A 112309-nucleotide genomic window follows, 5' to 3' on the forward strand; every position below is an offset into this window, starting at 1 on the left:
TTCAAGCTGCACCGCAATGTGCCGCCCATGACCTTGGCATCAGGTTGCAAATCCTTCCTGTGCCTCAGCTACCAACAGCCGAATCCAATCTCGCCGCTTTTCCATTGTGCGGCGGCGAGCGGGCCCGTTTAATGCACGCTACAAGAAACAGGAGGAGGAGAGACTGAATGAGAAGGATTTTGGTGACTGCCCTCATGGGTGCGGCGCTGACCCTCGCGGGGTGCGGACGGGATCCAGGACCGAAAGGGGATACCGGCCCACAGGGACCGGCCGGGCCACAGGGCGTACAGGGCTTGCAAGGCGTGCCCGGCCCTCAAGGGCAACAGGGTCCCCAAGGGCCACAGGGACCGCAGGGTGTGCCCGGTCCGAAAGGCGATCCCGGACCGGCTGGCACTTCCATCAGGTCGGTTCAGGCCAGCGGCGAGGTCGGCTGCGATGCCAATGAAAACCTGGTGTCGGTGTTCTGTCCGTCCGGTGGTGCCCCCGATGGCGCCAAATGCGGCACCGGTCCGGCCGTTGGTCTTTGCCTCAAGAAGTAGCCGTTCTGCTGCGCTACGATCCGACGAATGATGGTCGGCGAAAAAACATGAAAGCGTTCGCGATTGGTTTTCTCCTGGCTTGTCTTGCCACCGCCGCGGACGCCGGCTCCTCAATAATTGGTGCGGGCTCTCAAACCTGCACGGCTTGGACCAACCGCAAGAAGAATGCGGTCGTTAAAGGAAGCTTTGAATCCTGGCTGGTTGGATTTATCAGCGGCCTGAACATCAGCGGCGAGCGCGACATGGTGGGTGGCGGCGACTTCGACGCCATCATCGCATGGATGGACCAACGTTGCCTCACCACGCCTTCGGACAGGATAGGTATCGCGGCGCTCGACCTCGGTATGGAATTGGCCAAAAAGGCCGCCAAACCATAGTGCGCGGTTCTGAACGCTTGGGTACCTTATTTTCCCTTCCAGTTCGGCGAGCGCTTGTTGAGGAACGCGTCCATTCCCTCGCGGAAGTCCTCGCTCATATAGGCGCGCAGGATCAGGTCCTCGCCCTCGTCACGCGTCAATGTCCGCCGGATGCGGCGCACCGCTTCCTTGGTGACTTCGAGCGTGATTGGCGCATGGCTCGCAACGAGTTTCGCAGTCTCGTCGGCGCGGCGCTGCAACGTTGCGACATCGGGCACCACCTCATTGAGCAGCCCGAGCGCCAGCGCTTCCGGCGCCTCGACCAGCCGCGCCTTGAAGATCAGGTCCTTGGTGCGCGCCGGACCGACCAGCGAAACGAGCCTGGAGATATTGGACATCGACAGGCAATTGCCGAGCGTACGCGCGATCGGAAAACCCATCCGCGTTGTCTCGGTACCGATGCGGATGTCACAGCACGCCGCAATCCCGGCCCCGCCGCCAGTGCAGGCGCCGGCAATCGCCGCGATCGTCGGCACCCGGCAGGCCTCCAGCGCACCGAGCACGCGGTCGATCCGCGCCTCATAGTCGAGCGCGTCCTGTGCAGTCTTGAAGGCGCGGAACTGCGAAATGTCGGTGCCCGATGCGAACGCCTTGTCGCCGGCGCCGGTCAAGATCATCGCCTTGATCGAGCGATCATTGTTGATGGTCTCGCAGATCGCCGCCATCTGCTCGTACATGGCAAAGGTCAGCGCGTTGCGCGCCTGCGGACGGTTGAACGTCAGCCGGGCGATGCCGTCCTCGACGGAATAGATCAGGTCTTCGGTCGAAGCTACCGGAGCGTTCATCGCAGCTCTCTCTATTTTGTTTCGGTCAAACAGGCTCAGGCGACAGCGGCCTTCGGCATCGCCACGACGTCGCGTCCCTTGAGCACTTCCATCGCCGCCAGCACGCCACCGCCGCGATGCGGCACCTTGGCGAGATCGAGACCCATCTCGACACCCGACAGCGTGCCCATCAGCATCAGATCGTTGAAATGTCCGATATGGCCGATCCGGAACGCCTTGCCCTTGATCTTGTTCAGGCCGGTGCCGAGCGACATGTCGAAGTTTTCCAGCACGACCTTGCGGAAGTTGTCGGCGTCATGGCCTTCCGGCATGACGACGCCGGTCAACGCGGGCGAATGCGCGCCCTGCTCCTGACATTGCGTTTCCAGCCCCCACACCTTGATGGCCGCGCGCGTCGCAGCGCTGTGGCGTTTGTGGCGGGCGAAGACGTTCTCAAGCCCTTCCTCCTCGAGCATCTTGACCGCTTCGCGCAACCCGAACAGCAGGTTCGTTGCCGGCGTGTAGGGCCAAGTGCCCGCCTTGTTGATCGCGATGACTTCCTGCCAGTCCCAATAAGACCGCATCGCGGGATTGGCCTTCGCCACTGCGAGCGCCTTTTCCGAGATGGCGTTGAAGCCGAGACCCGGCGGCAGCATCAGGCCCTTTTGCGATCCGGCGACCGAGACATCGATGCCCCAGGCGTCGTGCTCATATTCCAGCGATCCCAGACCAGAGATGGTGTCGACCATCAAGAGCGCGGGATGGTTGACGCGGTTGAGAATCTTGCGGACGTCCTGCGGATGGGTGACGCAGCCGGTCGAAGTCTCGTTGTGGACCACGCACACGGCCTTGATCTTGTGCGCCTTGTCGGCCGACAGCCGCGCCTCGATCTGCTCAAGGTCGGCGCCATGGCGCCAGTCACCGGGAATGAAATCCACTTCGAGTTTGAATTTGTCGGCGATACCGTGCCACAGCACGGCAAACTGCCCGGTCTCCGCCATCAGCACCTTGTCGCCCGGCTGCAGCGTATTGACGAGTGCCGCCTCCCATGCGCCGGTGCCGGACGACGGATAGATGATTACCGGCTGCTTGGTGCGAAACACCCGCTGCATGGCCGCCAGCACGGCATAACCAACCTCGGCGAACTCGGGCCCCCGGTGGTCCATGGTCGGCATGTCCATGGCGCGCAGCACCCGGTCCGGCACGTTGGTCGGCCCCGGGATCTGCAGAAAATGCCTTCCAGTATGCACAGTCATGGGCGTCCTTCCCGGTATTGCCTTGGCGTTTCGAGCCGCTCGAATATCACCCTTTGGCGGGCTTGTCGCCCGCCGGACGCAGCACGTCAATGCGCAAGGAGCAGGGCTGGAGCGGCATCGCCGGCAGGCGCGAGCTGCTGGCTAGCTGCCGACCACCTTGAGATGCGCCGGGAAATTGCCTTGCGGGCGCTCTTCCAGATACTTCATCGCGGCATCGACACCGCCGGCCCGGTACGGAATGCCGGCGACTGATAATCCCATCTCCACGCCCGTCAGCGCAGCGAGCAAGGTCAGCTCGTTGCATTCGCCGAGATGACCAATGCGGAATACCTTGCCGGCCACCTTCGACAGACCGGAGCCGAGCGACATGTTGAAGTTGTCGAGCACCACCTTGCGGAACTGGTCCGCGTCATGCCCCGGCGGCATCAGCACGGCGGTAAGCACCGGCGAAAAGTCCTTTGGCTCCTGGCAAAGCACCTCCAGTCCCCAATGATTGACGGCGGCACGCGTAGCAGCGGCGAGCCGCTGATGGCGAGCGAAGACCTTGTCGAGCCCCTCCTCAAGCAACATCGCAATGGCCTCGCGCAGGCCGTAGAGCAGGTTGGTCGCCGGGGTATAGGGAAAGAAGCCATTCGCATTCGGCTTCAGCATTTCCTCCCAATCCCAATACGACCGCGGCATTTTGTTGGTCTTGGCTGCAGCGCGGGCTTTGTCCGAGATTGCGTTGAAGCCCAAACCGGGCGGCAACATGAATCCTTTCTGCGAGCAGCTCACGCTGACGTCGACCTTCCATTCATCGTGCCGGTACTCGACCGATCCCAGCGAAGAGATGGTGTCGACCATCAGCAAGGCCGGATGACCGACCCGGTCCATCGCGGCGCGGATTTCGCCGATCCGGCTGGTCGCACCGGTCGACGTTTCGTTGTGGACGACCATCACGGCCTTGAGCGCATGCGATGTGTCGCGCGCCAGCCTTTCCTCGATGACTGCCGGGTCGGCGCCACGGCGCCAGTCGCCGGGCAAGAAGTCGACGTCAATTCCCCAGCGTCCCGCCATCTGGCGCCACAGGGTCGCGAAATGGCCGGTCTCCACCATCAGAACCTTGTCGCCAGGCGACAGCGTGTTGACGATGGCGGCCTCCCAGGCCCCTGTCCCCGACGACGGGAAGATCACCACCGGTCCCGAGGTCTGGAAAATCTTCTGGCTGCCGCCGAGCACGGCCCGCCCGAGTTCGGCGAACTGGGCGCTGCGGTGGTCGATCACGGGCATGTCCATCGCGCGAAGAACGCGGTCCGGAATCGGACTAGGCCCTGGAATCTGAAGAAAATGCCGTCCTTGCTGCATGAAAACCTCCCACCAGGCCGCATCTTGATAACACCGCGACCAATTTTGCATTCATTTTTTATCTTTTCAATGCTAATTTGGCATTCGATCTGAAACGTCGACGCCGCAGACTTGGCAAACTACGCTCATGCAAATGAAATCCACGATTCCCGAAGCTGGGGCGCCGATCGCCCAAACCGCACCCGGCAACGGCACAGACCGGCAGGAAGCGTCGCTGCACGGGGAAATTTTGCTGCGCCTTCGCGACTATGTCGTTGAGGGCAACATTCCGGAAGGTGCGCGGGTTCCGGAACGGAAGCTTTGCGAAATGCTCGGCATTTCAAGAACGCCGCTGCGCGAGGCGCTGAAAGTTCTGGCCGCAGAGGGCCTGATCGAACTCCTGCCCAACCGGGGCGCGCGGATACGCCAGCTTAGCCAGCGCGACCTGGAGGAGCTTTTCGACGTGATGGCCGGTCTGGAAAGCCTGGCCGGGCGCCTTGCCTGCGAAGCCATCACCGACGAGGAAATCGCGGAAATCGAGCGGTTGCACTACAAAATGTACGGCCATTACTTGCACCGCGACATGCACGGCTATTTTCAGATCAACCAGCGCATCCACGAGAGCATCGTCGCCGCTGCGCGCAACGAGACCCTGCGCGCGGCCTACGCCAACTTCGCCGGCCGGATTCGCCGTATCCGATACTCCGCCAACTTCGCCCGCAAGCGGCAGCGCTGGGCTGAGGCCATGCGCGAGCACGAAGCGATCCTGGATGCGTTGCGTCGCCGGGCCGGGAGCGAGCTGAGCGACATCCTGTTCGAGCATTTGCGCAACAAACGGACCGCCGCTATCGAGCACTTGGCTGAAGCACGGGAGGCCACCGCAGCCATGGCCGCCGGGGGCTAGCCTTGCCGATTATGAATTCATAAGCTAGTTCATCCGACGAAAAAGTGCATGACCGTGTCGAAGGGGTGACCCCCTTTTGGATCACTTTGGATTTGGGATGAAGAACGCCTCAACACTCGAGCGACGCTTGCGGTCAAACATGGCGGGCGACGTTCTGTTCGACGCGTTCAACCGCGGCCGCTACGCGACTGACGCCTCCTTCTATCAAATCCTGCCGCTCGGCGTGGTGGTGCCCCGGACCATGGACGAGGCGTTGCGGGCGGTCGCCATCGCGAGGGATGAGGGCCGGATCGTCACCCCGCGCGGCGGCGGGACGTCGCAGTGCGGCCAGACCGTTAACGAGGGAATCGTAGTCGACTTTTCGAAGCACCTGAACCGCCTGCTCTCCCTCGATGTCGAAAACCGCATTTGTGTGGTCGAGCCCGGCATCGTGCTCGATGATCTCAACCGCCAGCTCAAGAAGCACGGGCTGTGGTTTCCGGTCGACGTCTCGACCGCCTCCCGCGCCACCATCGGCGGGATGGCCGGCAACAATTCTTGCGGCGGCCGTTCGCTGCGTTACGGCACCATGCGCGACAATACGCTGTCGATAGATGCGGCGCTGGCCGACGGCACCCTTTTGCATTTCGGCGAGGTGCCGCGGGATCTCGCGCGGGTGAATTCGCCCCAGAGCGGGCTTGCGCTGTTCCGCGACATGCTCGATCTCGGCGAGCGCGAGGCCGCCGAGATATCCGAGCGGTTTCCAAAGGTGCAGCGCCGCGTCGGCGGCTACAATCTCGATGCGCTGGTGCCGCGCAACGCGCCCAACAATATGGCGCACCTGTTGGTCGGCTCCGAGGGCACGCTTGCCTTCACGACGCAGGTCGAGCTCAAGCTGTGGCCTGTCATTCGCAACAAGGTGCTGGGCGTCTGCCATTTCGGCAGCTTCTACGAGGCGATGGATGCCGCCCAGCATCTGGTGAAGCTGCGGCCGATTGCGGTGGAACTGGTTGATCGCACCATGATTGCGCTCGGCCGCGAGATCGCGATGTTCCAGCCGATCATCGCCACGGCCGTGCGCGGCGATCCCGATGCGGTGCTGGTCGTCGAATTCGCCGAGGAAGATCAGGCCGAGAATTTACATCGGCTGAAGCAACTCGGCGAACTGATGGCCGATCTCGGCTTCGGCTGGGACAGGCCACAACGCAAATGGGGCGGCGTGGTCGAGATCACGGAGCCAGGCTTGCAGACCGGCATCGCCGATTTCCGCGCCGCCGGCCTCAACGTGATGATGTCGATGAAGCAGGAGGGCAAGCCGGTCTCTTTCGTCGAGGATTGCGCCGTGCCACTGCCCCACCTCGCCGACTACACCGAGCGGCTCAATGCCATCTTCGCCAAGCACAGCACGCGCGGCACCATGTATGCGCACGCCTCCGAAGGCTGCCTGCATGTACGGCCCGTCCTTAATCTGAAGCTTGAGAAGGACGTCAAGGCGATGCGCGCCATTGCCGAAGAGACGTTCGAGATGGTGCGCGAGTACAAGGGCTCGCACTCCGGCGAGCATGGCGACGGACTGGTTCGCTCCGAATTTCATGAAGCGATGTTCGGCTCGCGCATTGTTGCTGATTTCAGGGAGGTCAAGCAGCGCTTCGACCCGGACAATTTGCTTAATCCCGGCAAGATCGTCGATCCGCCGAAGATGGACGACCGTTCGCTGTTCCGTTATCGGCCGGACTATCGCGTTGCCGAACTGAAGACCGCGCTCGACTGGTCGGCTTATCCCGGCGCCGGCGGCGGCTTTCAGGGCGCAGTCGAGATGTGCAACAACAACGGCGCCTGCCGGAAGCTCGAAGGCGGCGTGATGTGCCCGTCCTATCGCGCGACCCGCAACGAGAGGGACGTCACGCGTGGCCGCGCCAATACGCTGCGACTGGCGATCTCGGGACAGTTGGGTCCTGACGCGCTGGCTTCAGATGAAATGATGGAGACGCTGAAACTCTGCGTGTCCTGCAAGGCCTGCCGTCATGAATGCCCGACCGGCGTCGACATGGCCAAGATGAAGATCGAGGTGCTGGCCGCGCGCGCGGAGAAACATGGCCTTTCCCTGCGCGACCGGCTGGTCGGCTATCTGCCGCGCTATGCGGATCTCGCCTCCCGCTTTGCCCCGCTGGCCAACTGGCGCAACAGCAGTCCACTGTTGCGTGCCCTGTTCGAGAAGTTTGCCGGCATCAGCGCGAAGCGCGCCCTGCCCGCATTCCGCCGCGACGGATTCAAGCCGGAAGCCGAGTTCTTCGGCCCGGCAGATGGCCGCGAGGTCGTGCTGTTCGCCGACACGTTTAATCGTGTTTACGAGCGGGAGAATCTCGACGCCGCGCTACGCGTTCTGGTCGAAGCCGGATACCGGGTTCACCTGCCGAGCCCGACAGATCGCGTCCGGCCGCTGTGCTGCGGGCGGACCTTCCTTTCGGCGGGTCTGGTCGATCAGGCGCGCGGCGAATTGAACCGGCTGGTGGCCACCTATGCGCCATTCGCTGCACGCGGCTTGCCAATCGTCGGACTGGAGCCGAGCTGCCTGCTAACGCTGCGCGACGAGCTGCTGTCGCTACGCTCGGACGATGCCGCCAAGAGCGTCAGCGCGCACGCATTGCTGTTCGAGGAATTTCTGGTTCGCGAGGCCGAAGCCGGCCGCCTCAAGCTGCCGCTTCGCGCCATGCCGACGAAAGCGTTGGTACATGGGCACTGCCATCAAAAATCATTCGGCGCCTTCAAGCCTGTCGAGAAGGTGCTGCGTCTCATTCCCGAGCTCGGTGTCGAAACCATCGAGTCGAGCTGCTGCGGCATGGCTGGCGCCTTCGGCTACGGCGCCGATACCTATCAGGCCTCGATGGATATGGCTGAGCTGTCCCTACTACCGGCGGTGCGCCGCGCCGATACCGCCACGCTGATCGTTGCCGACGGCACGTCATGCCGCCATCAGATCAAGGATGGCACGAACCGTGCACCGCTTCACGTCGCCCGCGTACTGGCGATGAGCCTCGACAGCGCGCAATCCAACCGTTAATCCTGCCTAATCGCAAAGGAATTCATTTATGGCTGAACTCACTCTCGACGTCGCCCGCAAGATTCTCGATGCCGCGCTTGCCAAGGGCGTCGAGAAGAAGCTGAAGCCGCTGGTCATCACCATTCTGGACGCCCGCGGCTGCGTGAAGGTCACTGCCGCCCAGGACGGCACCAGCCTGATGCGGGCCGAGATTGCGCACGGCAAGGCCTATGGCGCGCTCGCAATGGGCATGGGATCGCGGGCGTTGTTCCAGCGCGCCCAAGAGCAGGCTTACTTCGTCGGAGCCGTGAATGCGCTGGCACAAGGGCGCCTGGTGCCAGTGCCGGGCGGCGTGCTGATCATGGACGGCACGACGTTGCTCGGCGCGGTCGGCGTCAGCGGCGACACCTCCGACAATGACGAGACTTGCGCGATCGCCGGCATCGAGGCCGTCGGACTTAAGGCAAATGCGGGATAACCGTCGGCGTCGTCAATTGATCTCATTTAGCTGACGCCTCACGCGTTGCGAGAACGCTAGATCACCGCAATCGAATCGGCATCTGCTTCCGCCGCACCGTTGCGGATTTCGATCGCAAAAGACGATCCGCACCGGTCATGGGAACTCGGCTTAGCGAGCGAGCGCGGAGTGTCCTCCGCGCCGGCGAAAGTCGACCGACACATCTGATGTTACAACGAATGCAGATCCCTGTTTAGCGCCAATATCGATTTCAAGAACTGCGCTAAGTTGTGCCCCGGAAACAAATAGCCTTTTATGCCAGCAGCCTGCGCTGCTTCGAGATCGGTGGGCTTGTCGCCTATCAGAATGCTGCGACTGACGTCCACCGGAAAGCGCTCCACGAGATCCTGGATCATTCCTGGTGCAGGCTTGCGTCGCGGACTTACTCGACGATATCGCTCTATCGCTGCCTCGGGATGATAAGGGCAGTATTCGAATGCATCTATGTGCGCACCGATCTTGGCCAGGTCATTTTCCATCCACTTGTGCAACGCTTCTACGTGAGTTTCCTCGTAAAGACCTCTAGCTACTCCTGACTGGTTAGTAATCACGAACACAAAATATCCAGCACCATTAGCAACTTTGACCGCTTCGCGCGCGCCCTCAATCCATTTCAGTTGACTAATCTCGAAAACATAGCCGTGGTCCTCATTGAGCACTCCATCTCGATCAAAGAAAATCGCTGGTCTTTTCATTTCATCGCCTAAGAAAGCAGGAAAGGATTTTGATGACGATCGCTGGTGCATTTGTTGATGTTCGAGGAACCCGCTCGGGAATGAAATTTCAAAGCACGATGTCGTTGGAACGGCGAGGTATAATTTCCCATGTCCCCTGACGGTCTCAGCCTCCATTCCTGGAGCGGTCGAAGGCGTCAGCTTGCCTTCGCGGACTTACAACCGAGCTATTTGCCGGGCCACGCAGGCTTTCGCTTCTCGCTGAAAGCCCTCAGCCCTTCCTTGGCGTCTTCCGTCATCGCCAGTAGCGCGATCTGGCTTTCGGTATAGGCGATGCTTTCGTCGAACGACATCGAGGCGATGGCGCGCATCGCATATTTGCCGCGGCGGATCGCCGTAGGCGACTTGTCGACGATGCGGCTGACTAACCAGTCGATCTTGGCGTCGAGCTCGGCCGCTGGCACCACGTAGTTCAGGAGCCCGGCAGCCTGTGCTGCGTGCGCGTCGAACGGCTCACCGGTCAGTGACCACTCGCTGACCAGCCGCTTCGGCGCGATCGACTGCAGCAGGCTCAGCACCTGCATCGGGAACACGCCCACCTTCACCTCGGGCAAACCGAAGATGACGTGATCGGCGGCGACCGCCATGTCGGTCATGCACAACAGCCCCATGCCGCCGGCCATGCAGACGCCCCCGACACGGGCGATTGCGGGCTTGATGGCGTTTTGCGACAGCCGCAGCAGATCGGCGTAGTCGACATTCGGTCGCGAATAGTCCATCGCGAAGGCAGCACCGCTGTTCTGCAGATCGGCGCCGGCGCAAAACGCCTTGTCGCCTGCCCCCGTCAGCACGATTACGCGGACGTCCTTGTCGTCATGCGCGTCGCGATAGCCGCGGGCGATGCCGGCGACCACATCGGCATTGATGGCGTTGCGCTTGTCCGGGCGGTTGATGGTGATCCAGAACGCCTGCCCGCGCTTTTCGTAGATTACGCTTTTGTGGTCGGTCATTGTCCCGCTCGCCTTTTCGTCAAATGCTGGCAACGCATTTGCGGCAGGATGACGGTGGACTGCAAGAGCGATCTAACTCTTGCGCCCACTGGCTGAGGTCGCCTTTTTCACCCAGACCTTGTTGTCATGGAACGCCGCGCCGCCGACTGGCGCGACGGCTTCGGCTCCGGTCAGCATGTTGATGCCGCGGCCGCCGATATGGGCCTTGTTGGGATGAATGGATTCCGCGACCAGCACGCCACGGCGCAGGCCGTCGAATAGCCGCGCGGTCAACGTCGTTTCGCCGCGCGTGTTGCCAAGCATGACGGCATCGCCGTCAGCAATCCCGAGTGACGCCGCATCTTCGGGATGGATCATGACGGTCGGACTGCCCTCGCGCGCGATCGACGACGGGGTTTCGTTGAAGCTGGTATTGAGGAAACTGCGCGACGGACTGGTGGCGAGCCGGAACGGATGCGCCTCATCCGCTTCCTCGATGACCGTCCAGTGGTCCGGCAGCGACGGCATCTGCTCCCACGGACCGAGGCCAGGCTTACCGGACGGAGGATTCGCCCAATCGGCCTTGAAGTGGAACTTCTTGTCCTGGTGCGCAAAACCGTCGAGATAATGCGAGGTTCGAAAATCCGGCTGGATATCGCGCCACAGATCCGCTTCCAACGCCTCGATGTCGCCGTGACCGCTCTTCTTCAGCGTCGCATCGATCAGTTCGCGCGGCGTCATCTCAAATCCGGGATGCACGGCATTGAGGCGGCGGCCGAGGCCTTGCAGCACCTCATGGTTGGAACGGCACTCGCCGGGCGGATCGATCAGCTTCGCGCCCACCGAAATATGCTGGTGGCCGCCGCCGTAATAGAGGTCATCATGTTCCATGAACATGGTGGCTGGAAGCACGATGTCGGCCATGACCGCCGTCTCGGTCATGAACTGCTCATGCACCGCGACAAACAGGTCATCGCGCGCAAAGCCCCGGCGCACCAGCGCCTGTTCGGGGGCGACCGTCACGGGATTGGTGTTCTGAATCAGCATTGCCTTGACGGGACTGCCGCCTTTCAAGGCGTCGGCATCGCCGGTCAGGATGCGTCCGATTTTTGATTGATCGAGCCAACGGGTCGTCTGATCGATCGCGTCGTGGCCCTCGATGATCGACTCATCGAAATTCCAGATCCCCGCATTGTTGAAGAATGCGCCGCCGCCTTCGTATTGCCAGGCACCCGTCACCGCCGGGATGCACAGCGCCGCATGCATCTGAGCCGCGCCGTTGCGGCTGCGGGTGAAGCCATAGCCAAGGCGGAAGAACGCACGCTTGGTCTGGCCGACCCGGCGCGCAAACGCCTCGATCTCCTCGACCGGTACGCCCGAGATGTTCGAAGCCCATTCCGGCGTGCGCGTCGCCAGATGCGCCTCGAGTTCGTCGGGGCAGTCAGTATAACGATCCATATAGGCGCGATCCGCGTAACCTTCGCGGAACAGCACGTGCATGACGCCGCAGGCGAAAGCGCCGTCGGTGCCGGGCCGGAGCAATATCTTGATGTCGGCCTGCTTCATGGTGTCGTTGTTGTAGACGTCGATCGCCGCGATTTTCGCGCCGCGCTCCTTGCGGGCGCGCGAGGCATGCGTCATCACGTTGACCTGCGTATTCACCGGATTGGTGCCCCAGATCACGACAAGATCGGAGACGCCCATCTCGCGCGGATCGACGCCGGCGATCTTGCCGGTGCCGATGGCGAAGCCGACACGCGCGATGTTGGCGCAGATCGTCGAGTAAAAGCGCGAATATTTCTTTACATGCGCCAGGCGATTGATGCCGTCGCGCATGACGAGCCCCATGGTACCGGCATAGTAATAGGGCCAGACCGACTCAGCACCGAATTCACGCTCGGCCCGATCGAACCGCGCCGCGATTTCGTCCAGCGCCTCATCCCAGGAAATCCGCGCAAACTGACCGGAGCCCTTCGGTCCGGTGCGGCGCATCGGGTACAGCAGCCGCTCGGGATGATGAATGCGCTCGGCGTAGCGCGCCACCTTGGCGCAGACCACGCCGGCCGTATACGTCTGCTGCTTGGAACCGCGTACCCGCCCGATCGAACGCCCGTCGATCACCTCGATGTCGAGTGCGCAGGCCGACGGACAATCGTGCGGACAGGTGGAGTGGCGGATATCGACCTTGGCATGCTGGTTCATGCGATTCTAAGTAACATTAAACGCCGCGATCGCCGAGAGGCTTTGCCCGGCACTACGTCTGCAAAAACAGCCTTTAGCCATGCATCAGGCGCCCAAATAGGCGCCGCCATTGGTGTGGATCGCCTGCCCGGTGACGTAGCGCGCGCCGGGCCCGCACAGAAAACGCACGGTTGAGGCGACGTCTTTCGGCAGTCCCCGATTGCCGGTGATGGTCTGATGCGTCAAATGATGCGCCGGCTCGGGCTTATCCTTCGGCCGGGGCGTACCGATCAGGCCGGGAACCACGCAGTTCACGGTGATGCCGTCATCAGCGAGGTCGTGCGCCAGCGCGCGGGTCAAGCCGATGATGCCAGCCTTCGCCGTCACCACATGCGCGCGATTTTTTGCCCCCGTGTGCGTGCTGAGGCCACCGATATTGACGATGGTCCCCGCGCCGGACTCTCGCAACGCCGGCAGGCAGGCTTTCACGCAGTGGAACGCGCCATCAGTGTCACGTCGAGGATTTCGCGCCGCATAGTCCATCTCGGCGAATGGCTTTTCGCGCCGCAGCGCGGCGTTGTTGACGAGGATATCGATGCGGCCGAATTGCTGCACGGCGGCATCGGCCATGACCTGCACTGCGTTAGCATCAGCGATGTCGCCGATATGAACCACCGCCTTGCTGCCGGCGGCCTCGATCTGCTGGGCGACTGCCTCCGCTTCGGCGCGGTTGCTACGCGCGTTCACCGCGACGAACGCGCCACCTTCCGCCAGCGTCAGCGCGATCGCGCGGCCGATATTGCGGCCGGCGCCGGTGACGATGGCGACTTTGCCGGTGAGCTCTTTGGTCATGAGCCGCTACCCCGCAATGAGGAAAGATCGATGCGGCCATCATACAGCCCCGCCATCAGCTTCAACGCCGCGTCGAAGTCCTCGCCATGCGCGGCAGTGCCGTTGACGAAGGCGGCACCGGCCGCGCTCAGCGTGCGCTTGTGCCCGATCGCCGTGCAGGGACCATCGTCGTCGCAACTGGCCAGCGCACTCCCGACGTAATCCTCGTTGCGCGCGGTGACGCACAGGCCGACCACGTCGATCAGCAGATCCTCGCATTTGCGGACGGTTTCAGCCGGTAACGCGCCGGGTCTGAGTGCGGCGATCCTTTCGGCAAGCGTTTCGGCGAGCGAAATCCTTGATAGTCCGGAGGCCATCCCGGTCAAATGCGAAATATCTTGGTATAGCGCGCCTTGATGGCCTCGCTTTCCTTCTCTACTGCCGCGGCGTCGTCCTTCATGGTCTTGACGTCCTTGAGCGGCTTGCGCCCTGCCTTCTCTACGGTTTGAGAGTGCATCGAGCGAAGGCCACCGACATCGATGATCAATTGCTGGGCCTGAACGACTGGAACAGTCTTGCCGCGTTGGGATTGGGTGCATCCTTGAAGACGCCGTTCGGCCCGATGATCAGCGGGGAGCCCTCCGTGGCATAAATCGGCTCGACCGGACGACCTGCCTCCCTCATCTGGAAAATGTTGTATTCATTGCCGTCGGCCATCACCGCGCGCTCGCCGAGATCGAGCTTCTTCGGCGGATCGGCCGACGACTGCACCTGCATGATGTTCTGCCGGGCGAGCTTCTCGAAAAAGCTCCAGCCGAGATCGCGCTGCATCTGGTAGGTCGCGGTCATGATGGTGCCGCTATAGCCCGGGTGCGCCTTGACGATCTTGCCTTTCCATTTGGGATCGAGCAGATCGGCAAAGCTCTTCGGCGCGTCCTCCGCTTTCACCAGATTTGCGTTGTAGGCAATGATGCTGAGCCAGACGCGGAAGCTCGCAAACTGGCCGTCCGGATCCTTGTGCTCGGCCGGATAGAACTTTGCGACGTCTTCCGGCACGTAAGGCGCCAGAACGCCGTCACGCTTCCAGCCGATGAAATGCGCGGCGTCGGATGAATTCACGATATCGACGGCGTGCTGGAATATTCCTGCCCGATAGCTGGAACAAGCGCTCTGCCCCGGTGCGCTCGACACGCACCGCAATGCCCGGGTATTTCGCCTCGAACGCCTTGGCCAGCTTCTCCGCGACCGGTAAGTCGGTCGAGGTGTAATCGATGACCTTGCTTCCTTCGCCGCCTCGATCAGCGCGGGCGTGACCGCTTCCGGCGGCGGCGCAGCCGCCATGACGCGCGTGGAAAATGCTGCGCCTGCGAGAACGGCGCCCGTGCCCTTGAGCAGCTTGCGTCGCGAAATCGAATTCATTGGCGCTCCATCTACATTTTGTCAGGCCTGTTCTGCGTGGCGTTGCTGGGGTCCGGTACACCGGAGAATACCGTTTATTCCGAACGCGCGCAGCGACTCTTTCGTCGACAGCTCATTTGCGTTGCAGCTAGACTTGGCGCAACGAACAGAACACAAGTTCGAGGGATGGAGATGACAAGCCCAAGGATTACATTGGCGCTGGCTGCAACTCTGCTCGCAATATCGTCCCCAAGCGCGCCAGCGCAATCGCAGGATTATCCGTCGCGGCCGGTGAAGGTGATCGTGCCCTTCGGCGCCGGAGGGCCTGCCGACGTCACCGCCCGGCAGATCGGCAGCATCCTGCAGGAAAGCTTCGGGCAGGCCTTCGTGATCGAGAACCGCACCGGCGCCGGCGGCGTGATCGGCACGCAGGACGTCGTCAAGTCGCCGCCGGACGGCTACACGCTGCTGATGATGTCGAACACGCAGACCGCAAACGAATCGCTGGTGCCGCAGCGCAAATACGAACTGATGCGCGATCTCGCACCGATCGCGCCCGTCAACTATTCCGACCTCGTCCTCGTGGTTCACCCTTCCGTGCAGGCGAAGACGCTGCAGGAATTCATCGCGCTCGCCAAATCGCAGCCCGGCAAACTGAACTACGCTTCCTCCGGCCAGGGCACGCCGTACCATATGGCAGGCGAGCTGTTCAAAGCCATGGCCGGCATTGACCTCGTGCACGTGCCTTACCGTAACAGCGGCGAGGCGCGCAGCGGCGTGATCGGCGGCCAGGTTCAGATGATGATCGACGCGGTCCCGGCGATGGCCCCTAACGTTGCCGAAAATCAGGTGCGCGCGCTGGCGGCGACCGGCAAGACGCGATCGACTGTCCTTCCCAATGCGCCGACGGTGATCGAAGCCGGCATTCCCGGCTACGAGGCCACGATCTGGCTCGGCTTGATGGCGCCGATGGGTACGCCAAAGCCGATCATCGACAAACTCAATGCGGCCGTGAACGACATTGTGAAGCGACCTGACATCATAAAACTATGGATGCAACAGGGCGTCGTCCCTATGTCAATGACTGCAGCCGAATTCGACAAATTCCTCCGCGGCGATATCGTGAAATGGGCGGAGGTGGTCAAGAAATTCGACAAGCCGCCGCAATAAGATGCCACCAGAGAAGGCCTTCCCTCGATGCCAAGCGTTCGATTTCGCCTCAATGGCGTCGAGCTGGAAATTGACGCCGATCCCGACCGCTCATTGCTCGATATTCTGCGCGGGCATCTCGGTATGACAGGACCGCATTTCGGCTGCGGCGCCGGCGAATGCGGCGCCTGCAATGTCATCGTGGGTGATCGCGCGATATCGGCCTGCGATACGCCGCTCTGGTCGGTGGCGGACAAGGATGTCACGACGATCGAAGGGCTGGGAACGAGCGAGCAGCCGCATCCGCTGCAGCGTGCCTTCATCGCTGAGCAGGCGCTGCAATGCGGCTATTGCGTTTCCGGCATCCTGATGAGCGCGGCGGCGCTGCTGAGGCGAAATCCATCGCCGATAAGCAGGGAGGTGAAGGAAGCGCTCGACCGCAATCTCTGCCGCTGCGGCTCGCATAATCGCATGGTACGGGCGGTGCTGCGCGCGGCCGAAGAAATGGCGGCAGAATGAACCAGCCAGCGCCCGCTCCCTCCGCGCCCACCTTGCCGGTAAGCCTTGCGGCGAACCCGAAATTATCGTCGTGGCTGAAGTTCTCGAGCAGTGGAGAGGTGACGGTCTCGCCGGGCAAGGTGGAGATCGGACAAGGCATCGTGACGGCGCTGGCGCAGATCGCCGCCGACGAACTCGACATCGATCTAGCTCGCGTGCAGATGATCCGGGCGTCGACCGCCGTCAGCCCCAACGAGGGCGTCACATCGGGGAGCCTTTCCATCCAGCAATCGGGCCGTGCGCTGCGTCACGCCTGCGCCGAGATTCGCCAAATCTTTCTTCGGCAGGCAGCCGAACGGTTGGGCGTCGGCATCGACACCCTCCATATCGAGGATGGCATCATTTCGGGCCCCGGCAATCTCAGGACCAGCTATTGGGAACTTGCCGACGAGGTCTCGCTCGATCGCGACGCCACACCCGGCGTAACGCCCAAGATCGCAACGAGCCGGACGCTGGCCGGGCATTCGGTCCAACGGATCGACATTCCGGACAAGGTTCTTGGCCGGCCGCGGTTCATCCACGACCGCGCGTTGGCGGGAATGCTGCACGGACGCGTGCTGCGTCCGGAGCATGCCCGAGCGCAACTCAGGGAGCTGAACGAGGATGGCGCCCGTGCGGTGGCTGGTCTCGTTGCCATCGTGCGCGACGGCAGCTTTGCAGGCGTCGTCAGCGAGACCGAGCATGGCGCGGAGGTAGCCCTCAATGCGTTGCGCAAGGGCGCGACCTGGTCCGATGGCGAGCTGCTGCCAGACGAAAACGATCTCGCAAGCTTCCTCAAGGCGCAACCGTCCGAATCCACCGTAATCGGGAAGAAAACTGCCGCATCATCCGGCACGGTGGCGCGGACCATCCGGCGGCAATATACCCGCCCTTATCTTGCTCACGCGTCGATCGCACCCTCCTGTGCCATGGCGCAGTGGGACGGCGATCGCGTTCATGTCTGGACGCACAGCCAGGGCGTCTATCTCCTGCGCGCCGATCTGGCGCTGGTTCTCAATCTCCCGGTCGAGAACATCACCGTTGAGCATCTGGAAGGCGCCGGCTGCTACGGCCATAACGCCGCCGATGACGTCGCGCTCGATGCCGTACTGCTCGCCAAATCCGCCGGCGGCCGGCCGGTCCGGGCCCAATGGTCGCGCCAGGGCGAAATGTCTGATGCGCCGTTTGGCGCAGCGATGGCGATCGAGATCGAGGTCGATCTTGATGCGCGGGGTGAAATCATTGACTGGCGACATTCCATCTGGAGCAACGGCCATGCGGCGCGGCCGGGGCGCGCAGCTCAGCCCGCGTTGCTGGCAGCGTTCGAACTGGAGAACCCGTTTCCACGCATGGTCTCGACCAATCCGCCGCAGGCCAACGGCGGGGGTGGCGATCGCAACTCGGTCCCGCTCTATGATTTTCCATCCTGGCACATTGAAAGCCACCGCCTGACAACCATGCCGATACGCACCTCCGCGCTCCGGACGCTTGGTGGGCAGGGCAATGTGTTTGCGATTGAATCCATCCTCGATGAAATCGCAGCCGAGCGCGGCGAGGACCCGGTCGCGTTCCGGCTGCGCCACTTGCGGGATGAGCGGGCCAAGGACGTCATCCGCGCCGTGGCGGCGCGTGCGGGGTGGAAGCCCGAGAAGCTGCCCGGCATTGGGCACGGCATAGGCTTTGGCCGCTACAAGAACACCGGCGCCTATTGCGCTGCGATCGCCGAGATCGAGAGCGCCGAGGAGATCAGTGTCAGGAAGTTGACGCTGGCGGTCGATGTCGGCGAAGCGATTAATCCGGATGGCGTCATCAACCAAATCGAAGGCGGCGCCATTCAAGCCACGAGCTGGGCGTTGAAAGAGCGCGTGCGCTTTGACCGAGAACGCATCACCAGCACGAGCTGGACGGAATATCCGATCCTGCGCTTCAGCGAAGTGCCCGATGTCAAGGTGGAGATCATCCAGCGGCCGGATATGGATCCGGTCGGTGCCGGCGAGGCCGCCCACGGCCCGGTTACAGCGGCCATTGCCAACGCCGTCTTCGACGCCCTTGGCGTGCGGGTGCGCGATTTGCCCATCACCCGTGACAGGATCATCGCCGCGATGGACTTAAGCTGATGAGCAGCCTGAACCTCCTGAGCGGCGGCGCCGCACAGGGCCTGGTCGGAAGCCTGGCGCCAAGCTTCAAGGCTAACACCGGATTTGATATCGCGGGCGAGTTCGGAGCGGTCGGCGTTATGGCCGAAAAATTGCGCAAGGGCACACCGGCTGACATCGTCATCCTGACCGCGGCACTCCTCGCCAAACTGGCGCAGGAGAAGCTGATTGTTGCCGCTTCGATAGCCGATGTCGGCCTGGTCGAAACCGCCCTCGCCGTTCGCGCCGGCGATTCCCCGGCCGTAGCCAAGGATGCCGCCTGCTTGCACGAGGTTTTCCTCGCCTCCGATGCGATCTTCGTGCCGGATACCAAAGCCTCGACGGCCGGAATTCACGTTGCAAATGTCCTTCGGCAGCTCGGCATCGCCGATCAACTCGCCGCCCGACTCAGGATTTTTCCAAATGGCGCGACGGCGATGCGCGAACTGGCGGCGTCCAAGGCACGGCGCCCGATCGGATGCACGCAATCAACCGAGATCATCGGCACCGAAGGCGTAACCTTATCCGGTTCGCTGCCGGCAGGTTGCGAACTTGCAACGATGTACACAGCAGGCATCACCACTGCCGCCGCCCACCCGCAACAGGCCCAGCACTTGATCGACTTGTTGATCGGCGACGGACAATATGAACAGCGCAAACGTGCGGGCTTCATCAGCGGGCCCAATTAGGCCGCCACTCCTCTGACCTCCAGATGAGCCCCTGCAGATCACCCCAACGCGAAATAGGTGCGCGGCGCGATTTTTGGTTTGTCAAAGGCAATTCATATACTAATATATCAATTGAGAAAGCAGCCATGTCCGCCCGCGCATCGAAAAAGACCGATCCAAAGGTTCGCCGAATTGCTGCGGGCATGCGCAGAAGCGGCAGACCGCGCGCGGCGACGGCAGCATCCAGGATCTATTCCGATCTTCGAGGCGAACTGGTGTCGCTGCAGCGCCGGCCCGGCGAAGCGGTCTCGGAGGCGCAGATCGCGCTCTCCTATGGGGTGAGCCGCACGCCCGTTCGCGAGGCGATCCTCAAATTATCGGACGAAGGGCTGCTTGAGATCTATCCCCAATCCGGCATCTTCGTTTCGCGCATTCCGGTCGCAGCACTCCCCGAGGCCATCATCATCCGCAAGGCGCTGGAGGAGACGACCGCCAGGCTCGCGGCGGAACGTGCGACGTCGAGCCAGAAACTGGCGCTGCGGTCGATCCTGGAGCGACAGCGCGAGGCCAGCGCGGCCGGAGACAGCGAGACGTTTCATCAGGCCGATGAAGCGTTTCATGCTACAGTCGCCGATGTCGCCGGCTATCCCGGAATCTGGAAGTATATCCAGCAGGTGAAGGTGCACGTCGATCGCTATCGTCGGCTAACCCTGCCCCAGCGCGGGAGGATCGCAAAGGTCATCGTCGAACACGAGGCCATCCTGACCGCGATCGAGGCGCATGACGCGGAGGGCGCAAGGCGGGCAATGGAAATCCATCTCGAAAAACTTCTGGAGAACATTTCGGCTACTCAACATATCAATCCGGAGTACTTCGACGAGCGACTGTAGAGTTCGAAAAGTCCAAAAACGATAAACAAACATCAGGAGGAACAACATGAAACGACGCGACTTCATCAAGTTGAGCGCAGGGCTCGGGGCTACCATGGCGACCGCAATGCCGCTTTCATCGGCATTTGCCCAAACGAAAATGGTGCTGAAAGCATCGGACGTTCATCCGCTGGGCTATCCGACGGTCGAAGCCGTGGTCCGGATGGGCAAGAAGCTGGAAGCTGCCACCAATGGCCGGCTGACAATCCAGATGTTCCCGTCGATGCAGCTCGGTGGCGAAAAGGAAATGATCGAGCAGGCCCAACTTGGCGCGCTGCAGTTCGCCCGTATTTCGGTCGGTGCCGTCGGCCCTGTCGTGGACGACGTCAACGTCTTCAACATGCCGTTCGTCTTCCGTAACTCCAAGCACATGGAGAAAGTGATCGACGGCGAGATCGGCGACGAATTGCTCGCGAAGATTTCCGCCAACGAAAAGACCGGCCTGATCGCGCTGTGCTGGATGAATGCCGGCTCGCGCAACGTCTATAATAACAAGCGACCGATCCGGAACATGGCCGACCTCAAGGGCCTCAAGGTCCGCATGATGGGCAATCCGCTCTTCGTCGACACCATGAACGCGCTGGGCGGCAACGGTGTCGCGCTGGGCTTCGATCAGGTTTTCAGCTCGATGCAGACAGGCGTCGTAGACGGCGCGGAGAACAATCCGCCATCGTTCATAGCGCAGAACCATTATCAGGTAGCCAAGTATTTCACGATGACCGAGCACCTGATCATTCCAGAGCTTCTGGTGTTCTCGCGGATATCCTGGCAGAAGCTTTCACCCGACGATCAGGCGCTGATCAAGAAATTTGCGAAGGAAGCGCAGCAAGAGCAGCGCGTGCTCTGGTATGAAGCGGAGAATGCTGCGATCGAAAAAATGAAAGCGGCCGGCACCGAGATCATCACCGATATCGACAAGAAACCGTTCCAGGATGCGGTCAGGCCGGTCTGGGACAAGTACGGCGCGAAGTACGCCGCGATGGTCAAGCGTATCGAAGCGGTCCAATAGGTACGGCTCGCGAGCGGCGAGTGGCCGGACGACGTCCGTTCTGGCCACTCCTCCGAGCTACAGAGGCGATTTGAAGCGCCGCTACTCTCTGAGGTCAAAATGTTCAATTCTGCGGCCGGAATTTTCCGACGTGTGAACGATACGGTTTACTGGACCGGCGCCGTGATCGCGTGCGTGGCGCTCGTGCTGGTCTCGGCTGTCATCCCGTGGGCCGTCTACACCCGATATGTCCTCAACAGCGCCTCGTCATGGCCCGAGCCGATGGCCGTGCTGCTCACCGTCGGCATCACCTTCATCGGCTCGGCGAACTGCTACCGCCAGCGCATCCACATGAACATGACGGTTGGTACCGACCTGCTGCCGCCACTGCTGCGCCGCGCCTCACTTTTCCTCAGCGAAATATTGATGGGCGTGATTGCAATCTTCATGGTCATTTGGGGACTGCGGCTGGTCCGGACCACCTGGGATAATTCGGTGGATGAGTTTCCATGGCTCTCGGTCGGGATCACCTATCTTCCGATCGTGGTCAGCGGCGCCATGATGCTCCTGTTCGTCATCGAACGCCTGACAATTGGCCCGCCGCCGCGCGACGGCGCTGACGCCCACGTACCGGTCGAGTAATTGCCATGGATATCGCGCTTCTGCTTCTCAGCATGTGCTTGTTCTTCGCGATCGGCATGCCGATCGCCTACGCGCTGGCACTATCTTCGCTGGTCGGTGCGCTCTGGATCGATTTGCCGATCGGCGCGGTCATGCAGCAATTTGCCAGCGGCGTCGGAAAGGTCTCGATGCTGACCATCCCCTTCTTCGTGCTGGCGGGTGCCATCATGGCCGAGGGCGGCATGGCCAGGCGGTTGGTCGACTTTGCAGCCGTGCTCGTCGGATTCACCCGAATTCGGGGCGGCCTCTCGCAGGTCAATATCCTTGCGACCACGATCATGAGCGGCATCTCCGGATCGTCGGTCGCCGACACCTCCGCGATCGGCTCGGTGATGATTCCCCAGATGGCCGACAAAGGCTATCCGCGGGTCTTCGCAACCAACGTGACCATTAGCGCCTCGCTGCAAGCCATTATCGTCCCGCCGAGCCACAATTCGGTGATTTATTCGCTGGCAACCGGCGGCGTGGTGTCGATCACCAGCCTGTTCCTCGCCGGCGTGCTCCCTGGCCTACTGCTCGGCTTCTCGCTGATGGTGCTCTGTCTGTTCTACGCTTATCGCGACAAACACCCGAAGGGTGAGCCCGTACCGATCCGCCAAGCCGCCAAGATGCTCGGCGACGCCATGTGGGGGATCATAACGTTGGCCATCGTGCTGGGCGGCATCCTCACCGGCGTCTTCACACCGATCGAGGCAGGCGCGGTTGCCTGCGTCTGGGCGTTCTTCGTCACGATGTTCATCTACCGCGACTACAAATGGTCCGAGCTGCCGCTATTGGTCTACAAGACGCTTCAAACCGTGGCCATGGTATTGACGCTGGTGGCAACCGCCTCATGCTTCGGCTATGTCGCCGCGCTGATGCAGATGCCAGCCAAGATGACCGAGTTCTTCGTCGCCATATCGAGCAACAAATACGTGCTGCTGATGTGGCTGAACATCATGCTGCTGGTGCTGGGGACGGCGCTCGATCTCGCGCCCTTGCTGCTGATCTGCACCCCGATTCTGCTGCCGGTCGTGAAAAGCTTCGGCATCGATCCCGTACATTTCGGAATCGTCATGCTGCTCAATCTCGGCATCGGCCTGCTGACGCCGCCGGTAGGGACGACGCTGTTTGTCGGTTGCGCCATCGGCAAGGTTTCGGTCGACGAGGTGATGCGCGGCATCTGGCCGTTCTACTACGTGATGTTTGCGGTGCTGATGATCGTGACCTATGTGCCCTGGCTGTCGCTGGCGCTGCCGAGGGCGTTCGGGTTCTAGAACAGACGCAGTTCGCGTCACGGAGACTCCGCGTGAAGATCGTCGACCTAAGTCGAGAACTCTATCACCGCACGCCAAGCTATCCCGGCCATCCTCCCGTCATGCATGGCGTCTGGAAAACCCACGAAGAATCCTTCGCCGAATCGGGCAATGTGCACGGGCTGGCGTCGATGTTCATCTCCATGGTGGACCACGCCGGCACCCACATCGACGCGCCCCGACATTTCGGCAAGAGCGGCGTATCAATCGATGAATATCCGCTGGAAAAGTGTATCGTGCCGGGTATCTGCGTCGACCTGCGCCACATTGCACCACGCGCCGAAATTACGCCTGCCCATCTCGAGGGGGCGGTGGCGAAGGCCGGCGTGCCTGTGCCGAGGGGTGGCACCGTCCTGCTCTGCACCGGTCACCACGAACGGACATTCCCCCGCAAGGAATATTCGACTGACAATTCCGGCGTGAACGTCGCCGCCACCGAATGGCTGGCGCAGCAGGGCGTCGTGCATTTCGGCATCGATTCGATGCGGCCGGGGCCGGAGGGCAAGGTGAATGCCCTCGTCCACAAGGCCTGCCTCGACCTCGACATCACCCACATCGAGAGCCTGTGCAATCTCGAAGCCCTGTTGGGGCGCGGCCAATTCACGTTTATTGGACTGCCGATGAAGTGGCGCGGCGGGACGGCGTCGCCGATCCGCGCGGTCGCAGTGTTCGACATGTGAACGTCGCCAAAGGGCCGTGCCGCGTATAGATGCGCCGCGAAAGATTGCCTAAACCTGACAATCCGGACTTCGCTGGCTGCCTTCGCGACGCGCGTCGCCGGTCATTCGCCGTCGTGGCCGGACCCTGCTTCCGCAATCTCACGAAGCATCTCGGCGTTCAGCACGACGATTGCGCCGTGTTCGAGGCGCACCCAGTCTCGGTTTGCCCAGGCCCGCAACTGCTTGTTGATGCTCTCCCGGGTCATGCCGACCATTTCACTGATCTCCTGCTGAGTGATTGTGATGGTTCGGCCTTGCCCCTCAGATTTGTGCTTTTCTGAAAGGCGCAGCAACGCGCTGGCCAGCCGACCAGGGAGATTTTGCAAGATGATCTGCTCGACCTGATCGCTGGTCGACCGCAGCCGATCGCAAAGAAGTTCGATGAACTTCATCGCCAGCGTCGGCTGATCTTTTACAAAGGGGATGAATTCGCGCCGGTCGATGACGAACAGCTCGCAATTGCTGTTTGCGATGGCATCGGCGGAGCGGGCTTTTCCGTCGAGCAGCGCGATCTCGCCGAAAATTTCCCCAGGTCCGACAATATTCAGGATCGCGTTGCGGCCATCCGGCGAGGAAATGCTCATCTTCACCGTACCCGAAATGACTGCGTACAGGCTGTGGCCAGGATCGCCTTTGGAAAATAGCGTGGCGCCCCGCTTCAGCGTGGAGTGCTTGGCGTAGCGGCAGAGTTGCTCGAACGCCTCGGGCTCGAGATCGGCAAAAATCGGGTGCTTGCGCAGCACCGACAGTTTGCCGTTCGAAAATCCGTGAGCTTCACCCGTCCTTCGTTGAGGCACGACAGTCAAACTCCAGGGAAAACTGCAGGGGGTGCAGCCCTTCCGTAATCAACGCCGGTCAGATTTTCAACCGGAAAGCACCAAAACGCGTCGATTTGGCGGCCGGAAGGCGAAAACGATGCCCAGCGTCAACGCCCCAATAACCGTGGAACCTGCGACAATATAGTACAGCCAGTCAAGCCGAGGCGCGTGCTGCAGCAGCATCCAGCCCCCGGCCAATACGATGGTAACCCTGAACAGGCTAACAAGCAGCGGAGCTGTCGCCTGTCCCCATCCCTGATAGGCGGAAAACAAGATCACAAAGGCGGCCATGAACCCGTAAACCAGGCCGGTCGCGCAAAAATAGCCGGATGCCGCAAAAACAACTTCTTCGACATTTGTGAAGAGACCAGCGATCGATCTTCCCGAAAACGCAACGCCGAGTCCGATTGCCGCAAGAATAACCGCCGCCAGCAAACAGGAAACAAGCGTCACACGACGTGCGCGTGTCTCCAGGCCAGCGCCAACGCAGGTCCCGACCATTGTCGTCGTACCAACGCCGCCGGCGTTCGTGGCACCATCCGCCCGGCAACTATTCCTTGGCGATTCCCGTTTCCCTGATCACGCGCTCATACTTCGCGAGCTGATCGTGCGTCATGGCGCGCAACTCTTCCACTGAACTGCCGCGCACGGCGAAGCCCAGTTCTTCAAGCTTGCGGCGCACGTCAGGATCGCCAACCGCCTTCACCACCTCGGCGTTCAGACGGGCAACAATATGCTTCGGGGTACGGGCGGGAGCAAGAATTGCGAACCATGAATTGAAGAGGAAGCCGGGCAGACCGGATTCCGAGACGGTCGGCACATCGGGAAATTGCGACAATCTCCTCTCGGTGGTTACCCCGATCAGCTTGAGTCGGCCGCCGCGCACGAGCGTTGCGACCGTGCCCAGGCCCTGGAAACCTACGGGAATCTGGCCGGCGGCGATGTCGGTTGCGGCCCGGGTGGCGCCCTTGTAAGGCACATGCGTGAGCGATATGCCGGCGGCCGACGCGAACATCGCCATCGCCAGATGCTGCGGACTACCCGGTCCGCCCGAACCATAGTCGATCTTGCCGGGCGTCGCCTTTGCGGCCGCAATCAGATCTGCTGCGTTCTTGAAGCTGGCCTGATTGTTGGCAACCAGCCCCCACTTCACCGTCGCGACCAGCGACACCGGCTCGAAGTCCTTCAGGATGTCCCAGCGCATCTTGGACTGCAGGTTCGGCACCATCGTCATGATGCTGTCGTTGAACCCGCCAACCGTGTAGCCATCCGGTTCGGCGCGGGCGACGGCCTCCGCCCCGATCAGGCCTGAAGCGCCCGGCTGGTTCAGGATCACGATTTGCTGGCCCATATTGTCGGCCATCTTCTTGGTGACGATCCGCGCAGCGACCGCACTTGCCGCGGCCAGCGGCACGATCATCTTGATGGGCCGATCCGGATAGCTCCCTGCGCCATCGCATGATGGCTTAGGAGCAAGGCAAGCGCTGGAATCACCAGATGAAGCCGCCGCGTCATTCCGCCCAATATGAGCGGCACAAATCTTAGGATTTCGGCCGCCATTTGGGAAAGATTGCGCCCGATCTTCGGCTTATGCAATCGGTCCGGCCGGGGAATGCCACACCGCTACAGCAGCTTCCCATCTAGCCCAAAAAACGGATGTGGGCCGTCGAACGTGCCTATCGGGACTTGATGGGTAACGACAGTGCCGAATCCTTCACCCGGAAACCAGCTATGGAGATGAAAGGCCGGCGGCTCCACCTTGAAGGAAGGTTCGCGCAGTTCGGCCAGATCGAGATCGACGGCGTGGTTGGGGGCGGGACAGATCGTGGTCGGCACGCCCGCAAACATGGTCAGTGCCGCGCGGTGCACATGTCCAGTTGCGATCAATTGCACGCGGGGATGACGACGCACCATGGGCGCGAGTTCGCTTGCATTCAGGAGATTCTGACGGTCCATGTGCCAAATTCCGGCCTTGAACGGCGGGTGGTGCAGAAACAGCAGCGCCGGCCGGTCGGGCGACGAAGCCAGCATCCCGTCAAGCCATTGCAACGTGGGCCCATCGAGTTCGCCATGCGGCTTTCGGTGTACGCTTGAATCCAACAACAGCAGATCGAGCCCGGCAACCTCGATCCTCTGATTGAGCGGCCCTGATACGAACGCATAGGAGGCAGAAGGAAATGCGGCACGCATCAGCTCGCGCGAGTCGTGATTGCCGGGAATGCCGGCGAACGGAAGCTTGAGCGGCGCCAGCAGCCGATTGAGATATTGATACTCCTCGGCCGTCGGCGTGTCCGCCAGATCACCGGAGATCACTACAAAATCCGGCACAGGCCTGAATTCGTTCAGGGCGGCAATGCAACGTTCGAGCGCTTTTGCAGTATCCACCTTGCCATAAGCAAGTGCTCCCGGCGGCTTGATGTGCAGATCAGAAATCTGGGCAATATGAACCGGCATTGGCGACATCGACCTTCTCAGCTTTCGGGCGGCAACAGACGAACGGCGTCCGGCGAAATCGATAATCCGATCCGTTCGCCGGACTTGGCCCGGACCGTATTCGGCGCATCGACGGCGAGCGATCTGTTAGACACGCCGCTGACCACCAGCCGTTGCCTGTCACCAATGAAGCTGACGCTGTCGATTATACCTGAAAGCGGCGCGCTTTCGGCTGCCATCACACGTATGGTCTCGGGGCGAATCATCGCCACTGCGGCCGGTATGTTTGCATCGCCGTTAATCGGCTGACGTCCGCCCGGCAATACCAAGTGACCATTCTCGATGGCGGCCTCGACGATATTCGCCGCACCGATGAATTCGGCGACAAAGCGACTGTTCGGCGTGAAGTAGATCTCGCGCGGCGTGCCGATCTGGGCAATCTTCCCCTTCTGCATGACCACGACACGGTCGCCAAGCTCCATGGCCTCGGACTGATCGTGCGTCACGTAAATCGTTGTGATGCCGAGCGCGCGCAGCAGGCGGTTCAGCTCGCCGCGCAGCCGGTCACGCAGGGCGGCATCGAGCGCCGTCAGCGGTTCGTCGAGCAACAGGATACCCGGCCGGATCGCTACCGCGCGCGCCAGCGCCACCCGCTGCCGCTGGCCGCCTGAAAGCTGGTCGATCCGGCGGTGCTCCAGCCCGGAGATATTGGTCAGCGCCACCAGTTCGGCAACGCGCGCCGCCCGCTCTTTTTCCGGTACCCCGCGGATCTTCAATCCATAACCGATATTATCGGATACGGTCATATTGGGGAAAAGCGCATAGGACTGAAACACCATGCCGACGTTGCGCCGCTCGATCGGCACCGCCGTCATGTCTTTGTCGTCGAACAGTACCCTGCCGCCAGCATCGGGCAGTTCGAGGCCGGCGATAATGCGCAGCATGGTGGTCTTGCCGCAACCGGAGGGGCCGAGCAGCACCAGCGTTTCACCGCGGGCGATCTCGAGCGTTGCAGGTTCAAGCGCGCGCGTTCCGTCGGCGAAGGTCTTGCCGCAGGTCTCTATGCGTACCGAGGCGCCGTGTCCGGCCTGCGCACTCATCTCTTCTGTTCCTTCTCGGCAAACAATTGCATAGCGACCAGCAATGGAATGATCATCACGAAGAAGATCAGCGTATAGGCCGAGGCCACTTCCAACCGCATCGAGGCATAGCTGTCGGCGAGCCCGATCGGCAGTGTCTTGGTCAATGGCGTGTGCAGCATCCAGGTCAGGTTGAATTCACCGAGCGACAGCGTCACCACCATCAGGCTGCCCGCCAATATACCGGGCAGAGCATTGGGGACGATCACGTCCCGGAAGCGCCGCCACGGCGATGCGCCGAGCGATGCCGCGCCCTCATCCAGCGTTTTGATCTCGGCGGTCGCGAACACAGCCATCACCGATCGCACCATGAAGGGCATCGTGAAGATGACATGGCCTACGAGAATGAACAGCCAGGAGCGGCGAAAGTCGCCGAAACCTCCATAGGTCAAGAGCAGTGCCAGTGCGATGGCCAGGCCAGGGATCGCCAGCGGCAGCGTGATGATCTCCTCGACGATCCGCGACAGGCGCCCTCCCCGCACATGCAAGGCATAGGCGGCTGGAACGCCTGCGACAAGCGTCACGGCAAGAGTTGCAAATGCAACCACGAATGAAAGCAGGATGGTGCCAGCATAAAGCTCCCAGACCTGCGCAACCCATTGCAAGGTCACGCCGGATTGGATGCCGCGGAAGTAGTTCACGGTGACGCCGGCGGAGATCGACAGAATCGCGGGCACCACCAGGAATCCGGCTACCAGCAGAGTGAAGATGAACTGGCCGATAAAGATCAGGCGATCACGCATGGTCTCATCCAGCCGCCGCAACGGCACTTCCGCTGAAGGAGCGGGCAAGCGCAAGAATAAGCCAGGTAACAACGCCAAGCCCGACCGACAGCGCGGCCGAGATCGAGAAATTCGCAGCCAGCGTGAATTCGGTATAGATCAGCATCGGCAGTACATCGATGTTCGTCGCCAACGTAAACGCCGTTCCAAACGCCCCCATCGCGGTCGCAAACGCAATTGCGCCGGAGGCGACAAAGGCCGGCGCCAGGGCCGGCAGGACGACATCACGCTGCACTGCCCAAGGGCTCGCGCCAAGCGAGCGCGCGGCTTCTTCCAGGCCTGTATCAAGCTTCTGCACCGCGGCCATGATGGTGAGGATGACGCGCGGGATGGAGAAATACAGATATCCAAGAAACAACCCGTAGATCGAATAGGCAAAGACAAGCTTCTCGCCAAGCACGCGGTTCGAGAAATCGCCGATCAGGCCCTGTCGACCGGCGAGAAGAATGATCATGAAGCCGACCACCACGCCAGGAAACGCTAAAGGAAAGGTCAGCATCGCAATCAGAATGGCGCGGCCGGGGAAACGGTGCCGCTGCAGGAACATCCCGGCGACCGTCGCCACGATCAGGGTCACAATGGTGGTCGCGGTGGCTAGCAAGACCGTGTTGAGGAGGGTCGCGCGGTAACGCGGCTCGGTCAGGATCGCGAGATACCCCGCGAGCCCCTGCGGTCCTGCTGCTCCCGTTACAACAAGCCGCGCCATCGGCAACAGGAAAAATGCCGCCGTCACTACCGCAAGCGGCAGCAGGCATAACCAGACAAAAGACCTATGCGACATCAGAAAATGGTGCCCCAGCGAGAGGCGCCATATTGCCTCAGCGAACCTCGGCGAGATAGCGATCGACAAAGCCTTTTTGCATGTTTTCCATCTGGCCCCAGTCGACGTTCTTCGCACGCGCATATTCGCTGTCAGGCAGGAATTTCTTCTTCACCGCCTCGGGCAGATCGATCGGCCGCGCCGGCCGAAGGTAGGCGTTCGTCCAGATCGCCTGTCCCTTGTCCGACAAGAGATAGTCCAGCACCTTCTTGGCCTTGTCCTTATTGGGCGCGTTCTTGACGAGGCCGGCGACGTAAGGAAACACCACCGACCCCTCGCAGGGGATCACGAATTCAAAATTGCCCTTTTCTGAGTATTTCGCGCGATAGGCGTTGAAATCATAATCGAACAGGATCGGCATCTCTCCGGAGACGACGCGGGCGTAGGAAGTCTGCTTGGGGACAATCGGGTCGTTCTTCCGCAGATCCTTGAAGAAGTTGATCGCGGGATCGAAGTTCGCTTCGGAGCCACCGAGCGCCAGATTGATCGCGACCGCGCCGACATAGCCTACGGCGGCCGACGACGGATCGAGATAACCGACCATCCCCCGATAGTCGGGTTTCAGGAGATCCTTCCAGCAGGCCGGCACCGGCTTGCCGCCAAGCGCGTCCTTGTTCACGAACAGGCCAAGCGTGCCGGAATGAATCGTGGTCCAGTAACCGTCGGCATCCTTCAGGCCGGCGGGGACCTGGTCCCATCTCGCCGGTTTGTAAGGCTCGAGCGCATCCTGCGCCTTGGCCTTCATACCAAAGGTGACACCGAAATAGCCGATATCGCCCACCGGGTTATTCTTCTCGGCAAGTATCTGAGCAAGCGCTTGGCCGGAATTCTTGTTGTCGTGCGGGATATCGTAGTTGAGGTCGGCTTTGAGGGCCTTGAGCATGGAAGCCCAGTCCGCCCATTCCGGCGGGCAATTGTAGCAGATGACGTCGGCCGCTTTGGCGGATTGCCAGGGCGCGACTAGCAACAGCGCCAGCAAGGCAGCAACAAAACGGGCGGTCTTCATGGGGCACTCCGGGTTAGGGCGGCAATTGACGATCTCATCACCAATCGGTGTGACGTATAGGCCGCGTATGAAGGTTTTGCGACACAGCGTTTTGCGGGAAAGGCCGAAGCGCCGCCCGGCGCGCCATCAACGTCCGCCTGCCCCTCCTGATCGAACTGATCGCGGTCGCATTAGATGCGTCCCAAGGCGGTCAGAATAACCTGAGGCGTCAGCGGGATCTCTGTGATGATTGCCCCAAACGGCCTGAGCGCGTCATTGACCGCATTGGTCACGGCGGCCGCCGCACCTGCCGTGCCGGCTTCCCCTGCGCCCTTCGCGCCCAGTTCCGATTCGAGGGTCGGTGTGACCACATGTCCGACGTCGATGTCCGGCATTTCACCGGACATCGGAACCAGATAGTCGGCCATATTTGCGTTGGTGAGTTGGCCACGTTCGTCATACACACATTTCTCGAATAGCGCGGCGCCAAGCCCCTGCACCACGCCGCCTCTGATCTGCTCATCAACCAGTTGCGGGTTGATAATCGTGCCGCAATCCTCGACCACCCAGTGCTTCAGCAGCTTCACAAAGCCCGTATCGGGATCAAGCTCCAGCCATGAGGCTTGAATGCCGTTGGTGAAGGCGAAAGGATATTCACGCGGGACAAAGTGCCTGGTCGCCATCAATTCGGGCTGAATACCTGGCGGCAGCGTGTCGGGACGGAAATAGACAATTCGCGCGAGCTCGCTCAGATCGATCCGCGGCTCGCCATCGCCGACATTCACTACCACGTTGTTGACAATATCGAGTTCGCTTGGCGTCGATTGCAGAACGGCAGCCGCTACGTCGAGGATGTTCTTGCGCAGTGTCTTGGCGGCTTGAAGCGCGGCCTCTCCACCGATACCAGCGCCGCGCGAAGCCCAGGTGCCCCCGCCATACGGCGTATTGTCGGTATCGCCCAGGATTACGCGGACGCGATCCATTGAGACGCCAAGCACGCTTCCAACGATCTGTGCGGTAAGCGATTCCGATCCCTGCCCCTGCTCGGTGATACTTGTTTGGCAGATCACTGAACCCTGCGCATCAACCCGCACCGCGACACCGTCCTGCGAGGATATCTTCGCACCGCCTACGCCATAAAACGCCGCACTCGGATTGGTAACTTCGATGAAGCTCGCGATGCCGATGCCACGATGGATGTTGCTCACTCGCAGGGCGGCCTGCTCAGCGCGCAAGGCGTCATAGTCCATCATTTGAACGAGCTTGGCGAGCGCCGCATGGTGCGACAACTGCTCGAAGCGCAGACCTGATGGCGAGGCGCAGGGGTAGGCGTCGTCGGCAATCAGATTGCGGCGACGGATTTCAACCGGATCCATGGCAATCTTCATCGCCGCCAGATCGACCAGGCCCTCCGTCACCGAGCAGGCGATCGGATGGCCGACGGCACGGTACTGGCACATCACATTCTTGTTCTGGAATACGACGCGGGCACGGGCACGGTAATTCCCGGTCACATAGGGCCCGCCGACGAGATTGACGACCTGATTGGCCTCGATTGCGCTCGTGCGCGGGTACATGGAATAAGGCCCGATGCCCGTAAGATCGTCGATCTCGAATGCCATGATGGTGCCATCGCGCTTGACGCCGATCTTTCCCTTGCAGCGATGGTCGCGGGCATGAATATCGGTGTTGAAGCTCTCGACCCGGTCGGCGACGAACTTGACCGGACGCCGCAGGAGTTTGGATAATGCGTAGGTCGCCATCTCGTCGGCATAGATATGGACCTTGATACCGAAGGATCCGCCGACGTCCTTGCAGACGACGCGGACCTGTGATTCCTTCAAGCCAAGATGGAGCGCCGCGATATTCTGCACCATATGCGGCGCCTGCGTGCCTTGATAGATGGTCAGCCTGGCTTCCGCGGCGTTCCAGTCTGCCACCACCGCGCGCGGCTCCAGCGTCACGCCGGTGTGCCGTCCGAAAACGAACTCTGCTTCGACCACCTCGTCGGACTCGGCAAAGGCCTGATCGACGGCGCCCGCGTCGTGAATGCGCTCGAACGCCAGATTGTCTCCAAGGGAGGCGTGGATCACAGGCGTTGCCGGATCGAGCGCGGCACGCATATCCGTTACGGCGTGCAGCTCCTCATATTTAACCAAGACATGCTCTGCGGCGTCCTCGGCCTGTGCGCGGCTGGCCGCCACCACGGCAGCGACCGCTTCACCCTGCCAGCACACTCGGTCGATAGCGATAGCATTCTGCGGAGCGGATTTAAGTCCCTTCAGATGCGAAAGCACGCCGACCCACGGCGTGATGACGGTCGATAGCTCGCTGCCTGAAACGACGGCGATGACTCCGGGCATCTGTTTGGCCGCTGAAGTCTCTATGCCAACGATCCTCGCGTGCGCGTGCGGCGAGCGTAGGAACACGGCATGCGCCATCCGCGGCAGCTCGATGTCGCTGACATACAGCCCGCGTCCCTGCATCAGCCGATCGAGGTTCGGCCGCGGCACTGTCTTGCCGATATAGGAATTCGGACGGTCCAGCGCAGAAAGTGTTTGAAGATTTGACCGCTCCGACGTCATGGCCGGCGTCCCGCACGCGTCCACGCTGTACTTTCGATGGCGTCGACGATGGCCTGGTAGCCCGTACAGCGACAATAATTGCCGGAAAGATGTTCGCGTATCTGCTCTCGATCCGGACACGGCGATTGCTTCAGCAGATCCTGCGCCGCCATCAGCATTCCCGGCGTGCAGAAACCGCACTGCAGTGCATTACGCTCCCGGAATGCAGACTGCAAATCGGCAATCTCACCGCTGTCGGATACCCCCTCGATCGTCTCGATCGCTGCATTGTGTGTCTGCACCGCGAGCATCAGGCAGGAGCGGACGATGTCGCCATTGACGCGGACCGTGCATGCGCCGCACACGCCATGTTCACATCCGACATGCGTGCCGGTCAGCTTGAGATGCTCGCGAAGAAAATCTGCCAGGTTCAGGCGCGGCAGTACATTCGCTTCGACGAGCTCGCCATTGACACTCAGCGCAACCGCAACCGCATCAGTCACGCTGACGCTCCCGCACAAAGATCAGGTCGGGCAAGCAGTAACGACACGCAGCGCGCCAACAGAACCTTCGCCAGATGCCGACGCATGGCGGGTGTCGCCTGTTGATCCTCCAGCGGATCGAGTTCATCGTCCAATGCAGAAGCGGCCTCAGACAACACCGCAGATGTGACAGCGACATCGACCAGCTTGCTTGCAGACTTGGCCAGCAACGGGCGATCGCCGACGGCAAAGAAGCCAAGTCGAAGATCGGCGAAGCGTTCATCCTTGATGGAGGCCTGCGCTGCGAGACCAACAATGGCATAGTCGCCATGCCGACGGGCGAACTCATGAAAGAAATGCGTCGAATTTTTCGGAGTCAGCGGCAGCTCGACGGCAACCAGCAGCTCCTGCGGCGTAAGCGCGGTTTCGTAGATTCCGGCGAAGAACTCGTTTGCCGCAATCCGCCGCTCGCCGCCCGGTCCGCGGGCAATGATGGTAGCGCCAAGCGTGAGCATGCAGGCCGGCAGCTCCGAAGCCGGATCAGCGTGCGCAAGGCTCCCCCCAATCGTGCCGCGATTGCGGATCGCGGGATGGGCGATATGGGCGACCGCATCCTTCAGCAGGGGAGCATGGGCTGCTATTTCAGGGGATTTCAAGAGATCGGCGTGACGTGTCAACGCACCTATGGTGAGGACCCCTCTCTTCACCGCCGCCCCGCGCAACTCGGTCAGCTCACCAATATCGACAATGAGATCCGGCGCGACCAGGCGCAGATTCATCGCCGGCACCAGGCTCTGGCCGCCCGACAACACCTTGGCCCGTTCGCCATACGCGGTCAGCAATTCCAGCGCATTGGCGACGCTGGTTGCGCGGGCATAAGCGAAAGCCGAGGCTTTCATTTTCGGCGTGACCTCCCGGCCAACTATCGACATTTTCGCGCGATTAGACGGCTGAGACCGCCAAAGGTCAAGTTTGTTAGATGATTATTTCGAGTTTGAGCTTGTTTTCGAGCGACGAACGACGCACGTTCTGTGCAAACAAAAAGCCTACCTTTGGGGAAGAGCGGACCATGAAGCTTGGGTTCTTTACGATGCCGATCCATCCTGTCGACAAGGATTGGCGGCTTTCGCTCAAGGAAGATCGAGAGGCTTTCCTGCTTGCTGATGAGCTTGGGTTCACCGAAGGCTATGTCGGCGAGCACACTACCGACAGAGCCGAGAACATCACGTCCTGCATCGCATTCATTGCATGGCTCGCTGCGGCAACCAGCAAGATCAAACTTGGCACCGGCACCGTCAACATGCCGAACGCTCACCCTGCAGCGATCGCAGCCTCGATAGCGATGCTCGATCACATGCTCGACGGGCGACTGATCTTCGGCATCAGCCCGGGTGGTCTGCCGTCGGACGCGGAAGTGTTCGGCAATCTCGAGGCGGACAGGAATGCCATGTTTCTGGAGGCGATCAATCAGGTGCTTCAGATCTGGGCCAGCGAGCCGCCCTATAATCTGCAAGGTCAATTCTGGAATATATCGGTGCAGAAGACTCTGATCGAAGACATCGGCCAGGGCTTCATTCCGCGCCCACTGCAGCGGCCGCACCCGCCGATCGTGGTTACTGCGGTGGCGCCGTTTTCAAAGGGTGTGACCGAAGCCGCCGCGCGCGGTTGGGAACCAATCTCGGCCAACTTCCTGATGCCGGCCTGGGTGAAGAGCCATTGGCCGAAATACGTAGAGGGATGCGAACGCGTTGGCCGTCCTGCGGATCCAGCGAATTGGCGCGTTGCCAAAAGCGTGTTCGTAGCCAAGGACGCGGCTACCGCAAAGGCTTATGCCACGGATCCAAATGGATCTTACGTCTACTACTATCGCTCGTTGCTTACCAAGCTGAAGCGGAGCGGTCGCATCGAGCTGTTCAAGACCCGCCGCGATCAGCCGGACGACGAGGTGACGCTGGACTCGATCTGCGACAAGCTGATCATTCATGGCACGCCGGATAGCGTGGCGGATCAACTGCTGGCTTTTCAGGAAGAGACCGGCCCCTTCGGCACGTTGCTGTATGCTGGCAAGGACTGGAAAGACCGCGAACTGGGGCGACAGTCGATGGTCCTGATGGCCGAACAGGTCATGCCGAGGATCAATGCCGGCGCATCCGGCGATGCCAAGGCCGCCGAGTGATCCGCGGGGGGAGCTTGCCGTGGCGCTGAGCGATCGCATTCCCTATCAAGCACAAGTCGACAGGCCGAAGCTCACCCTTCCCGGCGGCAAGAAACTCGCGGTATGGGTCATCCTCAATGTCGAGGAGTGGCGGATCGAGAACGCGATGCCTCGCACCGTGCTGAGCCCGCCGATGGGCCAGCCGCTATTGCCCGACGTGCCGAACTGGTCCTGGCATGAATACGGGATGCGCGCCGGCTTCTGGCGACAGCTCAAGGCGCTGACGGATCGCAAAATACCGGTTACGTTGGCGCTCAATGCCAATGTCTGCAACGCCTACCCGCGTGTCGCCTCCGCTGCGCTCGACGCCGGCTTTGAATTCATGGGCCACGGTTTCGTGCAGGGGCCGATGCACAAGATCGAGAATCAGGCGGATGTCATCAAACGATCGGTCGAGACGATTTCGAAATTTGCAGGCAAGCCGCCGCGATCATGGGAAAGCCCCGGCCTCACCGAGACCGAGGAAACCCTCGATCTGCTACGCCTCAACGGCATCGAATACGTCGCGGATTGGGTGATCGACGATCTGCCGCAGGACATCGCTACGCCTCACGGCACCATCACGACGATCCCCTACTCGGTCGAACCAACGACATCGTCATCCACGCACTGCAGCATCTTTCTTCCGAGCAATTCCTGAAACGCTGCACCGATCAGTTCGATCGGCTATATCTAGAAGGCGCATCGAACGCGCGGATCATGGCGATCTCAGTTCACCCGTACATCACGGGCGTGCCGCATCGTATCAAGTATCTGGAGGCGTTGCTTGACTATGTCCTGGGTCACGATGGCGTGGCCCTGATGACAGCCAGCGAGATTGGCGACTGGTATCGCGCAGAGATGGCAAAGATCTAGATTTGATGTCTGCCGCAGGATCGTCGAAGGTCCAACGGGCTTCGGCGCTTGCTCACGAGAACTTACTGTCATCTCCAGCAATGAACCTTCCGAAACTACCGCGCGCAAACAGCAGGGGTTCCTGCCGATTATAGGCATAGGCCTCGACGGCGCCGAGGAAGATGATGTGGTCGCCGCCGTAATACCGATTGGCCGCGCGGCATTGGAAATTGGCAACGCAATCGGTCAACACCGGCGCGTTGCCAAGCCCCGGCGTCCAGTTCACGCCGGCGAACTTGTCATCCGACGACTTTGCGAACTGCGACGCCAGCGCCTGCTGGGAAGCTCCGAGAACGTTGACCGCAAAATGGCTGGCGTTCTGGAAGATCGTAAGCCCCTGCGAAAACATCCCGAGACTCCACAACACCAGCGGCGGATTGAGCGATACCGATGCAAAGGAGTTGCAGGTAACGCCATACGGCCTCCCGTCCGCGGTCATTGCCGTGACAATGGTGACGCCAGTGGCGAACGTGCCGAGCGCATTGCGAAAATCCCGCGGGTCAATCGCCGAGTTGCCGCTGGCAAGTTCATTGGCCGGATCGGCCGGATGTTTCGGTGCATCAGACATCCGCCGGGCCTCAGAGCGTCAGATTTTCGGACGGCAGGCCAAGCGCCACGCGTCCATAATTGGTTCCTGCCGCATCAAAATTGAATGCGAGGTGCGAATTCACGGCGTGAGCGTCGCGGAACTGCCGCTGCAGCGCGCCTGACGTGAACAGGCTGCGTGCGCCACTTGCCGCGAACAACAGCGAGACCGCTTCGGTGCAGAGGTTCACGGCGAAGGCGCCATCCCGCCGCAACCTCGTCTTGACCGCAAGGTCTGGAATATGGCCCCGCCTCGCCTCGGACATCGCATCGATGCAGTTCGTACGCATCACGAGGCGAGCCGCATCGATCTTGGCGGACGCCTCCGCGATCTTGATTTGGGTAGTCTGCAGATCGCTGAGTTTGGCCCGATTGTAGGTCGAGGCCCGATGCCGGGCGAACTCGACGTAATCATTGAGACAGGCTTGCGCATTGCCCAAACCCACGCCCGACAAGACGTAGGGAAACAGCGAGAATACCGGTAGCGCATAGAGCGCGTTAGGATTGACGGCGCTTCCGGGCGTCGGTCCGCCGGTCAGATCGCTGACGGCGATGGTCATGTTCTCCGCAATGAAGCAATCCTCGACCCATACATCGTTCGACCCGGTACCGCACAGGCCCGTCGCATTCCAGGTGTCGTTGATCCTGTACTCGCTCCGGTTGAGCAGGAATATCCGGTATTCGATACCCTCGGCCTCATCGTCCGAGGACACCACGCCTGCAAGCATGTTCCAGTCGCAGGATTCCACACCCGAGGAGAACGGCCAATGACCGCGCAAGACGTATCCCCCTTCCGCCTTTCTCGCGCGCCCGGCTGGAAAGATGAAGGACGAGGCAATCAACGCATCGGCATTCCTGCTCCAAACCGCGTCCTGCGCATGCTTGTCGAACATGCCCAGCATCCAGTGGTGGCTGGCAAGGTTGGCGAAGTTCCATGCTACGGAAGCATCCGCCTGTGCCAATGCGTCGGAGCAATCGACCAGAGCCACATAGTCAAGCTCGGCACCTCCGACGCGCCTGGGCTGCACGACCCGGAACAAGCCGGCGTCATGCAAATCACGTTCGGTCTCGGGCGGCAGGCGGCGGAGCTCCTCCGTCTTTGAAGCGCGACCGCGCAATTCCGGAATCAAGGCCTTGGCACGTGCAACCATGGCGGCATAGCTGTCCGAGCCCGGCCCCGCGGGTGAACCTGCATCCGGCTTGCGGCCGTGCTCCGCCATGTGTTTCCTCGCCTGCTCCGTTGCTTTACGCCGCCCGCACTTTGCCAGTCTATCGGCTGATGGCCAATGATCAAGGCGGGCGGAACATGGCTATCCGCCGCAAGAGGTTGCTCAAAAACGCAAAAAAGCCCGGCGGCCGATGGGCCACCGGGCGAGTAGAGGCATTTTGAGGCAGGGAAATGCCAAGCAGCTATTTCATGTCTTTGCGCCAATAAAGCGTGTTCGGCCAGGCCCAGGGATGCGTTGGGCTGAACAGGCGGTAACCCGCGCGAATGAAGTTGTTGGCTGACGAAATATTATCCGTAGTGTCAGATACGATCGCACACCACCCATTCAGACGCGCGCGCGCCTCCATGGCTCGCATCAGGCGCAACTGAAGCCGACGTCCGCAATGCTTGCCTAGCACGCCCACGCGGCAAAAATAGCCAGCTTTGAAAACGTGCGTCGACGAAATGACACCGGCGAAAGCGACAGGCCTGGTTCCGCAAAGCGCAAGCCACCAGTGCCCCTGATCGAATTGCGGAACGGGTGCGGTGTCAAGAAACGTCAACTGATGAAGTTCTGCAAGTGTGTCCGCAATATCGTCCTCGCTCCCGTCAACCTCACGAATTTGATACATGTCGCACCTGCGTCCGAGTTCGTCTATGTGTGCGGCAAGTCAACCGATCATTTGCCGAGCGTCGCCTTGATGCCGAGCCACACGGCACCGACGAACCCCGTTACGATCATCGTGACGACCGCCTTGAAGGTATAGCTCTGTGCCTGCTCGACGCTTCTTCGCCAGCGCCGCAGGTGCTGAAAATCAGCGCGAAGCTCTCTTCGATCGTCCTCGTCGATCCCAAACGAAGTCAGTGTCGTTGCGACGGCTTTGAGAACCACTGCGTCGATATCGTCGTGACGAATCCTTTGCTGTTCGGCCAGCGTCTCGATGACGATGGCTCTGACATCCGCCGCCTGCATCCCGGTCATCGCTTGATAATCCGCGCCACGTTCTCGAAACCTCGCTTGGCGAAATAGAACGACACCACGAGATTCGAGGTGATCGCCGCAAAGCCCGCGAGCGGATCGGTCGTGCCAAGGCCGAGAACCTTGTCCCAGATCAAAAGTTTTCCGAAATAGACCGCGACGAAGTATCCCATCAGCTTGTCGGGCTCGTACCAGTGCCCGATCTCGGCCATGCGATATCGCATGATGGCGTTCGTTTCGGAGATCTGTGCAGCGATCTCGGCAGATGCCGTCTCACTCGCGATCTTCTCCGAGGTGTTACCGGCAGCAAGCTTCGCTTTGTAACCTTCGATCAGACCCTTGATGACGGGGCCGCCGATGAAACTGATGATGGTCATCCACATTTGCGCGTCTCCAGCGTCATCCATACCGCGAACACGACCGCCAACGCTTCAGCGCCGAGCACGCCAGGGCGGACCTGATAGAGCTGGCTTGCCATCCAGAGCACCCATCCGCCGGCCAGCACGGCCGTCCAAGCCAGCAGGGCGAGCACGATTTTCATGTCAGAGCGTCCGGCGGCGGCAAGCTTCGGTGATCACGCCGGCCAGCGCTGCAAAGGCCAGCATCTTGAACGCCGACCTGGCGTCCAGGCTCGATAGCTGCGTGAAGTCATATCCCGAGAAGGCCGCGATGAGGCCTGCGCCAACGATGCCGACGACGTATTGGATACGCGCCCAGAGGATCGTCACGGAATCCTTGAACCATGCCTTGACCTCGTTCCATGTGCTGATCATGCTTTCCTCCTGAGAACCACGTTGAAAATGTTGGCGATGAACGCCCCGATCGAACCTTTCGATGGATTGATAATCGAGGGCGCGGCAGGCTTTTCAGCCGGGATCGGCTTGACGGAAGCCGCGGGCGCAATCGTCGCACCCGTGAACGTGATAGTGGGATCGAGCGCCATCATCGCCATCAAGAGGCCGGCGCAACCAGGCTGGCTATCCACGACGTCCGGATCGTAGACGCCGTCACGGACATACTTGCCGGATCGATACTGGTCGGTGCCGGCCCAGATGTAGGGCGACGGCCTCCCTCGCGCGGCGTAACCAAGCCCGTTATATTGCTCGAGCTTGGCCAGCGTCCGGCCAATACTCCAGTCCTTGTTGCGCGCGGCATAAGGAGCGCAGTTGACGAGCGCGTCGATCGCCGCCTCTTCCCACGACCTGAAGGGGCCGCGGCCGGCAGGCACATGGACCGAAACCCTGTTCCAGGGATCGCCCCTGCGCCAGCGATCCGGTCCAATCCTGTGAGCACTCGCGCTCGTGGATGACGGCAATAGCCGGCCAAGGAACGCCGGTTCTGGCGGATACGGCCTGGTATCTCGCCTTGGCACCCGGCGCCACCAGCCGCCGGGCAACAGTCGTGAAATTGCGGGTCAGCCTGGCGGCGGCCCAGCGCTTGGCGTTCGATTCGGTAAGAGCGATCAGATTTGTCATGTGCTCAGGTTGACCATGCGTCGGTTGTGAATTTGTTTGGCGGGCGGGAGCTTTGGTTTGTTTCCCCCGGATTGCGGCCTCCCAGTGCAATTCCGTCCGCCAACCGCATAGACCGCCCCATGAAAACGGGCCGACAATGAAGGGCGGCGGTTAGACGGTTAGTGATTTCCCCCGGATTGCTGTTCCCGGCGAGGTTGTGATAGGTAGGCCGGACTGCCGAAACGGGGGTCTTAATGCGAGACGCGGTCACGGGCTTTTATGTTGAGGTTTTGCGCAGGCTATTGGCGGAAAACACGATCTCGACCGCGGATCGTGTCCTTGTGGTCTGCGGCGGGCCGCTGGATGAAACAGTCTTTCGGGAGACAGGCTTTCGCAACGTCACCGTGACCGGCATTGACAGAGAGGGAGAGCTTCGCCAGGACGCCGAGAGCCTGACCTACGGCGACGGCGCCTTTGACGTCGTTGTGGTTCACGCCGGGCTGCATCACTGCTATTCGCCGCACCGCGCCTTGCTGGAAATGTACCGCGTCGCGCGGAAATGCGCGCTGGCGTTCGAGAGCCGCGACAGCCTCTTGATGCGATCGGCCGTACGCCTCGGCCTGACACTCGATTACGAGGTTAATTCGGTTGTCGACGGGAAAGGCGGTGTTGCCGACACCGGAACGCCGAATTTCGTCTATCGCTGGACAGAACGCGAAGTCATCAAGACAGTTGCGAGCTACGATCCGAAGCGCCCGCCGACCGTCCAATTCTACTACGACATGAGACTGCCAATTCAGCGGTTTTCGCGGTCCGGTCAAGCCGTGCTGCGCGCAATCGCGACGGCGATCGAGCCGCTGTCGCGCGTCTTTGCCCGGATCGCCCCCAAGCAATGCAACGAATTCGCCTTTGCCGTCACGAAGCGAAGCGAACCGCATCCGTGGATCAAATAATCCGGATGATGTAGTTGCAGATAATCGTCGGCTGAACGTTCTTGTGAGCGCCGCCCCCGCCCTTTGCCGCGGTCTTGTTGTCGTTCGCTACGCCGTTGACCGAACCGATGGTGATGCCGGTTGTGCTGCTCCCCGTGCTACTGGTGGATGCGATGGTGCCGGGCGGATTAGCGCCTGAACTTTGCCCGCCGAGTGGTGCGCTATAAGGGTGGGTGTGGCCCGGGTCCCTGAGAAACACATCATGCTGATGCGACGGAATTTCACCTTCAACGAGCGGGTGGCTTTCCGAACCGCCGACTGCCCCCATTTGGGTTGAGTTGCCACCGAAATAGGTTGCCGTCAGCCGCGACGCCGCAGCCTCTTTCATTGCGGAGACGCGGCCGGTCTTGTCCGGAACATTGAACGTGGTCGAGCCGTCGCCGACGCCGTAAGTCGTTCCCCACCGCGCGAAGGCCCGCGCATAGACGGTTCGTGAAATCGCCTGACCGGCCGGAAAGATGAACGCGCTGTTCGGCGCCACCGTATCCCAATAGTCCATGCCGCCCAGGAACGGGACGTTGAATGGGCTGGTAAAGTAGCCCCGCAGATAGAACGCGCCATCCGCGTTGCTATAGAGCGCCGTGTAAGGCGTGCCCTGCACCAGCGTTCCGGCAACTAGCTCGGCATTTGGTGCGCTGCGCAGAGGCCTCGCTCCGAGCCCGTCAACGTTCAGCGTCACCGTGTCGCCGTTCGTAGTGTGCGGCGTGAACGCGATCATCTGGCCGTTGAGTCGCGCCAGCGTGTCGAAAACCTGATAGCTCGAAACCGTGTACGACGTCGCTGTCCCGCCCGTGGCAATCGCGCCTGCAATATCGTCGCGTTGTTTGGCGACCGACGCCATCATCGCCCGCCCCGAGTCGTTGACGCTGGAGGGCGACTGCCCTTCCTGCCAGTTAATCGAAGCATCGGCAGTCGCGTTGTTTGCCGCCGTCTGCGACCATCTATAGAGAGTCATCTTAATTCCTCCGTTTCCAGCAAATGACCGGTCAAGCCTTGCTGTCCAGCTCGAGATATTGCGCGCAGGGGCACGCGGGCACCCGTGCCGTCACGAGATTGCGGATCACGCCGGACGGAACGCCGGGGCTTTGCTTGGCTACGGCGTCTACGTGCGCGTCTATGATTTCCTCAATTTCGGCCCTGATCTGTTTGATGCGCTCTTCAAGCGTTGGGGTGCGTGTCGTTTTCATCGGCTTTGCTTTCCTCATTCGTGCGGGTCTCGCTCTTCTGGTATGCCGCCAGCTTGTGCCTCGCGGTGGCTGCCTCGTTCTGCGCCCGCCGTAACGCCTTTTCGCGTTGGGCTTCGTGGGCTGCCACATAGACCTGCAAGTCATATGGCAGCGATCTGAAGCGCAGCTTGCGGTCGTTCGGCCACGAGCGCGGCGGATCGATTCGGGCGAGATCGCTGATAGCCGCCGCTGCCGCGCCCCCGAGCGTCGGGTCTGCCAGGCCGGCCGAGACATGCAGCCGCGATATGTCCTGGACCGCAGGCCAAAGCCGCTCGATGCCGAGCGGAGCGCAGTCCATGACAAAACGCGCAACGTGCGCCGGCGCTGCGGGATAAGGCGACAGGCCGTGCAGTTCGCACCATTTCGCGAACATCGGCGCGGCCTGCATCCGGGCTCGCGCCAGAGCGGCGAGCACCGGGTTGATGGTAGGACGCATCAGACGTTCTAGCGCCTGGCCTTGCGCAGCGCTTCGTGAACGGTACCCATCTTCTTGCGCAAGGCCATCAACTGGACGCGCCGGCGCAGACTGTGCGGACTGGAGTCGATCTCGCCACACAGCTCGGTGTCAAACCTTTCGAGAGCTTCCGCGCGCTTCTGCACTCCGTAGAGCGCGAAGTTCTTCGAGATCTCTTCAGTTGTTATCGGCTCACCATGGAGCTTTTCGGCTGCGGATTCGGCACGGTCGATGAAATCGCGGTTGTCCTGCACGGCAAATTTTCCTTTAGAGAAAGCTGCCATTCCCGGAAATGGCGAGCGAATTTGAAAGAGCATCTTCGACCTGAGGGATTCGCGCGCAGAACCGGCGCGGACAGCGGGCCGCGCTCACGCACGTCGTGAAGCACTTAACGGGGAATGGAAGTGGCCGACGCGCCTACGGCGAACCGAAGAAAACCCACGGTGGCAGTAGCCTTTGCGGCGTCGTCGGATTACCGCCCGAGGCTCCAACCGCACTCTGTCGCGGCTGTGTCGGGTTCGTGGGATCGACGCCTGCCATCGAAGCTATCCAGTTGCCAACATCGCTGGGAAGCGAATTTCGATGGGTAGAAGAAACGAACCTGGCAGTGGATCCAGCAGCGGGAGGGGCTGCCTGCGCTTGGTTGACACTCGCTCGGTCGAGATACTGAAGATGTTCATTGATGGCCAGAGGCGGAGCAGCGGTAAAGCTTGGCAACAATCCCGGCGTGCTACCGGGATTGCGCAAAGCCGCCTTCAATTGTGACCCCGTAAAGGGTTGGTAGACCCGCCCGATTCCGGCATCAGGAACCGGATCATCATCGAGCCGCCCCAGTCCACGATACGGGATTTCAAACATTATCCCCCTGATTTCTCGGATCATAGTATCGCCTCGCCGCTTCACGTGCTGCTTCAAGAAGATAGTTGCGAGTATTGCGCTCGAAGTCGAAATTGCTATCGAGCGGCTTGATCTCAACACCCTTGAATGTCTTAGAGCCATCCTGGTTGACGACCACTTGGCCGGAAATTCTGGCGCTTTCATTTCCAAACACTAGTGCCCGCGTTTTGTAATCTGCAGAAAATGGTTCCGTGGCGTAGTTTGATTATCGTGGCCTTTACAGCAGGGTCCTCCTTGTTCTTCGGTGCCAGCTTCCACAAGTCGTACGTGCCTGGTGCGAGGGTTCTGTTATTGATAATTTGATTCACAATCAGGAACATTCCCGGGTGGTAAAACCTGCCTGGCCCATCGGCCATATACCACGGCATGTCGACAGGAATCGGTGCAGGTGCATCACCAACAGGCGTCGGCGTTCCGCCAATTTCGCGCTCAGATAATGATCTACAAACTGCTGCGCCGTCCGACGTCTACCGTTTGCCAGCTTGACTTCGTTTCCAGACATCCCACATCTACTTGTTGTTTCGCCTCAATATACTCGCTAGGTGCAAGCGCATGATCGCACTTTGCGAGCCTCGCTGTTCGCAGCAGGAGATGATCAGATATGCGACTCAGTCGATCACGGCGCACTTCCCGCCTGGAAATGTCCGGGACCACGACAAATGAATGAGAGATTTTCCGCCTCACCGGGCTGATGACGTTCGTCACGACCTACCAAAATTGCGATCATGCGGTCCGTAATGAAAGCGCGGGCCTAGGCTGGCGCCTTACCCAGAGCTCTATTCTCTGCCAAGGCTCCAGGGTGGTATTCGCAGTTGTTGCCTTAAGCGATCCGCATCAACTGGTTGCGCATATATGAACGAGTCTTCGGTGAACACAGCGCCGCAGTTTGAAAGCGACATTTCCGCGTCAACGCGCCGTTCTACCGCTTCTCCTTCTGTGTTTCCTCTAACAACAACGTTCCAGATGATGACCCCGAAGATATTTCTGGTTCTGATAACTTCGCAACAACCATCCTCCTGATCCCAGGCAACGAGTTCTGGCATCACATCAACATATCCATAGATTTCGTGGCGCACGTAGTTGGCTCGACTAATTCGTATCCTTGCTTGCTTAATCGCGTCAGCCTCTGACTGAATAGGACGATCTCCAGGCGCGCAAAGATTATTCTTACGATAGGCAAATTCAGCCATTGGCACGACGAGCAACGCCACCAGAGCAAGCAACACGTTTCTTGTCCGAAAGATCCGCGGGAGGGACCAACCCTACGGCCCCTCGGTGGGATTATTCGTGAACATTGCCCTGACTTTACGCGCATAACTCCAGTATTTTTTGTGCAGATCCCTCGCCATTTCTGCCTGCGCGACTTCTCAGCGTCTGCCGGATTTCCGCGCGTGGTAGAGCGCCACCGCATCCTTGATATCGCCGGAGCTTAAGAGTTTGGCGCTCAGCGTGCGCAGATCCGCCTGCTGCCGTTCAGAAGGTGTACGCGATGTGCCGGGCCGCACGACCTGGGGCAGCGGTCTTGCGGCGGCGGCATCCCGTGCCTTCATCATCAGACGGTACTTGCCGGCGTCATCTTGCAGCCCGCGGAAGATGATCAGACCGTCACCCGGCGCTTCGATCTTGTCGGTGAACAGCTTGAAGCCGCTACCAACGCCGAGGGACGCAATTTTGCTCTCAATCAGCCGCTTGCTCGATTGCGCCAACGTCCGCTGGGCCTCGCGAATGCAGACCGCAAGCGTCCCACGCTCGGCCTGGCATGTCTCGACCAGCAATTCGCCGAAGAAATGCGATTTACCCGAGCCGCGGCCGCCGTAAACACCCTTGTAGCGTGCGGGCGCTAGCAGCGGCTCAAAAACCTTCGCTGTCGGGATTTTCAGGATCGACAATGACAATGACCTATCCTGTTAGATGATTTCATGCTCACCATCACCTCATCTCGATGTCAGGGGCCGACTACCGAAAACGCCCTCAGGTTCTGAAGCGAAGCAAGCCAGAATCGTCCATCTCTTTCGTTGCGCGCCGATGGGTGGTTCGAAGAATCGGCGCTAGAACGCAGAGAACTGCCGGAACAAAAGATCGCTAGCTGACGCACAGGACGCCTCAAGCACTCTCCCTGTCCCTGCTTTCTGGATGAACAATGACACGCTCGATCCGGTGGATCAACTCGAGCGCACCGTCGCTGTTTTCCAGCGGTTGCGTGGCCTTGCCCCAGCCGCGATCGAGGATGGCGTTGGCGGCAGACACGCGGGCGGCTGGCGTTGCATCCTTGCTTCGCATGATGCCGACGAGAACGCGGATTGCGGTTCGGGTATGGCTACGCGCTAAGGATCGGATCTCAACGAGGGCCTTTGCTTTGCCCATTTAGGCTTCTCGGCTGGCCGGTCCGCCATGCTTGTCTGGAGTTGCATCGAAACGTCCGATGGGGGACTCGCGAAGCGCGGTGCGGAAAGCAATTGTCGGAAAATCCGTCTGCGCGTCGCGTTTGGGACGCGGGATGGACTGGATGACGTCGGTAACCATGAGAACTCCTGCGATACGGCGATGACAATGAGGCCGACAAGCGCGAGCGATATCAGGCAGGCGGTCATCGGCTCCTCTCCAGAAGAAGAAATGTGCGGCATGATCGCGGTGCGCAGGCGCGGATCATTTGGGGCGCGAACCTTATCCCGTCAGGGCCGCGTGAGGCGCGTGACGAACCCGCGCCGCGGGCCGGCATGTTCGCGCATGCCGGCCAATTGTGTGGTGATGAGAAAGGTTCGGACGGCGGCGCGCTCGCGATCGCCCAGGCGGGGGGCGTTGGGAGTTGCGGCGTCGATATGCGGCCGCCGTCCGATTCAAAAAATTCCAAACAAAAAGCCCGCGGCGGATTTCTCCGCGCGGGCTTGACGATTTTCGCGATGATGGCGTTATGCCGGTGATTTGCCCGACATGTCAATCCGTTTTCGAATGGTCAACAAGTTGCGGAAAGTTCAACGAAACGGTTTCGACAAATTGAAGAATTACCGTCACAGCCGAAGAATGGTCGCCATCTCGCATGAAGCGCCGATTGGTGCCGGAGCAGCGACCCTATGGGAGGTCGGCTGAATTGGAAGTACCCGGCTGTTCTGTCCAAGCGCGTGGGAAAAGATGTGGAGAAATTGGTCTGCAGATTGCCTAGCTACCGACGCGCATTATCGGCGCCCTTACTTCCTTGTAAATTTGGCAGAATGGTAGCTGGACCTTCGCTCTTTGACATCGTAGGCAAACTGGACTTTGACGTCGCCGTTCGAGAAGTCGATCAAAAATTCTTTTGATCGGGGGTTATAGGTAATTGGCTCAATGAACCGTGATTTCACGACTTCTTCCAGTAACGCATCGCCCTCGCAATCCAGAAATGGTGCGTATCGGGAGTTCAAATCGTCGTACGGAGTGAACTCCTCCGATACGGCGATGACAACGAACCGATAAGCGCAAGCGAGAACAGATAAGCCGTCATCGGCTTCTCCCAAAAGAAGAAATTTGCGGCATGATCGCGGTGTGCAGGCGCAGATCATTTGGGGCGCGAACCTTATCCCGTTGGGGCCGCGTGCGGCGCGTGACGAAACCCGCGCCGCGGGCCGGCATGTTCGCGCATGCCGGCCAATTGTGTGGTGATGAGAAAGGTTCGGACGGCGGCGCGCTCGCGATCGCCCAGGCGGGGGGCGTTGGGAGTTGCGGCGTCGATGTGCGGCCGCCGTCCGATTCGAAAAATTCCAAACAAAAAGCCCGCCGCGGATTTCTCCGTGCGGGCTTTGCGATTTTCGCGATAATGGCGTTATGCCGGTGATTTGCCCGACATGTCAAATCGTTTTCGAGCGGTCAACGAACTGCGGAAATTCGACAAAATGGCTTCGACAGTTTGAAACCGTCCTGGCTGAAACTCGATGAAACGAAAAGCCCGCTACCGTTTCCGGCGCGGGCTCTACGATATCGGCGATGATGTCATCGTGCACCTGATTTGCCCGACACGTCAAGTACCGAACCAGCGTCAAATCGAACGCAGCGATATAGAAACGAAATCGTTGGCCGTGGATGGTGCACCCGCGACTCACGCTTTATTGCGCCGCCCGATTAGCCGGGTGAACCGGCTTTGGTACGGGCGGTTCTGGCTCCACGTCAAGCTTCGGTTCAGTTGGCATGACCTGCGCACCGGCTGCCCGTGCAGCTTCGCCGGTCGTACTGTAATTGGCGGTCACTGGGTGCTGTACTTTCGGCTTGTTCCACGGCCCATGGTCAACGATCAATATGCCGAGCACGCCGAGAATGGCGACCCCAATCGCAACCTTCAATGGCGCGCCACCGCTTCTGATCAATTGATCTTCGGTCCATTCATTCGCCATCGGAAAATCCGCGTTGCTTTCCTCTGACCAGATCAAATCCGGGCGATGGCGAAAGTTCCCATCGATCTGCTCAGGAGATCGACCTATTGGAACGAATGTATTGGCCACGCATTGTGGGAACGTGAGCCGTCGCTAGGCGAATGCCAAGGCGATCCAGTGAGTTGCAAATCGTGAATGAAACCTCAGGACCATCCCAGCCTGGTATGGCGGAACGCGCCATTGATACCGCGACCGATGTGTCACGCACGCTGACAGAAGTGTCCGCCGCGCTGCAGGCGGCGGCGGGCCGTCTCAGCGATGCAATTACGGCAGCGCGGAAACCAGGAATGCCGCTCTCGACCATCAGCGCAATCGCTCGCGAAGCGCCGCTGGCCAGTCTGTTCGTCGCCTTTTTGTTCGGTGTCGCGATCGGACGTCGCCGCTAGCAGGCCCTCAGAACTTGCCCTTCGTCGAATCCTTTGCGGCGGACACGACGCCGCCGGTTATTTGTCGCATATGTTCACCGGCGTTGGTGAACTGGCTGCGCAAGAATTCAGACTGGATCTGCATCGCTTCCTGGAGATCGGTCGCATGGACCAGCTTGCGGGCATGCTCGAACGCAGCCTTCATATTCTGTTCGGTAAACGACAGCGCCTGCTTGGAAATTTCCGTACCCGCACCCGGCATCGACGTCATGGACTTTCCGGCGGCATCGAAGAACATGCCGAACGCCTTTTCTGCCTGATCGATGGTTCTCTCGGCCAACTCGCGCAGCTCGGCCGGGACTTCGAGTTTCGGTTCAGTCATGGTCGCTTCTCCAATGTCGACATTGGCAGGTTAGCACAATTCCCGGCTGCGTCTGCGCCGTATTGGACCGAGCTCCGAGATAGACCTCGGCCGCAGGGATGCGGCCGGTTCAATTTCAAAGAGAACTCCAAGGAATGATTTCCTTTCCTCGCGGCCCGTAGCCGTACGGGTGCGGTGCCCGATTCCAATGGTGGCAACAGTGTGGCATAGTGATTCGGGCTTTAGGGATCGGCTGTCGGTGGCGTTGCGTCTCTGGTTTTAGGTCTCTGTTGGGACATGGAGATAAGATGCTGCAAACATTGCGACCGACGCCAACCTGCACGCGCTTTCAAACCAGCATAGCAATGCCATGCATGAAATGCGGCGCACAGATGCGGCTCGCCACGGTCGAGCCACGCGACCAGAATTACGACGTGCTGACCTACCGCTGCACGCCTTGCGACTCCGGCGAGAGCTTCCTGAAGGCGCGCTGATTACGAGCCGTTCAGAACGGCGATTCCCGCCTGCGTCAGCACGATCCCCTCGTCGCGCACTTCGACTAGGCCGAGACCCGTCAATGTTCTCAAGTCTTCGTCGCTGACCGGCGACAGTTTCAGTCGGCGAGCCTGAATGTCCCGCAACGTCCAGCGGAGATCGATAGCCTTCTCGAGGCTGAATTCAGCGAAAGGATTTTCTGCCATTCGCTTCCACTTATTGGACAATTAAACCAGATCTGTCTTGGCTGCGGCGTCCCCTGACGCGCCTGATAATGCGGCAATCGACGTCAGGTTCCCGACGCTGCGAAGACAGCGCCGACCAGAGGTATCCTCGTTCCGGACCGGCCGCAGCTTTCGGCTCCTCAATAGCGATAGGGTTCGATATCCAGCAAGGGAAAGGCGCTGAATACACTGGGTGGATTGGTCGCCGTAGCTGCATGCAGATAGGATTTGTCGAGTTCGCCCAACCGGGTGACGCCGAGCAGCCCGAGGCAGCGGATCACTTCGTCTTCCAGCAATTCAAGCATCCGCACGATGCCAGCCTCGCCCGCGGCCGCAAGTGCCCAGCATTGCAGACGGCCGATGCCGACCAGATCGGCGCCAGAGGCAATCGCCTTTACGATGTCGGTGCCGCGGCAGAACGACCCGTCAACCATGATCCTGGCGCGCCCGGCAACCGCGTCAACGATTTCCGGCAAGACGTGCATCGCGCCGCGTCCGTGGTCTAGCTGGCGGCCGCCATGGTTCGACACATAGATCCAGTCCACGCCGTGATCGAGCGCGATGGCCGCGTCTTCCGCGGTGGCGATGCCCTTGATCACCAGTGGAATTTTGTACTTGTCCTTGATCAGCTTCACCGTGCGCCATTCCAGCCCTTTCTGGAAGTCGCCGCCGGTTGCCCGGATATGGCTTTCGCGGACATACCGCTTGGCGATATCGCGCTCGCGCCGGCTATAATGCGCGGTGTCGACCGTCAGGCAAAAGGCGGCATAACCGTTCTCGATAGAGCGGCTGACAACGTCTTCGACAAAGGCGTCGTCGCCGCGGACATAGAGCTGATAGATGCGCAATGCGCCGGGTGCGGCTTTGGCCGTCGCCTCCAGCCCCGGCTCGGACACCGAACTCAACATGTGAGCAGCGCCGAACTGCCCTGCTCCGCGCGCGACCGCTGCGCCTGAACTGGGATCGAAAATCTCCAACGCACCGACCGGCGCAATCATGACAGGCAAACGCAGGCGGCGGCCGAAAACTTCGGTCGAGGGGTCGACTTCCACGACATTGCGCAATACCCGAGGCCGGAATGCAATCTCGTCGAGCGCCATGCGGTTGCGACGCATCGTGGTCTCCGTTTCGGAGGCCCCGACGATATAGTCCCATGCGTTCTGGTTGAGTCGGGCGCGTGCCTTCCGAATGAATTCGTGGAGATTCTGGAATTCTTCGCCGCTGGCGCCGAGCTCGACATTTCTCGCCGACCGTATGGGGGCCCCGTCGTCCATGATATTTCTCTCCCGCTTTGGCGGCACCTTAGCCGCAGAAGAACGGAAAAAGCTACCGCTTTGAATGGGTTAGGCGTGGTGCAAACGCAGGGATGTCATTCGTTTGCGAGATACATCGGGATACGAAGATCAGCTTCGCTCAAGCCGCGTTACCCGTTTTCCCGAAGGCCCCGGCCTCGGTCAGAGCCGCAATACGCCGCTCATCGTATCCGAGCGTCTTTTGGAGCACCTCCCTGGTATGCTCACCCAGCAGCGGTGCCGCCACGGGATCGACGGCTGGCGTCAAGCTCATCTGCAGCGGCGTTTCAATATTGGGGACGGCGCCCGCGGTCGGATGCGGGATCCGGCTAAGGCGATGGCGGTCGCGCACTTCCGGCGCGTTGAATCCTTGCTCTACCGTGCGCAGATAGCCAACCGGTATGTTGGCCTTCTTCATCTTCGCCATCCAGTTCTCAAGACTGTCGGTCGCAAAGACACCGGCGATGATGGCACGCAACTTTTCTCTGTTGGCAGTTCGGTTTCTCCTGTGGGCGAACTCGGGATCCGTGACGAGATCCGGCCGTTCAAGCACATCCACCACAAGCCGGCGGTAGAGCCGGTCATTGGCGCAGGCCATGTAAAGCGGTCCATCGGATGCCTGATAGACGCCGACGGTGGGCGAGCCGTTCGGCGAATTTCCGAAACGGCCCGGGTTCGCGCCACTGATGAGATAGGCCATGCCATAGAAACCGGTCATGGACACGGCGGTGTCAATCAGCGCGATCTCGACCTGCTGGCCGCGGCCGAGCCTGTCGCGGGCGATCAACGCCAGCAGGATTGCGTTGCATGCTGACATGCCCGTCGCCATGTCGACGATTGGCGGACCGGTTCGCACCGGCTCGCCATCTGGAAAACCGTTTAGCGACATGAAGCCGCTCTCGGCCTGCGTGATCGGATCGAAGCCCGGACGCAATGCGAACTCACCCTTGCGGCCATAGGCCGAGATCGAGCAATAGATCAGTCTCGGATTGGTCGGCGCGACGGAAGCATAGTCGAGACCGAACTTCTTCATCACGCCGCCGGAAAAGTTCTCCACCACGACATCGGCTTTCGCGATCAATTCGCGCGCAACTTCGAGTGCCGCAGGATTGTTGAAATCGAGCGTGATGCCACGCTTGTTGCGATTGAGGCTGAGGAAGGCTGCGCTCTCGCCGCCGATTTCCGCGTGTTCATAGTGCCGAGTATCGTCGCCGCCGTCCGGATTTTCGATCTTGATCACTTCGGCGCCGAAATCGGCCAGCGTTTGCGTGCAGGCCGGACCGGCAACGACCCTGGTGAAGTCGACGACCAGCAGACCATCCAGTGCAGTCGGTTCGCCCTTTGCGCGCGGCGTTCGCTCCGGCAATTGCGGCCTGGCAGTCATTTCCGGCATTTCCTCTTGTTATTCTGCCTGGCGAAACGAAAACGTCGCCGCGACAGCAATTTCAAGACTTTCTTACCGGAACCAGACGGACAACGCCAAACCCCGATTTTGCAGGGCGGGACCTGCCGCTGACATAGCTCTCAGAGCGAAAGACAGACGTGCAGCGTTGCCCGGCCGTGACGGGCACCCAAAAAGGCCGCCCGCCCCCAGGGTCGGGTCCGGGAGACGGGCGGCGTCTTATCGATGAGAGGCGCAGCGAACAGCGTGCGCTGAGTCGTTACGAAAACTCCGCTTGGCCTACTCTGCAATCATTTCACCGGACCCGCCAAACTCAGCCGGGAAATCTTTCAGTTTGGGCAGCCCATCCCGCATTGGCAGCACCGTCTCGGCGTAGTTGATATGCACGCCGGGCGTGAAAGGTAGCGTCGGGAGGATTGCGGCAAAGACATCGACCAGCCCGAGCGTCGGGTGGTTTGTCATCAGGTGACCACCGCATTCCGCACAGTACTTGCGCTGGCTCATCGGCGTCTTCTCGAACGTCGAAACATGTTGCGCACCTGCCGTGATCCGTACTGCATCCGGCTTCCACAGCGTGAACGCATTCACGGGTCCCCCGGACCACGAACGACAAGAACGGCAATGACAATAGCCCATTCCTTCCGGCGCTCCCGTGACCTGGATTTCAACCACACCGCAAAAACAGCTTCCAGTATGCTTCATCATCCTCCGTCTCCTATCCTAGCCACTTGAAAAGTGGCTAGGTCAGTTTGTGCCATGGAAACAGCATCGAAACGCGCTCTCGATAACGGCGATATTCGTCGCCGAACATGCCGACGAGGTCGCGTTCCTCAAGCATTATACCAATAAAGATGTAGGCTGTGGTCACCGCTGCGAATAGCAGATGGCCGGCGCTCATGGTCGGGGCCGCCCAGAAAGCGATGATGAAGCCGAGATAGATCGGATGCCGGACAAACCGGTAGAACAACGGCGTCCGGAAGACTGGTGCCGGCATCTCGCGGCCGACGAGGTTGTTGGCGACCTGATGCAATCCGAACAGTTCAAAATGATTGATCAGGAAGGTGCTCGTGAACACGATCACCCAACCCACGAATGACAGCGTCGCGATCACCATGGCCATTTCAGGCCCTTGGACATTCCAGATGACGGCCGACATCGGACGCCATTGCCAAAACAGCAACAGAAGCGTCAGGCTTGCACACAGCACATAAGTGCTGCGCTCGATAGATCTCGGAATAAACTGCGTCCACCAGTGTTTGAACGATTTACGTGCCATGACGCTATGTTGAATGGCAAATAGCGACATCAGCCCGAGATTGACGACAATTGCCTCGAATATCCCCGATTTCGCGCCGGTATCGATCGTCTTCGGCACCGCGAGGCCCGAGACGAATCCGATGGCGTACAGAATCGTGAACAGAAATGTGAGATAGGCCACACATCCGAATAGAAATGCAGTGAACCTTAGCACTCGATTGCCCGGCATCGCCGGGCTGAGGGTTTGAGTTTCCGTCATGAACTTGGCTCCGCTCCGGGCAATGGGATTGGAATTCCCGGTTTTGGCACGATGCGCGGAGAACGGCGACAGGTCTTTGCCTGACGCTTGATCTCTTCATGAGACGGACTTGATTGTTTCTTGAGAACAGATGCGATGGACAAGTGAGATTCAACTTCGATAATCACATCCTGGACACTAATCGTCGCGAGCTGCGCCGTGGCGGCGATCTGGTTGCGATGCAGCCGCAAGTATTCGACTTGCTGGTTCACCTAGTGAAGCACCGCGATCGCGTGGTCAGCCGGGATGATCTCATTGCGCTGGTGTGGGGTGGGCGGATCGTCTCGGACTCCACGCTGGACAGCCGGATCAACGCTGCCCGCAATGCGATTGGCGACAACGGAAAGGAACAGAGACTCATCCGCACCATTCCCCGCAAAGGCATTCGCTTCGTCGGCGACGTGAATGGGCCGTGCGATGCACAGGTCGCATTGCCAATAGAGGCAGAACGGCCTCGTGCGGGACTCGCACTGCCCGACCGGCCGGCAATAGCCGTGCTGCCGTTCGACAATATGAGCGGCGACCAGGAGCAGGAGTATTTCTCCGACGGAATTAGCGAGGACATCATCACTGCGTTGTCGAAATTGCGCTGGTTCTTCGTGATCGCGCGCAACTCGTCATTCACCTATAAAGGCAAGCCGGTGCATATGAGGCAGGTCGCTGCCGAGCTTGGCGTGCGCTATGTAGTCGAAGGCAGTGTGCGAAGAAGCGGCGACCGCGTACGCATCACCGCTCAGCTCAACGACACGGCAACCGGCAGCCACATCTGGGCGGAGCACTACGACCGCGACCTGACTGACGTATTCGCGATACAGGACGAGATCACGGACGCCATTGTCGCCGCGATCGAGCCGCAGATTTACGCCGCGGAGAGTTTTCGCAGCCAGCGCAAGCCACCCAACAGTATCGATGCATGGGACCTGGTGATGCGGGCGCTGTCGCATCACTGGTGTGTAACGCGATCCGACAGCCTCGCCGCGCAAGCGCTACTGGAACGCGCCATTGCACTCGACCCGGACTATGGCCAGGCGCTGGCGCTGTTCGCGACCAACCATATGTTCGGCGTGCATCTCGGCTGGACGGATCTTGCAACTTCAGCCCCCATCGCCGAGCAAGCGGCATTGGCGGCGATTGCCGCCGACAGCGAGGATGCCTGGGCCCATACGGCCCACGGCAGCGTGTATTTCTCCACGCGCCGGCTCGACCGTTCGCTGGCCGAGTTCGAACTGGCGCTCCAGCTCAACCCGAACTTCTCCCTCGCGCAGGGATATTACGCGCTGGGGCTATCCTATACCGGGCGATGGATGGACGCCTATGCGGCGACGCAACGCGCCATCCGCCAGAGTCCCCGGGATCCCTCTTCGGCGATCTATTATGGCGTTGCCGCCTATGCCCAGTTCGTCGGCCGGAACTATCAGGAAGCCATCGCACTGGCGCGCGAGGCGACGCGTCAGCGCGGCGACCTCACCGGGGCCTATCGGGTGCTGACGGTCGCCGCCGGCATGACCGGCCAGATCGAACTCGCGCGGGCTGCGCTTCAGGAATTGCGCCGGGCCCAGCCGAATATCTCGCTCGCCTGGATCGCGACGCAGTTACCCTGGAAGCTCGATGCCGATCGCGAGCACTATCTCGAAGGCTTTCGCCGCGCCGGATTGGAATGAGCTTTCGCGACCGGCCTCGATTACTGCTGCTTTTCCCAGAACGACAGCAATCCCTGCGAGGCTGAGCCTCCGATCACGCAGGGAATTCCAACTGCGACCTGCCCCAACGCAGCCGCAGAGACGCAACCGAGCGCAACCGCGCCGACGCCAACCTGACCCCAGAAGCTGAGATCCCGGCGGCTATCGGAGCCCTTGGTCTTGAGTTCATCCACGGCGGCCAGCGCATCCTTGCGGAGAGCAGCGATCTGCACCGTGTCCGCCGCCTCAACTACTTCGGCAAGCGGTGCCTTGACTGTCGCCGGTTGCCTTGCGAGTTCGCTGCGGAGATATTCGCGCAAACTTGCATCACGAATCGCGTAGCTTGCCAACGTATAGCGCGCCATGCTTCCGACCGTCAGCTTGTCGATCGTGTCTCGGCTCTTGCTCCATGGCAGCATCTGGATAATGCGCTGGACCGGGGCGTGCGAGCCGGTCGCAAAATAGTAGCCCCACAGCGTATCCAGCAAATCCTGGTTGCTCGCCAGCGTGAGCGTCGTGTTCAGCTTCCGCTCGTCCTTGGCAAACGGATTCTTGGTGAAGGCGCTGCGCAACTTGTCCATCATGCCGGGCTTTGCCTCTTCCAGCGGGATTTCGGCCAAAGTCGGCAGCTTGCCCGCCAGATAGCTGTCGATCATGACCCGCCTGCCCGGCATTCGTGGCGCGACCCGGCGCAAAACGTTTCTCCAGTCAGGCAGCCCCGAATAGGCGATGGCGCGGACGATCACCCATTCGTCTTCCGGCCGAACGGGGAAGAAACTGGCAATCAGTTGCTCAGCCTTGGCTGGGTTGGAACCGATCGCGCCGGCGATAAAGCCGAGATAGATCCCGGCATTCTCCGGCTCCTTGAACGTCTGCGAATGAAACAGTACGCGCACGGCTGCCGGGACATGGGCATAATCCGGCTTGGCCCGATAGTTATAGATCCATTGCTGGACCACCCCGAGCGAGGCGCGCGGATCGACCTCCGGCGCCTTCTCTGCATGCGCGGGCTGAATCAGCATGAGCGCAGCGGCAATGAAGGCGGCATATCGCATGTGATGCTCCTGCGAGCGCCGACGCCTGCGCGGTTCCTGCGCGAGCGTCCGAGGCTCTCTCGATGGCGAAGCATGATGCGTGCATTGCGACAATTCTGAGAAAATCGACATTAACAAAAGACGCCTAAATTGTGGCGCGTCGCGAAAAGGTTGCCCGCACCTCACCTTATCCCAGACATTTTTTCGCCCCGCGCGGGCAATTCGATCTCAGCCGATCAACTGGGAGTCCAGCGGGACGTGGAGATCAGACGCATCACGCAGCGCAACCGACCGTTCCGATCGGGGGTGGCCGTTTGCCGGCTTACCGGCGCCCTCGGCTTGATTTTCGCGACGCCGGTCGTCACCGAAGCCGCGCCGCCATCGCAAGATACGATCATCGTCGAAGGCAACCGCCGCGTCGACGCCGAGGCTGTACGCTCACACTTTCATCCAACCGCCGACGGACATTTCGATGATGCCGCGCGTGATGCGGCGCTGAAAGCACTGATCGCAACCGGTCTGTTCGAGAAAGTTTCCATCGAACGCGCCGGCGATCGGCTTGTGGTGCATTTGTCCGAAGCGCCCGTGCTTGATCGCGTCGCGTTCGAAGGCAACAAGAAGGTCAAGGACACCGACCTCGCCGCAGCCATTGAATCCAAGCCGCGCGGCTCGCTGCAACGCGCCACCGTGCAGTCCGATGTCGGCCGCATTATCGAGGCCTACCGGCGTGTCGGCCGCGCCGAGGTCAGCGTCGATCCGCAAATCATCGACCGCGGCAACGGCCGGGTCGACCTCATCTATGCCGTAACGGAGGGCGCAAAGACTCCGGTACAGCGGATCGATTTCACGGGCAACAAGGCCTTCGGCAAGCGACAGCTCAGTGCCGTAATCAAGACCTCCGCCACCCATATGCTGAGTTTTCTGACCGGCGGTAACGTCTACGATCCCGACCGCGTCGCGCAAGACCAGGAACAGCTACGGCTCTACTACCGCAGCAAAGGCTATGCCGACGTCAGCGTGTCAACGGCAAAGGCGGAGTATGATCCGGCGGCGAAGGGGTTCACGCTGAACTTCGCAATCGACGAAGGCCCGCTTTATCACTTCCGGGAAGTCAGCGTCGCCTGCAACGTTCCGGGAATGGACTGCGACAAGCTTCGTGGCCTTCCCACCGCCCATCCAGGCGCGGTGTTCGACGGCAACACGCTGGACAAGACCACTGAGCTGCTAGCGATCGAAATGGCAAAGCTCGGCTATCCCTTTGCCCAGGCGACGCCGCGACTCACCCGTGATGCCGCAGCGCAACGCATCGATGTTGCCTTCGTGATCGAACAGGGGCCTCGAGCCTATGTCGAGCGGATCGAAATTCACGGCAACACGCGGACCCGCGACTACGTGATCCGACGCGAATTCGATATCGCCGAAGGCGATCCCTACAACAAGACATTGATAGATCGGGCCGAACGGCGCCTGAAAAACTTGAACTACTTCAAGACGGTGAAAATATCGAACCGGCCGGGCTCGGCGCCGGATCATGTCATCCTCGATGTCGAGGCGGTTGACCAGGCAACCGGTGATTTCAACATCGCCGGCGGCTACTCGACTGTCGACGGTGCGCTCGTCGAGGTCAAAGTAGGCGAGCGAAATTTCTACGGCACGGGCAAGAATGTGCAGGCCACCTTCACGTACGGCCAATATGCGCGCGGCATCAACCTGGCCGCGTCCGAACCGTATTTTCTCGGCACCAAGGTCGCCGCGGGAATCGAACTTTTCGGTCGTCAGAACGACGCCAATAGCTACCAATCCTACGGCAGCACCACCTACGGCGCGAGGCTGCAACTGGGCACGCCGATCAACGAGGAGCTCGGCGTGCAGTGGCGCTACTCGATTTACAATCAGAACATCACGCTATCGCCGAACAGCTCCGGCCTGACGCCCTCGTTGGCCGTCCGGCAGGCGGCCGCCGCCGGCCCGACGTGGGTCTCCGCCCCCGGCAGTACGACGACCTACAGTACGCTCGACAACACAAAGAGCCCAACCAGCGGAATCAGATCGCAGCTCAGCCAGGATCTGGCCGGACTGGGTGGCGACGTAAAATTCCTGAAGACCACGGAAGACGTGCGCTATTACAAATCGCTCAATAGCGATCTTGTCGGCATGGTGCGCGCCCAGGGCGGCTACGTCACCGGTTGGGGCGGTCAGCAGGTGCCGCTGATGAATAATTTCTTCGGCGGCCCGACCATGGTGCGTGGATTTGCCCCGAACGGATTCGGCCCACGCGACCTGACGCCGGGCACCACAATGGATAACGTCGGCGGCAGCGCCTATTGGGCAACGACCGCCGAACTGCAGAGCGCGATTCCCGGCGTGCCCAACGAATACGGCCTCCGGGCCACGGCCTTCGTCGACGCCGGCAGTGTATTCCGCTACAGCGGATCGACGGCATCGCTTCAGGTCGCCAACAAGAATGTCGTGCGCTCGTCGGTCGGTGCCGGCCTGACCTGGGCCTCGCCATTCGGCGCCCTGACCGTCGACTATGCCGTGCCGTTGACGAAGGCGGCCTATGACGTGGTGCAGCCTCTTCGCTTCAGCGCGGGAGGGTTTTGACCGGAACAGGATGCTCCGTCGCGAATCCGTACAACAGCGCCAACCGGTCGAGGCATTCGCGCAATCGCCTTGAAAAATAGTCATGCCATCGCTTGGTGCGCAGTCCCCTCCGCTCGCCGACCTGTTCCATCGTCATTCCCTGGACCAGGACGTCATGCACCAGCGCCGAGCCGTCCGCCCCAAGTTCGCGCTCGGCACGGTTCAACCGCAGCACGGCCTTGCGTTGACCCTCGGTGATCGGTTCGCGTCGCTGCCCGCCATCGACATATTCCCGGGTCGGATCGACCGCGCGCGGGCCGCGCTCCGCCTTCTCCCAGTCGCTCTGGAACGCCCTCCCCGCCTGATACTGCGCCTCGTCGATCTGGCGGTGGGAATGTAATCGAGCGAGGGGGTCGTTGCGAATCGAACGCAAGGCAACGATCTTCTCGCCCGGCTCCAACGCCACCGGGTTGTCGACCTCGACGGTTGCGACTTCGGCATTGCGTAACAAATCGCGCGACCTTCGGTCGTGCGCCTTGGCGGGATTGTACGGCTTTCGGCGTTTAGCTCTCGGCATCTGATATGCTCCTTGATACGGTGAATTTCGGTATCGACCCGGAGTTCTATTCGGTTGATGCGCTCGATATCTCGTCGCGCAGCAATTCGGACAAATCATCCCGCCGGCCGCAGCCTCCCGGCTGAAGTCCGATCAGCGCACGCAGGTGAGCGATCCGGTGGCGACGCGGCAGCCGTTTCAACCTGTCGGCCACGCATGTGACAGCAACGTTCGTCATACCGTCTCCAACATCCGCAGCAGAGCGCTCCGCGTGTTCGGACGGCACGACCGGATTGCGACTCAAATGAAAATGCGGCGCGCAGTAAGCCGAACCCGGGCGGCGCGGATGACCGCAGAAAGTAATAACCTCACTCTCCTCATCGCCGCCATAGGGGTAGCGGCAGTCACCACTCTCCAGCTCGGTCAGGGAGATGTGCCGTGGCTCGATCGCCGCGCAGCGCAGCTTGAGCGGCTTGATCTCCTTAAACAACGGCACCGGCCAGACAAGCGCAGACGTCATGGAATCACTGGCACGAGGTTCTCCGATGTCGTGCAGGTCCGCCGGCTTGGTGGGCATAGACGGTTGCAGACGACCGTCAGCTCCTAGTCCGAGGCGCCGTGCGCGCCCGAGCGCTGCACTGCGAGTGTAGAACGTATTGAATCGTGAATTGATCGCTCGCGCGGCCTCCGAATAGCTCATGCCTTTGGCAAGAAGTTCCCGCAGCGCGTCCGAGTGCTCGGGCGCCCAGTTCGACAGTTCCATCTTGTTGTCCTTGCTCTTGTCAACGCCGCCCGATGCCGGCAATCAATTTCTGATATTCCGAAATAAAAGTCAAGCTTGATTTCTGATAATCGGAACTGCTATTGTTTCTGAAATTCGGAAAGGAGTGACCATGCTGGACATCAGGTTGATCGAGCGGGGCCTGGAGAAGCCGGGCAAGACCAAGGGCGGATTGGCCGCCGCGATGGGCGTTCGTCCCGGCGCGGTTTCGGAAATCCTGTCCGGGATACGGCTGATTAAGGCGTCTGAAATAGCGCCTATCATCGAATATCTCGAACTGAATTCGGTGCCGATCATGGGTCGGGTGGGCGCCGGCGCCTCGATCGAGCCGGAATACGAGCAGGTGCCGCCGGAAGGCCTCGGCGAAGTCGAACTGCCCTTCCCGATCGCGGAAGAAACCATCGCCTTCGAGGTGGCCGGCGATTCCATGCTGCCAAAGTACGAAAACGGCGATGTTATCGTCGTTTACCGAGAGCAGCGCCACCCGCTGTCGAGCTTCTACGGCGAGGAGGCCGCGGTCCGCCTGAAGACCGGCGAGCGCTATTTGAAGACGATCTCGCGCGGAAGGTCCCCAGCGTCGGTCAACCTGACGAGCTTCAATGCCAAGCCGATCACCGGCGTAAAGCTGGAATGGATCGGCGAGATCTGCGTCACCCTGCCGAGGGGCCAGATCGAACGATTGCGCAACAAGGCCGCAGCCCGCTCGCGCAAGGCAGCAAGGGCGGTCGGCGGACGCGCGTCGGAAAAGTAATCAAGGCAGCTTTCGCCTTCCGAATCAACAAGTCCTGCTGAGGCGCGACCGTCTCACTGACCCCTGCCTGTAATTTCTGTTTTTCGGAATTTTCGCTTGACTTATTTCCGATTTTCAGAAATACTCTCCTCATCGATTCCGACGCGCGGGATAAGGGTCAGATCGCCAGCATGCAATATTTCGTCGTGATGATCGACTACGGCCGCCGCGGTCGCGAGGCCATTGTTGATCCGGAAATCACGAGACGCGAGGTCGTCTCCCGGGTCGCGTCGGGTGAATACCGCAATATCAGCTTCATCCACGAAATCGCGGATTGCTCGGTTGAGGACATCACGGCCGATATTCTGAGCGAGGCGGCCCTTCCCGACATCGGCGCGACGGGCGCCGATCTGCAGGCCAGCCATTTCGATCACATCCGAGATCTGCGCAAGCACGAGAGCGCGTGATCACGTTCGGTCACGCTATTCCCTCAAAACATTGTGATTACTGGGCGGGCTTTGATCGCCGACAACTTACTTAACTATTCTTCACGCAAAGTCTATTCGGACAGCGCGGACGATCGCACTAGATTCGCGATTCGATTTCTCCGACATGTAAAGTCTTAGCCAACAATGCATCCGTCAATGAAGGCCGAGCTCGCCGCGCGCGACCGCGATCTCCGACTCTGTCTCCTGCTTGGCATCGCGGCCTGGTTTCTCTTTCTGGATCACGTGCCGCACAATGCGGTGAGCCTGCTGACCATGCGCAATTTCGGCTTCAGCGGCGCTACCGACCTGTTTGTATTCATCGGCGGCTACACGGCCGCGATCCTCTATGGAAAAATGATGCTGGAACGCGGTTTCGTCGTGTCCGCGACCCGCGTTTTCAAGCGCCTGTGGCAGCTTTACGCCACTTACGTCGTTTTGTTCGTGATCTATATCGAACTGATCGGATATGTCGCGCGCAGATCCCGCGCCCCCGAACTGATCGGCGAGTTCAATGTTACGGGGATCGTCGACCATGCGATCCGGACGCTGATTCACGGCCTGCTGCTTCAGGCCAAGCCGCTCAATCTCGACGTGCTGCAACTGTTCATCGTGCTGATGGCGTTCTTTCCGATCGTGCTGTTCGGCATGATGCGGCGGCCGAATCTCACGATCGCCGGATCGATTGGTCTCTACTTCGCATCCCGGCTGCTCGACTGGAATCTGTCTTCGTTTCCGGACGGACGCTGGCATCTCAACCCGTTCTCCTGGCAGCTCCTGTTTGTGCTCGGCGCCTGGTTAGCGCTAGGTGCTGCCAGCCAGGTGCACGCCATACGCACCCTCCAGGGCCTCGCAATTCTGCGCGCCGCGGCATGGCTGTACCTGCTCTTTGCGCTGGTCGTCACCGTTGCAGGGAAGTTTCCGCAAGCTGGCATTGTGCCGGATTTCCTGCCCGATACCTTTCCTTCGAACGATGGGGAGAACCTTGCCTCCTACAGGGTGCTTCATTTCCTGGCGCTCGCCTTTCTCTTTACCTACATGGTGCCGCGGAACTGGCGCGGATTCCGATGGCAGGCGTTACAGCCTATCATGAAGTGCGGCCAGGAATGGCTGGCGGTGTTCTGCGCCGGGGTGTTTCTCTCGTTTGCCGCGCATCTCGTCCTGATCACAGGCCCGGATTCGCTTGCCCTGCATGTGCTGGTCAGCTTCGCCGGGATTTTGATCATGATAGCCATCGCCTACTATGTGGCATGGTCCAAACAGCAGGATCACAAGCCCGCATTCCGGATGCGGGGAATGACGGAGCTGCCGAAGGAAGGCCGGTTCGCGAAGTAGTTCGCGCCGGCATCTTGCCTTCCTTCCCCGCACCGCGGTCCCTCAATCCACAGGGAACGCCCCCTTCAGCCGCGTCTCGCTCTCACCCAACATGGCGGCGTCGAGTCTGTCTTCGGCCGACGCCGCCATGGCGCAAGTGAAGATGCGATAGAACTGCGCTCCGTCGAAAGCGACCAGCAGCAGATCGACGCCGGCATTGAGCGCCTCGACCACTGCCGTGCAGACATTGCGTTGATAGATTGCTCCCATCACGAGGTCGTCGGTCATGATGACACCCCGATAGTTCCATTTTTTGCGAATGATGCCGTCGACGACGCGTTTGGAATGCGACGCGGCGCGGTCCGGGTCGACGGACGTCAGCGTCACATGCCCGATCATCAGTTGCGCTTTCGTGCCGGTCAGCACCTTTCTGAACGGAATCCAGTCCGACGCTTCGAGTTCATCGAGCGGCGCATCCAAGTCAGCGCTGAAATGATGAGTATCGGCTCGCACGCGGCCGAGCCCCGGAAAGTGCTTGGCGGCCGCTCCAACGCCGGACGCTTCGAGGCCGCTCACATAAGCTCGTGCGATCTCGGCGACGACCACCGGATCATCGGAAATCGCGCGGCGGCCGATCAGAGTGTTGAAGTCGAACCGGTTACGCTTCACTTCAGGTCGCAAATCCAGCACCGGCGCAAGATTCAGGGTGACGCCGAGCGCTGCCAGCTCCTGCCCATGAGTGCGCCCGAACGCCTCTGCTTTCTCGGCGCGCACATCCGGCGCCAGGCTCGCAAGCGTCGATAGCGCCGGCAGCTTGGTCAAAGGCGGCGCCAGATGCGATACGATGCCGCCTTCCTGGTCGGCCGCGACGATCAGGGGCGGCAGGCCGGCAGCGCGCCGCTTTGCCTGCAGCGCCGAAATCTCCTCTTTCAAACGCGTCGCCGACGATCCCGCGACATTGTGCTTGGTGATGTAGGCGCCGGATATCAGGCCCTTCTCGGCCAGAACTGAAACCTCCGGGAATGACGAGTACCCAACGATAAAATGTTTTCCAAGGCTGCGAACCTGTGCAGCATCGGTCCGCAGAACCCGTTGCTTGCGCCATTCAAACGCAGCATGCGCACCGAGCATCGACAGCAATGGCAGGCACCACAGCAGTATGAGCGCCCTTCCCGCAATGCCTCTTCTCCAATAGCCGCGGCGGATGAGCAAGACGGCGACAACCACGCTCGCAATAGCCAGAGCGATGTTTCCCGTTCCCCGCAGCGAAATCAGATAGGGATCGTTCTTGTTCGCAGCAGCGAAAACGAAGGCTATTCCAGCGAGCCAGACCAGGGTCAGGCCGATACGTTTGAGACTTTGCATGAAAATGATTGAAGTTTGGGCAAGGGGATCAGACGAGACCATTGCCCGTATCAAACTTGCCTCGCCGGCGCGAGCGCATAACCGCACCTGCACGGAAACTGCAGAAAAATCCTGAACTCTTGCAGACGGCGCTCCAATCAATTGCACAACCGCGCCAGATAGTCCGTCTTGCAACTCAGCGGCGGTCTTCGAAATGCCTGTTCCCACAAGATTAGCTAACGACGGGTGGTGGCTATGCGAGCGACCCGCGACGGCGCTGATTTGCAATTTTCCTCTCCAGACAGGTAGCGCAACAATGACCGACCTCACCACGCCGGCATCCGATGTAGGCTCCGCTCAGGCGAGCCCGATCCCGGTCAAACCCGCGATTGCCGTGGCGCTGGCGGCCCTGGCCGACTGGTTGTTCTACGGCCAACAAATCGGAATTTCTGCGGTCGTCTTTGCGCTCGCGCTGGCTCTGGGCTCCCTCACCGCTAGTTTCGCAACGTTGGACAGAAGTCGGATGCTGCTGGCCGGCGTGCTCGTGTTGGCCGGACTTGTACCGGCTATCGAGGAATTCAACACGGCTTCTCTGGCCTTCATCATTCTGGCGCTCGGCGTTGGTCTGTTGCTGACCACCAATCTGCAAAGATACAAGCCCAGTGAACAGGCGGCGGCGCTATGCGATCTATTTCTGGTCGGCCCCTTCAGGTTTTTTCGGGACGCCATCGGCTTGTTCAATCTACCGACACTCAAGACCGGTCTTACGATCTGGTTCATTCCTGTGGCCTTCGGCGGCATCTTCGTTCTTCTTCTGGTGTCGGCAAATCCATTGCTGGAGAAGTGGATCCGCCTGATGGACCCGGGCGACGCCGCCTCTTATCTGAGCCTGGGTCGGATATTGTTCTGGGCCGTGGCGCTGTCGACCATATGGCCCTTCATCCATGTCTGGTGGCGCAGCAGGATGGCGGTTTCGTCCGGCTTGATCGAAGCGGCGGTTCTGGACCAGACGCCGCGATCGGACCGGATGGAGTTTTTCGGTTTCGCGACAATCCTGCGTTCGCTGGTCCTGTTCAACTTGTTGTTCGCCTTTCAAACCATCCTCGATGCGATCTATCTCTGGGGCAACGTGGCGTTGCCCGCCGATATCAGCTACGCCTCCTACGCCCATCGAGGCGCCTATCCCCTCATTGTCACGGCGCTTCTGGCGGCAGGCTTCGTTCTGGCCGCGATGAGACCAGGTGGGCCGGCCGAGCAATCGAAAGTGATTCGGCCGCTGGTCTATCTATGGGTGGCGCAGAATGTTCTGCTGGTGATGTCGTCGATCCTGCGCCTCGATCTTTATGTCCAAATCTATCTGCTGACCTGGTGGCGCGTCGCGGCCTTCATCTGGATGGTACTGGTCGCGGTGGGCCTCGTGCTCATCGTCGCCCGCATCGTGCTGAACCGCTCGAATGATTGGCTGATCCGCGCCAACCTCATCACCCTGACGACGACCCTCTACATCTGTTCACTGGTGAATTTCGCCGCCATCATCGCTGACTACAATGTCAGTCATAGCCGCGAAGCGGGCGGCAAAGGAGTGTGGATCGATATGAACTATCTGCTATCCCTCGGGCCACAGGCATTGCCTGCCATCGATCGGGCCATCGCCCTTCGCGGGTTCGATCCGGCCCTTGTTTCCCGCCGTAGTTGCCTTGTAGAACAGCAAGCGAAAGAGACCGCTTCCTGGCGCTCCTGGGGTTTTCGGAGTTGGCGCCTCCAGCGCGCCCTGGAAGCCCAACCGAAGAGTTCGACCACAGGTTAGTTCGACTGCAAGCCGATTGCGCCGGGAGAGACGTTTGACGCACCGCATTCTCATCGTTGACGATGACCTTCATATACGCGAGGTCATCCGTGTTGCACTAAAGAAGGCCGGAATGACCGTCTTTGAAGCGCGCGACGGCAAGGAGGCGTTGACCCGCTTTGCCGCCGACAAGCCGGATCTGATCATTCTGGATATCGGCATGCCGGAATTCGACGGCCTGGACGTCTGCCGCGAAATCAGAAAGACCTCAGACGTTCCGATCCTGTTTCTCTCCGCGCGCGACGACGAGATCGATCGCGTACTGGGCCTGGAGATCGGCGGTGACGACTATGTCACCAAGCCCTTCAGCCCGCGCGAACTCGTAGCGAGGGTAAACGTCATCCTGCGCCGCATCAGCTCGCGCGGGCAGGACGCAAAGGCGTCCACTGCCACGCTGTCGCAAGGCAAGTTGTTCGTCGATCCCGGCCAGCATATTGCCGAGTTTGCGGGCAAGCCGCTGCGCCTGACGGCCATCGAGTTTGGAATCCTCCGGGCATTCCTGACACGGCCAACGCTCGTTTTCAGCCGCGAGCAGATCATGAGCGCCGCCTATCAGCTCAACATCCAGGTGTCGGACCGCACCATCGACAGCCACATCCGCAATATCCGCGCCAAGCTGTCCGCCGTGAACTGCGACAATGTCATCGAAACCATTCATGGCGTCGGCTTCAAGCTCGGGCGATGCGAGCTCCAGGCATGATGCCTCGCAAGGCTGAAAAATGGCGGCCGTCGGTAGGACAGGTCATTTTTGCCGCGCTCGCCGCTGCGGCGACACTGCCGCTGGTCGGACTATTCTTCTTCCGCCTCTATGACAACCAGCTCATTCACCAAACCCAGGCCGAGCTGATCGCGCAAAGCCGGGTGCTTGCCGCGGTCTATGCGCGGGAAGTGGAAACCCGCCTTAACGCCGGCATTGCGCTCGGCGCCGAAATTCCGCCCGAGGCGCGCCTGGGCCGGGAAGACCAGCTTACGCCGATCCGCCCCGCGCTCGATCTCGCTGCCGGCGCCGACCTGCTCCGGCGGCGGCCTGACGCACTTCCGGCAAGCGCTCCCGCATCGCAACCCTATGTCGAGATCGGCTCGCGGCTGACGCCGATCATCCGGGAAACCCAGAAAGTCACGTTGGCCGGCTTCCGCATCCTCGATCCCCATGGCGTCGTGATTGCCGGCCGCGACGAGGTCGGCCAATCGCTCGCCCATATCGAGGAGATAGCCACAGCGCTCAAGGGACAATACCGGGCGGCCCTGCGGATTCGCAAACCCGACAAACCTCCTCCTCCGATCTACTCGATCAGCCGCGGCGTCGGCGTCCACGTGTTCTCGGCGATGCCTGTTGTCGTCAATAATCGTGTCGCAGGCGTGATCTATACGTCGAGGACCCCGAGCAACATCTTCGACCACCTCTATCAGGAACGCGGCAAGTTCATTCTGGCAGCACTTGCGGTTGTTTTCGCGACCATCGTGATCGGCCTGGTGTTCTCCCGAACCATCACCCGCCCGATGCGCGAGCTGGTCGATCGCGCCGCGCGCATTGGCCGGGGCGATCGCGATGCATTTCGGCCCCTCGCCCATTACGGCACGCGCGAGTTTGCCCAGCTGTCGCACAGCTTTCTCGACATGGCCGAACAATTGTCGCGGCGGTCGGATTACATCGCGACCTTCTCGGCGCACCTTACCCACGAACTGAAGTCGCCGCTGACATCGATCAAGGGTGCTGCCGAACTACTACTGGATTCGCTGCAGAGTAAGACAGACACCCTCACCCGGATGGAACAGAAGAACTTCATATCGAACATTTTGGGCGATACCGGGCGCCTGGAAGCCATGACCCAGCGCTTACGCGAACTGGCGCGCGCCGAGGCCGCGCCGCAGAATGAGCAGACCGAGCTGTCGCAGGTGATTGGCGGGTTGAAGAGCCGGTTTCCGACACGCGCGATCGACGCAACGGGATGCCTGGAGCGCTCGATCGGCATGTCCAGTGAAAAGGCGCTGATCGTGCTGTCGCATCTGACCGACAACGCCATCCGTCATAACGCCAAGGCCGTGCGGCTCGAAGCGGCCGAGGAAAACGGATCCGTCAGGATGATAGTCAGCAATGATGGCGATCCGATCTCCGAAGCGAATCGCGAGAAGATCTTCGACGCTTTCTTCACCACGCGCCGCGACACCGGCGGCACGGGAATGGGACTCTCGATCGTCCAGGCTATCATGACCAGCCACGGCGGATCGATCCGGCTTTTGCCATCCGACAAGGGCGTCGCGTTCGAACTGCTGTTTCCGGCCGCCTGAAGGCCGTCAGACGCGCTCGCAGTGAGAGCCCCTCACCCCGACCCTCTCCCCGCGAAGATGTTCAGAGCGGGGGGAGAGAAGCTACAGCATCGGCAACCCCCGCGGCTTGGGGCCGCGCGGAAATGCCTTGTCGAGCGCGGCAATCTCGACCTCGCTCAACTTCAAGTCTCCCGCCCGCGCATTCTCGGCCGCGTGTTCCGCGCTGGAGGCTTTCGGAATCGCGAGCACCGACGCCGTGCGCGTGAGAAACGCCAGCGCGACCTGGCGCGGGGTCGCCTTGTATGCATCGGCAATCGCCTGCAGCATCTCACCGCCCTTGCTGCGCGGCGATGGAAAGTCATTGTGGCCGAACGGCGAATAGGCGACGACGGCGACGCCATGCCTCTCGCACCACGGGACCACGGCGTGCTCGATCGCGCGCTCCTGCAGATGATAGAGCACCTGGTTGCAGGCGATCTTGCCCTCGCCTGCGATATCGACGAGTTCGTCGAGATCATCTGAATCAAAATTGCTGACGCCCCAAGAGCGGATCTTTCCGCTCGCCACCAGCTCCTCGAACGCCGCCACCGTCTCCTCGAGCGGATAGGAACCGCGCCAGTGCAGCAGGTAGCAGTTGAGATAATCGGCCTTCAGCCGCCTCAGCGAGCGCTCGCAGGCGGTGACGGTGCCGCGGCGCGAGGCGTTGCTCGGCAACACCTTTGAGACCAGGAAGAGCATTTCCCGCGGCAACTCCGCGATCGCGTCGGCAATCACCGGCTCAGCATCACCATACATCTCGGCGGTGTCGATATGGGTCATGCCGGTTTCGATGCCACGGCGCAGCGCCGCAATCGCGGCCTTGCGGTCGCCGTGGTCGAGATACCAGGTGCCCTGCCCGATCACGGAGACGTCGGGGCCGTTGGTGCCGAACTTTCTTGTTTGCAAGGTCGCCTCGCTCGTCAAAAGTGTCGCAGGCGCGGATCTTAGACGAAACGGGCGATGATGTCTCCACAACGTCGTCCCTGCGAAAGCTGGGACCCATAACCACGAAGGTCAGATATGAAGGAAACTGCGGCCGCAGCGCCGCGCCACAACCCACATTTGTGATTGTGGGTCCCCGGCTCCTGATGCGCAATTGCGCATGAGGGCCGGGACGACATTCGAATGTGTGGCACGCTGACCGGCTAGTAATTGCTCGCCGTCGCCTCGTTCGGGATCCCCTCGATCGGGCATTCGTCGGTGCCGACGGTCGAACGCGTCATCGCCTCGACCATCTCACGCGTCCCTTCGGGGTCGGCGATCCATTTCGCATAGAAATCGTAGGGACAAGCCGCGACGCCGCGCGCGCCTTCGCCGGAATTGATCATGCCGGTATAGCCGCGGTGCAGCAGCTTGAAGAGATGGTTCTGCGACTGGCCGTTGCGGCGCGCGTCGCGGATCAGGCTCTTCGACAATCCCGCGTACTGGATGCCGTATTCCTCCTCGCCGGTCTCGCCGAGCGTGCGGCCGTCGAAGCCGATGATCGCGGAGTGGCCGAAATAGGAGTAGACGCCGTCAAAGCCTGCAGCGTTGGCGACCGCGACATAGACATTGTTGGCCCAGGCCATCGCCTTGGAAATCAGGATCTGCTGTTCCTTGGCGGGATACATGTAGCCCTGGCAGCGCACGATCAGCTCGGCGCCCTTCATGGCGCAGTCGCGCCAGATCTCCGGAAAGTTGCCGTCGTCGCAGATGATCAGGCTGACCTTCAGGCCCTTGGGGCCTTCGGAAACATAGGTGCAATTGCCTGGGTACCAGCCTTCGATCGGCACCCACGGCATGATCTTGCGGTACTTCTGGACGATCTCCCCCTTGTCGTTCATCAGGATCAGGGTGTTGTATGGCGCCTTGTGCGGGTGCTCCTCGTGGCGCTCGCCGGTCAGCGAGAACACGCCCCACACCTTGGCCTTGCGGCAAGCTTCGGCAAAGATTTCCGTCTCGTCCCCCGGGACCTGCGAGGCGGTCTCGTACATCTCCTTGGAGTCGTACATGATGCCGTGGGTGGAATATTCCGGGAAGATCACCAGATCCATGCCCGGCAGACCGAGCTTCATGCCGACGATCATGTCGGCGATCTTGCGGGCGTTGTCGAGCACCTCGGTCTTGGTGTGCAGACGCGGCATTTTGTAATTGACGACAGCGACGCCGACCGTGTCGTTGCTGGAGGAAATGTCACCGTGGAGCATTGGGATCGCCTCTTGTTCTGGTTTGAGTTGGAAGTATCGAGCCTCAGTGGCTGATCATCCACGGGCGCGCGGTTGGAAAGCCCTTGGCGCCGCTCTTGGTCTTGGTCATGAGCCGGGCCGGCTTCTTCTTGCCGGTTGAACAGCAGCCACAGCCGGGACCGTGCGAAGCCTTGTATTCCGCTGATGTCTTCGGCGCATGGGCGCTGCGCTCGTTAGTGGCGATTGCCTTGCGCTTTTCTGATGGCATGCAGAAGAACGCCGGTGCGGTCAGGATCACGCGCGGCGATTCATTTTCGCAATTCGGACAGTCCTGCGGGTCGTCGCATTCGGCCATCGGCCGCATGTCCGTGAAAGGGCCGCAGTCGTTACAGAGGTATTCGTAGACCGGCATCTAGTTTCCTCGCGATGTTTCCTTGTAGCTCCGCGACGGATGCAGGGCGGCGTGACACGCGGCGCCGTCCCGCACCCTTCTCGCGCGGGAATCACTTGTCCGGCGAGATCGGCATCTGGATGTCGCCCTTGATGTGTTTGATCGGTCCGGCCGACGACGGCATGATGTCGAAGTCGAAAATCTCCGTCGGCAGCCACAGCGTGGCGCAGGCGTTGGGCACGTCGACCACGCCTGAGATGTGGCCCTGGCACGGCGCGGTGCCGAGAATCGAATAGGCCTGCGCGCCGGAATAGCCGAACTTCTTAAGATACTCGATCGCGTTCAAACACGCCTGGCGATAGGCGATGTGGACGTCAAGGTAATGCTGCTTGCCGGCCTCGTCGACTGAGATGCCCTCGAAGATCAGATAATCCTTGTAGTTCGGCGTGATCGGCGATGGCTTGAACACTGGATTCTTGATGCCGTATTTGGCGACGCCATCCTTGATGACATCGACCTTCAGATGCAGCCAGCCGGCCATTTCGATTGCGCCGCAGAAAGTGATCTCACCGTCGCCCTGGCTGAAGTGCAAATCGCCCATCGAGAGCCCCCCGCCCGGCACATAGACCGGGAAAAAGATCTTCGAGCCGCGCGACAGATCCTTGATGTCGCAATTGCCGCCATGCTCGCGTGGCGGCACGGTGCGGGCGCCTTCGGCACCGACTTTTGCCTTGGCATCGCCCTTGGCGCGGCCGGCATGCGCGGTCGCGGCGAACGGCGGATTGGCAAGGCCCGGCACGCGCGTCGGATTGGTCGCGATCAGCGCAGTCTCGCGCTCGTTCCAGGTCGCCAGCAATTTCGGATCGGGCAGACAACCGATCAGGCCGGGATGGATTAAGCCAGCGAAATTTACTCCAGGCACGTGGCGCGACGAGGTGTAGAGACCCTTGATGTCCCAGATCGATTTCTGCGCCAGCGGGAAATGATCGGTCAGGAAGCCGCCGCCGTTCTGTTTGGAGAAGAAGCCGTTAAAACCCCACAGGCTTTCCTTCAACGGACCGACATCGAGCAGGTCGACTACGAGCAAATCGCCGGGCTCGGCGCCCTTGACGCCAATCGGGCCGGACAGGAAGTGCACGATCGAGAGGTCGATATCGCGCACGTCATCGGCGGAATCGTTGTTCTTGATGAAACCGCCGGTCCAGTCATAGGTCTCGATGATGAAATCGTCGCCCGGATTGACCCACGCCACGATCGGAATATCGGGATGCCAGCGGTTGTGGATCATGTCGTTGTCGTAGGCCGATTTCGAAAGATCGACCTTGATCAGTGTCTCTGGCATCGATAGCTCCCCTTTTAAGACCGCATGGTTTGCGGGTTTACACGGACAGGAATTTCGAGACTTGCGCGGCATCGACGCTGTCGCGCGGCTCGTCGCGGACGATCTCGCCGTTCTCGATGACCAGCACGCGGTCGGCGATGTCGAGCGCAAAGCTCAACACCTGTTCGGAAACGACGATCGACAGGCCGCGCTCGTCGCGGATGCGCTTCAGGGTGCGCGCCATATCCTTGATGATCGACGGCTGGATACCCTCGGTCGGCTCGTCCAGCAGCAGCACTTTTGGCTTGGTGACGAGCGCGCGGGCGATCGCGAGTTGCTGCTGCTGTCCGCCGGAAAGATTGCCGCCGCGCCGGCCTTTCATCTCCAGCAGCACCGGGAACAATTCGTAGATGTCCTCGGGGACCTCCGAGCCGCCCGACACCACGAGGCCGGTCTCGATGTTCTCCTTCACCGTCATGGTGGAAAAGATCATGCGGCCCTGTGGCACGTAGGCGAGGCCCTTGGCGACACGCTCGTAGCTCGGCAGCGTGCTGAGCTCGGCGCCTGCCATGCTCACCGATCCGCTCTTGGTCGGCACGATGCCCATCAGCGACTTCATCAGCGTGGTCTTGCCCATGCCGTTGCGGCCCATGATCGCGACGATCTCGTTGCGCGCGACCGACACGTTGAGGCCATGCAGAACTTCGCTCTGACCATAAGCGACGTGAAGATCCGAAATAGCCAGCATGAGCGCTCCTTATTTGTTGCGCATGACCTTGTCCGGAAACCGGATGCCACTTTCCGGGATCATGCGCTAATGTCCGAGGTAAACTTCGATCACCTTGGGATCGTTCTTGACCTTCTCCATCGTGCCCTCCGACAGGATCTGGCCCTGGTGCAGCACCGTGACCTTGTGGGCGATGTCCTCGACGAATTTCATGTCGTGCTCGATCACCAGCACTGAGCGGTCCTTGATGATGCGGTTCAAGAGTTCGGCGGTCTTCGCGCGCTCGCTGACGCTCATGCCGGCGACGGGCTCGTCGAGCATCAGGAGTTCCGGATCCTGGATCAGCAGCATGCCGATCTCGAGCCATTGCTTCTGGCCATGGCTGAGCTGATCGGCATAAATGTCGAGACGATCCTTCAGGAAGATCATCTCGGCGACTTCCTCGATGCGCTGCTTGACGGCATCATCGCGCTGGAAAACGAGCGAGCCGAACGCAGTGCGGCCGCGCGGGTAGGAAATTTCCAGGTTCTCGAACACGGTCAGATCCTCGAACACCGACGGGGTCTGGAACTTGCGCCCGACGCCGGTCTGTACGATCTGGTTCTCCTTCAGCTTTGTCAGTTCCTTGCCGCGAAACTGGATCGAGCCTGAGGTCGCCTTGGTCTTTCCGCAGATCAGGTCGAGCACCGTGGTCTTGCCGGCGCCGTTGGGGCCGATGATGACGCGGATCTCGTTCTCCTCGACATAGAAGGAGAGATTGTTCACCGCCTTGAAGCCGTCGAACGACACTGTGAGCGCTTCGACCGCGAGCAGGAAGGGTTTAGGCTGGTGACCGATGAGCATGATCTATCTCCTCATTTCGCCAGTGTGGCATCGGCAACCGAGGTGAGCATGACGTCCTCCTCACTCTGCCGGCGCGCCGTCGGCGACCGAATTGCTGGTCCAGTCGCCGGACTTCTTCTTGATCGAGCTGACCAGGCGATCGATGCGCGACTGGACGTGATCCGCCCAGATGCCCGACAAGCCGTTCGGGAAGGCCAGCACGACCGCGATGAACAGCGCGCCGAGGCCGAACAACCAGAGCTGCGGGAAGGATTCCGAAAGGCCGGTCTTGGCAAAATTGACCAGCAGCGCACCCCACACCGCGCCGAAGATCGATGTCCGTCCGCCGACGGCGGTGTAGATCACCATTTCGATCGACGGCACGATGCCTACAAAGGACGGCGACATGAAACCGACATTGAGTGCAAACATCGCGCCCCCTATCGCGGCGAAGATCGCAGCCATGCAGAAGGCGAAAATCTTGAAATTGGCGACGCTGTAGCCCGAGAAGCGGACACGATCTTCCTGCTCGCGCATCGCAACCAGGATGCGGCCAAGCTTTGTCAGCCGGATGAACTGCGCGATGAGGATGCAGCCGAACAGCAGGAACACTTCAAAGAAGTATAAAACGACCTTGGCGTGGTCCGGTCTGATGTCCCATCCCTTCAGTGTACGCAGGTCGGTCATGCCGTTGATGCCGCCGGTATAACCCTGCTGCCCGACGATCAGAATGGTCAGGATGGCGGCGACGGCCTGGGTGATGATCGCGAAATAGGTGCCGCCGACGCGGCGCTTGAACATCGCCGTGCCGATGATCAGGGCAAAGAGACCTGGGACCAGAATGATGGCGAGAACCGTGAAGGTGAGACTGTGGAATGGCTGCCAGAACAGCGGCAGCGCGGTGATCTGATTCCAATCCATGAAATCCGGAATGCCGGGCGTGGACTGGATCTTGGTGTTCTCCACGCTCGATGCCTCCAGCTTGAGGAACATCGCCATGCAGTACCCGCCGAGGCCGAAGAACACGCCCTGCCCCAGGCTCAGGATGCCGCCATATCCCCAGCACAGCACGAGGCCGATCGCGACAAAGGCGTAAGTCAGATATTTCGCGACCAGGTTGAGACGGAACACATCTAGCGACAGCGGCAGGATCACGAACAGGACCAGACCCAGTGCAACGAAGCCGATAAGTTCGGAGCGATTGAAGAAGCGCGAGTTGATGATCATGACCGTGCTTTCTTGTTCTTACTTGCGAACCTTGAGGCTAAAGAGACCTTGCGGCCGCAGCATCAGGATTCCGACGACGGCGAGCAACGTGAGAACCTTGGCCATCGAGCCCGACATGAAGAATTCGAGCGTCGATTGCGTTTGCGAGATCGAGAACGCCGACGCGATGGTGCCGAGCAGGCTCGCGGCGCCGCCAAACACGACAACCAGGAACGTGTCGACAATGTAGAGCTGCCCGGAGGTCGGACCGGTCGAGCCGATCATGGTAAAAGCGCTTCCCGCTATCCCGGCGATCCCGCAACCAAGGCCGTAGGTGTAGCGATCGACTTTTTCGGTATTGATGCCGACGGCGCCGGCCATGATCCGGTTCTGCACGACCGCGCGGACCTGCCGGCCCCAGCGCGACTTGTAAATGACGTACGCTACCGCGCACGTGATCGAAACGGTGAGACCCATCACGAAGATGCCGTTGATCGGCACCTCGATGCTGTCGGTCACCTTGAGCGAACCCAGCATCCACTGCGGCAGCTCGACGCCGACCTCGCGCGCCCCGAAGACGGAGCGATAGGCCTGCTGCAGTATGAGGCTGAGGCCCCATGTGGCGAGCAGCGTGTCGAGCGGGCGCTTGTAGAGATGACGGATCAGTCCCCACTCCACCAGCATACCGAGCGCGCCGGAGGCGAGGAAAGCCAGCATCATCGCGAGAAAGAAGTAGCCGCTGAAAAGACCTGGCAAATAGCTCTGGAACAGATTCGACGTCATCCAGGTGACGTAGGCTCCCAAGATCATGAACTCGCCATGCGCCATGTTGATGACGCCCATCTGGCCGAAGATGATCGCAAGGCCGAGCGCCATCAGCACGTAGACGGAGAACAGGATCAGGCCCGCAAAACCCTGCATGACGAAGATGGAGCCAAGATCGCCAATCGAATAGTCGCCAAACATCTGACTTCTCCGCCGGAGGAAGGTCCCGCGTCGCGAGAGAATTCGCGACGCGGGGTCGTGAAGCGCGGATTGACGGTCCACGCCAGGGAGCGGTTGGAAAATTACGGGAAGGCTTCCCGCGCTTATTGGTAGCCTTTCGGGAACGGATCTGGCTCGATCAGATCGGCAGTCTCGAAGATCAGCTCGAATTGACCATCGAGCTTGGCGCGCCCGACGCGGGTCTTCGACCAGAGGTGATGGTTTTCATGGATGCGCACGTAGCCTTCAGGCGCCTCCTTGAATTCCACGCCGGGCGAAGCGGCCGCGATCTTATCGACGTCGAAGCTACCGGCCTTCTCGCAGGTCAGCTTCCACAGCCACGGGCCGAGATAGCCGGCTTGCGTCACATCGCCGATAACGGTCTTCTCGCCCCACATCTTCTTGAAGGCGGGAACGAACGTCTTGTTGTTGGCATTGTCGAGCGACTGGAAGTACTTCATGCAGGCATAGGCGCCCGCGATGTTCTCGCCGCCGATGCCGTCGATTTCATCTTCGGTCACCGAAATCGTCAGCAGCGCCTGCTTCGACAGGTCGACGCCGGCCGCCTTGAGCTGCTTATAGAAGGCGACGTTCGAGCCGCCGACCACGTCGGTGAAGATGACGTCGGGCTTCGTCAGCTTGATCTTGTTGATCACCGAATTGAACTGGGTGCTGCCGAGCGCGTAGTATTCCTCGCCGACGACCTTGCCCTTCAGTATGTTCTCGACGTGCTTGCGCGCGATCTTGTTCGAGGTGCGCGGCCAGATGTAGTCCGAGCCGATGAAGAAGAACGATTTGGCGCCCTTCTCCTTGGCGATCCAGTTCAGGCCCGCGAGGATCTGCTGGGTCGCTTCCTGGCCGGTGTAAATGACGTTCTTGGACTGCTCGAGACCTTCATAGAAGGTCGGATAGTACAGCATGCCGTTGTACTGCTCGACGACCGGCAGCACCGCCTTGCGCGATGCCGAGGTCCAGCAGCCCATGATCGCTGCGACCTTGTCGTTGACGAGAAGCTTCTTGGCCTTTTCCGCAAACGTCGGCCAGTCGCTGGCGCCGTCTTCCTGGATGAACTTGATCTTGCGCCCGAGCACGCCGCCGGCGGCGTTGATCTGTTCGATCGCGAGCTTTTCGGCCTGGATCGAGCCCGTCTCCGATATGGCCATCGTGCCGGTGGCCGAGTGCAGGATGCCGACGGTGACCTCCGTATCGGTGACCGCGAGCCCCGTGGTGTTGACGGTGGCGGTTGCGGGACCTGCCCCGAATGAGGGCCGGGGAAGGATCGAAACGAGCGGCAGGGCCGCCGCGCCCATCAGCAGTTTGCGGCGAAGCGGAGACTGCAAGCCCTTGTTTGGTTCGTCTGACATGAGCACCCCATTTTTTGTTCGAGAACGCTTATTGGTCAGGCGAGGATTGCCTAGAATTGTGCACTGCACAGATACGTGGGATTGCGTATATTGCACCGCAAAATAGCGACGTAGGTTTTGGTACGGAGTTTGCTGGGCCAAGCGGGTCGGTCGAACTGGGCAGGAGCAGCGGGTGGCAGGGCGGCAGCGGATAGACCGCGTCAGGCGCCAATATAACCAATGGGTCGCCAACCAGACGCTGGAGGACTACGCGCTCCGCTTCACCGCCAAGAGCGCGAGGCGGTGGTCTGCCGCCCGCGTCGCCAATACCGCGCTCGGCGCGATCTCTTTTCTGGCGCTGGAGGCGATCGGCGGCACCATTACGCTCAATTACGGCGCGGCCAACGCCACATCAGCCATTCTTGTCGTCAGCGTCATCATCTTCCTCTGCGGCCTGCCGATCGCCTATCATGCCGCAAAATGCGGCATCGATATTGATCTGCTGACCCGCGGCGCCGGCTTCGGCTATATCGGCTCCACCATCACCTCGCTGATCTACGCCTCCTTCACCTTCATTTTCTTCGCGATCGAGGCAGTTATCATGGCCGCGGCGCTCGAGATGTGCTTCGGCATCCCGCGCCCGATCGGCTATCTCATCAGCGCCGTCGTCATCATTCCGTTGGTGACCTACGGCATTACCCTGATCAGCCGCTTTCAATTGTGGACGCAGCCGATCTGGATCGTGCTTCACATCCTGCCCTTCGTGGCGATCGCCTACGCCAACCCGCAGTCGTTCACGGAGTGGCGCAAATTCGCAGGCGAGCATGGCGACGCCGGCGGCCATCTCGATCTGCTGCTGTTCGGCACCGCCGCGTCGGTGGTGTTTTCGCTGGTTGCACAGATCGGTGAGCAGGTCGACTTCCTGCGGTTTCTGCCGCGCGATCGCCGCACCTCGCGAACGTCATGGTGGATCGCGCTGCTCAGCGCTGGCCCCGGCTGGATCATTTTCGGTGCGCTCAAGCTGCTCCTGGGCTCGTTTCTCGCCTACTTCGCGCTGAGCCATGGCGTCTCCAGCGAGCACGCTGCCGAGCCGGCGCACATGTATCTCGAGGCCTTCCGCTACGTGCTGTCGCAGCCGGACATGGCGCTGGCGCTGACCGGCACCTTCGTCATTCTCTCGCAGATCAAGATCAATGTCACCAACGCCTATGCCGGCTCGATCGCCTGGTCGAACTTCTTCTCGCGACTGACCCACAGCCATCCCGGCCGTGTGGTGTGGCTCGTCTTCAACGTTCTGGTGGCGCTGCTGTTGATGGAAATCGGCGTCTACAAGGCGCTCGAGCAGACATTGGCGCTTTATTCCAACGTGGCGATTGCCTGGGTCGGCGCGCTGGTTGCCGATCTCGTCGTCAACAAGCCGCTCGGCTTGCGCCCGCAGCACATCGAGTTCAAGCGCGCGCATCTCTGCGATATCAACCCGGTCGGCGTCGGCGCGATGACGATCGCGACCATCGTGTCGATTTCTGCCTTTTACGGCCTGTTCGGCCCGACGGCGAAAGCGCTCTCCGCCTTCGTGGCGCTCGCGGTTGCCTTCGTCACCGCGCCCCTGATCGCCTGGGCGACCGACGGCAAGTATTACATCGCGCGCAAGCCGAAGCGGAGCTGGCAGAACCTCGAATCGATCCAGTGCTGCATCTGCGAGCACTCGTTCGAGCCGGAGGACATGGCCTCCTGCCCGGCCTATGCCGGCCCGATCTGTTCGCTGTGCTGCTCACTCGATGCGCGCTGCCACGATCTCTGCAAGCCGCATGCGCGCGCCGGCGCTCAGGTCTCGAACATGCTCGGGAAACTGTTGCCGGAGGCTATCTACGCGCGGATCAATTCGCAGTTCGGGCACTATCTCGGCGTGTTCGCGGTCTCCGCGGGGCTGGTCGGGCTGACGCTGGGGCTGATCTACCTGCAGACCTCGGCGGCAATGCCCATCGAAAATTCTGCGCTGTCGGACGTGCTGTGGAAGGTGTTCTTCGCGCTCACCATCATCATCGGCGTGGTGGCATGGTTGTTCGTGCTGGCGCAACAGAGTCGCCGCGCGGCGGAAGCGGAGACGCGACGGCAGACCGCGCTCCTGATCCACGAGATCGACGCGCATAAGCGCACCGATGCCGAACTGCAGCGCGCCAAGGAAGTCGCGGAATCGGCAAACCTTGCCAAGAGCCGTTACGTGGTGGGATTGAGCCATGAACTGCGCTCGCCGCTGAATGCCATCTCAGGCTATGCGCAGTTGCTGGAGCAGGATTCCAACCTCCCCGCAAAGCCCCGCGACCAGGTGCGCGTGGTCCGGCGCAGCGCCGACCATTTGTCGGGACTGATCGACGGCATCCTCGATATCTCCAAAATCGAAGCAGGCCGGCTTTATCTGTCGCGCGACGAGGTCCGCCTGAGCGAATTTCTCGATCAGCTCGTCGGCATGTTTCGTGTTCAGGCCGCCGCCAAGGGCATCGACTTCATCTTCAAGCGGCCCTCGGTGCTGCCGCTCGTCGTCTATGCCGATGAGAAGCGGCTGCGGCAGGTTCTGATCAACCTGCTCTCAAATGCACTGAAGTTCACGCAGACCGGAAACGTCCAGTTCGTCGTGCATTACCGCAGTCCCGTTGCGGAGTTCGAGGTGATCGATACCGGACCCGGCATCCAGCCGGACGACCTCGAACGTATCTTCGCACCGTTTGAGCGCGGCGCGCTCGGCGTCTCGCAGCCGCAGACCGGCACCGGGCTTGGGCTGACCATCAGCCGGCTCCTGGCCGGCGTAATGGGCGGCGACATCAAGGTGACCAGCCAAGTCGGCAACGGCAGCACGTTTCGCGTGAAAATCCTGCTGTCGGAAGTGACCAATCCGACGCGGATCGCGCCGGTGGAGGCGCCGATCTTCGGCTATCACGGCCCCCGCAAGACGATCCTGATCACCGACGATGATCCGACCCACCGCGATCTCCTGCGCGAGGTGCTGACGCCGCTCGGATTCATTTTGCTCAGCGCGCCCGATGGACCCGGCTGTCTCGCGCTGGCGCAGCATTGCCGGCCGGATTTGTTTCTGCTCGACATCTCGATGGCCGGGATGGATGGCTGGACGGTGGCGGAAACGCTGCGCGCAAGCGGCCATCACCAGGCGCGTATCCTGATGGTGTCGGCGAGCGCGCTTGAAGCGCATGGCGCGCCGCTGGCGCAACCGTTCCACGACGGCTATCTGATGAAGCCGATCGATATCCCCAAGCTGCTCGAAACGATCCGGCAATTGCTCAAGCTCGAATGGCGGTATGAGGCAGGCGATGTCCCTGCCCCGCATTGGAGGCCGGAGACCGGCTCGCGGCCGCCAGTGAAACATGTCGAGGAACTGATCGGGCTCGGGCAACTGGGCTACGTCCGCGCGATCCAGGTCAAGCTCGACGAGATCGGAGATGACTACCCCGAACATGCCGACTTCGTGTCGCAAATGCGCGCCTTGATCGACCGCTTCGATCTCGACCAGTACATGGCGACCCTGAAAGCCCTGCACAGCTATGATCATTGAACCAAAAAAGCGCGACGTCGCCCTCGTCGTCGACGACTCGCCTGAGACGCTGCGGCTATTGACCGATGCGCTCGACGGCGCGGGCATGACCGTCATGGTCGCGCTCGACGGTGCGTCTGCGATGCGGATCGTCGACCAGATCACGCCTGACATCGTGCTGCTCGACGCTGTGATGCCCGGCATGGATGGGTTCGAGACCTGCAGGCGGCTGAAGCGCGACGCGGGGCTCGAGCATGTTCCGATCATCTTCATGACGGGGTTGGCCGAAACCGAACACATCGTACGCGGGCTGGAGGCCGGCGGCGTCGACTACGTGACAAAACCGATCGCGGTCGAGGAGATGTTGGCGCGCATCCGCGTTCATCTCGCCAATGCCCGCCTGACCCAGAGCGCGCGCGCCGCGCTCGACGTCTCCGGCCGCTATCTGCTCGCCGTGAATGCCGCGGGCAAGATCATGTGGGCGACACCGCAGGCGCAGAAGCTGCTCTCCGACTCGCTCGCCGCCGACGGTGACGATAACGTTGTGCTGCCCGAGCCGATTCCGCAATGGCTCGATGAGGCGCGCAAGGGTAAAGCCGCGGCAAAGGCCGCGGCCATGCCGACGCGTCACGGCAACGAGCAGCTTCGCCTGCAGTATATGGGGAAGCTCGGCGCGAACGAATTCCTGCTGCGGCTGGCGAAAGATTCCGGCGCGGAAGCGCCAGTGGAGTTCTCCAGCGAGTTGGGGCTGACGACGCGCGAGGGCGAAGTGCTGTCATGGCTGTCCAAAGGCAAGACCAACCGCGATATCGCGCAGATTTTGGGACTCTCCCCCCGCACCGTCGACAAGCACCTCGAGCAGATCTATTCCAAGCTCGGCGTCGAGAACCGCACCGCCGCGGCGGCGATCGCGGTGAATGCGAAAAACAGGAGGGGGTGAAGGGCTGGCTGCCGCTCCCTCTCCCCGTTCTTCATCGCGAGAGGGAGGAGCGATCTCGCCCCACGGTCATTGCGAGCACAGCAAGCAATCCATCGCTCCACAAGCGGAGACATGGATTGCTTCGTCGCTTCCCTCCTCGCAATAACGCGGAGAAATCAATGCGTCGCCGCTAGCTTCCGCTGTTCGGAACCATCCGCACGAGTCTGCGCGATCAGCCGCTTCAATTCCGGAATGCAGGAGCCGCAATTGGTGCCGGCTTTCAGCTTCATCCCGATATCGGCCGCCGAACGCGCACCCGCTGCGATGGTGTCGCAAATCGTGTTGCGGCCGACGCCGAAGCAGGCGCAGACGATCGGGCCGGCGTTGGCGAGGCCGTCGACCGATTTGCCCGACAGCAGCATGCGGCGCTGGTCGTGGCCCAGCGTATCTGCGGCAAACAGGTCCTTGACCACGTTCCAGTCGCCGGCGTCGCGCGCCGGGCCGATGAACAGGCAGGTGTCGATACGGTTGCCGTCAAAGGATGCGGCGCGATAGACGCCGCCGCCAAAGTCCTTGTATTCGGCGAGATCGTCGCGCGCGATGGATTTCAGCCAGGATTGCCAGCCTGCGACGTCGGCATTGTCGGCGAACAGGTAGCCATGGCCGCCTTTGACGGCGACGCGCGCTGCCCAGGCATGCGCGGGCAGTTCGAGTGGCTTGCGCGACAACGCAAAGCCGCGGAAGACGTATTCGTAAGGCACGAGTGAGGCCGGCGTCGCCTTGTTCTCGGGCTGGCCCGAGAACGGATCGGTGACGGGCGCTACCAGCGAGCCGACGCGTGCGCCGGTCGCGTTGGCCTCGCTCCAGTGGATCGGCGCGAACAGCATGCCGCGCTGCTGGCGTTCGCTGACGATGACGCGGAGCGTGCATTGCCCGTAGTCGGTGGTGACGCGTGCGAAGTCGCCGTCGGTGACGCCGTATTTTGCGGCATCATCCGGATGGACTTGGACGAATGGCTCCGGTAGATGCTGGCCGAGCCGCGGGCTCATCCCCGTGCGGGTCATGGTGTGCCACTGGTCGCGGATGCGCCCGGTGTTGAGCCGCAAGGGCCGCGCCGCGCTGGTCTCGGTCCGCAGCGCCGGAATCTCCGGCGCGATGAAACGGGCTCTGAAATCGTTGGCAAAGAACCCGCCTTCGGCGAAGAAGCGCGCTTGCGGCTCGGTCCCCTGCCGAACCGGCCATTGCACCGGCGTCATTGCATCGAAATCACTGTCCGACAGCGACTGCAGCGCACCGATATCGAAGTCGCGCGCGCCCACGTTCTCGAAGGCCGAGAGCGCGGCGTGCTCGCGAAAAATATCCGCCGCCGAGGCGAAGCTGAAGGCCGCGCCGAAGCCAAGGCGCCTGGCGGCTTCGCCCATGATCCACCAATCGGGCTTGGCCTCTCCCGGCGAGGGAAGAAATGCGCGCTGCCGCGAGATGCGCCGTTCCGAGTTGGTCACCGTGCCGGATTTCTCGCCCCAGGCCTGCGCCGGCAGCAGCACATGCGCGCCCGCGTCCACCGTGTCGTTCGAGATCACGTTCTCGGAAATCACGAACAGCTCGAGCTTTTTCAGGGCTTCGCGAACACCGTCCGCGTTCGGCAGCGACACCGCCGGATTGGTGCCCATGACCCACAACGCCTTGATCTCGCCGCGCGCGATGGCCTCGAACATTTGCACCGCCTTCAGGCCCTCATGGGTGGCGATGCGCGGCGCCTTCCAGAATCGCCGCACGCAATCGATATCCGGCGGCGTGAATCCCATATGGGCGGCGAGCTGGTTGGCGAGCCCGCCGACCTCGCGGCCGCCCATCGCGTTGGGCTGCCCGGTCAGGGAGAACGGCGACGCGCCCGGCAGGCCGATCCGCCCGGTCGCGAGGTGGCAATTAAGGATGGCGTTGACCTTGTCGGTGCCCTGCGCCGACTGGTTGACGCCCTGCGAATAGAGGGTGACCACCCGCGGCGTGTTGGCAAACACCTGGAAGAACGTCGCAACGTCCTCCTCAGGCAAGCCGGTCGCGAGCGCCGTAGCCCCGATGCTTCCGGCGATGCTGCGCGCGCGGGCAATAGCATCGTCGAAGCCGGTGGTGTGGAGTTCGATGTAGTCGCGGTCGAGTACGCGGTTGTCCGCGAGGTAAACCAGCAACCCGCTGAACAGCGCCGTATCCGTGCCCGGCTTCAATCCTAGGAACAGATCGTCGTCGCCCACGGTGTCGGTCCGGCGCGGGTCGATCACGACGATGCGCGCACCGCGCTTCTGCTTGTTGGCGAGCATGCGCTGGTACAGCACCGGATGGCACCAGGCCGCGTTGGAGCCGACCAGCACCAAGAGGTCGGCCTCGTCGAGGTCCTCGTAACACCCCGGCACGGTGTCGGCGCCAAAAGCGCGGCGGTGGCCGGCGACGGACGAGGCCATGCACAGCCGCGAATTGGTGTCGACATTGGGGCTGCCGACAAAGCCCTTCATCAGCTTGTTGGCGACGTAATAGTCCTCCGTCAGCAACTGGCCGGAAAGATAGAACGCGACCGCGCCCGGACCGTCGCGCGCGATGATATGCTGAAGCCTGTGCGCGACATGGTCGAGCGCGTCGCTCCAGGCGACCCGCTCCATGGTTCCTTTGCCGCAGCGGATCATCGGATAGAGCAGCCGGTTCGTCAGCCCGAGCGTCTCGCCAAGCGCCGAGCCCTTCGAGCACAGCCGGCCGAAATTGGCGGGATGATCAGGGTCGCCCGAGATCGCCGCCCCGCCCCGCCCGTCCGGTGTCGCCAGAATGCCGCAGCCGACGCCGCAATAGGCGCAGGTGGTTTTGACAACGCGGAGATCGGGATCGACAACCGTCATGCAAGCAATCCGATCATGCAGCCTCGGAACGGATCGCGAGCGAGCGACCGAACATAATGTCGGCGCGAATTCGGGCCGTCGGCTGACGCGTGCGGATCAATTCGTGATACCAGAGCGCGTCGGCGACATCGCCTATCAGCACCGCGCCCGTTAACCGCCCATCCACGATCACGAGCTTCTTGTAAGTGCCGTGGTTGATGTCGGAGAGCACGATGGCCTCGCTGCCGTCGCCGCCCATAAAATCGCCGGCGGAGAACACGCTGACGCCGGAAACTTTCAGATTGGTCGCAACGATGCTTCCACTGTACGACGCTTCACGCCCGGCGAGATGCCGCGCCAGCACCCGCGCCTGTTCATAGGCCGGCTCAACCAGGCCGTAGCAGACGCCCCGATGCTCGGCGCACTCGCCGATGGCGAATATACAGGAGGCGTCGGTCTGCAGATGGTCGTCGACCACAATGCCGCGGTTGACAGGGATACCGGCTTCCCTGGCGAGCGCGATGTTCGGGCGAATGCCTGCGGCAAAGATCACAGCGTCGGCCTCAAGCCGGCGTCCGTCCGCCAGTTCGACGGCTTCAACCCGCGTCTCGCCATGAATGCTCGCCGTGTTGGCGTTTAGCAGGATCTCGATGCCCTTGCTCTCGACGAGGGATTTTAATAGCGCCGCCGCAGGCGCGTCGAGCTGTCGCTCCATCAGACGGTCCATCAGATGCACCAGCGTCACCGGTGCGCCGGCCTTGGCGAGGCCATAAGCCGCCTCGAGACCCAGCAATCCACCGCCTATCACGACGGCACGCTTCTTCTGCGCGGCCAGCGTCAGCAGCAAGTCGACGTCGCGGCTATCGCGAAACGTGTGCACGCCGGCGAGATCGGCGCCGGGTACATTCAGCCGCAGCGGCGACGACCCGGTGGTCAGCACCAGTTTCGAAAACGGAATGCTCTCGTCGTTCTCGATCTTGAGTTCGCGGCGACCGACATCAATCTCGGTCGCCACGCAGCCATATTTCAGGGTGACGCCGCGGTCGCGCCACCAGGCCGCCGGTCGCAGCTCGATGTCCTGCGACGTTGTCTCGCCGGCCAGCACCGATGACAACAGCACGCGATTATAAGCAAGCCGCGGTTCGTCGCCGATCACGGCGATGGCGTAGCGGCCTAACGCCACCTTGGCGAGTTCATCGACCAGACGGGCGGCAGCCATGCCGTTGCCAACGATGACGAGCGGTTCGCTCATGGCACGTCCTCACCTACCCGCTTTCGTATGAACCTACGCCGCCTCGACGAAGCGATGCCGCTCGTAGAGGAATTCGAGCACGCGCTGCCGGCACTTGAGGTAGCCAGGGTTGGTCGCGAGCTCGAGCCGCTTGCGCGGACGCGCCAGCGGCACTTCCAGCACTTCGCCGATCCGCGCGCTCGGGCCGTTGGTCATCATCACGATGCGGTCCGACAGCAGCACGGCCTCGTCGACGTCGTGCGTGATCATCAGGATGGTGTTGCCGAGCTTTTGGTGCAGCGCCATCACCGAGTCCTGCAGATGTGCACGCGTCAGCGCGTCAAGCGCCCCGAACGGCTCGTCGAGCAAAAGCACCTTCGGCTCCATCGCCAGCGCCCGGGCAATGCCGACGCGCTGCTTCATGCCACCTGAAATTTCCGACGGGCGCTTGTCCCTGGCATGCGCCATCTGCACCAGGTTGAGATTGTGCATCACCCAGGCGTCGCGCTCGGCGCGGGTCTTGGTCGACGAAAACACCTTGTCGACGCCGAGCTTGACGTTTTCATACACCGTCAGCCACGGCAGCAGGCTGTGGTTCTGGAACACCACCGCGCGATCCGGTCCCGGCGAATTGACCTCGCGGTTCTCCAAGAGCACGCCACCATTTGTGGCGCTGGTGAGGCCGGCCACGATGTTGAGCAGCGTGGACTTGCCACAGCCGGAATGGCCGATGATCGAGACATATTCGCCCTTAGCGATGGTCAGGCTGATGTCTTTCAGCACTTCCGTCGTGGCGTTGCCACGGGTGAACGTCTTGTCGATATGGTCGAGCTTCAGATAGGCCTGCATGACTTGATCCTTCAGTTCAGCGCGGTGCCGCGGGTCACGACCTTCGCCAGTCCCGCGATCAGACGGTCGAGCACGAAGCCGATGATGCCGACATAGAACAGCGCCAGGATGATTTCGCTGATGTGCGAGGAATTCCAGGCGTCCCAGATGAAGAAGCCGATGCCGACACCGCCGATCAGCATTTCCGCTGCCACAATCGCCAGCCACGACAGGCCGATGCCGATGCGCAGGCCTGTGAAGATGTAGGGCGCCGCTGCCGGGATCATGATCTTGGAGAAGAACTCCAACGGATTGAGCTGCACGACGGCTGCGACGTTTCGGTAATCCTGCGGGATGTTGCGGATGCCGACCGCGGTGTTGATGATGATCGGCCAGACCGAGGTGATGAAGATGACGAAGATCGCCGACGGCTGTCCATCACGGAACGCGGCGAGCGACAGCGGCAGCCAGGCCAGCGGCGGGATAGTTCGCAGCACCTGGAACAGCGGATCGAGCCCGCGCATTGCCCATACCGACTGGCCGACCAGCGTGCCGAGCGCGATGCCGACGATGGCGGCAATCGAATAGCCATACGCCACCCGCTGCAGCGAGGCGGACAGATGCCAGAACAGGCCCTTGTCGATGCCGCCATTATCGAAGAACGGATCGAAGATCAGCTCCTTGGTGTCCTTGAAGACGCGTGACGGCGGCGGCAGGGTCGAGCCGGTGCGACGGCAAACCAATTCCCAGAACAACATCAGGAGCGCCAGCACGATCAGCGGCGGCACGACGCGCGCCGCGATCTCCTTGCCCATCTTGACGTATTTTTCGGCACGTGGCGCCGGCTTCGGCGTCATCGTCACCACCGGCGCCGCAGAGGTCGGCGAAGCGGTCGGAATGGCCATGGCAGTGGCTTCAGCTTTGATCGCAGGCATCGTCATTGAAAATGCATCTCCGTGTTCAATGAGCGGGCCGCCCGCAACCGCGCGCGGCCCGGGCTTGATCAGACTTCAACGCGCTTAATCGAAAGGGACTTCAGGTACGCAGCTGGGTTTTCCGGATCGAACACCTTGCCGTCGAAGAAGGTCTCCTTGCCGCGCGAGGTCGAGGTCGGAATCTCGGCAGCGGGGACGCCCAGCGTCTTGGCGGCTTCTTTCCAGAGATCCTCACGATTGACCTTGGCGACCAGCGCCTTGCTGTCGAAGCCCGCTTCGTATTTGCCCCAGCGGATGTCCTCCGTCATGAACCAAAGATCGTGGCTCTGGAACGGATAGGAGGCGAAGTCGCGCCAGTACTTCATGATGTGCGGCGAGTTCTCGACGATTTTGCCGGGGATGCCGTAGTCGAACTTGCCCGCCGAACGATCATAGACGTCGTCGACCGGACAGTTCATCCACTGCCGCTTGCCCATGATGGTGGCGAGCTCTTTCTTGTTCTCGGCCTTGTCGGCCCATTGCTGCGCCTCCATAACAGCCATCAGGATCGCCTTGGCGGCCTTCGGATATTTGTCGACCCAGGCTGCGCGCATGCCGAGCGACTTCTCCGGATGCTTGTTCCAGAGTTCGCCGGTATTGACCGCGGTGTAGCCGATGCCCTGGTTGATGAGCTGCAGATTCCAGGGTTCGCCGACGCAGAAGGCATCCATCGTGCCCACTTTCATGTTGGCAACCATCTGCGGCGGCGGCACCACGATGGTCTCGACGTCCTTGTCGGGATCGATGCCGCCGGCGGCGAGCCAGTAACGGATCCACAGATCGTGCGTGCCGCCCGGGAAGGTCATCGCAACCTTGGCCGCCTTGCCGGCGGCCTTCTTCTGCTCGAACACGGCCTTGAGCGGCGAAGAGTCAGTCCCGATCTTGAGGTTGGCATATTCCTTGGCAATCGAGATGCACTGCGCATCAAGATTGAGCCGCGCCAGGATGTACATCGGGGTCGGCACGTTGTTCTGCGTCACCTTGCCGGCCGAGATCAGATAGGGCATCGGCGTCAGGATATGCGCGCCATCGATGCCGTTGCCTTCCGAGCCGAGCACGAGGTTGTCGCGGGTGGTGCCCCACGATGCCTGCTTGGCGACCTCGACGTCGGGCATGCCGTGCTTGGCGAAGAATCCCTTGTCCTTGGCGACGAATAGCGGCCCGGCGTCGCTGAGCGCAATGAACCCTAGCGTCGCCTTGGTCACCTCCGGACCCGCGCCTTGCGCAAACGCGCCGGCCGGGAAATTCAGCTTGGCCGCGGCGAGTAATGCTGCCGTGCCGCCGGTGGCCTTGAGGAGCTGGCGGCGGCTGAAACCGCGTGAGGTCGGATGGGTAGGCTTCGTCATGGGCGTCGTTGTCCTTTGCGTCGGTGCGTTGAACGGGGCCGTCCGATTGGTGTCACCGCGCCAGGCGCAGAAAGGCGCGTTCCAGGGAGGCCCCGGAATGGCGGCTCACAATTCGGATGAGTGGTCTCGAGGGACGGCTTCAATGGCGTCGACACAAGCTATTCAAGCTTCGTGCCAAGCCTTCCGCAGTGCAAAAGATACAATTATTTCAACACACTATTCATTCGTCGTCGCAAAAATCGGCAGCCAGCGACAAACCGGTTCCGCATCCAAAATTTGCGATTCGCCCAATCCTTGTGCGGCGCACAAGAATTGAGCAGGCACAAAAACAGACGGCTTACGCAACCTCCGCGGTCTTCGCCATCATCGGTTTCGGCGCGCTCCCCTCGCCTGGCTTCATGCGGAATTCGTAGCTCATCAGGTGCCACGGCTCGCCCGCGGGCTTGCCGTCCGGCATCGTCGGATCGGTACGCTTTTCGATTCTGGCGACCAGCTCGTCCTTGACCCCGAACACCACGTCGGAATCGAGGTATTTGTCGCCGTCGATGAAGACGTGGGTGATCAGCGGCTGATAGCCGGGCGCATCGACCAGGAAATGCACGTGCGCCGGCCGCATCGGATGACGGCCGGTCTGCACGATCATCTCGCCCACCGGGCCGTCGGTCGGAATCGGGTAGCTGCACGGCAGTATGGTGCGGAAGAAGAACCTTCCATCGGCATCGCTAATGAAACGCGCCCGTGACGACGGCCCTTCCGTCGCATAAGCCGGCTTCTGGGAGTCATAGAAGCCGTCATCGTCAGCATGCCAGATGTCCACCGGCACGCCGGCCAGCGGCTTGCCCTCGAGGTCGGTGACGCGGCTCTGCACGAACATCCGCTCGCCGGGCAGCGTCGCCGAGATATCGGTGCCATGCGGCGTCACCTTGTGCTCGCCGACATAGAACGGGCCGAGCACCGTGGTCTCGGTGGCGCCCTCGCGCTCCCGGTGGTTCACGGCATCGACCAGCATCGACACGCCGAGCACGTCGGACAGCAGAATGAACTCTTGCCGGATCGGGGTGCACTTCTGGCCCGTGCGCGTTAGAAAATCGATCGCATATTCCCATTCCTCGAAGGTGAGATCGGTCTTGCGGACATAGTCGTGGAGGGACTTCACCAGTTCCTGCAGCAGGAATTTGGCGCGCGCATCAGGCGTATTGTCGAAGCTGCGGATGACGGCGGCGGTCAGTTCGGTCTCGCTGAATTGGCGCATTTTTAGTGTCCTGCGGGATATGCGATGGCTGGAGTCAACCTATACCACCCTTCCCGCCCGCATAAGCACGGCCCGTTGGAACAGGGGACACTTTTCGGCTATCAAGACCGCAGTCGCCAGCCGGAGATGCCGATGTTAGCCCCCGCCTCGCCCGAATCCGCCGGAATGTCCAAGTCGGCCCTCGATCGCCTCGAAAATCATCTGAAGCAGCGCTACATCGATGCTGGCCGCTTCCCGGGGACGCAGCTCCTGATCTATCGCCGCGGCAAGATCGTCCATTCGTCCGTGCAGGGCTTTGCCGATCTCGAGCGCAAGGTGCCGGTCAAGGACGACACCATCTTCCGCATCTATTCGATGACCAAGCCGCTCACCTCCGTCGCCTTCATGATGCTGGTCGAGGAAGGCCGCGTCGCGCTCGACGAGCCCGTGCACAAATACATTCCGGCATGGAAGAACCTCGGCGTGTTCGTGGCCGGCACGCACCCGGCCTTCCTGACCCGACCGCCGTCGCGGCCGATGCTGATCGTGGATCTATTGCGGCACACCTCCGGCCTGACATACGGCTTCCAACAACGCAGCAACGTCGATGCGGCCTATCGCGAGAACAAGATCGGCGAAGTCATCAAGGCCGGCACGCTGCAAGGCATGATCGACGACCTCGCAAAAATTCCGCTGGAATTTTCGCCGGGCGAGGCCTGGAATTACTCCGTCGCCACCGACGTGATCGGCTATCTCATTGGTTTGATCAGCGGCAAGCCGTTCGAGCAGTTTCTGAAGGAGCGCATCCTCGATCCGCTCGGGATGAAGGACACAGACTTCTTCGTGCCCAAGGACAAGGCGCATCGGTTCGCGGCGTGTTATTCGGCCGACCCGCAGGGCGGCTTCAATCCGCTCGCCGCAGAGCGCAAGGGCACGCTGACGCTGCAGGACGACCCGGCGACGAGTTCATTCCTGTCGCCGCCCTCCTTCATCTCCGGCGGCGGCGGCTTGTGCTCGACCACGGCCGACTACCTCACCTTCTGCCGGGCGCTGCTCAATGGCGGCGAGCTCGGCGGTATCAGATTGTTAGGTCCGAAGACGCTGAAGCTGATGACGTCGAACCATCTGCCCGGCGGGGTCGACTTGCCGGCGATGTCGCGCTCGCTGTTCTCGGAAGCGGCCTATAACGGCATCGGCTTCGGACTCGGCTTCGCCGTCACCATGAACCCGGCACAGACGCTGATTGCGGGCAGTCCCGGCGAGTTCAACTGGGGCGGCGCGGCGACGACGTCGTTCTTCATCGACCCGGCGGAAGAACTGATCACGATCTTCATGACTCAGGTGCTGCCGTCGAGCGCCTATCCCTTGCGGCGCGAGCTGCGCACCATGGTCTATGCCGCGATCACAGACAGTAACCTCTGAGGTCGGCAATCTCTGAGGTTGGCGGCCGGGCCACACGGCGGAACCCGGCCGCTTCTCCAGTCGGCTGAATATCTTACCTTATCCTCTTATTATTCTTGGCGAAATTCGGCGGCTTCTCCTATGCTTGCCCCCGATTGGGCGCCGATCCGGGGCTTGCGTTGAAACTTTCACTGCCAGTGCGTCTTGTCCTTCTGGTCGCGGGAACCACGCTGCCGTTGATTGTTTTCGCGGCCGGCATCGTTTTCAACCATTACAAGCAGGACCGACAGAACGCGACGCAACGGGTCCTTGAAACGGTTCGCAGCATTCGCCTCGTGCTCGACTCGGAGATGCAGCGGATCACCGGCGCACTCCAGGTGTTGTCACTGACAAACGCAGTGCGCGACGGGGATTTCGAGGGTTTCCGTCGCATCTGCCAAGGTTTTCTTGACCAGTATGGCGAAGGCGGCGTCGTGCTGGTGGCGGACCGCGAAGGCCGCCAGGTGTTCTCCTCGCTCACGCCGGATACGGCAAGCCTGCCGTTGCGCAACAATCTCGGCCTGGTCGAGAAGGTCTTTGCGGAAAAGAAGCCGGTCTATTCCAACCTGTTCTTTGGGGCGGTCAAGAAACGGTTGATCGTGACGGTCGAGGTGCCCGTTATCCACGATGGCGAGGTACTTTACGACATCTCGTTCAGTCCGCCGATCGAAATTTTTCAGGCCATGATCGAGCAGCAGCGGCCGAGCAAGGATTGGACGATCTCCATCTTCGATGGCGAAGGTATCAATTTCGCGCGCGTGCCGAATCCGCAGGAGACCATCGGCAAGCGTGCATCGCCTTCGCTCTATACGCAGATGTTCAACAATCCGGAAGCCACCCTGCCGACGGTATCGCTCGAGGGCGTACCGCTGATTACGAGCTTTGCCCGCTCCTCGCTAACCGGCTGGACGGTTGCCGCCGGCATCGCCGAAAGCTCGTTGGTCGCGCCGCTCTGGCGCAACCTCGCAATCACCAGCGTAGTTGGCGCCGTGCTGCTGATGGTCGGGCTCGCCTTCGCGGTGCGGATGGCAACCCAGATCGCCCGCGGCGAGTTGCTCCACAATCTCCTGATCGAGGAGCTCAATCATCGCGTCAAGAATACGCTCGCAGTCCTGCAGTCGATCGCCACCCAGACCTTCCGCAGCGCGAGCCGGGCGGAGCGCGAGAAGTTCGAGGGAAGGCTCGGCGCGTTGGCAGAGGCGCATAACTTGCTCAGCCAGGAGAAGTGGCAGGGCGCGGAGCTGCGGGAAGTGATTGCGCGGGTGCTGCAGCCCTACCTGCTCAACAATCCACAGCGGGTGCGGATGTTCGGACCGCGGGTCCCGCTGTCGCCGCGGCTCGCCGTGGTGCTGTCGATGATCGTGCACGAGATCGCAACCAATGCCGCTAAATACGGCGCGCTATCGAACGATACCGGAACCGTCGCGGTGGATTGGGAGATCCTCGAAGAAAGCGACGGGCGCAAGTTGCGGTTGATCTGGACCGAGGCAGGCGGCCCGCCCGTCACGGCACCGGTGCAGCGCGGCTTCGGCTCGCGCCTGATCGAGCGCAGCGCACGCGACCAGCTCGGCGGCGAAGCAACCGTCGACTTTCTGCCGCGCGGCGTTGTCTACACCGTAAGCTGCGCACTCGACAGGGAAGAATAGCTATTTAAGCATCTCCGGCACGATCAGGCGTGGCAAAAACAATGAGACGCTCGGCCAGACGATGACGGCGGCCAGTACCAGCAGCATCGGTATCAGCATGATCACCGTGTCTTTCAGTGCGTAGCGCAGCCGCACCCCGGCGATCGAGCAGGCGATCATCAGGCACAGGCCATAGGGCGGCGTCACCAGTCCGAACGCCAACGACACGATCGAGATGATCGCAAACTGAACGGGGTGCAGGTCGACCGACTTCGCTAAGGGCTCCAGCACGGTGCCGACAATCACGATCGCCGGAATGGCGTCCAGGAAACAACCTACAACGAGGAAGCAGAACGCAATGAAGAAGCCGGCCCCGACCGCGCCCATGCCCCAGGTCGAAACGTTGGCCAGGAGCTCCTGCGGTATCTTGTAATAGGCCAGCAGCCAGCCGAACGCGCTCGCGGTGCCGATGCAGAACAGCGCGACGCCTGCCAGGCGCCCGGTATCGAGCAGCGCCTTGTAGAGTTCGCGCGGGCCGGTTTCGCGGTAAAAGAACGCTGACAGCACCACGGAATAGAGCACGGCGACGCAGGCGGATTCGGTGGCGGTGAACCATCCGAGCAGGATACCGCCGACGATGATGAACGGTGTCATCAGCGCCGGTATCGATCGCCAGATGGCATAGCCGATGTCGGTCCAGCTCGATTTCGGGTAGGTCGGATAGCCGCGGCGCACCGCGTAGACATGCACCGTCGCCATCTGGGCGCCCGCGATCAACAGCCCGGGGACGATGCCGGCCAGATACATCGCTGCGATCGAGGTCGAGATGAGTCCGCCCCAGACGATCATCAGGATCGAGGGCGGGATGATGACGGCGAGCACCGCCGATACCGCCGTGATGGCGATCGAGAACGAGAGGTCGTAGCCTTCCTTGGTCTGGGCATCGATGAAGATCTTGGACTGACTTGCGGCATCCGCAGTGGAAGAGCCGGAAATACCGGCAAAGAACACCGACAGCACCACGTTGATCTGCGCCAGCGAGCCCGGCCAATGCCCGACCATCGAGCGCGACAACGCCACCAGGCGGTCGGTGATGCCGCCGATGCCCATCAGGTTGGCGGTCAAGAGGAAGAAAGGCACGGCGAGCAGGATGAACGAGTTGTAGGCGTTGAAGGTCTCCTGCGCGAGCGACATCATCGAGAGGCGGGGCTCGATCAGCAGGATCGGTACGCAGGCAAGACCCAGCGCAAACGCCACCGGCACGCGCACGATGAGCAGGCCAACGAAAACACCGAACAGAACCAGTGCGGCCTCCCCGGCGGAGAGTACATTTCCACCGTTCATCGGCTCACCCCGACCAGAATTTTCAATTCGTCGACGATCTGTTCGCCTGCAAAGACGATCCACGTCACACCCGCCACGGGCCATGCGACATGAATCATCCAGAGGGGTAGATCGGCCAGTTCGGACGTTCGGTTCCAGGCGAACCGCGTGAATTCCAGGCCAGCCCACACGAATACCAGCGCCATCGCCAGCACGCCGAGACGCGCGACGATACACACCGCGGCTTCCGCTCGCCGCGACAGGGTGGGCCAGACGTCGACCTCGAAATGCTGCGCCTCCCTGATTCCGACCATGGCGCCGATCATGATGGTCCAGATGAACAGGAAACGCGCCATCTCCTCGGTCCAGATGTAGGACGGTATAAACGGCGTATAGCGCGAGATGACCTGCAGGGTGACCGGAACGACCAGACTGCCGACGCATGCGGCGAGCAGGATTTCGAGTAGTTTCGCATAGGCCGCCGTCGCTCGTCGCCATAGCGACGGGTTCGGCGGCATCGACATTTCAGTCATCATGGCTCCGGAAGGTAACGATCACGGAATGGGGCAAGCCGCATGGCTTGCCCCACTTCCCGTCGCTCGGCGCGACAATCATCAGGCGACGTTGATCTTCTCGAAGATGGCCTCGGCGCCGATTTCCTTGGCATAGGTGGCCATCACGGGATCGGCTAGCTTCTTCATGGCGTCGCGCTCTTCGAACGGAACGCGCTTGAGCTTGCCGGCCTTTTCCAGCGTATCGAGCTTGACAACCTCCTCGCTCGACTCCAGTTGACGGCCATAATCGCCGGCTTCCTTGCCGGCCTTCATGATCGCGTCCTGCAAGTCCTTCGGCAGGGTCTTCAACGTCTTCACCGAGAAGCAGATCGGCCGGATCGATACCGCGTGCTGGGTCAGATTGAGGTGCGGGGCGACTTCGTAGAACTTCATCGCCTCGACGCCGGCCGCCTCGTTTTCGCCCGCCGAGATCACGCCGTTCTGGATGGCGTTGTAGACCTCGTTGTAGGCGATCACCGTCGGGCTCATGCCGACGGCTGCAAACGTCTTCGACCAGATCGGAGCGCCCTGCACGCGCACCTTGAGGCCTTTGAGATCGGCAAGGTTCCTGAGCGGCTTGTTGGCGAAGATGTTGCGAATGCCGCCGCCCGCATAGCCGATCAGGACGACCTCCGCCTTAACAGCGATTTCGTCGGCCACAGGTGCCAGAATATTCTTTTCGACCACCTTATTCATGTGCTCGATGCCTTTGAACACAAAGGGTGCATCGATGAAGGGAGCCGCCTTGGCGAAGGTCGACATGTGGGCCGGCGAGACGATGCCGTAATCGACCGCCTTGCCCTGCGACATGTACTCGAAATACTGCTTCTCGAGACCGAGCGACGAGTTCTTGTGCAGCGTGAAGTTAACCGGCTTGCCGTAGTACTTCTTCACCAGCTCTTCGAACCTGGTCAGCGCCTTGGTGAAGGCGTGATCGTCATTGAACTGCACCGCCCCATTGAGGCTAACGGGCGCCTGCGCCCTGACGATCGATGGCATGCCCAGCACGCCGGCAGCAGCCGTCGCACCAAGGCCCGCAAGTAGGGTTCTTCGTTTCATAGCTTCCTCCCCAGTAACGCCCGTCCCTTGTAAGCGGGACTTTGGCCTGGCCGACGCGGCCACTACCGCAAAGCGTATGCAAAACGGTGCGACTGTGGAAGCCAATTTAAGTAGTACCCCAGGCCAATAAGCCGCAGACGGCCAAGCCGGCGATTGCAGCCATTTTGGGCAAATCCCGGCTCGAGCCGAGCCTTGCGTCCCTCAGTGCCAAGAGCCGTAAAGCGCCCGACACGGCTTCGCGGTATGGGCGTCGCCGCGCGACATCGATCGATCCGTGGGTGCCGCCGGCACAGTGCAACCGACACGCCGCAAATATTGCGCGATATCGGATCCGGCCCGTCGCGCGCGCAAGGCGTTCCCGTTCGAACGACGCTGCGCCAGATCCATTTGCAGGATTCCGATAGCGCGGTGAGCACGCGGGTTGCCGCTATTTCCCAGAACGACTGATCCGAAAGCGGAGCTGAACTCTGCTGCAATTTGTCAGGCATCAGTGTCCGCGGAAACTCTTAGCAACAACCACCGATGCGCTGCGAGCGACTGCACGGTCGGCCCGCACCCCCCGTAGAAATCCGGTACTGATCGGGACACAGTAAGCATGCGGGCCAAAATCTGTGGCCATTGAACTCGCGGTGGTTGTGGTTTATCGAATATTTTGCCAAATGTAATGGGCGGGGTTTTGCCAATGCGCCCCGGGCGCCGACAGCTTTAGGTAGTTGGCGGCGCCGGTATCAGGATGCTCCCAATACGCAAAGGCGTTTGGCTGCCATCCCGCAATCTCTCAGGAATTCCGTGGTTCCCTATACCAACTCACGGACCGGACTGACTTAACGCGGTACACATGGATGAACCCCTGACCTACTTTTGCCAGGGTTTCCCGATTGAAGGACGGTAAAACCAGAATGAACAGATCAGCAGCGAAAAAGATGAAACAGCGCAGCGCCGGCAAACCCGATATCGAATTGGGCAAGCGGATTCGCCTGCGGCGTGTGGAACAGAAAATCTCGCAAGCGGAGCTTGGCGACAAGCTCGGCGTCAGCTTCCAGCAGGTTCAGAAGTACGAGAAGGGCGTCAATCGTGTCGGCGCTGCTCGTCTTCAGCAAATCGCTACCGCGCTCGACGTGCCGGTGACGTTCTTCTACGACGGCGACGGCAAGGCGCGGGAAGTCGAGAGCCTGCTCTTCCTGGACAGCGCGTTCAGCCTGAGGCTGCTTCGTGCCTACAGCAAGATCAAGGACCAGACTGTACAGCGTCAGTTGGTGTCTTTGATGGAATCGATCGCCGCCAACGAGGGCTAGGCATTATCGCGCCTGGATCGCAGCACCGCGGACCCGATCATTCGCGCGAGAAATCGCCGGGTAGCCTGTTGCTGCGCTGGGCCAAATCTTGAGCTGGCCGGGACCATACCCGTGCGACGCCATCAGGATGGGGATGGCGGAGTCCGGGACGCACCGCAGCGAAAACCGACGCGGCAGGTTCGACCATCAACAACGTGACTGCATCACCGTCACCCGATGCTCCCTCACACGCAATGCGCGTGAGCCCGCTCCTGCCCTCACAAACTCACCTGACGACCCTCACTCCATTTGCCCGGCGCCTTCTGCTGGTCGTACGTGCAAAAGCGGCAATTGACCTCGGCGCGACGCTTGTCCGACAATGGACCAAGCCTCACGAGTGAAAGCCGCAACCGATGCTCGACATCGCCAAAACTGCCGAAATATCCTATGCCGACGGCAAGATCCTGCAAAGCATCAGCGACGGCGTCGGCGTCATTACCTTCAACAATCCCGACAAGCGCAATGCGATGTCGCTCGAAATGTGGGAAGGCCTGGGCCACGCGCTGACGGAGCTGCGCGACGACGCCGACGTGCGCGTCGTGATCCTGGTCGGCGCCGGCGACAAGGCCTTTGTCTCGGGAGCCGACATCAGTCAGTTCGAAAAGACCCGCCATAATGCGGCGGCGTCGGAAGAATATTCCAAGCGGAGCGAGGCGCAACGCGCGCTGCTCGCAAGTTACCCCAAGCCGACGATTGCCTGCATCCGCGGCTTCTGCCTCGGCGGCGGCATGCAGGTGGCGATGCTCACGGACATCCGTATCGCCTCCGACAACAGCCAGTTCGGCATTCCAGCCGCCAAGCTCGGCATCGCCTATGGCTATGATGGCCTGCGCCACCTCGTCTCGCTGGTCGGTCCATCCTGGGCGCGGCTCATCATGTACACGGGCATGCGGATCGAGGCTGCGGAAGCGTTGCGGATCGGACTGGTCGACCGCGTGCTGCCGGATGCAGAATTGTGGGACGCCACCATGGAGATCGCGCGCACCATCTCCGGCAACGCGCCGCTCGCCATCAAGGCCGCCAAGATCACCATCGCCGAGGTGATGAAGGACGAAAGCAAGCGCGACATGGAGGTGATCAAGGCGATCGGCCGCGCCTGCATGGATAGCGAGGATTTCCGCGAAGGCCGAACGGCTTTCATGGAAAAGCGCAAGCCGCAGTTCAAGGGGAAGTGACGCTCACAAAGCGCGAATGAGCGAAATCCTATCCACGTCATTGCGAGCGAAGCGAAGCAATCCACTTGTCCGCTCGGGATAGATGGATTGCTTCGTCGCGGAGCCTGTCATCGGGCGCGCATTCGCGCGACCCGTTGGCTCCTCTCAATGCCGGTGGGGCCGCCTTACAACGCAGCCAGCACCGCCTTCGTGATATCCGCCGTGCCGTTATTGCCGCCGAACTCCATCGGCTTGATTCCGCCCTCATAGGCCTTGTCGACCGCGCGCTCGATGCGTTCGGCGGCCTCAGTGGCGCTTTCCAGCCCGTGCTTGTCGGCGAGCCAGTCCAGCATCATCGCGGCCGACAAGATCATCGCGGTGGGATTGGCCTTACCCTGTCCCATGATGTCGGGCGCGGTGCCGTGGCACGGCTGGAACACGGCGTAGCGGTCGCCGATATCGGCCGAGGGCGCCATGCCTAGCCCACCGATCAGGCCGGCGGCGAGGTCGGAGAGAATGTCGCCGAACATGTTCTCCGTCACCATGACGTCGAAATCCCAGGGACGCTTTACCATCATCAGCGAGCAGGCATCGACATAGAGCCGGTCGGACTTCACGCCGGGATGACGCTTGGCGGCTTCATCGAACATCTCGCGAAAGAACGCGAACGCCCTGAACACGTTGGCCTTGTCGACGCAGGTCAGGCCGCCATTTGCCTTCCCGCGCGCCTTGCGGCGCTCGGCGAGGCGGAACGAGAATTCGAACAGCCGCTCCGAGGTCTTGCGGGTGATGACGAGCGTCTCGCGCGCCTCCGCATCGGTGACGACGCCCTTGCCCATCGAGGCGAACAGGCCTTCGGTCGATTCCCGGATCAGCACGAGGTCGATGCCGCGCTGATCGGCGCCGACGATCGGGCTTGGCACGCCCGGGATCAGCCGCGCCGGGCGCACGCCGGCATAGAGATCGAAATGGAAGCGCAGTTCGATCTGCGGCGCGATCTCGGTGTTGTCGGGGTAGCGCACCGACGGCAGGCCGCAGGCGCCGAGCAGGATAGCGTCCGCCTCTTCGCACAGCCGCACGGTGCTGTCGGGCATGGATTTTCCGGTCGCGAGATAATTGTTGGCGCCGGCCGGTGCTTCGGTGAAGCGAAACTTCAGCTCGCTCGTCGCCTCGATCTTGCGCAGGACTTCCAGCGCCGGCGCCATCACTTCAGGGCCGATGCCATCGCCGCCGAGCACGGCGATGTGGAGTGCGTTATTCGCGGACATGGGGGTTCCTTAAAGTGTTCGGACAGAGGTATTCCCGTCATTGCGAGCGAAGCGAAGCAATCCATCTCGCGGCATCACGGATGGGTTGATTGCTTCGTCGCGGAGCCTGTCATCGGGCGCGCATTCGCGCGACCCGTTGGCTCCTCGCAATGACGACGGCAACAAGCTACGGCGTCAGCACCGCGCGGCCGACCAGCTTACCCTTCTGCAAGTCGGCGAGCGCTTCGTTGGCTTTCGCGAGCGGCAGCGTCGTCACCGGAATCGGCGCGATCATCTTGTTTCGAACCAGTTCGAGCAATTCCTTGGTCTCGCGTAGGTTGCCGACATAGCTGCCCTGGATCGTGATCGCCTTGATCGGGATCAGCGGCAAAGCAAAGGTCGCACCGCCGCCGAACAGGCCGACAATGACGAGCTTGCCGCCCTTGGTCAGGCAGTCGAAGCCGAGCTGCGTGGTCTGCGCGTTGCCGACGAGGTCGATCACGGCGCGAATGGGTTCGCCGGCCTTTTTCGCGAGTTGCTCCAGCGCATCCGGCGCCTTGCCGTCAACGGTTGCAAGCGCACCGGCGGCCTCGGCCGCTTCGCGCTTGCGCGCATCGATGTCGACAACGATGGCGCCCTTGCCGCCCATCGCCTTTAGCAGCGACAGCGCCATCAGGCCGAGGCCGCCGGCGCCAAAGATGACGATCGGCGAGTTGAAGGCGAATTCGACCTTTTTCAGCGCACTATAGGTGGTGACGCCAGAGCAGGCATAGGGCGCCGCGGTGACGGGATCGAGTCCCTTCAGGTTCAACAGATATTTCGGGTTCGGCACTGTCATGTGATCGGCATAGCCGCCATCGCAATACACGCCGAGCGAGTTCGGCTTGACGATGCACATGTTCTCGTCGCCGCCGACGCAGGTAGCGCATTTGCCGCAGCCGAGCCAAGGATAGACCAGGGCTACGTCGCCGACCTTGAGATCGCCTTTGTCGGCAGCGGTAACGTCGGGCCCGAACGCTACGACCTCGCCGACCGTCTCGTGGCCCATCGTGCGCGGCAGCGACACGCCGCGGTCCTTCAGCGACAGCGGCTTGCGGCCATGGCCGAGATCGTAACCACCTTCCCAGATATGGAGGTCGCTGTGGCAGACGCCGGCGGCCTTCACCTTGATCAGCACCTGCGTACCCGTGGGCTGCGGCGTCTCCTGATCCACCTCTTTCAGCGGTGCGTTGAACTCGGCGACTTGAAAACTCTTCATCGCTTCTCTCCCGTCATTCTTGTTCTTGAACCATTTCTTGGGCGCTAGATACTTCTTGAGAACCGACATTGCCACGTCCGTCCCATCGAGACAAACGCGGGCGGCGCTCCCCGGGTATTCAGATCAGCGGGTGATGGCAAGCCACGAACTGGCCCGGCGCCACAGCGCGCAGTTCCGGCATCTCGTCGCTGCATCGTTGATCTGCGCGGGGACAGCGAGTGCGAAACCGGCAGCCGGACGGCGGCGCGATCGGCGACGGCGGCTCCCCCACGGGCACGGTTTCGGCGGGGCGCACATCCGGATCGGGCATCGGAATCGCTTCGATCAGGAGGGCGGTATAGGGATGCGCCGGCCTGGCGAAGAGCTGCTCGGAGGGGCCAACCTCGCAGAGACGCCCCAGATACATCACCGCGACGCGGTCGCTCACGGCTTTCACCACCGCGAGATCGTGCGCAATGAACAGCAACGTCAGCCCGAACCGGGCCTTCATCTCCTCGAGCAGATTGAGTATCTGGGCGCGTATCGATACATCGAGCGCGGAGACCGGCTCGTCACATACGATGAACTCGGGATTGAGAATGAGCGCGCGCGCGATGCAGATGCGCTGGCACTGGCCGCCGGAAAATTCATGCGGCAGCCGCCCGACGACGAGCGTCGGGTCAAGCCCGACCGCGCTCAGCACCTCGTAGACAAGCTGCCTGCGCCTCTCCGGATCCTTGACACCCGCGATCACCAGCGGCTCGGCGACGATATCGCCGATCTTGCGGCGCGGATTGAGCGAGGCGATCGGATCCTGGAAAATCAACTGCACGCGCCGGCGCATCAGCCGCAACACATCGCCTTGCATCGCCGTGAGATCGTGGCCATCGAACAGCACACGCCCGGCGGTTGGTCGGCGCAGTTGCAGGACGGCGCGGCCGAGCGTCGATTTTCCGCAACCGGATTCGCCGACCAGACCCAGCGTTTCGCCGCGGGCGATCTGCAAGGAGACGCCGGACACGGCATGAACGATCCTGGAACCGACAGGATACTCGACAACGAGATTGTCGACTTCGAGCAACGCGTCAGACGAAATCGATGGAGCGGATTGCGGCATCATGCGTTGGCATCCGCGTGGGCTTCTATCGGGTGGAAGCAGGCGAACTGATGGGCCTTCGTCTCTGTCGCCTCGAGCGCCGGTTTCTCGTTCTGGCAGCGGGCCACCGCATAGCGACAGCGCGGCGAGAACGAGCATCCCTTCAGTGGCCGCGTCGGATCTGGCGGACGCCCCGATATCGCCGGCAGCGGCGTGTGGGGCGCGGCGTCGAGTTTGGGGAGCGCCGCCAGGAGCGCCTCGGTATAGGGCATCCGCATCTTCTTGAACAAGGCAGGCGTCGGCGCGCGCTCAACCACGCGGCCGGCATACATCACCGCAACTTCGTCGGTGCGGCCAGCGACGACGCCGAGATCGTGGGTGATGATGATCATTGCCATATGGCGGCGACGCTGCTCCCTCGCCAAGAGATCGAGGATCTGCGCCTGGATCGTGACGTCGAGCGCGGTGGTCGGCTCGTCGGCAATCAGGAGTTTTGGTTCGCACGACAGCGCGATCGCAATTGCCACGCGCTGCCGCATCCCGCCGGAGAGCTGGTGCGGATACTGCGCCAGCCGCTGCTCGGGAGCCGGGATGCCGACCGCCGCGAGTAGCTCGACGCTGCGTCTGGTGGCGGCGGCGTCGTCCAGTTCGAGGTGCTCCTGCAATGTCTCGATCAACTGGGTCCCGATCGTGAGCACCGGGTTGAGCGAGGTCATCGGATCCTGAAATACCACCGCCAGCGACCGGCCGCGCAGCTTGCGCAGTTTCTCCGGCGGAAGCTGCAGCAGGTCCTGCCCATCGAACATCACCCGGCCGGAGAGCTTTGCCTTCTTAGGCAACAATTGCAGGACGGCCCGCGACAGCATCGTCTTGCCGCAGCCGGATTCGCCGACGATACCGAGCGTGCGCCCGGCGCCGACGGTGAGGCCGACATGATCTACCGCGCGCAGATTGCCGCGCGGGGTCGGAAGGTCGACCACGACATCTTCGACAGAAAGCAAGTTATTCCCGTTCACAACGCGCCCTGTCGTGGATCGGTCAGCGCTCGCAGCGTGTCGCCGACCAGATTGAAGGAAAGCACGGTAAGGAACATCGCCGCCGCCGGCAGGAACGCGAGCCGCGGGGCCACGTCGAGGCTCTCGCGCCCCTCCCCGATCATGCTGCCCCAGCTCGAGATCGGCGGCGGCACGCCGAGGCCGAGGAATGACAACGAGCCCTCGACGACGATGGTAATGGCAACGCCGAGCAGGAAGAAGGCAAACAGCGGCAGGATCACGTTCGGCAACAGTTCGCGCAACAGGATGCGCGCATGCGTGGCACCCAGTGCCTGCGCCGCGATAACGAATTCGCGCCGTGACAACGTCAGCGTCGCAGCGCGCGCCACCCGCATGAAGGCGGGAACGCCAAGGAAGCCGAGAATGAGAGTGAGATTGAGAATCGACTGCCCGAGATAGGCCGTTACGGCCAGCGCCAGGATAAGTGGCGGAAAGGCCAGCAGCACGTCCATGCTGCCGACAACGATCGATTCGAACCGGCCGCGGAAATAGCCCGCGAGCATGCCGAGTGCGCCGCCGATGGTGAGCCCAATTACAGGTGCGCAGAGACCGACCACGAGCGAAATCCGCGCACCGTAGATCAAGCGCGAAAGTTCGTCGCGGCCGAGCCCGTCGGTCCCTAGCCAATGTTCCGCAGAGAACGGGGCCCGCCGTTCAAGCATGTCCATGTCGGTCGGGCTCGGCAGCGGCAGGGCAGGCGCAAAGACTGCCATCGCGAAAACGAAAGTCATCCAGCCGATCGCCGCCCAGAACAGCATGCCACGCCGCCGGCCCTTGCGCGCAGGCTGGGTTACAGCAACCTCGGCAACATCGAGTTCAAGCGTGGCCATGGCGAATCCTGGGATCGAGAACCGCGTAGAGCATGTCGACGATGAAGTTCATGATGACGAAGCCCGCCCCGACCAATAACACTACCCCCTGCAGAATGATCAGGTCACGCGTCAGAATCGCACCGATCAGCAGCCGGCCAATGCCCGGAAGCGCAAAGATCGTCTCAACGATGACAGCGCCGCCGATCAGCCGGCCGATATTGATGCCGGTGATCGTGACCAAGGTCAGCGACGATGGTTTGAGAGCATGCACGAAGAGGATTCGTGCCGGCGTCAGGCCTTTTGCCTTGGCGAGCGCGATATAGTCTTCCTGCAAGGTCGCAATCATGTCGGAACGCAGCACGCGCATGATGCTCGGCCATTCCGCCAGTGCCAGCGTCAGCGACGGTAAAACGAGGAAGCGCAGGTTGGCGAGCGGGTCTTCGGCAAACGGCACATAGCCGGTGGCCGGCAGCCAGCGCAGTTCGACCGCGAAGAAATAGATCAACAGGATCGCCGACAGGAAGGTCGGCACAGACAACATGCCGAAAGCAGTGCCGGTCATGAAGCGATCGAACGGTCCACCGCTCCGCGCCGCGCAGATGATCGCTAAGGGAACACCGATTCCGAGCGCGCCGAGTTGTGCCAACAACATCAGTTCGAGCGAGACCGGCAGCCGCTCGGCGACCGCCTGCAGCACCGTCTGTCCGGTGCGGAACGAACGGCCGAAATCACCCTGCACGATGTTGCCGAGCCAGCCGAAGTAACGGACATAGATCGGCTGATCGAGTCCCATGTCCTTGCGCAGCGCGGCGACGTTCTCCGGCGTTGCCTGGTCGCCGAGGATCGTATAGGCGAGATCGCCCGGCAACAGGGACGCAATGAAGAACGTCAACAGCGATACGGCGATCAGGACCGGTATCAGGTACAGAAGCCTATGCGCCACAAACAGCAGCATGGAAGATTATTCCAGCCAGGTGCCGGAGACGTCCACCACCCCGCTGTACATTTTTGGCAAGCCCTTAAGCTTAGCGCTCGACAGCGCGTAATAGGTGTTCTGGAAAGTCCAAAACCAGATCGCTTCCTTGTTGATGATACGGCTGATCGCGCAATAGTCCTCGATGCGCTTGTTCGTGTCGGCCGTGGTTCGCGCCTGCTCAAGCAACTTGTCGAGTTCGGGATTGGAATAGTTGGCGAGCGCCACCGGGCTGCCGGTACGGAAGTTGGCATACATCTGGATGTCAGGATCGGCGAGATCGATGATTCGCCACGGCGTCAGTTGAAACTGGCGCATGAAGGCACGCGGCGGGATAGTGGCCTGATCGACCTGCTCGATCTCCATGTTGGCACCAGCCCGCTTCCACAATTGTTGTAGCACCTGGCCAACGGTGCGCCCACGGGGTGTCGCGGTGACGAGCATCTTGAAATCGACAGGCTTGCCGTAGTCCTTGATCAGTGCCTTGGCCTTCTCAAGGTCTTCGGGAAGCGCACCATCGTCCTTGCATTTGACCCAGGAGCCGTCGCCGTAGGGGTTGCTGGCAGGCCTTGCGAGACCATTGGTAATTGCCTGCGACATCTTCTTGCGGTCAAGCGCCATGACCAGCGCCTGGCGGACACGCACATCGTCGAACGGCGCGACCTTGGTGTTGAAGGCGTATACCTGCGCGCCGGACCCGACATAGGTGTGCACGGTCAGCTTCGGATCCTTCTGCGCCTTCATGATGTTGTCGGCGTCGTATTCGTCGTCCCAGATGATATCGGCCTCGCCGGATTGCAGGCTGGCAAACCGCGATTGCGCGTCCGGCAGCGGCTTCAACGTGATGCGGTCGAGATAGGGGCGGCCCTTGTTCCAATAGTCGGGATTTTTCTCAAGCACCATGCGGTCGCCCGCGCTCCATGACTTCAGGATATAAGGTCCGGTGCCGACGGGATTGCGGTTGTAGTCATCGCCCTTAGTCTTCCACGCGGTTGGCGACTGCACCGAATTGTTGGCGCTAGCAAAGCTCACAAGTGCCGGCATGTTCACCTGTGGGTCGTTCAGATTGTAGACCACTGTCAGCTCGTCGGGTGCCTGCACGTTGTTGACGTAGGCGATGTAAAAGGCACAGCGGCACTTGTTGGCAGGATCTTTCTGCCGATCGAAATTTTCCTTGACCGCTTGGGCGTTGAAAGGTGTGCCGTCGTGGAATTTGACGCCAGGTCGCAGCTTGAAGGTCCAAGTCTTGAAGTCCGCGGAAGGAGTCCAGGACAGCGCAAGTTTCGGTTGCACACCGCCCTTATCGTCCAGAGTCGTTAGAGTGTCGAAAATCGCCGCTGCTGCAGTTCCGGCCGAGGTATCGAACACACCGACTTTCAGAGGATCGAAACCGGGGATATCGAGCTCAAGGCCGAAGGTGATGCTGCCGCCCGCTTTCTGCGCGTTGGCCGGCATTGCTGACAACGCCACGCCAAATCCCGCCACAAGAAATATTCGCGCGAGCGCGCTCAAACGGATCACCGCTTTCATGGATATTCCCTCCGATATGTCGTTCGTCCGGTATTCCGGATCGTCGATGTCTATCGGAGATTGTCCGGAAACGCCGTCACGGGCAAGGGCGTTTGCAAGCCGCGGATGAAAAGCCGCAGCATCGACACCCTTGCGTCGCGACGCGCTGCCGTCAGGCGCGCTCGGCCAACTGCGCCTTGCCGGCGAAGGATGCGATCTCACCCTCCGACAGACCGGTCTCCTTCAGGTAGGCGCGCGTGTGCTCGCCGAGCGTCGACATGCGCTTCGCCGCCGACACGTTGGCGCCCGACATGCGGAACGGCAAATTGAGGACCTTGAAGGTGCCGCCGCCGTCCTCCACTTCGGCCAATGCGCCGCGATGGGCAATCTGCGGATCGCGCAGCGCCTCGGAGACCGTGCGATAGGCCGATGAGGGAACGCCATGCGCATTAAGCGCGGTGAGGCACTGCGCGGTCGTCACGGTGCGCGACCATGCTTCCACGCCTTCCATCAGGCTCGTCCAGTTTTCCCTCCGATCGGAATATTTGGCAAAGCGCGGATCGCTCACCCATTCCGGATGACCGATCACCAGCATCAGGCTCTGGAAGGTTTTCTCGCTGGCGATCGCCATCATCACATAGCCGTCCGTGGTTTCGATCGGGCCGAACATCGGCCGTTGCGTCGGCTTCACTTCGAATTGCGACCATTGCAGTTCGTTCAACGTCAGGCTCAGCATGGATTCCAGCATCGAGACGTCGATATGCTGGCCCTGCCCGGTTGTCGTGCGCTGATACAGCGCCGCCGAGATCGCGCCGAATGCGTAGACTCCGGTGAGTACGTCGGCGTGATAGATGCCGCAATAGTCCGGCCGGCTTCGTCCCGGCTGGTAGGCCAGATGCGCCATCTCATAGCCTGATGCCGCGTGAATCACCGGCGCATAGGCAGGCAGCTCCGCCGATGGCCCGGTCTGGCCATATCCGGAGATCGAGCAATAGACCAGTTTCGGATTGAGGCCGTGCAGGGAGGCATAATCGAGCTTCAATCGCCGCATCACGCCGGGGCGAAAATTCTCCACCAGCACGTCTGCAGTCGCGACCAATCGGCGAACGGCCTCGGCGCCCCTGGGTGATTTCAGATCGAGCACCAGACTGTTCTTGCCGACATTGAGCTGGCCGAAGGCGGTCGAACAATTATTCCGCACCGGCGGACGGGTCCGCATCGTCTCGCCTTCCTCGGTTTCAATCTTGATGACCTCGGCGCCCATATCGGCTAGCATGCGCGTGCAGTGAGGCCCGGCAATCGTGGTTGAGAAATCGAGGACGCGCAGGCCTGCGAAGCTGCCTGTCATATTCCTCTGCTCGTTACCGGCTATCGTCATTCTCGTGTAACTCCTTGGGCCTAACGGCACTTGTTGTTGGCGCGGCGTGACCCTAATGGGCGCCGCCGCGGCAGGAAAGCCTTTCGCATCAGGAACCGATAGCTAGGGCCCGGCATTGTCGTCAGTAGACTGGACCTTGGAATAAACTGGACCCTTTCTTGCATTTCCTCTCATCAGAGGCTGGTAGAGGGCATTCCTTTGAGAGTCTTATTCATCACTACGGAAATGGATGATTTCGTCCGGGTGGGCGGGCTTGCCGCCGTGTCCGCCGCCCTGCCCCGGGCGCTTCGCCGACGAAGCGACGTCAGGGTCATGCTGCCCGGCTACCGGGACGTCGTCGAGCAACTCACCCACATTGATATTGTTGGACAATGTGACCCGCTGGCGGAGATGCCGGCCTGCTCGGTCGGGCGGGCCGCGACTAAGGACGGCCTGCCGGTCTACGTCCTGCTCTGCCCGCAATTATATGACCGGCCCGGCAACCCCTATGGCGATGAGTCCGGCCGCGACTGGCCCGACAACGACATCCGCTTCGGGCGGCTTGCATCCGCTGCCGCCGAACTTGCCTTGGGCAAGGTGGACAAGAATTGGACAGCGGACCTGGTTCACGCCAATGACTGGCAGGCTGCGTTGACGCCGGCCTACCTGGCTTGGAAGGACGCAAAAGTTCCTTCGATCCTGACCATCCACAACCTCGCCTATCAGGGACTCTTTCCCGCAGACTCGCTGCGCCGCATCGGGGCGCCTGAAAGCTCCTTCCACATCGACGGGCTCGAATTCTACGATCACGTGTCGTTCCTGAAAGGCGGCCTCGTCTACGCCTCACATCTGACCACCGTCAGCGCGACCTACGCAAAGGAGATCACGACGCGCGAGCTCGGCTGCGGGCTCGAAGGCCTGCTGAAGCGCCGCTCGGACGCCGATCAACTGACCGGCATCCTGAACGGCATCGATGAAAGCTGGGATCCGCGCGCCTGCGCACAATTGGCGCAGACCTTTGGCGCCGGCGATTGGGAGGGCAAGCAGGCGAACGCGAACTATGTCCGCAAGCAGTTTGGCCTGGCGGTGTCACGCGGGCCGATTTTTGCGCTTGTCGCCCGGCTCGTCCACCAGAAGGGCGTCGACCTCGTATTGTCAGCCGCCGACAAAATCATCGATGCCGGCGGCCAGATCGTCGTGACCGGCAGCGGCGAACCCCACATCGAGAAGGCGCTGGTCGAGGCACATCTGCGCCGGCCGGACGCGATCGGTGTCGTCATCGGCTTCAACGATGGACAGGCGCGGCGGATGTTTGCCGGCAGCGATTTCACGCTGATGCCGTCACGGTTCGAGCCGTGCGGGCTGAGCCAGATGTATGCGCAGCGGTTCGGATCGCTGCCGATCGGTCACCAGACCGGCGGGCTGGCGGAGACCATCAAGGACGGTGAAACCGGATTCCTGTTCTCGAAGCCGTCGCCGGAGTCGTTTCTCGGCGGCGTGCGGCGGGCGTTCGAAGCTTTCCGCGCCAAGGACCGGCTCGACACGATGCGACGCAACGCAATGGCTCGATCGTTTAGCTGGGATCTTTCGGCCGCCTGCTACAACGCGCTCTACCACAAGACGGTCGCGCCTTCGATCGCCGCGTAATCCGATCTACTCCGCCGCTTGCGGCATCACCTCCGTCTGCTCGTGGAGGATGACGCCGGAGAGCGGATCGAACTCGCCGAGCCAGGGCTTCTTCTCAAGCACTGCTTTGGTATGGCGGTAACCGGCGTCCCAGCGCTGCATGATGCCGGACGGACTGAAATCGATGTCCTTGGTGTGGTCCTCCCGGCTGAGCTGCGGAGCGAGCAGCCGCACGACATGCATCCGGGTCGGGCAGCCATAGCCCGTCAGTTCCCTCACCGCCTCGCTGTTGCGCTCGGCCTCAGGCAGGCGCGCGGCGAGCTGGCTGATGACGTGGCGCAGGCGATGCGCCTGCTGCTGTCGCGCGATGTGACTGGCGATCCGGCTTGAATACTGCACGTCCTTGTGCCGGTTCAGCACCTCCGCCATCGTGGTCGGCTCGGCGCCGGACGGATTCCAAAGATGCACGGCGAAGATCAACGAGTTCTGGCGCGGATTATCATCGAATACAGCCTCCGTCGGCGTATTCGATAGTATGCCACCATCCCAGTAAAGCTCGCCGTCGATGCGGATCGCCGGGAATGCCGGCGGCAGCGCGCCCGACGCCATGATGTGCCTGATGCCAAGCTCGCAGTCCCGGCTGTCGAAATAGCGCATCTGGCTGGTGCGGACATGAGCGGCGCCGACCGTCAGGCGTGGCGAGCATTGATTGACCAGCTCAAAATCGACCAGCTCGCTCAAGGTTCGCTCCAGCGGCGCGGTCGAGTAGTAGCCGGCATTGTCGGCGCCGAGCGGATAGGAATCGCCGGCATGGGCCAACGGGTTGGGCCGAAAGAAGCCGGGAATGCCGTTGGTCACGGTCGACCAGTAGGAGAGCTTTTCGTTGAAACCTGGAAAGATGTCGCGAAAGGTCCAGACCGGACTCTGTTCCATCTTCTTCCAGAATTCGCGAAGGCGCGACAATCGGTTCTGCGGCGCGTTGCCGGCGATCAGGCCGGCATTGATCGCGCCGATCGAGGTGCCGATGATCCAGTCCGGTTCGATTCCGGCCTGATGCAGCGCTTGATAGACACCGGCCTGATAAGAGCCAAGTGCGCCGCCGCCCTGCAGCACCAGGACGATCTGACCCGAATCCGACCTGGCCCGCGATCGCAAGTTCGGCGAAGAACCGATATCCTGAACGTCCTTCATGTCACGCTCCCTCGGATTTTGTCGTGCTCGGCTCTGATTCAATCAGAACCGAAAAGGCTCTAGTGCGCGGTCCAGCCGCCATCGACCGGCAGCGCGATGCCGGTGATCGAGGCCGCCGCGTCGCTGGCAAGAAACACCGTCAGCGCGCCGAGCTCTTCGACAGTGGCAAAACGCTTGTTCGGTTGCTGCGCCAGCAACACGTCATGGATGACCTGCTCGCGGGAAATACCGTG

At 61.2% G+C, this 112309-nt stretch carries 110 protein-coding genes and 3 pseudogenes (1 of these 113 only partly in view); 36 read left to right on the top strand and 77 right to left on the bottom strand.

The window, feature by feature from the left end:
- Window positions 1-167 precede the first annotated feature (167 nt).
- Window positions 168-539 (top strand): hypothetical protein, encoded by a 372-nt coding sequence (locus tag KJQ96_RS01060; protein ID WP_213284855.1) that lies wholly within the window; start codon window positions 168-170, stop codon window positions 537-539.
- Window positions 540-586: 47 nt separating this feature from the next.
- Window positions 587-916, top strand: a complete 330-nt coding sequence (locus KJQ96_RS01065) for a hypothetical protein (protein WP_213284856.1) — start codon at window positions 587-589, stop codon at window positions 914-916.
- Window positions 917-942: 26 nt separating this feature from the next.
- Here KJQ96_RS01065 and KJQ96_RS01070 read toward each other — a convergent pair whose 3' ends face one another.
- The 3 genes from KJQ96_RS01070 to KJQ96_RS01080 form a co-directional block, all read right to left on the bottom strand.
- Entirely contained in the window at window positions 943-1740 is a 798-nt protein-coding gene (locus tag KJQ96_RS01070) for an enoyl-CoA hydratase/isomerase family protein (RefSeq protein WP_057844561.1), read from the bottom strand.
- A 35-nt stretch (window positions 1741-1775) separates the two neighbouring features.
- Window positions 1776-2975, bottom strand: a complete 1200-nt coding sequence (locus tag KJQ96_RS01075) for an alanine--glyoxylate aminotransferase family protein (protein WP_213284857.1) — start codon at window positions 2973-2975, stop codon at window positions 1776-1778.
- A 141-nt stretch (window positions 2976-3116) separates the two neighbouring features.
- Complete coding sequence (locus tag KJQ96_RS01080; RefSeq protein WP_213284858.1) at window positions 3117-4319, bottom strand: alanine--glyoxylate aminotransferase family protein; 1203 nt, start codon at window positions 4317-4319, stop codon at window positions 3117-3119.
- A 133-nt stretch (window positions 4320-4452) separates the two neighbouring features.
- Here KJQ96_RS01080 and KJQ96_RS01085 point away from each other — a divergent pair, with 133 nt between their 5' ends.
- The 3 genes from KJQ96_RS01085 to KJQ96_RS01095 all read left to right on the top strand — a co-directional run bounded on the left by KJQ96_RS01085 (window position 4453) and on the right by KJQ96_RS01095 (window position 8699).
- Entirely contained in the window at window positions 4453-5202 is a 750-nt protein-coding gene (locus KJQ96_RS01085; protein WP_213284859.1) for a GntR family transcriptional regulator, read from the top strand.
- Between the two features lie 97 nt (window positions 5203-5299).
- On the top strand, window positions 5300-8242 hold the full coding sequence (locus tag KJQ96_RS01090; protein ID WP_213284860.1) for an FAD-binding and (Fe-S)-binding domain-containing protein: 2943 nt from the start codon (window positions 5300-5302) through the stop codon (window positions 8240-8242).
- 28 nt (window positions 8243-8270) lie between these two features.
- A complete protein-coding gene (locus KJQ96_RS01095) occupies window positions 8271-8699 on the top strand; it encodes a heme-binding protein (protein ID WP_213284861.1) in 429 nt (142 codons plus the stop codon).
- 209 nt (window positions 8700-8908) lie between these two features.
- Here the strand turns inward: KJQ96_RS01095 and KJQ96_RS01100 are convergent, their stop codons facing one another.
- The 8 genes from KJQ96_RS01100 to KJQ96_RS41700 form a co-directional block, all read right to left on the bottom strand.
- Window positions 8909-9589: an HAD-IIIA family hydrolase gene (locus KJQ96_RS01100; protein ID WP_249733574.1), complete on the bottom strand. Its 681-nt coding sequence runs from the start codon at window positions 9587-9589 to the stop codon at window positions 8909-8911.
- A 50-nt stretch (window positions 9590-9639) separates the two neighbouring features.
- Entirely contained in the window at window positions 9640-10422 is a 783-nt protein-coding gene (locus KJQ96_RS01105; protein ID WP_213284862.1) for an enoyl-CoA hydratase/isomerase family protein, read from the bottom strand.
- A gap of 72 nt (window positions 10423-10494) precedes the next feature.
- Window positions 10495-12603 carry a molybdopterin oxidoreductase family protein gene (locus tag KJQ96_RS01110; protein WP_213284863.1) on the bottom strand — a complete coding sequence of 703 codons (2109 nt, stop codon included), beginning with the start codon at window positions 12601-12603 and terminating at the stop codon, window positions 10495-10497.
- 84 nt (window positions 12604-12687) lie between these two features.
- Window positions 12688-13434 (bottom strand): SDR family oxidoreductase, encoded by a 747-nt coding sequence (locus tag KJQ96_RS01115; RefSeq protein WP_213284864.1) that lies wholly within the window; start codon window positions 13432-13434, stop codon window positions 12688-12690.
- Complete coding sequence (locus KJQ96_RS01120; protein ID WP_249733638.1) at window positions 13431-13790, bottom strand: MmgE/PrpD family protein; 360 nt, start codon at window positions 13788-13790, stop codon at window positions 13431-13433. The genes KJQ96_RS01115 and KJQ96_RS01120 overlap by 4 nt, the downstream gene beginning before the upstream one ends.
- Window positions 13791-13795: 5 nt before the next feature.
- Window positions 13796-13930 carry a hypothetical protein gene (locus KJQ96_RS41330; protein WP_256441591.1) on the bottom strand — a complete coding sequence of 45 codons (135 nt, stop codon included), beginning with the start codon at window positions 13928-13930 and terminating at the stop codon, window positions 13796-13798.
- Window positions 13931-13956: 26 nt separating this feature from the next.
- Window positions 13957-14532 carry an extracellular solute-binding protein gene (locus KJQ96_RS01125; RefSeq protein WP_309142345.1) on the bottom strand — a complete coding sequence of 192 codons (576 nt, stop codon included), beginning with the start codon at window positions 14530-14532 and terminating at the stop codon, window positions 13957-13959.
- Complete coding sequence (locus KJQ96_RS41700) at window positions 14489-14893, bottom strand: hypothetical protein (protein WP_309142346.1); 405 nt, start codon at window positions 14891-14893, stop codon at window positions 14489-14491. The genes KJQ96_RS01125 and KJQ96_RS41700 overlap by 44 nt, the downstream gene beginning before the upstream one ends.
- A gap of 110 nt (window positions 14894-15003) precedes the next feature.
- On the opposite strand from KJQ96_RS41700, the gene KJQ96_RS01130 reads away from it, so the two are divergent.
- The 9 genes from KJQ96_RS01130 to KJQ96_RS01170 all read left to right on the top strand — a co-directional run bounded on the left by KJQ96_RS01130 (window position 15004) and on the right by KJQ96_RS01170 (window position 23873).
- Window positions 15004-15981, top strand: a complete 978-nt coding sequence (locus KJQ96_RS01130; RefSeq protein WP_213284866.1) for a tripartite tricarboxylate transporter substrate binding protein — start codon at window positions 15004-15006, stop codon at window positions 15979-15981.
- 27 nt (window positions 15982-16008) lie between these two features.
- Window positions 16009-16479, top strand: coding sequence for a (2Fe-2S)-binding protein (locus KJQ96_RS01135; RefSeq protein WP_213284867.1), 471 nt, complete (start codon window positions 16009-16011; stop codon window positions 16477-16479).
- Window positions 16476-18614, top strand: coding sequence for a molybdopterin cofactor-binding domain-containing protein (locus KJQ96_RS01140; RefSeq protein WP_213284868.1), 2139 nt, complete (start codon window positions 16476-16478; stop codon window positions 18612-18614). Before KJQ96_RS01135 ends, KJQ96_RS01140 begins: the two co-directional genes overlap by 4 nt.
- Window positions 18614-19321 (top strand): substrate-binding domain-containing protein, encoded by a 708-nt coding sequence (locus KJQ96_RS01145; RefSeq protein ID WP_213284869.1) that lies wholly within the window; start codon window positions 18614-18616, stop codon window positions 19319-19321. The genes KJQ96_RS01140 and KJQ96_RS01145 overlap by 1 nt, the downstream gene beginning before the upstream one ends.
- A 182-nt stretch (window positions 19322-19503) precedes the next feature.
- Window positions 19504-20190: a GntR family transcriptional regulator gene (locus KJQ96_RS01150; RefSeq protein WP_213285113.1), complete on the top strand. Its 687-nt coding sequence runs from the start codon at window positions 19504-19506 to the stop codon at window positions 20188-20190.
- 46 nt (window positions 20191-20236) lie between these two features.
- On the top strand, window positions 20237-21238 hold the full coding sequence (gene dctP / locus KJQ96_RS01155) for a TRAP transporter substrate-binding protein DctP (protein WP_213284870.1): 1002 nt from the start codon (window positions 20237-20239) through the stop codon (window positions 21236-21238).
- A gap of 132 nt (window positions 21239-21370) precedes the next feature.
- Window positions 21371-21859 (top strand): TRAP transporter small permease, encoded by a 489-nt coding sequence (locus tag KJQ96_RS01160; protein ID WP_309142347.1) that lies wholly within the window; start codon window positions 21371-21373, stop codon window positions 21857-21859.
- A 5-nt stretch (window positions 21860-21864) separates the two neighbouring features.
- Entirely contained in the window at window positions 21865-23154 is a 1290-nt protein-coding gene (locus KJQ96_RS01165) for a TRAP transporter large permease (protein WP_213284872.1), read from the top strand.
- 32 nt (window positions 23155-23186) lie between these two features.
- On the top strand, window positions 23187-23873 hold the full coding sequence (locus KJQ96_RS01170; protein ID WP_213284873.1) for a cyclase family protein: 687 nt from the start codon (window positions 23187-23189) through the stop codon (window positions 23871-23873).
- 101 nt (window positions 23874-23974) lie between these two features.
- Here the strand turns inward: KJQ96_RS01170 and KJQ96_RS01175 are convergent, their stop codons facing one another.
- The 11 genes and pseudogenes from KJQ96_RS01175 to KJQ96_RS01225 all read right to left on the bottom strand — a co-directional run bounded on the left by KJQ96_RS01175 (window position 23975) and on the right by KJQ96_RS01225 (window position 34834).
- Window positions 23975-24709, bottom strand: coding sequence for a Crp/Fnr family transcriptional regulator (locus KJQ96_RS01175; protein ID WP_213284874.1), 735 nt, complete (start codon window positions 24707-24709; stop codon window positions 23975-23977).
- Window positions 24710-24775: 66 nt separating this feature from the next.
- Window positions 24776-25237, bottom strand: a pseudogene (locus KJQ96_RS01180) (MATE family efflux transporter); the annotation flags it as partial.
- Between the two features lie 43 nt (window positions 25238-25280).
- A complete protein-coding gene (locus KJQ96_RS01185) occupies window positions 25281-26150 on the bottom strand; it encodes a tripartite tricarboxylate transporter substrate binding protein (protein ID WP_213284876.1) in 870 nt (289 codons plus the stop codon).
- A gap of 203 nt (window positions 26151-26353) precedes the next feature.
- A complete protein-coding gene (locus KJQ96_RS01190; protein ID WP_213284877.1) occupies window positions 26354-27193 on the bottom strand; it encodes a phosphodiesterase in 840 nt (279 codons plus the stop codon).
- 8 nt (window positions 27194-27201) lie between these two features.
- A complete protein-coding gene (locus tag KJQ96_RS01195) occupies window positions 27202-28263 on the bottom strand; it encodes an ABC transporter ATP-binding protein (RefSeq protein ID WP_213284878.1) in 1062 nt (353 codons plus the stop codon).
- On the bottom strand, window positions 28260-29045 hold the full coding sequence (locus KJQ96_RS01200; RefSeq protein ID WP_213284879.1) for an ABC transporter permease: 786 nt from the start codon (window positions 29043-29045) through the stop codon (window positions 28260-28262). The genes KJQ96_RS01195 and KJQ96_RS01200 overlap by 4 nt, the downstream gene beginning before the upstream one ends.
- A gap of 4 nt (window positions 29046-29049) precedes the next feature.
- The gene (locus KJQ96_RS01205; protein ID WP_213284880.1) at window positions 29050-29865 is read right to left on the bottom strand and encodes an ABC transporter permease; all 816 of its coding nucleotides are present in this window, start codon (window positions 29863-29865) and stop codon (window positions 29050-29052) included.
- A gap of 37 nt (window positions 29866-29902) precedes the next feature.
- Window positions 29903-30910, bottom strand: coding sequence for an ABC transporter substrate-binding protein (locus KJQ96_RS01210; protein WP_213284881.1), 1008 nt, complete (start codon window positions 30908-30910; stop codon window positions 29903-29905).
- A 170-nt stretch (window positions 30911-31080) separates the two neighbouring features.
- A complete protein-coding gene (locus KJQ96_RS01215) occupies window positions 31081-33474 on the bottom strand; it encodes a xanthine dehydrogenase family protein molybdopterin-binding subunit (RefSeq protein WP_213284882.1) in 2394 nt (797 codons plus the stop codon).
- Window positions 33471-33956: a (2Fe-2S)-binding protein gene (locus KJQ96_RS01220; RefSeq protein ID WP_213284883.1), complete on the bottom strand. Its 486-nt coding sequence runs from the start codon at window positions 33954-33956 to the stop codon at window positions 33471-33473. The genes KJQ96_RS01215 and KJQ96_RS01220 overlap by 4 nt, the downstream gene beginning before the upstream one ends.
- Window positions 33953-34834, bottom strand: coding sequence for a xanthine dehydrogenase family protein subunit M (locus tag KJQ96_RS01225; protein WP_213284884.1), 882 nt, complete (start codon window positions 34832-34834; stop codon window positions 33953-33955). Before KJQ96_RS01225 ends, KJQ96_RS01220 begins: the two co-directional genes overlap by 4 nt.
- Before the next feature lie 170 nt (window positions 34835-35004).
- Here KJQ96_RS01225 and KJQ96_RS01230 point away from each other — a divergent pair, with 170 nt between their 5' ends.
- Window positions 35005-36111: an LLM class flavin-dependent oxidoreductase gene (locus KJQ96_RS01230; RefSeq protein ID WP_213284885.1), complete on the top strand. Its 1107-nt coding sequence runs from the start codon at window positions 35005-35007 to the stop codon at window positions 36109-36111.
- 19 nt (window positions 36112-36130) lie between these two features.
- Window positions 36131-37005: pseudogene (locus KJQ96_RS01235) on the top strand (polysaccharide deacetylase family protein).
- 52 nt (window positions 37006-37057) lie between these two features.
- Here the strand turns inward: KJQ96_RS01235 and KJQ96_RS01240 are convergent.
- The 8 genes from KJQ96_RS01240 to KJQ96_RS01275 all read right to left on the bottom strand — a co-directional run bounded on the left by KJQ96_RS01240 (window position 37058) and on the right by KJQ96_RS01275 (window position 41043).
- Window positions 37058-37612 carry a flavin reductase family protein gene (locus tag KJQ96_RS01240; protein WP_213284886.1) on the bottom strand — a complete coding sequence of 185 codons (555 nt, stop codon included), beginning with the start codon at window positions 37610-37612 and terminating at the stop codon, window positions 37058-37060.
- Window positions 37613-37622: 10 nt separating this feature from the next.
- Window positions 37623-38849, bottom strand: a complete 1227-nt coding sequence (locus KJQ96_RS01245) for an acyl-CoA dehydrogenase family protein (protein WP_213284887.1) — start codon at window positions 38847-38849, stop codon at window positions 37623-37625.
- Between the two features lie 190 nt (window positions 38850-39039).
- Window positions 39040-39468, bottom strand: coding sequence for a GNAT family N-acetyltransferase (locus KJQ96_RS01250; RefSeq protein WP_213284888.1), 429 nt, complete (start codon window positions 39466-39468; stop codon window positions 39040-39042).
- 47 nt (window positions 39469-39515) lie between these two features.
- Complete coding sequence (locus tag KJQ96_RS01255) at window positions 39516-39809, bottom strand: hypothetical protein (protein ID WP_057844588.1); 294 nt, start codon at window positions 39807-39809, stop codon at window positions 39516-39518.
- Between the two features lie 5 nt (window positions 39810-39814).
- Complete coding sequence (locus KJQ96_RS01260; RefSeq protein WP_213284889.1) at window positions 39815-40198, bottom strand: hypothetical protein; 384 nt, start codon at window positions 40196-40198, stop codon at window positions 39815-39817.
- Window positions 40189-40356, bottom strand: coding sequence for a hypothetical protein (locus tag KJQ96_RS01265; RefSeq protein ID WP_213284890.1), 168 nt, complete (start codon window positions 40354-40356; stop codon window positions 40189-40191). Before KJQ96_RS01265 ends, KJQ96_RS01260 begins: the two co-directional genes overlap by 10 nt.
- Window position 40357: 1 nt before the next feature.
- A complete protein-coding gene (locus KJQ96_RS01270) occupies window positions 40358-40588 on the bottom strand; it encodes a hypothetical protein (protein ID WP_213284891.1) in 231 nt (76 codons plus the stop codon).
- Window positions 40585-41043, bottom strand: coding sequence for a hypothetical protein (locus KJQ96_RS01275; protein WP_249733577.1), 459 nt, complete (start codon window positions 41041-41043; stop codon window positions 40585-40587). Before KJQ96_RS01275 ends, KJQ96_RS01270 begins: the two co-directional genes overlap by 4 nt.
- Before the next feature lie 480 nt (window positions 41044-41523).
- Between KJQ96_RS01275 and KJQ96_RS01280 the strand changes: the two genes are divergently transcribed.
- Window positions 41524-42222, top strand: coding sequence for a class I SAM-dependent methyltransferase (locus tag KJQ96_RS01280; RefSeq protein ID WP_213284892.1), 699 nt, complete (start codon window positions 41524-41526; stop codon window positions 42220-42222).
- Here KJQ96_RS01280 and KJQ96_RS01285 read toward each other — a convergent pair.
- The 9 genes and pseudogenes from KJQ96_RS01285 to KJQ96_RS01325 all read right to left on the bottom strand — a co-directional run bounded on the left by KJQ96_RS01285 (window position 42215) and on the right by KJQ96_RS01325 (window position 47361).
- Window positions 42215-43216: a tail fiber protein gene (locus KJQ96_RS01285; protein WP_213284893.1), complete on the bottom strand. Its 1002-nt coding sequence runs from the start codon at window positions 43214-43216 to the stop codon at window positions 42215-42217. The genes KJQ96_RS01280 and KJQ96_RS01285 overlap by 8 nt on opposite strands.
- A 31-nt stretch (window positions 43217-43247) precedes the next feature.
- Window positions 43248-43448 (bottom strand): hypothetical protein, encoded by a 201-nt coding sequence (locus KJQ96_RS01290; protein WP_213284894.1) that lies wholly within the window; start codon window positions 43446-43448, stop codon window positions 43248-43250.
- Entirely contained in the window at window positions 43420-43923 is a 504-nt protein-coding gene (locus KJQ96_RS01295) for a hypothetical protein (protein WP_213284895.1), read from the bottom strand. Before KJQ96_RS01295 ends, KJQ96_RS01290 begins: the two co-directional genes overlap by 29 nt.
- 8 nt (window positions 43924-43931) lie before the next feature.
- On the bottom strand, window positions 43932-44258 hold the full coding sequence (locus tag KJQ96_RS01300) for a hypothetical protein (RefSeq protein WP_249733579.1): 327 nt from the start codon (window positions 44256-44258) through the stop codon (window positions 43932-43934).
- 533 nt (window positions 44259-44791) lie between these two features.
- The gene (locus tag KJQ96_RS01305; protein ID WP_213284896.1) at window positions 44792-44992 is read right to left on the bottom strand and encodes a hypothetical protein; all 201 of its coding nucleotides are present in this window, start codon (window positions 44990-44992) and stop codon (window positions 44792-44794) included.
- A 622-nt stretch (window positions 44993-45614) separates the two neighbouring features.
- A complete protein-coding gene (locus tag KJQ96_RS01310; protein WP_213284897.1) occupies window positions 45615-46064 on the bottom strand; it encodes a hypothetical protein in 450 nt (149 codons plus the stop codon).
- A gap of 348 nt (window positions 46065-46412) precedes the next feature.
- Window positions 46413-46727 (bottom strand): annotated as a pseudogene (locus tag KJQ96_RS41705) (phage terminase large subunit); the annotation flags it as partial.
- A 214-nt stretch (window positions 46728-46941) separates the two neighbouring features.
- Entirely contained in the window at window positions 46942-47202 is a 261-nt protein-coding gene (locus tag KJQ96_RS01320) for a hypothetical protein (RefSeq protein WP_213284898.1), read from the bottom strand.
- Window positions 47203-47361, bottom strand: coding sequence for a hypothetical protein (locus tag KJQ96_RS01325; RefSeq protein ID WP_213284899.1), 159 nt, complete (start codon window positions 47359-47361; stop codon window positions 47203-47205).
- Window positions 47362-47453: 92 nt separating this feature from the next.
- On the opposite strand from KJQ96_RS01325, the gene KJQ96_RS01330 reads away from it, so the two are divergent.
- The 4 genes from KJQ96_RS01330 to KJQ96_RS01345 all read left to right on the top strand — a co-directional run bounded on the left by KJQ96_RS01330 (window position 47454) and on the right by KJQ96_RS01345 (window position 49624).
- Window positions 47454-47759 carry a hypothetical protein gene (locus tag KJQ96_RS01330; protein ID WP_213284900.1) on the top strand — a complete coding sequence of 102 codons (306 nt, stop codon included), beginning with the start codon at window positions 47454-47456 and terminating at the stop codon, window positions 47757-47759.
- A gap of 683 nt (window positions 47760-48442) precedes the next feature.
- Window positions 48443-48646: a hypothetical protein gene (locus tag KJQ96_RS01335; RefSeq protein ID WP_213284901.1), complete on the top strand. Its 204-nt coding sequence runs from the start codon at window positions 48443-48445 to the stop codon at window positions 48644-48646.
- 97 nt (window positions 48647-48743) lie between these two features.
- Window positions 48744-49226, top strand: coding sequence for a hypothetical protein (locus KJQ96_RS01340; protein WP_213284902.1), 483 nt, complete (start codon window positions 48744-48746; stop codon window positions 49224-49226).
- Between the two features lie 176 nt (window positions 49227-49402).
- Window positions 49403-49624, top strand: coding sequence for a hypothetical protein (locus tag KJQ96_RS01345; protein ID WP_249733583.1), 222 nt, complete (start codon window positions 49403-49405; stop codon window positions 49622-49624).
- A 7-nt stretch (window positions 49625-49631) separates the two neighbouring features.
- Here the strand turns inward: KJQ96_RS01345 and KJQ96_RS01350 are convergent, their stop codons facing one another.
- The 6 genes from KJQ96_RS01350 to mddA form a co-directional block, all read right to left on the bottom strand.
- Window positions 49632-49985, bottom strand: coding sequence for a phasin (locus KJQ96_RS01350; RefSeq protein WP_028347305.1), 354 nt, complete (start codon window positions 49983-49985; stop codon window positions 49632-49634).
- 473 nt (window positions 49986-50458) lie between these two features.
- On the bottom strand, window positions 50459-50665 hold the full coding sequence (locus KJQ96_RS01355) for a hypothetical protein (RefSeq protein WP_213284904.1): 207 nt from the start codon (window positions 50663-50665) through the stop codon (window positions 50459-50461).
- Window positions 50666-50823: 158 nt separating this feature from the next.
- On the bottom strand, window positions 50824-51957 hold the full coding sequence (locus KJQ96_RS01360; protein ID WP_213284905.1) for an alpha-hydroxy acid oxidase: 1134 nt from the start codon (window positions 51955-51957) through the stop codon (window positions 50824-50826).
- Between the two features lie 139 nt (window positions 51958-52096).
- Window positions 52097-53359 (bottom strand): CaiB/BaiF CoA-transferase family protein, encoded by a 1263-nt coding sequence (locus KJQ96_RS01365; RefSeq protein WP_213284906.1) that lies wholly within the window; start codon window positions 53357-53359, stop codon window positions 52097-52099.
- 297 nt (window positions 53360-53656) lie between these two features.
- Window positions 53657-54079 carry a GFA family protein gene (locus KJQ96_RS01370; RefSeq protein WP_213285115.1) on the bottom strand — a complete coding sequence of 141 codons (423 nt, stop codon included), beginning with the start codon at window positions 54077-54079 and terminating at the stop codon, window positions 53657-53659.
- Between the two features lie 37 nt (window positions 54080-54116).
- Window positions 54117-54893, bottom strand: coding sequence for a methanethiol S-methyltransferase (gene mddA, locus KJQ96_RS01375; protein ID WP_213284907.1), 777 nt, complete (start codon window positions 54891-54893; stop codon window positions 54117-54119).
- A 143-nt stretch (window positions 54894-55036) separates the two neighbouring features.
- On the opposite strand from mddA, the gene KJQ96_RS01380 reads away from it, so the two are divergent.
- Window positions 55037-56593: a winged helix-turn-helix domain-containing tetratricopeptide repeat protein gene (locus KJQ96_RS01380; RefSeq protein WP_213284908.1), complete on the top strand. Its 1557-nt coding sequence runs from the start codon at window positions 55037-55039 to the stop codon at window positions 56591-56593.
- Window positions 56594-56613: 20 nt separating this feature from the next.
- Here KJQ96_RS01380 and KJQ96_RS01385 read toward each other — a convergent pair whose 3' ends face one another.
- Window positions 56614-57666, bottom strand: coding sequence for a hypothetical protein (locus tag KJQ96_RS01385; protein WP_213284909.1), 1053 nt, complete (start codon window positions 57664-57666; stop codon window positions 56614-56616).
- 237 nt (window positions 57667-57903) lie between these two features.
- On the opposite strand from KJQ96_RS01385, the gene bamA reads away from it, so the two are divergent.
- Window positions 57904-60249: an outer membrane protein assembly factor BamA gene (gene bamA, locus KJQ96_RS01390; RefSeq protein WP_375293129.1), complete on the top strand. Its 2346-nt coding sequence runs from the start codon at window positions 57904-57906 to the stop codon at window positions 60247-60249.
- Here the strand turns inward: bamA and KJQ96_RS01395 are convergent.
- Window positions 60230-60805 carry a DUF6456 domain-containing protein gene (locus KJQ96_RS01395; RefSeq protein WP_213284910.1) on the bottom strand — a complete coding sequence of 192 codons (576 nt, stop codon included), beginning with the start codon at window positions 60803-60805 and terminating at the stop codon, window positions 60230-60232. The two genes, bamA and KJQ96_RS01395, sit on opposite strands and share 20 nt — an antisense overlap.
- A 46-nt stretch (window positions 60806-60851) precedes the next feature.
- Complete coding sequence (locus KJQ96_RS01400) at window positions 60852-61547, bottom strand: GcrA family cell cycle regulator (RefSeq protein ID WP_213284911.1); 696 nt, start codon at window positions 61545-61547, stop codon at window positions 60852-60854.
- Window positions 61548-61677: 130 nt separating this feature from the next.
- Here KJQ96_RS01400 and KJQ96_RS01405 point away from each other — a divergent pair, with 130 nt between their 5' ends.
- The 3 genes from KJQ96_RS01405 (at window position 61678) to KJQ96_RS01415 (ending at window position 64115) form a co-directional block, all read left to right on the top strand.
- The gene (locus KJQ96_RS01405) at window positions 61678-62316 is read left to right on the top strand and encodes a S24 family peptidase (protein WP_213284912.1); all 639 of its coding nucleotides are present in this window, start codon (window positions 61678-61680) and stop codon (window positions 62314-62316) included.
- 170 nt (window positions 62317-62486) lie between these two features.
- Window positions 62487-62762 carry a hypothetical protein gene (locus KJQ96_RS01410; RefSeq protein ID WP_213284913.1) on the top strand — a complete coding sequence of 92 codons (276 nt, stop codon included), beginning with the start codon at window positions 62487-62489 and terminating at the stop codon, window positions 62760-62762.
- A 177-nt stretch (window positions 62763-62939) separates the two neighbouring features.
- Window positions 62940-64115, top strand: a complete 1176-nt coding sequence (locus KJQ96_RS01415) for an OpgC domain-containing protein (protein ID WP_309142349.1) — start codon at window positions 62940-62942, stop codon at window positions 64113-64115.
- Between the two features lie 42 nt (window positions 64116-64157).
- Here KJQ96_RS01415 and KJQ96_RS01420 read toward each other — a convergent pair whose 3' ends face one another.
- A complete protein-coding gene (locus KJQ96_RS01420; protein WP_213284915.1) occupies window positions 64158-65459 on the bottom strand; it encodes a glycoside hydrolase family 3 N-terminal domain-containing protein in 1302 nt (433 codons plus the stop codon).
- Window positions 65460-65754: 295 nt separating this feature from the next.
- Here KJQ96_RS01420 and KJQ96_RS01425 point away from each other — a divergent pair, with 295 nt between their 5' ends.
- The 3 genes from KJQ96_RS01425 to KJQ96_RS01435 are packed head-to-tail and all read left to right on the top strand — an operon-like array spanning window position 65755 to window position 69573.
- Complete coding sequence (locus KJQ96_RS01425; protein WP_213284916.1) at window positions 65755-67245, top strand: DUF4173 domain-containing protein; 1491 nt, start codon at window positions 65755-65757, stop codon at window positions 67243-67245.
- A gap of 34 nt (window positions 67246-67279) precedes the next feature.
- A complete protein-coding gene (locus KJQ96_RS01430) occupies window positions 67280-67984 on the top strand; it encodes a response regulator transcription factor (protein WP_213284917.1) in 705 nt (234 codons plus the stop codon).
- Window positions 67984-69573, top strand: coding sequence for an ATP-binding protein (locus KJQ96_RS01435; RefSeq protein ID WP_213285117.1), 1590 nt, complete (start codon window positions 67984-67986; stop codon window positions 69571-69573). The genes KJQ96_RS01430 and KJQ96_RS01435 overlap by 1 nt, the downstream gene beginning before the upstream one ends.
- An 81-nt stretch (window positions 69574-69654) precedes the next feature.
- On the opposite strand, the gene KJQ96_RS01440 is transcribed toward KJQ96_RS01435, so the two are convergent.
- From KJQ96_RS01440 to urtA, 9 genes are all read right to left on the bottom strand, one after another.
- Entirely contained in the window at window positions 69655-70497 is an 843-nt protein-coding gene (locus tag KJQ96_RS01440; RefSeq protein ID WP_213284918.1) for an aldo/keto reductase, read from the bottom strand.
- A gap of 239 nt (window positions 70498-70736) precedes the next feature.
- Window positions 70737-71777, bottom strand: a complete 1041-nt coding sequence (locus KJQ96_RS01445) for an aliphatic amidase (RefSeq protein WP_213284919.1) — start codon at window positions 71775-71777, stop codon at window positions 70737-70739.
- Window positions 71778-71820: 43 nt separating this feature from the next.
- Window positions 71821-72168, bottom strand: a complete 348-nt coding sequence (locus tag KJQ96_RS01450; protein ID WP_213284920.1) for a zinc ribbon domain-containing protein — start codon at window positions 72166-72168, stop codon at window positions 71821-71823.
- Window positions 72169-72259: 91 nt separating this feature from the next.
- The gene (fmdA, locus tag KJQ96_RS01455) at window positions 72260-73489 is read right to left on the bottom strand and encodes a formamidase (protein WP_028347324.1); all 1230 of its coding nucleotides are present in this window, start codon (window positions 73487-73489) and stop codon (window positions 72260-72262) included.
- Window positions 73490-73526: 37 nt separating this feature from the next.
- Entirely contained in the window at window positions 73527-74216 is a 690-nt protein-coding gene (gene urtE, locus KJQ96_RS01460; RefSeq protein WP_213284921.1) for an urea ABC transporter ATP-binding subunit UrtE, read from the bottom strand.
- Window positions 74217-74282: 66 nt separating this feature from the next.
- On the bottom strand, window positions 74283-75038 hold the full coding sequence (urtD, locus tag KJQ96_RS01465; RefSeq protein WP_213284922.1) for an urea ABC transporter ATP-binding protein UrtD: 756 nt from the start codon (window positions 75036-75038) through the stop codon (window positions 74283-74285).
- Window positions 75039-75098: 60 nt separating this feature from the next.
- Entirely contained in the window at window positions 75099-76244 is a 1146-nt protein-coding gene (gene urtC, locus KJQ96_RS01470; protein ID WP_213284923.1) for an urea ABC transporter permease subunit UrtC, read from the bottom strand.
- Window positions 76245-76262: 18 nt separating this feature from the next.
- Window positions 76263-77189: an urea ABC transporter permease subunit UrtB gene (gene urtB, locus KJQ96_RS01475; protein WP_213284924.1), complete on the bottom strand. Its 927-nt coding sequence runs from the start codon at window positions 77187-77189 to the stop codon at window positions 76263-76265.
- Window positions 77190-77311: 122 nt separating this feature from the next.
- The gene (gene urtA, locus KJQ96_RS01480; protein WP_213284925.1) at window positions 77312-78571 is read right to left on the bottom strand and encodes an urea ABC transporter substrate-binding protein; all 1260 of its coding nucleotides are present in this window, start codon (window positions 78569-78571) and stop codon (window positions 77312-77314) included.
- Window positions 78572-78743: 172 nt separating this feature from the next.
- On the opposite strand from urtA, the gene KJQ96_RS01485 reads away from it, so the two are divergent.
- Window positions 78744-82115, top strand: coding sequence for an ATP-binding protein (locus KJQ96_RS01485; RefSeq protein WP_213284926.1), 3372 nt, complete (start codon window positions 78744-78746; stop codon window positions 82113-82115).
- On the top strand, window positions 82105-83034 hold the full coding sequence (locus tag KJQ96_RS01490) for a response regulator transcription factor (RefSeq protein WP_213284927.1): 930 nt from the start codon (window positions 82105-82107) through the stop codon (window positions 83032-83034). Before KJQ96_RS01485 ends, KJQ96_RS01490 begins: the two co-directional genes overlap by 11 nt.
- Window positions 83035-83189: 155 nt before the next feature.
- Here the strand turns inward: KJQ96_RS01490 and KJQ96_RS01495 are convergent, their stop codons facing one another.
- The 6 genes from KJQ96_RS01495 to KJQ96_RS01520 all read right to left on the bottom strand — a co-directional run bounded on the left by KJQ96_RS01495 (window position 83190) and on the right by KJQ96_RS01520 (window position 91505).
- Window positions 83190-85895, bottom strand: coding sequence for a nitrate reductase (locus KJQ96_RS01495; protein WP_213284928.1), 2706 nt, complete (start codon window positions 85893-85895; stop codon window positions 83190-83192).
- A 13-nt stretch (window positions 85896-85908) separates the two neighbouring features.
- On the bottom strand, window positions 85909-87126 hold the full coding sequence (locus KJQ96_RS01500; protein ID WP_213284929.1) for an NAD(P)/FAD-dependent oxidoreductase: 1218 nt from the start codon (window positions 87124-87126) through the stop codon (window positions 85909-85911).
- Between the two features lie 33 nt (window positions 87127-87159).
- A complete protein-coding gene (locus tag KJQ96_RS01505) occupies window positions 87160-87954 on the bottom strand; it encodes an ABC transporter ATP-binding protein (protein WP_213284930.1) in 795 nt (264 codons plus the stop codon).
- A gap of 11 nt (window positions 87955-87965) precedes the next feature.
- Window positions 87966-88874 carry a nitrate ABC transporter permease gene (gene ntrB, locus KJQ96_RS01510; RefSeq protein WP_213284931.1) on the bottom strand — a complete coding sequence of 303 codons (909 nt, stop codon included), beginning with the start codon at window positions 88872-88874 and terminating at the stop codon, window positions 87966-87968.
- Between the two features lie 62 nt (window positions 88875-88936).
- On the bottom strand, window positions 88937-90253 hold the full coding sequence (locus KJQ96_RS01515; protein WP_213284932.1) for a CmpA/NrtA family ABC transporter substrate-binding protein: 1317 nt from the start codon (window positions 90251-90253) through the stop codon (window positions 88937-88939).
- Between the two features lie 337 nt (window positions 90254-90590).
- Window positions 90591-91505, bottom strand: coding sequence for an intradiol ring-cleavage dioxygenase (locus tag KJQ96_RS01520; RefSeq protein WP_213284933.1), 915 nt, complete (start codon window positions 91503-91505; stop codon window positions 90591-90593).
- 126 nt (window positions 91506-91631) lie between these two features.
- On the opposite strand from KJQ96_RS01520, the gene KJQ96_RS01525 reads away from it, so the two are divergent.
- Both KJQ96_RS01525 and KJQ96_RS01530 read left to right on the top strand, forming a co-directional pair.
- Window positions 91632-92906 (top strand): serine hydrolase domain-containing protein, encoded by a 1275-nt coding sequence (locus KJQ96_RS01525; RefSeq protein ID WP_375293130.1) that lies wholly within the window; start codon window positions 91632-91634, stop codon window positions 92904-92906.
- A 158-nt stretch (window positions 92907-93064) separates the two neighbouring features.
- Window positions 93065-94570, top strand: a complete 1506-nt coding sequence (locus KJQ96_RS01530) for a sensor histidine kinase (protein WP_249733585.1) — start codon at window positions 93065-93067, stop codon at window positions 94568-94570.
- On the opposite strand, the gene KJQ96_RS01535 is transcribed toward KJQ96_RS01530, so the two are convergent.
- From KJQ96_RS01535 to KJQ96_RS01545, 3 genes are all read right to left on the bottom strand, one after another.
- A complete protein-coding gene (locus KJQ96_RS01535) occupies window positions 94571-95893 on the bottom strand; it encodes a TRAP transporter large permease (protein ID WP_213284935.1) in 1323 nt (440 codons plus the stop codon).
- The gene (locus KJQ96_RS01540) at window positions 95890-96405 is read right to left on the bottom strand and encodes a TRAP transporter small permease (RefSeq protein WP_213284936.1); all 516 of its coding nucleotides are present in this window, start codon (window positions 96403-96405) and stop codon (window positions 95890-95892) included. Before KJQ96_RS01540 ends, KJQ96_RS01535 begins: the two co-directional genes overlap by 4 nt.
- Before the next feature lie 81 nt (window positions 96406-96486).
- The gene (locus KJQ96_RS01545) at window positions 96487-97485 is read right to left on the bottom strand and encodes a TRAP transporter substrate-binding protein (protein WP_213284937.1); all 999 of its coding nucleotides are present in this window, start codon (window positions 97483-97485) and stop codon (window positions 96487-96489) included.
- Between the two features lie 899 nt (window positions 97486-98384).
- Here KJQ96_RS01545 and KJQ96_RS01550 point away from each other — a divergent pair.
- Both KJQ96_RS01550 and KJQ96_RS01555 read left to right on the top strand, forming a co-directional pair.
- Window positions 98385-98780: a helix-turn-helix domain-containing protein gene (locus KJQ96_RS01550; RefSeq protein ID WP_028347342.1), complete on the top strand. Its 396-nt coding sequence runs from the start codon at window positions 98385-98387 to the stop codon at window positions 98778-98780.
- A gap of 392 nt (window positions 98781-99172) precedes the next feature.
- Window positions 99173-99994 (top strand): enoyl-CoA hydratase, encoded by an 822-nt coding sequence (locus KJQ96_RS01555; RefSeq protein ID WP_213284938.1) that lies wholly within the window; start codon window positions 99173-99175, stop codon window positions 99992-99994.
- A gap of 164 nt (window positions 99995-100158) precedes the next feature.
- Here the strand turns inward: KJQ96_RS01555 and KJQ96_RS01560 are convergent, their stop codons facing one another.
- The 8 genes from KJQ96_RS01560 to KJQ96_RS01595 form a co-directional block, all read right to left on the bottom strand.
- A complete protein-coding gene (locus KJQ96_RS01560) occupies window positions 100159-101241 on the bottom strand; it encodes an isocitrate/isopropylmalate dehydrogenase family protein (protein WP_213284939.1) in 1083 nt (360 codons plus the stop codon).
- A gap of 166 nt (window positions 101242-101407) precedes the next feature.
- Window positions 101408-102478, bottom strand: coding sequence for an alcohol dehydrogenase (locus KJQ96_RS01565; RefSeq protein WP_213285119.1), 1071 nt, complete (start codon window positions 102476-102478; stop codon window positions 101408-101410).
- A 118-nt stretch (window positions 102479-102596) separates the two neighbouring features.
- Window positions 102597-103577 (bottom strand): ABC transporter ATP-binding protein, encoded by a 981-nt coding sequence (locus KJQ96_RS01570; RefSeq protein ID WP_213284940.1) that lies wholly within the window; start codon window positions 103575-103577, stop codon window positions 102597-102599.
- Complete coding sequence (locus KJQ96_RS01575; RefSeq protein ID WP_249733587.1) at window positions 103574-104554, bottom strand: ABC transporter ATP-binding protein; 981 nt, start codon at window positions 104552-104554, stop codon at window positions 103574-103576. Before KJQ96_RS01575 ends, KJQ96_RS01570 begins: the two co-directional genes overlap by 4 nt.
- Window positions 104555-104565: 11 nt before the next feature.
- Window positions 104566-105438: an ABC transporter permease gene (locus KJQ96_RS01580; protein WP_213284942.1), complete on the bottom strand. Its 873-nt coding sequence runs from the start codon at window positions 105436-105438 to the stop codon at window positions 104566-104568.
- Window positions 105425-106375: an ABC transporter permease gene (locus tag KJQ96_RS01585; RefSeq protein WP_213284943.1), complete on the bottom strand. Its 951-nt coding sequence runs from the start codon at window positions 106373-106375 to the stop codon at window positions 105425-105427. The genes KJQ96_RS01580 and KJQ96_RS01585 overlap by 14 nt, the downstream gene beginning before the upstream one ends.
- Before the next feature lie 6 nt (window positions 106376-106381).
- Complete coding sequence (locus KJQ96_RS01590; protein ID WP_249733589.1) at window positions 106382-107923, bottom strand: ABC transporter substrate-binding protein; 1542 nt, start codon at window positions 107921-107923, stop codon at window positions 106382-106384.
- 151 nt (window positions 107924-108074) lie between these two features.
- On the bottom strand, window positions 108075-109250 hold the full coding sequence (locus KJQ96_RS01595; RefSeq protein WP_213284944.1) for a CaiB/BaiF CoA-transferase family protein: 1176 nt from the start codon (window positions 109248-109250) through the stop codon (window positions 108075-108077).
- Window positions 109251-109478: 228 nt separating this feature from the next.
- On the opposite strand from KJQ96_RS01595, the gene glgA reads away from it, so the two are divergent.
- Window positions 109479-110906 carry a glycogen synthase GlgA gene (gene glgA, locus KJQ96_RS01600; protein ID WP_213284945.1) on the top strand — a complete coding sequence of 476 codons (1428 nt, stop codon included), beginning with the start codon at window positions 109479-109481 and terminating at the stop codon, window positions 110904-110906.
- Between the two features lie 6 nt (window positions 110907-110912).
- On the opposite strand, the gene KJQ96_RS01605 is transcribed toward glgA, so the two are convergent.
- Together KJQ96_RS01605 and KJQ96_RS01610 are read right to left on the bottom strand one after the other, a co-directional pair.
- Window positions 110913-112076 carry a patatin-like phospholipase family protein gene (locus KJQ96_RS01605; protein WP_213284946.1) on the bottom strand — a complete coding sequence of 388 codons (1164 nt, stop codon included), beginning with the start codon at window positions 112074-112076 and terminating at the stop codon, window positions 110913-110915.
- A 59-nt stretch (window positions 112077-112135) separates the two neighbouring features.
- Window positions 112136-112309, bottom strand: the final stretch of a protein-coding gene (locus KJQ96_RS01610; RefSeq protein ID WP_213284947.1) for a 3-hydroxybutyrate dehydrogenase. Its footprint extends 651 nt past the window's final position; only the last 174 of its 825 coding nucleotides appear in the window; the start codon falls outside the window, past its right edge; its stop codon occupies window positions 112136-112138.

This window comes from Bradyrhizobium sp. sGM-13, assembly GCF_018398875.1.
In the GTDB taxonomy this organism is placed as follows: domain Bacteria; phylum Pseudomonadota; class Alphaproteobacteria; order Rhizobiales; family Xanthobacteraceae; genus Bradyrhizobium.

Bases quoted from the DNA above. Each gene is read 5' to 3' on its own strand.
- KJQ96_RS01060 (WP_213284855.1), top strand. From the start codon at position 168: ATGAGAAGGATTTTGGTGACTGCCCTCATGGGTGCGGCGCTGACCCTC.
- KJQ96_RS01065 (WP_213284856.1), top strand. From the start codon at position 587: ATGAAAGCGTTCGCGATTGGTTTTCTCCTGGCTTGTCTTGCCACCGCC.
- KJQ96_RS01070 (WP_057844561.1), bottom strand. From the start codon at position 1,740: ATGAACGCTCCGGTAGCTTCGACCGAAGACCTGATCTATTCCGTCGAG.
- KJQ96_RS01075 (WP_213284857.1), bottom strand. From the start codon at position 2,975: ATGACTGTGCATACTGGAAGGCATTTTCTGCAGATCCCGGGGCCGACC.
- KJQ96_RS01080 (WP_213284858.1), bottom strand. From the start codon at position 4,319: ATGCAGCAAGGACGGCATTTTCTTCAGATTCCAGGGCCTAGTCCGATT.
- KJQ96_RS01085 (WP_213284859.1), top strand. From the start codon at position 4,453: ATGAAATCCACGATTCCCGAAGCTGGGGCGCCGATCGCCCAAACCGCA.
- KJQ96_RS01090 (WP_213284860.1), top strand. From the start codon at position 5,300: ATGAAGAACGCCTCAACACTCGAGCGACGCTTGCGGTCAAACATGGCG.
- KJQ96_RS01095 (WP_213284861.1), top strand. From the start codon at position 8,271: ATGGCTGAACTCACTCTCGACGTCGCCCGCAAGATTCTCGATGCCGCG.
- KJQ96_RS01100 (WP_249733574.1), bottom strand. From the start codon at position 9,589: ATGGAGGCTGAGACCGTCAGGGGACATGGGAAATTATACCTCGCCGTT.
- KJQ96_RS01105 (WP_213284862.1), bottom strand. From the start codon at position 10,422: ATGACCGACCACAAAAGCGTAATCTACGAAAAGCGCGGGCAGGCGTTC.
- KJQ96_RS01110 (WP_213284863.1), bottom strand. From the start codon at position 12,603: ATGAACCAGCATGCCAAGGTCGATATCCGCCACTCCACCTGTCCGCAC.
- KJQ96_RS01115 (WP_213284864.1), bottom strand. From the start codon at position 13,434: ATGACCAAAGAGCTCACCGGCAAAGTCGCCATCGTCACCGGCGCCGGC.
- KJQ96_RS01120 (WP_249733638.1), bottom strand. From the start codon at position 13,790: ATGGCCTCCGGACTATCAAGGATTTCGCTCGCCGAAACGCTTGCCGAA.
- KJQ96_RS41330 (WP_256441591.1), bottom strand. From the start codon at position 13,930: ATGCACTCTCAAACCGTAGAGAAGGCAGGGCGCAAGCCGCTCAAGGAC.
- KJQ96_RS01130 (WP_213284866.1), top strand. From the start codon at position 15,004: ATGACAAGCCCAAGGATTACATTGGCGCTGGCTGCAACTCTGCTCGCA.
- KJQ96_RS01135 (WP_213284867.1), top strand. From the start codon at position 16,009: ATGCCAAGCGTTCGATTTCGCCTCAATGGCGTCGAGCTGGAAATTGAC.
- KJQ96_RS01140 (WP_213284868.1), top strand. From the start codon at position 16,476: ATGAACCAGCCAGCGCCCGCTCCCTCCGCGCCCACCTTGCCGGTAAGC.
- KJQ96_RS01145 (WP_213284869.1), top strand. From the start codon at position 18,614: ATGAGCAGCCTGAACCTCCTGAGCGGCGGCGCCGCACAGGGCCTGGTC.
- KJQ96_RS01150 (WP_213285113.1), top strand. From the start codon at position 19,504: ATGCGCAGAAGCGGCAGACCGCGCGCGGCGACGGCAGCATCCAGGATC.
- dctP (WP_213284870.1), top strand. From the start codon at position 20,237: ATGAAACGACGCGACTTCATCAAGTTGAGCGCAGGGCTCGGGGCTACC.
- KJQ96_RS01165 (WP_213284872.1), top strand. From the start codon at position 21,865: ATGGATATCGCGCTTCTGCTTCTCAGCATGTGCTTGTTCTTCGCGATC.
- KJQ96_RS01185 (WP_213284876.1), bottom strand. From the start codon at position 26,150: ATGATCGTGCCGCTGGCCGCGGCAAGTGCGGTCGCTGCGCGGATCGTC.
- KJQ96_RS01190 (WP_213284877.1), bottom strand. From the start codon at position 27,193: ATGTCGCCAATGCCGGTTCATATTGCCCAGATTTCTGATCTGCACATC.
- KJQ96_RS01195 (WP_213284878.1), bottom strand. From the start codon at position 28,263: ATGAGTGCGCAGGCCGGACACGGCGCCTCGGTACGCATAGAGACCTGC.
- KJQ96_RS01200 (WP_213284879.1), bottom strand. From the start codon at position 29,045: ATGCGTGATCGCCTGATCTTTATCGGCCAGTTCATCTTCACTCTGCTG.
- KJQ96_RS01205 (WP_213284880.1), bottom strand. From the start codon at position 29,865: ATGTCGCATAGGTCTTTTGTCTGGTTATGCCTGCTGCCGCTTGCGGTA.
- KJQ96_RS01210 (WP_213284881.1), bottom strand. From the start codon at position 30,910: ATGAAGACCGCCCGTTTTGTTGCTGCCTTGCTGGCGCTGTTGCTAGTC.
- KJQ96_RS01215 (WP_213284882.1), bottom strand. From the start codon at position 33,474: ATGACGTCGGAGCGGTCAAATCTTCAAACACTTTCTGCGCTGGACCGT.
- KJQ96_RS01225 (WP_213284884.1), bottom strand. From the start codon at position 34,834: ATGAAAGCCTCGGCTTTCGCTTATGCCCGCGCAACCAGCGTCGCCAAT.
- KJQ96_RS01230 (WP_213284885.1), top strand. From the start codon at position 35,005: ATGAAGCTTGGGTTCTTTACGATGCCGATCCATCCTGTCGACAAGGAT.
- KJQ96_RS01240 (WP_213284886.1), bottom strand. From the start codon at position 37,612: ATGTCTGATGCACCGAAACATCCGGCCGATCCGGCCAATGAACTTGCC.
- KJQ96_RS01245 (WP_213284887.1), bottom strand. From the start codon at position 38,849: ATGGCGGAGCACGGCCGCAAGCCGGATGCAGGTTCACCCGCGGGGCCG.
- KJQ96_RS01250 (WP_213284888.1), bottom strand. From the start codon at position 39,468: ATGTATCAAATTCGTGAGGTTGACGGGAGCGAGGACGATATTGCGGAC.
- KJQ96_RS01255 (WP_057844588.1), bottom strand. From the start codon at position 39,809: ATGCAGGCGGCGGATGTCAGAGCCATCGTCATCGAGACGCTGGCCGAA.
- KJQ96_RS01260 (WP_213284889.1), bottom strand. From the start codon at position 40,198: ATGTGGATGACCATCATCAGTTTCATCGGCGGCCCCGTCATCAAGGGT.
- KJQ96_RS01265 (WP_213284890.1), bottom strand. From the start codon at position 40,356: ATGAAAATCGTGCTCGCCCTGCTGGCTTGGACGGCCGTGCTGGCCGGC.
- KJQ96_RS01270 (WP_213284891.1), bottom strand. From the start codon at position 40,588: ATGATCAGCACATGGAACGAGGTCAAGGCATGGTTCAAGGATTCCGTG.
- KJQ96_RS01280 (WP_213284892.1), top strand. From the start codon at position 41,524: ATGCGAGACGCGGTCACGGGCTTTTATGTTGAGGTTTTGCGCAGGCTA.
- KJQ96_RS01285 (WP_213284893.1), bottom strand. From the start codon at position 43,216: ATGACTCTCTATAGATGGTCGCAGACGGCGGCAAACAACGCGACTGCC.
- KJQ96_RS01290 (WP_213284894.1), bottom strand. From the start codon at position 43,448: ATGAAAACGACACGCACCCCAACGCTTGAAGAGCGCATCAAACAGATC.
- KJQ96_RS01295 (WP_213284895.1), bottom strand. From the start codon at position 43,923: ATGCGTCCTACCATCAACCCGGTGCTCGCCGCTCTGGCGCGAGCCCGG.
- KJQ96_RS01300 (WP_249733579.1), bottom strand. From the start codon at position 44,258: ATGCTCTTTCAAATTCGCTCGCCATTTCCGGGAATGGCAGCTTTCTCT.
- KJQ96_RS01320 (WP_213284898.1), bottom strand. From the start codon at position 47,202: ATGGGCAAAGCAAAGGCCCTCGTTGAGATCCGATCCTTAGCGCGTAGC.
- KJQ96_RS01325 (WP_213284899.1), bottom strand. From the start codon at position 47,361: ATGGTTACCGACGTCATCCAGTCCATCCCGCGTCCCAAACGCGACGCG.
- KJQ96_RS01335 (WP_213284901.1), top strand. From the start codon at position 48,443: ATGTTCGCGCATGCCGGCCAATTGTGTGGTGATGAGAAAGGTTCGGAC.
- KJQ96_RS01340 (WP_213284902.1), top strand. From the start codon at position 48,744: ATGAAACGAAAAGCCCGCTACCGTTTCCGGCGCGGGCTCTACGATATC.
- KJQ96_RS01345 (WP_249733583.1), top strand. From the start codon at position 49,403: ATGGCGGAACGCGCCATTGATACCGCGACCGATGTGTCACGCACGCTG.
- KJQ96_RS01350 (WP_028347305.1), bottom strand. From the start codon at position 49,985: ATGACTGAACCGAAACTCGAAGTCCCGGCCGAGCTGCGCGAGTTGGCC.
- KJQ96_RS01355 (WP_213284904.1), bottom strand. From the start codon at position 50,665: ATGGCAGAAAATCCTTTCGCTGAATTCAGCCTCGAGAAGGCTATCGAT.
- KJQ96_RS01360 (WP_213284905.1), bottom strand. From the start codon at position 51,957: ATGGACGACGGGGCCCCCATACGGTCGGCGAGAAATGTCGAGCTCGGC.
- KJQ96_RS01365 (WP_213284906.1), bottom strand. From the start codon at position 53,359: ATGACTGCCAGGCCGCAATTGCCGGAGCGAACGCCGCGCGCAAAGGGC.
- KJQ96_RS01370 (WP_213285115.1), bottom strand. From the start codon at position 54,079: ATGAAGCATACTGGAAGCTGTTTTTGCGGTGTGGTTGAAATCCAGGTC.
- mddA (WP_213284907.1), bottom strand. From the start codon at position 54,893: ATGACGGAAACTCAAACCCTCAGCCCGGCGATGCCGGGCAATCGAGTG.
- KJQ96_RS01385 (WP_213284909.1), bottom strand. From the start codon at position 57,666: ATGCGATATGCCGCCTTCATTGCCGCTGCGCTCATGCTGATTCAGCCC.
- KJQ96_RS01395 (WP_213284910.1), bottom strand. From the start codon at position 60,805: ATGCCGAGAGCTAAACGCCGAAAGCCGTACAATCCCGCCAAGGCGCAC.
- KJQ96_RS01400 (WP_213284911.1), bottom strand. From the start codon at position 61,547: ATGGAACTGTCGAACTGGGCGCCCGAGCACTCGGACGCGCTGCGGGAA.
- KJQ96_RS01405 (WP_213284912.1), top strand. From the start codon at position 61,678: ATGCTGGACATCAGGTTGATCGAGCGGGGCCTGGAGAAGCCGGGCAAG.
- KJQ96_RS01410 (WP_213284913.1), top strand. From the start codon at position 62,487: ATGCAATATTTCGTCGTGATGATCGACTACGGCCGCCGCGGTCGCGAG.
- KJQ96_RS01415 (WP_309142349.1), top strand. From the start codon at position 62,940: ATGAAGGCCGAGCTCGCCGCGCGCGACCGCGATCTCCGACTCTGTCTC.
- KJQ96_RS01420 (WP_213284915.1), bottom strand. From the start codon at position 65,459: ATGCAAAGTCTCAAACGTATCGGCCTGACCCTGGTCTGGCTCGCTGGA.
- KJQ96_RS01425 (WP_213284916.1), top strand. From the start codon at position 65,755: ATGACCGACCTCACCACGCCGGCATCCGATGTAGGCTCCGCTCAGGCG.
- KJQ96_RS01435 (WP_213285117.1), top strand. From the start codon at position 67,984: ATGCCTCGCAAGGCTGAAAAATGGCGGCCGTCGGTAGGACAGGTCATT.
- KJQ96_RS01445 (WP_213284919.1), bottom strand. From the start codon at position 71,777: ATGCTCCACGGTGACATTTCCTCCAGCAACGACACGGTCGGCGTCGCT.
- KJQ96_RS01450 (WP_213284920.1), bottom strand. From the start codon at position 72,168: ATGCCGGTCTACGAATACCTCTGTAACGACTGCGGCCCTTTCACGGAC.
- fmdA (WP_028347324.1), bottom strand. From the start codon at position 73,489: ATGCCAGAGACACTGATCAAGGTCGATCTTTCGAAATCGGCCTACGAC.
- urtE (WP_213284921.1), bottom strand. From the start codon at position 74,216: ATGCTGGCTATTTCGGATCTTCACGTCGCTTATGGTCAGAGCGAAGTT.
- urtD (WP_213284922.1), bottom strand. From the start codon at position 75,038: ATGCTCATCGGTCACCAGCCTAAACCCTTCCTGCTCGCGGTCGAAGCG.
- urtC (WP_213284923.1), bottom strand. From the start codon at position 76,244: ATGATCATCAACTCGCGCTTCTTCAATCGCTCCGAACTTATCGGCTTC.
- urtB (WP_213284924.1), bottom strand. From the start codon at position 77,189: ATGTTTGGCGACTATTCGATTGGCGATCTTGGCTCCATCTTCGTCATG.
- urtA (WP_213284925.1), bottom strand. From the start codon at position 78,571: ATGTCAGACGAACCAAACAAGGGCTTGCAGTCTCCGCTTCGCCGCAAA.
- KJQ96_RS01490 (WP_213284927.1), top strand. From the start codon at position 82,105: ATGATCATTGAACCAAAAAAGCGCGACGTCGCCCTCGTCGTCGACGAC.
- KJQ96_RS01495 (WP_213284928.1), bottom strand. From the start codon at position 85,895: ATGACGGTTGTCGATCCCGATCTCCGCGTTGTCAAAACCACCTGCGCC.
- KJQ96_RS01500 (WP_213284929.1), bottom strand. From the start codon at position 87,126: ATGAGCGAACCGCTCGTCATCGTTGGCAACGGCATGGCTGCCGCCCGT.
- KJQ96_RS01505 (WP_213284930.1), bottom strand. From the start codon at position 87,954: ATGCAGGCCTATCTGAAGCTCGACCATATCGACAAGACGTTCACCCGT.
- ntrB (WP_213284931.1), bottom strand. From the start codon at position 88,874: ATGACGATGCCTGCGATCAAAGCTGAAGCCACTGCCATGGCCATTCCG.
- KJQ96_RS01515 (WP_213284932.1), bottom strand. From the start codon at position 90,253: ATGACGAAGCCTACCCATCCGACCTCACGCGGTTTCAGCCGCCGCCAG.
- KJQ96_RS01520 (WP_213284933.1), bottom strand. From the start codon at position 91,505: ATGCGCCAATTCAGCGAGACCGAACTGACCGCCGCCGTCATCCGCAGC.
- KJQ96_RS01525 (WP_375293130.1), top strand. From the start codon at position 91,632: ATGCCGATGTTAGCCCCCGCCTCGCCCGAATCCGCCGGAATGTCCAAG.
- KJQ96_RS01535 (WP_213284935.1), bottom strand. From the start codon at position 95,893: ATGAACGGTGGAAATGTACTCTCCGCCGGGGAGGCCGCACTGGTTCTG.
- KJQ96_RS01540 (WP_213284936.1), bottom strand. From the start codon at position 96,405: ATGACTGAAATGTCGATGCCGCCGAACCCGTCGCTATGGCGACGAGCG.
- KJQ96_RS01545 (WP_213284937.1), bottom strand. From the start codon at position 97,485: ATGAAACGAAGAACCCTACTTGCGGGCCTTGGTGCGACGGCTGCTGCC.
- KJQ96_RS01550 (WP_028347342.1), top strand. From the start codon at position 98,385: ATGAACAGATCAGCAGCGAAAAAGATGAAACAGCGCAGCGCCGGCAAA.
- KJQ96_RS01555 (WP_213284938.1), top strand. From the start codon at position 99,173: ATGCTCGACATCGCCAAAACTGCCGAAATATCCTATGCCGACGGCAAG.
- KJQ96_RS01560 (WP_213284939.1), bottom strand. From the start codon at position 101,241: ATGTCCGCGAATAACGCACTCCACATCGCCGTGCTCGGCGGCGATGGC.
- KJQ96_RS01565 (WP_213285119.1), bottom strand. From the start codon at position 102,478: ATGAAGAGTTTTCAAGTCGCCGAGTTCAACGCACCGCTGAAAGAGGTG.
- KJQ96_RS01570 (WP_213284940.1), bottom strand. From the start codon at position 103,577: ATGATGCCGCAATCCGCTCCATCGATTTCGTCTGACGCGTTGCTCGAA.
- KJQ96_RS01580 (WP_213284942.1), bottom strand. From the start codon at position 105,438: ATGGCCACGCTTGAACTCGATGTTGCCGAGGTTGCTGTAACCCAGCCT.
- KJQ96_RS01585 (WP_213284943.1), bottom strand. From the start codon at position 106,375: ATGCTGCTGTTTGTGGCGCATAGGCTTCTGTACCTGATACCGGTCCTG.
- KJQ96_RS01590 (WP_249733589.1), bottom strand. From the start codon at position 107,923: ATGAAAGCGGTGATCCGTTTGAGCGCGCTCGCGCGAATATTTCTTGTG.
- KJQ96_RS01595 (WP_213284944.1), bottom strand. From the start codon at position 109,250: ATGACAGGCAGCTTCGCAGGCCTGCGCGTCCTCGATTTCTCAACCACG.
- KJQ96_RS01605 (WP_213284946.1), bottom strand. From the start codon at position 112,076: ATGAAGGACGTTCAGGATATCGGTTCTTCGCCGAACTTGCGATCGCGG.